The following is a 115,343-nucleotide window of genomic DNA, read 5'->3' as shown; positions in this document are numbered from 1 at the left end:
ACACGCTCTTGATCAACATACATGCGCTTCAAGCCATCATGCACGATTACTGCTAGTTCATAGCCAAAACAAGGATCATAAGCCACACAGTTTGGAATAGTATTTGCCAAGATGTGAGAATGACCATCTTGATGCTGTAAACCTTCACCGTTTAGTGTAGTACGACCTGCTGTTGCACCTAACAAGAAACCTTGTGCTTGAGAATCTCCTGCCGCCCATGCCAAATCACCAATACGTTGGAAACCAAACATTGAGTAGTACATGTACATTGGAATCATTGGCAAATTATTGGTTGAGTAACTTGTACCTAATGCAGTCCAAGCACTCATCGCACCTGCTTCGTTAATGCCTTCATTGAGCATGTGACCGTCTTTAGCTTCACGATAATTCATTAGCTGTTCTTGGTCTTCAGGTGTATATTTTTGACCATGTGCGGCATAAATACCCAACTGACGGAACATACCTTCTAAACCAAAAGTACGCGCTTCATCTGGAACAATTGGTACAACACGATCTTTAATGGCTTTATCTTTCAGTAATGTCGCGATTAAACGCACCATCACCATCGTCGTTGATTGCTCTTTATCGCCACTGCCTTTCAACACACCATCAAAAATTGACAGTTCAGGAATTGGCAGTGCTTCACTATCTTTACGACGTGCAGGTAAATAGCCACCTAAACTTTCACGGCGTGCTTTCAAATATTTCAATTCAGGAGAATTTTCACTTGGACGATAAAGTGGCACTTCTTCCAATTGCTCATCGCTAAATGGCAAATTGAAACGATCACGTACATATCTTAAAGAGTCAATCTGCATTTTTTTGATTTGATGCGTTTTATTCACCGCTTCAATTTCATCAGACAAACCATAACCTTTCACTGTTTTCGCTAAGATTACAGTGGGTTGACCATTACTGGTCATTGCTGCGGCATAGGCTGCATAGACTTTATACGGATCGTGACCACCACGGTTTAAGTTGTCGATGTCTTCATCGCTTAAACCTTTAACCAATTCTTCTGCTTCAGGATATTTACCGAAGAATTTTTCACGAGTATACGCGCCACCCTTCACTTGATAACGCTGATAATCACCATCAACGGCTTCTTCCATACGTGCTTTTAATGCACCTGAAGTGTCTTTATCAAGTAGTGAGTCCCAATGACGACCCCAAACTACTTTAATCACGCGCCAGCCTGCGCCACGGAAAATTGACTCAAGCTCTTGAATGATTTTACCGTTACCACGTACAGGACCATCAAGTCGTTGTAAGTTACAGTTTACAACCCAAATCAGGTTGTCTAATTTTTCACGACCAGCAAGTGAAATAGCACCTAAGCTTTCAGGCTCATCCATTTCACCATCGCCTAGATAAGCCCATACTTTACGGTCTTCTTCTTTAATCAAACTACGATTCATCAAGTACTTTTGAATATGCGCTTGATAAATCGACATGATTGGACCCAAACCCATCGATACCGTTGGGAACTGCCAATAATCAGGCATCAAATACGGATGCGGATAGCTTGATAGTCCATTACCATTCACTTCACGGCGGAAGTTGTTGAGCTGATCTTCAGTCAAACGTCCTTCAAGATAAGAACGTGCGTAAATACCTGGCGCACAGTGACCTTGATAATAAATCATGTCACCGCCAAAGCTATCGCTATTGGCACGGAAGAAGTGGTTAAAACCAACATCATATAACGTTGCTGAAGATGCAAAGCTTGCCAAGTGACCACCTAAATCATCACCTGTTTTATTGGCACGAAGAACCATTGCCAAGGCATTCCAACGAATCAATGCACGAATACGACGTTCCATGTCTTGATCACCCGGCATTGCAGGAGACTCTTCAACAGAAATCGTATTGAGATAAGGAGTATTCAGTCGCTGAATAGGAACATGCTTCGCGATCGCTTGTTGATATAATTTTTCTAATAAAAAAGCGGCACGATCTGTACCCATATGCTTCAAAACTGAATCAAAGGCTTCTTGCCATTCCTGTGTCTCTTGAGCGTCTGTATCAGCATAGTACGCCATAATTCACCTGTTCCTTTTTCTTAAATAACCATGTTCTATATGTACCATGATTATCACCAATCAAGTTATCGTTACAGATGAATGTGAAGTAGCACCACTATTTAGGAACTAAATACTTAATGACTTTTATTTACGCAAAATAACAAAAAACCGCCAATTTTGGCGGTTTTTATACAATTTTGATGATACTTAACTGTTTGTTATTAAAACAACCATATTCCCTTACAACGCAATTATGGCAACATTGCTAAATAAGTTGATGGATTTTTGCGTTGACCATCTTTCACTACTTCATAATGTAAATGAGGACCAGTACAACGACCAGTACAACCTACATTGGCAATTTGCTCACCTGCTTTCACTTGATCACCAACACGAGCAATCAGACGTGATGCATGTGCATAACGAGTGAGGTAACCATTACCATGATTAATTTCAACATATTGACCATAACCTGTACCCCAACCTGACTTAGTCACAATACCAGGACCTGTCGCATAAATTGGCGTACCACTTGGCGCAGACATATCTAAACCTGAATGGTTTTCAGCACGACCACCCATGGTACGACCACCATAATTTGAGCTAACACGCTTTAAATCAGGTAAAGGATGTGTCACCAACCATGAATATGGCGATGAACTACCACTATAACGTGGAGTAGAAACTGATGCAGCTGAACCATATTTTTTAGCAATAGAGTCGTTGTTCAATTCAATGACTTTTTCAGATGAAGCACGAATGGTCACATCAAGTTTAGTATTTGCAGGAATATCCATATCATCAGGGTGAGTAAATGAACCTTGAGATAATGTTCTTGTAAGCTCACCTAGGCGGTCTTGATTTGTACCACTTGCTGCATCTAGCTGAACCATGTCAGCAAAAGCAACAGATGCAGCAGAAGCTGCCAACGAAAATGCTAATAAAATACGTCGCGAATGCATAAAAAACCTCTTAAACTGTCCTTAATTAAGCTTCTTGTGTGATCTCTTCCTTGATATTCACTAGAATGAAATTTTAAGACTAAAACATAATCATGTAGGAACGATGTATGTCTGAACCAAAAAATGTCTTCCAACAAACAAGACAGCACATAAAAACAGGAAACTTGTCGTTTCTTACAAAGCAAGTCGCCGAATGGCAAAAACTTACTAAATTAATTCAACCGCTTTTGCCCCAACCGGAACAATGGCAGATTGTCTGTTATCAATACGGTATATTGACCCTAACCGGAGAAAATCAAGCCATGATTAGTCAGCTCGGTTATCTTCAAAAACAGTATATTTCTCATTTGGCACAACTTGATGGTCTGAAAGATTTAAATAAACTTCAAGTTCGATTAAGACCACGGTCACAACCAGAACAGAAACCTATTAAAACTGACAAACAAATTAGTCCAGAAACACGCGAAATGTTACATAATGCCGCTAGTTTTGTGTGCGACCCTAAGCTTAGCCAAGCTCTACTGCGTTTGGCAAGCAATAAAAAGTAAACAAAGTTCCTATTATTATTTTTTAGTACATCTTATTATGTGAATCAAATCACATTAAAACATGATATATTATAACATTAACATATAAAGACAATGACTTATGTCACACTGACAAATTGAATCGGGCAAAATTCCCCGTTATCAAATGTTACAATTTCATAGCTATCTGGATCACTTTTAACATTGCGTAAAAGTTGGTTATTGAGTGCATGACCTGACTTATAACCATCAAAACGGGCAATAACTTGGTGCCCAAGCAAATATAAATCACCTACCGCATCCAAAATTTTATGGCGTACAAACTCATCAGCGAAGCGTAAACCCTCTTCATTGACGACACCATTGTCATCTAAGCCTACTGCATTATCTAAACTTGCCCCCAAAGCCAAATTATTCGCTTTGAGATAATCTAAATCTTTCATGAACCCAAAAGTTCTTGCACCACTCACTTCATAAACAAATGTTTCTGTTGAAAAATCAATAGTTGCAGATTGGTATTCTTTGGCAAATGCAGGATGATCAAAATCAATTGTAAAGTTGATTTGAAAGCCATCATGTGGACTAAAAATAGCCTTTTTATCATCAAGTAATGCTTTGACAGGTTTTAAAATACGAATGAATTTTTTAGGTGCATCTAGCTCAACCAATTCACCTTGCATAAGCAAGTAAATAAATGGACCTGCACTACCATCCATAATTGGAACCTCAGATGCCGACACCTCAACAATCAAATTATCAATGCCAAGTCCAGCAATAGCACTCATGACATGTTCAATTGTTCCCACTTTGGCATTGTCTTGAACCAAATTAGAACACATAAATGCTTCTTGGATCAGCATTGCATCCGCAGGAATATCGACAGGTGGATTCAAATCAATTCGACGAAAAACAATTCCCCCATCCGCAACATGAGGTAAAAAGTTAATTAAGACTTTTTGCCCGCTATGCAGTCCAATGCCGCTCGCTTTCACGACACGTTTCAGGGTTCGTTGTTTCAACATACTTCAATGGTCTTCAACCTCAATCAGCTATACGTTAGCACATTTAGCCATTGATAAAAATCAAAAAAGGTAATGAATTCTCATTACCTTTTTCATATACAGCATTAAAACCATATTTCAAGCATTACTTACGTTGCTGATTTTTCAGATAATCCTGAATACTCATTGGCGTTGAACGCGGTGCTGCACTTGATGTAGGCGCAGATGAATCTTCTTTGTTCGAACGGTTATGAATAGCTGGTTGATCATCTTCATCTACTGCTGATTGCTGTGTAGATGCTTGCTGCGCATAATTTTGAGAAGCGCTTGAAGTGACAACTTTACGGCGTGTTTCAGGCGCATCATTAGCATTACGTGTAAGACCTGTTGCAATCACTGTTACACGAATTTCATCACGTGCATCAGGATCAAATACAGTACCAAAGAAAACTTCGCCATCATCTAAATCGACGATTTGATTGACAACATCAGTAATCACTTCTGTTTCACGAAGGGTAATATCAGCACCACCTGTAATATTAATTAAAACACCTTTGGCATTCATAATATTAACATTATCAAGTAATGGACTGCGAATTGCGAGGCGAGCAGCTTCTTCAGCACGCTCACTACCACTACTCTTCCCTTCACCCATCATCGCATAACCACGAGTACTCATCGCTGTTTTCAAATCGGCGAAGTCAAGGTTAATATGACCAGGACGAACAACAAGATCGAAGATACTACGTACTGCATTTAACAGAACATCATCTGCTTTACGGTAAGCATCTTGCATTGAAATATCACCATAAACGCTTAGTAAGCGTTGATTTGGAATGATAATCAAAGAATCAACATGCTGTTCAAGTTCATCAATGCCTTTTTCAGCGGAACGTTGACGACGACGACCTTCGAAGTTAAATGGTGTCGTTACAACACCTACAGTCAAAATACCCATTTCTTTGGCAATTTCAGCAACAACAGGTGCAGCACCAGTACCCGTACCACCACCCATTCCTGCTGTTACAAATACCATATCCGCACCTTCTAAGTGCTGACGGATTTGTTCACGACTTTCTTCTGCAGCCATTTGACCTACATCAGGATTGGCACCTGCACCAAGACCACGTGTACCTTGCTCACCTAACTGAATTTTAAAAGGTGCGTTCATACGATCAAGTGCCTGTTTGTCTGTATTTGCACAAACAAATTTTACACCTTTAATATCCGATTGCACCATGTGCTGAACGGCATTACCACCACCACCACCTACACCAAATACAGTAAAACGGGCTTGACCGTTACCATCGGTTTGTTCGTCGTCTAATAATTCAAATGAGGCCATGACCTTCAGGATTCCTAATAAATTCGGCAGCCACTTTGAAGCCCGTATACTGCCTTGATCTTCAATAATAAAAAATTGTTTTTAGAATGCTGTGCCTGTTTGAGCTTGTCAAGTACAGAGCGACATACTTACAACTTCCTAACAATATTCCCCAAAAACTAAAAAAAACTTTTCAATTTATCATTGAACGTTGACCATCCATTTGCGACTCGTTCAAAAAATGGACGTTTCCCAGAAGTGTCAGGCTCTTCAATTGCTTCCTGCAAATCACCCTGACTAAACATGAGTAAACCTGTTGCAGTCGTGTACATCGAACGGCGCAGTACCGATAAATGCTGATCTTCAGCAAATACTTCTAAAGGTGAATTACCCAAATGCGCTGAAACACCGAGTATATGACGTGTCAACGTCACCATACCCTCAATCTGACTTGCATCACCTGCCAATACTACACCATGATACAGACTCTGTAATGCACCTTTATTTTCAAGTTCTGTACGGACTGTGTGTAAAATTTCTTCATAACGCGCAATGATAATATCTGAAAGCTCAATACGACTAATTGATTGCGGTCCATCAATTGCTTCAAATTGAATCATGTGTTCTGGTTTTACTTGTTGTAAATCAACACATCCATGCAATAATTTTAGACGTTCTGCTTCTTCTGTCGTGGTCTGTAAAACAGTTGCAATATCACGTGTTACATTTTCACCGCCACGCTGTATGGTATGTGCAAGTGCCAATTGACCTTCAATATACACCGCAATATTGGTTGTTCCTGCACCAATATCAAGCAAACATACGCCATATTCTTTTTCATCTTTGAGTAAACTACTTTCAGCAGTAGCTAAACAAGACACCACCATTTTTTCAACAAAAATGTTCGCTCCTTTAATCGCGCGATCCAAGTTTTGCATGGTACTAATGGGTAGCATCATCAACTGATAATGCCCTGTTAAGCTATGTGCAGATAAATTAAGAGGATTTTGTACCCACTCACCCTCACCATCGAGTTCAAACCCCATGGGTACTGCACTTGCAAGATAATAGTCAGCTGTCATATGGCTAGCTTTCGCAAGCTCAAGTGCACGAACCATTTCTGTCGTAGTAATGGTATGTTCAGGATTGGCAATAGGTGTACGTCCAACTGCATAATGACTTTGTAATTCGGTACTTGGAATTGAAATCCATGCAGAATGAACACGACATTCCGCTATATCTTCTGCTTCCTGCACTGCATTTTTAATGGCTGCTGTGACTTTATCTAGGCTCACAATCTTGCCTTTATTCATACCTTTATTGCGTGCAGAAGCCATACCAATAACCTGAATTTTATCAGGGGCATGTACCTTAGCTATCAATACTGAAACTTTATGTGTCCCAATGTCTATCGCCACAACTGAGGGAACAGCTTCATTCATCACGTCTACCATTTTATCTTGATTGATTATGTTTTGGCTTAACGCCTCTTATAAAGCCATACATTATGGCTGTGTAACATTTCTATTCGCAACATTACTGTCACTATTTCTTACAACAAACTGACCACTTTTAATCTGTGGTGCAGCTGAATTTTTCCATTGTATCGAAAGACCATTTCGATAACGCAAATCAATTGCCGTAATATTTGGCCAAGCAGACTTTAAATCATGCTGTGCCAAATAGCTCAAACGCTGCAATTTGCTCATGGTTTGATCTTGATCCACAATAATACGTAGACCTGTGTCAAACTGCATAAACCACGTCATACGCTCAGTCAGATAAAGCTCTTTCAGGCGCATTCCTGTAGGATGAAATAACTGATTAATTTCATTATAACGACGCATCATTACTTTGGATTGGCTGAGTGGCCCATGAAGCAATGGCAGTTGCGTATGATTCCGAATCACTGCTTCAGAATACACATCACCCGCATCACTTAACAGACGCCCTGTTCCCCACCGAGCAATGGCATGTCGTGGCATCACACGTACACGAATACCATCTGGCCATGCACGAGAAACCACCACTCGATCAACCCATGAAACCTCAAGTGCCCGATCACGAATCACTTCCAAATCGGAAGTAAAATAATTATCGGTCACAACAGGTGATAAGTGTCGCATCATCTGTGTATTTTCTTGTTCCAAATCTGTACCAATCACTTGTAGATTTGCAACTTGAGCATCAGTAATGACTTTATATAGCCCGAACACTCCTGCTGCTAAAACAAGACAAGCGACCACCATGAGTATCCAACTCCCCGCATTGAGCATTTTATCTTTGCGAGTAATCGGTTTCTCATGGATAGAGGTCGTAGCGACACGTTTGCGTCGCATAGATGCAGGAAGTTGAGCCATAAATTAGTGTGCTTTTTCTGCTAATGTTTGCTCAAGAATTGCTACACACAATTCATCAAAACTATAACCCACCGCATTGGCTGCTTTTGGCACCAATGAATGGCTCGTCATTCCAGGTACAGTATTGACTTCAAGTAACCAAAAATTACCTTGCTCATCCTGCATCGCATCAATACGTCCCCAATTGCTTGCTCCAACCGCTTGGAATGCACGTAAACATAATTCTTGTAATTGCTTTTCTTCTGTTTCGCTTAAACCACATGGAATACCATATTCCACATCATTACGGTTATATTTTGCTTCATAATCATAGAAAGCAACATCAGCTGGTGGCTGCAGACGAATCACAGGCAAAGGCTGACCATTTAAAAATGAAATGGTAAATTCACGACCTGTAATCCATTTTTCCGCCATCACAATAGCATCATGCTGTGTTGCTTTTTCAAGTGCTGCTGCAAGATCTTCTACTTTTTCAACCTTACTCATACCGACACTTGAGCCTTCATGCACAGGCTTAATAATGAGCGGTAAACCTAAGTTCTCAATGACTTCATTGAAATCAGCATCTTTACCAATAATACGATAAGGCGCAGTAGGTAAATCCGAACCTTGCCAAATTTGCTTGGTTTTGACTTTATCCATGCCAATTGCAGAACCTTGAACACCAGTACCTGTATATGGAATATTCATCCATTCCAAAGTACCCTGAATTTGACCATCTTCACCACCACGACCATGCAGCACAATGAAGGCACGATCATAATTGACCAATTCAGTCACACTGCGTTCCTGGGGATCAAAGCCTTCTGCATTCACTCCTGAACGTAACAATGCTTCGAGTACGGCTTTACCACTATCCAATGAAACTTCACGCTCAGCAGACTTACCACCAAGCAATACCGCTACTTTTCCAAATTTAGAAGCATTTGACACGTTTATATCCTTAAACTTTACAAATAAGTCAATTTCAATTTAATCATCGGTTATGGCGCATAGAGTGATGCATATCCACAACCCATCATACAATTATTTTAAATACAGCTGGTTCTGTGCCAATTCTACAGAAATTGCTCCCACGTTACCCGCACCTTGTGTTAATAACAAGTCATTCGCTTGTAACACTTTTTGTATCACATTTTGTAAATTGCCTTCGACTGGATCAATCAATATCGGTTCAACTTCTCCGCGTAGACGAATACTACGTGCAAGTGAACGACTATCCGCACCAACTATTGGCTTTTCACCCGCAGAATAGACCTCTAGTAATAACAATTGATCAACTTGTGACAATACATCAACGAAATCATCAAAACAGTCACGAGTACGGCTAAAACGATGCGGTTGGAACATCATGACCAAACGGCGATCAGGGTGACTTGCTCGTGCTGCTTTAATCGTCGCTTCTACTTCTTTCGGATGATGACCATAGTCATCGACCAATTTCACCGTGCCTTCACCTAGTTCATACTCACCTTGAACTTGAAAACGACGACCAACTCCACTAAAGCTTTCAAGTGCACGTGCAATCGCTACATCTGAAACGCCTTCATCGGTTGCAATACCAATGGCTGCAAGTGCATTTAAAATATTATGTAAACCTGGCATATTGATGGTCAAGCGGAGAGGCTCACGACCTTTACGTAATACTGTGAAACTTGATTGCATACCCGTTTGATCAACATCAACTGCACGAATATCATTATCTTCGTTAAAACCATAGGTCAATACAGGACGACCAATGCGTGGCATAATTTCACGAATATTAGCATCATCACCACATACAACGGCTAAACCGTAAAATGGCATTTTTTGTAAGAATTTAATGAATGTATCTTTCAATACATCAAAGCTACCACCATAAGTGTCCATATGATCTGCATCAATATTGGTCACAATTGCAGCCATAGGCTCTAAGTGTAGGAATGATGCATCTGACTCATCCGCTTCCGCCACTATATAACGACTCGCACCCAATGCGGCATTCACACCTGTACGATTGAGCAAGCCACCAATTACATAAGTTGGATCCATGTTTTCTTCAGCAAGCATGCATGTCACAAGACTTGTTGTGGTAGTTTTACCATGTGTGCCTGCAACTGCAATACCGTGACGGTAACGCATAAGCTCACCAAGCATTTCAGCACGGCGTACGACAGGTGTACGTGCTTCAATCGCAGCTTTTACTTCTAAGTTTTCAGGATCAATGGCAGTAGATACTACTAAAACATTTGCACCCAAAATATTATCTGCATGATGACCAATATGAACTTTAATGCCATTCTCTTCGAGCTGTGCAGTAGTTTTCGATGCTTTAATATCTGAGCCAGAAACTTTATAGCCCTGATTCTTTAACACTTCGGCAATACCACACATTCCTGCACCGCCAATACCCACAAAATGAATGTGTTTAATACGACGCATTTCAGGAATTTTGATCAGATTTTTTGCTTTATCAGCCGGACTTTGTGGAGACATAATTTACTCTAAAAATTTACAAATCTTGAATTAAACCAACCACACGCTGTGTGGCATCGGGCTGAGCGTGTTGACGGGCTTTTATCGCCATTTCCATCAACAATTGACGATCCATCAGTGGCGTCAATAAATCTTTTAACGAATCTGGTGTCATACTATTTTGTGGACAAATCTTCGCTGCACCTATTGTTTCAAGAAAGCGTGCATTTGCTGTTTGATGATCATCCACCGCACTTGGCAAAGGAACAAAAACTGCTGCTAAACCTGCTGTTGCTACTTCAGTCACAGTCAATGCACCTGCACGGCAAATAATTAAATCTGCGTCAGCATAAGCTTTCGCCATATCTTCAATAAATGGCTCAACTTGCACATGCATACTTTGCGGTATATCGGCATACAAAGCTTGAGTTGCTTCTTGTTTATTTTGACCACATTGATGAAAAACCTTCAAAGGTACATTGAGCTGTTCCAATGCCAAAGGTACGGTTTCATTTAATGCCTGTGCCCCAAGCGACCCCCCCACAATTAAAACGTGAATAGGTTCACCTATACTCATACGCTCTTTATAGCGAAATGAGGGATTATAAATTGCCGTAATTTCCGAACGTACAGGATTACCTGTAGTTACAATTTTTGGCGCTTCAGCAAATGTATTTGGGAATGCCTGACATACCGTTTTTGCAATACGAGATAATTGAGTATTGGTAAACCCTGCAACCGCATTTTGTTCGTGAATAATCACTGGGATGCCAAGTAAGCGTGCTGCCAAGCCACCAGGTCCTGCAACATAGCCACCAAAACCAGCAACAGCTTCGACATTTAATTGTCTCATATAACGCATCGCACTCAGCGTTGCTTTCATAATTTTAAATGGCGCTACAAGTTTACGGATAACACCATTACCACGTACACCCTGAATATCAATCTGATAAATAGGAATATCATGTTGTTTTAAAAGTCGGTTTTCCATCCCTGTAGGTGTTGCAAGCCAGGACACTTGGCAACCCTGTTGTTGCAATTCTTTTGCAACCGCAAGGGCTGGGAATACATGTCCACCAGTTCCTGCTGCCATCATCATGACGTGTCGAGGTGTGCTTTGCTGAGGTTTGGTCACGGTCTAATTCTTCAATTCAAAAATAAAAAGTACGTACATTTTAGATATACAATTGTAATCACAAAGCACTACGGGGAAAAGTTTATTTACTTTTTTTCACTCAGTGCTTCATTGTTTTTTTCTACTGATTTACGAGTTTAAACCAATTTTATCATTCATCAGTCAAAAATACTGAAGAAAGTGAGTTTTACATCAACTTCAACAAAAATTCACAGAGCACCTAACACGAGCGCTCTGTGTTCGTTTCATTTTTTACTACAATAAAGACTAAATCAATGAAACATTAAGTCCTAAACTGTTTTACCTGCTTCAAGTACAGCAAATAAATCATCTGCAATAGAAGTTCCAAACTGATCATCAATTTCACGAATACACGTTGGACTCGTCACGTTAATTTCAGTGACATACTGACCAATAACATCTACACCCACAAAAACCAAACCTTTTTCTTTTAAAAATGGTCCAACTTTAGCTGCAATCGCTTTATCATTTTCAGTTAATGGTCGTGCTTCACCCAAACCACCCGCAGCTAAATTACCACGAACTTCACCATTTTGCGGAATTCGTGCCAAGCAATAAGGCATAGCTTCACCATTTACCATCAAAATACGTTTGTCACCATCGACTATTTCTGGAATATAACGCTGAGCCATAATTGGCTGCGTACCATTTTCGGTTAAAATTTCAATGGTTGAGCCAATATTCACACCATCTTGGTATAAACGGAAAATTCCCATTCCCCCCATACCGTCAAGTGGCTTGACAATGACGTCACCATGCTCTTTTAAAAATTCACGAATTAAACTTTGCTGTGAAGTAACCAATGTTGGTACTTGTAAATCGGGAAATTGGGTTGCAAATATTTTTTCATTACAATCACGTAGGCTTTGTGGTTTGTTAATAATCCACGCACCTTCTCGTTCTGCTTGTTCTAAAATATACGTGGTGTACACAAAGTTCATATCAAATGGTGGGTCTTTACGCATTAACACCACATCATATGTCGCAAGAGATTCTTTCTTTTGCTCACCCAATTCATAGTAGTGATTGTAATCTTCAAACACTTTGAGTGGTGAAATCAGACCAAAAGCTTTGCCCTGATCAATATATAAATCCTGTTGTAATGCATAACCTAACTCATGCCCACGACGTGATGCTGCCCACAGCATTGCCATCGTTGAGTCTTTTTTTAGGTTTACATTTTCGATGGGATCCATCACCACAAGTACACGCATACAATTGCTCTTATAAAATTTTGGCTTCCTTGGAGTATAGCCGAGATCAAATACAAAGTTTTCTGCTTTTTTTAGATACTTATCATAGATTCAATATAAAATTGTGTATTTAAAAATTAATACAAAATATCGCATTATTCTGTTCAGTTCTTAGCCACTACTGTATTTTAAATAACTATAAATTATACTAGTGTTAAATCTATGAAAAATAATAAACAAAACTTTCAAACTGGGGTGCTCGTTGGTGTATTAAGTAGCTTTGCAATCGTTGGTTTAGGCTTTCTGGGGCAAAATGCTTATATGCAATATCAAATACATCAAGTTTTGGGGCATATCTCACAACAGCAAAAAAAATTTGCTGATCAAGTAAATCAACAGTATTTATCTAACAACAACGGACAACTCATTCAATTACTTCGGAAATCCTCAGACATTCAAAATACAATTATCCCTAACTTGCAAACTCAAGATGGTGTGAATTTTCAATTCAATCAATTGCAACTAATCGTTGACTTAAAAAACAATAGTAAAATTCCAGAAAAATTGGCGCAGCACAAAATTTACTATCAACCGCAATCATTAGATGGGCGAACAATTACTTCATGGCAATGTTTTTCAGATCTAACAGACAATATTCGACCAAAATATTGTCTCTATAGTGAAAAAGCACCTGATAATTCTAATCTTTTACGCCAAGCTATACTTGCAAACACATCCGAATATCGACGAGATCATACAAGATCAACACATACACCACCTATTGAAAATGATTGCACAAAATTTAAAACCAAACTTCCGCAACAATTTGATGTATTCGCCACAGGTGCATATTCAGGACGTGAATCCAATTATCAAATTGATAACAGCGGTCACCAAGCCAATGAAATGGATATACAAGTTCAACATACCCGTCCAATTCTACTTATTTTAGGTGCGTATGAACCCACTATTTGGAATATAAAATGGGAAGCGAATACACATATTGTAGGTGTGATCGCAACGGGATATCACACCCAAAAAGTCATTGGATTACCTAAATCTATTCCTGTATTAGAAACGACTTCTGAAAACTCACAGTGCGGTTATAGTTATGTTTCTAGTGACAATGCCTCAGAAATCAACCAATTATCACAGAAAATTTTACAGCGTGATATTCAAGCCGTTGTCATTGCACAAAATGGACGAGCAACAATTGGAAATATCAACTCAAATGCACAACTGCAATTTTCCCAAGATCGCACAATGAAAGATGTGATTGATCGGAATGCTCCTTTAGCAGGGCAAGCAGGCATACAAGATGCAATTGCAAAAGGTCTACTCAGACCTGCAACTCGAGCAGATATTGACGCATGGAAAGCAGCCAATAATCGTGCGAAAAACATTCATACACCGCCAGTCGTTGGAGGTACATCCTCTTCTGGCACAGGTATGGAATATGTGCATTTTGACCGTGCTTATGTGGTCTTAAAAGAAATGACGATGCCCGCAGGTTTATATGGAGCTCACTCGGTTACGATTTTTGTACCTGAAGGCGTACCACGACCTCAAGGCAATCCGGGACATTCAACCATTTATGAAATCAAATCGGGGAGTTGTTATGGTTCTAGTCCTGATTGCTTAAGACACTAATTTTTATAAATATTGATAGATTATTTTTAGATTGTTTCTCAATTCTTTAAAGAGCATTGAGAAACAGGATTATTATATTTTACAAATTCTTTTTTTATTTTTTTCAACAAACTAAATCTTTTTTTGCATCATCTTTATTATTTCTAATCACATATTCATCAGCACTTTGTGGATCGGGTGGTAGGTTTAATTTAATTCGGCAACCACATTCAGTCTCAGATTTTTGAAATACTGTAATTTCAGCCTGTAAAGAAATGGGGCGACCAATAAAAAAATCAGTCTGAGCTAAATTCAAACACAGTTTTTCTGCATACTTTGGCTCTAGTTCACCGACTTTATGATCGTGGATACGCACTTGCACCACATAAGTTTGATTTTGTCGTGCCTCTTCACGCTGAACAAGTGCAGTTATATAAATCACTTCTTGATTAAATTTTAGCATCAATTCGTTTTGTAATTTTCGCTGAGCAATATAGCCCAAAGGTACCACAACACTAAATGGCAACAATGGATCAAGCTGATAGGGATACATTTGAAAATACATATCGCGTTCAATTTGATAACGCCCCCATCTACGTTGATCACTTTGGCGAATCACTAGAAAGCCAACAATCACGCAGATGATTATTAAAAGCAACCACAACATCTCAATCCGCTTCCCAATAAACTCAAACCCAAAATTTGTGCTAAAAATAAGGAGCGCATTGCTCCTTAGATTATAGAATGACTATTACATCGTTTGAAATTTTTAATATTAGATACCGTATTTCACACGATAAGCTTCCATTTTTGCCAAAGCTTCTTGATCGCCTTTCGTATCTAAGAATGTCATCAAATCACGCATAGTAATCAGTGCATGTACAGGAATTTCTAACTCTTGCTGAACTTCCTGAATTGCAGACAATGTACCTTGACCTTTTTCTTGACGGTCAAGCGCAACTAATACACCTGCAATACTTGCACCCGCATTTTTCAAGATAGTAACCACTTCACGAATAGCTGTACCTGCAGTAATCACATCATCAATGATCCACACTTTTTTGCCTTCAACAGAAGCTCCAACCAAGACACCACCCTCACCATGATCTTTGGCTTCTTTACGGTTAAAGCCCCAAGGCACACTTTGACCATGCACTTGCGATAATGCCACAGCAGTTGCAGCAACAAATGGAATGCCTTTATACGCTGGGCCAAAAATCACTTCAACATTATTACACTGAGTGAGTTTATCGGCATAGCCCTGAGCTAATAATGATAATGCTTCACCGTCATTGAGTAAGCCTGCATTAAAAAAATAAGGACTCACACGACCCGATTTTAAAGTAAACTCACCAAATTTAAGCACACCACGTGATAATGCGAGTTCGATAAAAGCTTGTGGATCAAATTGAGCTTGCGAGGTCATGAGGTGCTCCAAAATTCATACAGAAAGGTTATGACTGCGCATGATACCAAAGAGTAGCTATCCAAGTGATCAAAAAATTTTAAGAGTTGTCTCAATTAATGTAAATGGTTTACGTGCATCCGTGACCAAAGGCTTACTTGAATGGCTTGAACAGTCCGATGCCGATGTGGTTTGCATGCAAGAAAGTCGCATTACCCACGCACAATGGACAGATAAATTTAAACCTGAAGGTTGGTATACGCATCTTTTTCCTGCTGAAAAAGCGGGTTACGCAGGTACAGCCATTTATAGTCGCCTTCCCTTTGTATCGATTACCGATGGCTTAGGTTTTGAACTTGCAGATAGCCAAGGACGTTTTATTTCAGCTGAGTTTGATCTTGGACTAGATCAACCTGTCCATATTTGCTCACTGTATTTGCCTTCAGGTTCTTCAGGCGATGAAGCGCAAGCACGTAAAGATCGTTTCCTTGAAGAATATTCAAAAATATTGAAACAATGGCGTGATGAAAATAAGTCTGTGATTATTTGTGGCGATTACAACATCGTACATAAACGTATTGATATTAAAAACTGGTCAGGTAACCAAAAAGCATCGGGCTGTTTACCACATGAACGTGCATGGCTCGATCATATTTATGATGAATTAGGCTATGTCGATACCTTCCGTGAAGTGCGTAAAGAAGCTGAAGTGTACTCTTGGTGGTCAAACCGAGGGCAAGCTCGTGCGAAAAATGTTGGTTGGCGGATTGACTATCAAGCCTGTTCACCTGATTGGAAAGAGCGCACAGTCAATGCTTGGGTCTATAAGGAACAATGGTTTAGCGATCATGCCCCCGTCATTATTGACTATAAAATCTAAATTTAATTTTTTTCAATAAACCATATTGAGTGAACAACCGTTTACTCAATATGCGTAAATATCTCACATCGCTTGACGAAGTTGTGGATGTTTTTTCTACATAATAAACGGCATTATTGCTTCACGGCAAAGGGATGTGATCAGGATGATCAAATAGGGATAGGAAGCCGTAGGATGGATAGAAAATAGTTACGCAAGTGAATATTTTCCAAGGACGAAACAATGGACGTTGTATTGAGACCCGCATGATCAGGATGATTAAATGCGGGTTTTCTCTTTTATAGTCTTTAATTTTTTTATTTTCAATTAATATTTCCATTATTATTTATTAGAGTAAGACAAAACTTATTTTTATTATCATCAAAATCAAATAAAGCCCTGTCCACAACAACCAATTTTTATTATGAAGTTTTTTATCGTTAGATTATTATCACAATAATCTAACGAGCTATGTTCTTTTATCATTCTTATGCTTTATTGATTACATAATGCCAAATTTTCCTTACAGTTTTATGACTGCCTCAAATTTTTATTCAAACATCATTCATGCGTAAATTGACTGCTTTTGTTATGCTATTTTGCAGATTAAAGAATGGATCAACCTGATGTTAAAAATTTATGGTATCAAAAATTGTAGCTCTATGAAAAAAGCCTTTGACCTACTCACAGAACTCGGTATTGCATACGATTTTCATGATTATAAAAAGCAAGGTATTGATGCTGAAACGGTAAAAACTTGGCTCGATCAGGTTGGACAGGACATCATCTTAAATAAAAAAGGCACAACTTGGAAAAAACTAACCGAAGCAGAGCAACAACATGCACTTTCTAGTGAAACAAATTTGATTGAAACGCTGACAACGCATACAAGTATGATCAAACGACCGATTATTGAAAGCGATGGCCAGTATATTGTGGGCTTTAATGAGGATGCGATTCGTATATTGAAATAAATCCCCTGCTAAAAACCTCAAAATTTATTGATTAAAAAAGCCTGAATACATCAGGCTTTTTTAAAAATCTCTAAAGTAAAATTTTTTAATCAAATACTTAGATGTGTTTATTGCGCACGAATCCAAGTTTGATTACGACCTAAAGCCGATACACCAATATAACCGCGTAGATTCAATTTATTCCCCGCAAGCTCACCTTTTAGCTTGTAGGTTTTACCATTTTTAGGATCTAAAATAGATCCGCCTTCATAGCTTGTACCACCGACATTTTTAAGATTATGAACAATGGTCACGCCTTTGAGAGATTTGTTTTTATACGTCCCTTCACACTTCGTACAAGCATTTTCTTCACCTGGTGTCACAATGCTTTGGATCGTTGCAGAAAGGGTGCCGTTTTTCTGTTCTGTAAATTTTACAATAGCTTTTGGTTTGCCTGTTGCATCATCAATGGTTTTCCATACAGTTCCATTGAGTGGGTCTGCAGCATTAGCAAAAGTAGCAGTTGCGAGTAATCCTAACGTGAGTGCGATTTTTTTCATTTTTTTCATTTCCCTAGTCATATTTGACCTATATATTATTAAAAACTCAAAACAAATATGCAATTTTTCAATGTGACTATTTAGTGTAGCCTTGTAAATATTAGCCAATATTTCTTCATAAACAACTGCTAATTTAAAAAAAATGGACAAAATATGAAGTTTAATCCTGCTTTGAAACAATATCTTACAGAGAGCATTTTAAAGACAAGTTTTAAAATGCCTAGTCGTCTCAATATCCCACCGACTGCAGTGCGTTTTGCATTGGAACAACTCACTCGAGTTTTCCCCCAACATAAAGATGTAAAAATTCGTTCTTTACGCCTCGCAGGTATTCCTGCTGAAGAAATTAAACCGCAAAAAAGTGCCACTCAACTGATCTTTCATATTCATGGTGGAGCATTTTTTGTCGGCTCACTCAAAACGCATCGGGCATTTTTATCTGAAATTGCGGTACGTACTCAAATGCAGGTGCTGCATCTTGACTACCCACTTGCACCTGAACATCAGTATCCTGAAGCGAGTGAAGCTGTTTATGATGCTTATCTACAACTTTTATCACAAGGTATTTTACCCAAAGATATTATTATTTCAGGCGATTCTTGTGGTGCAAATTTAGCACTTGCCTTAGCACTAAAACTGAAAAACGAAGATCCTGAATTGTTGCCTTCGGGTCTGATTCTCATGTCTCCTTTTTTAGATTTAACATTGACAAGTGAGTCTTTACGTTACAATCAAAAACATGATGCTTTACTGTCAATCGAAGCCCTTGAGACAGGTATAGAATTTTATGTACCCAAAGGCATGGATAAATCCCAACCTGAACTTTCACCTATTTTTGGTGATTTTGAAGGCTTACCTCCAACACTCGTTCAAATTGGTTCTAAAGAAATTTTACTCGATGATGCAAATCGCTTTGAAACCAAAGCCAAAGCAGCCAAAGTTGATGTAACATTAAAACTGTATACAGGCATGTGGCATAACTTCCAAATGTTTAGCCCATGGTTTGATGAAGCTAAAACTTCTTTAGCAGATATTGCAACTTTTGCGCATCGACTAGATCAAGATTAATACAAATATATATTATGAGCTTAAATCAAATTTAGGCTCAAATTTTAAATTTTGGACGTTAAATTTACTTACAATTTTAAGTTTTAAATTAACAATCTATAGTTTATATTTAAAAATAATAACAAATTAATAAATACCAATACTTTACGATATAGTCTTTCCCAAAAATAGGAATGTGACAAGATTAGTTATTCATCCAAATTATTAGAGCGCTTACTCTGATTATTTTTGTAAATAGTGTGATAAAATTCACTAATTTATAATTATTAATGAGTTAATTCAACAAATTAACGAATAAGTATGTTTGATCTTTATTATTTAAAAGCGTATATTTTCGTCAATGAGCAATAAAAATACATAAATAATCGGAGGAGAAATTTGCTATGCGAAATAAAATTTATTCCGAAAGACGTCGCAAATTACATACATTTTTTAAAAATGTGATTAAAAATTCGTTTATAAACGGATGGATTAATAACAACCAAACAATGGCAGATGATACGATTACAGACCCTTTAACAGGTCTATATAATCAATTTGGTATCAATTCATACTTAAAAGAATTACATCCACAAATTGGAATTAGCTATGCAATTGTGCTACTCAATGTCGATAACTATAAAGACATTCAAGCACAATATGGAATTAAAGCTGCTGAAGTCGCATTGATTTCAACTGCAAGTATTATTTCCGATAATTTGCGTGAAACCGACTTAATTGGTCGTTATGGCGAGCATGAGTTTATTCTTATTCTGAGCAATATTACCCTTGAATATGCAAACAGCGTTGCACGCCGAATTGCGGAAAATGTACAAAGTAAATTACTCAAAGTGAAAACTCAATCTATATTATTACAGGCAAGCTGTGGTATTTCTGTTTCTGAACAAGATGCTTATAGTGATGCCATTTTACAACAAGCAGATCAGGCACTTTTTGCAGCGAAATCGAATGGTATTAACCAAATTCGTGATCACAGTACTATTGCAAGCTAAGACCTAAAATAGAAATTGTTTACCGAAATAATTTCTATTTTATATTGTAATTTTTTATAGATCTGGATGCCCTATTATTAGTAGAACATCATTCCATATCTTAAGAGCATACCGCTCAACATACACATATGAATCTTGGAAAACAGACAAAAAAACTTCGCTTTGTTCTTAATAAGATATTACATAATAATATCATTATGAATTGGAGCAATCTCAATAAGTGCATCTTGATTTTAAGTCTTGCATGTACGATGCATTTGCTTTGGCTATTTTGGAAAATTTTTATTTTATTGACCCCTTCACTTTGGCATTGGGTCGATATGAGTTTATTGAAATTTCAAATTTATCTCAATCTTGCTAGTTTTTTTTTATTATTGTTTTTAATTTTGCCATGCTGGTTATTCCAAGGTAAACAATGGGCTGAAACAGCTCTTCCCTATGCCATTCTCAATATTTTTGTTGCCGTGATCATGCGTGATGGCTATCTGATTGGATTATTTAGTCCAGCGACCGTGATCGCATTTATTTGTATATCTGGTTTGGGGCTAATTCTATTTGAACACCGCTTTGTCTATTTCCCTCTAATTTTTGCTTGTATTGTATATATTATTCTCAGCTATCTGACGCTAACTCATGATTTACCTTATTCGCCTTTATTTACACCTGAACTTCTTTCACCCACTTTAAATATATTTTGGGTCAGTAGCATGGCTTATTTTGTAATACCAATCGCATTTGCTAGCTTAATCCTTTGCGAAATTCTACTTTTTCAATGGCGTCATCGTGAGTCTTTAATTAAAACCCTCAGCCAAACAGATCCATTGACCACTCTGTTTAACCGTCGCCATTTCAATGAACAATTAAAAAGAGTTCAAGCAGTTGCACACAACTATGCCATTATTCTACTCGACCTTGATCATTTTAAAACCATCAATGACCAATATGGACATAGCGTGGGTGACAATGCTTTAAAACAAGTTGCTCAATGCCTAAAATCTCATTTACCTGAACAAGATCTTGTTGCTCGTTTTGGTGGTGAAGAGTTTATTTTTTCTTTACAAAATATTACGTTAGAACAAACACATGCGATTGCTGAACACTGTCGTCTCGCCATTTCATATTTGCGCATTCCTGTTTCAGCCGATAAATTTATTTCACTCACAGCAAGTTTCGGGCTAGCAATGTCAAACCCAACACAATGCATTGATTCTGTTATTCATTCAGCAGATAAAGCGCTATATATTGCAAAACAAAAAGGCCGTAATCAGGTACACATTTATCAAAGCTGATATTCATATTCATTTAAATAGAAGTTAGCTCAAGCTTTGCTTCAGCAATCCACTGAGCTATAGCAGGAACTTGTATTATTTTGTTCATATAAGCTTGGCTTTTTTGATTGGTGGGTAACCCATAACTTATTACCCTCATTACTACAGGTGCAAAAAAAGCATCGGCAATACTAAATTTACCAAATAAAAAATCTCCTGTTTGCTCATGTAGTTCCCAGATCTGTTCTACTCGCTGTAAATCATTTCGAAGGTCTGCATGCTGTTGCCATAGTTGTTGCCCAAGTTCTTTTAAATCGGCATGAATATTCATGGGACAATAAGAACGTAATGCACTAAACCCACTATGCATTTCTGCACAAAGTGAACGTGCCCTTGCACGCTCTAGAGTATCTTGTGGCCACAAAAGCTTTTGTGGAAATTGTTCAGCAAGAAACTCACAAATTGCAAATGAATCCCAAATCGAAAAATCATCAATCACTAAAATAGGTACTTTACCAACAGGATTCATAGATTGAATGGTTTGCTTAAATATCCCATCAGCTAAACCATCTAACTGGACTAAATGTTCTGTAAATTCAATGTCAAAATGGCGACAGACCAACCATGCTCTCATTGACCAACTTGAATATTTTTTATTTCCAATCCATAAATCCATGATAACCTCTTTTTATATTCGTTTTCAGTTTAATCAAATTTACAGTGCATAAAAAAGAGTGGCAAACCACTCTCTCATATTATTATATGGTCAATAGCTTATGATCTTAGAACAAGAACGAAATCCCTAAACCACCATTATAAGCTTTGTCACGACCCTCCAAATCAATACCAATGCTCGCATCGAGTTGCATACGGTCATTTAATGCATAAATTAAACCTGTACCCAAAGCATACTCATAAGGCTGGCTTTCAATTTTGCGGTAAACAAATTCTGAGTAACCTGATAAATTTCCTGCAATTTTATAGCCAACAGTTGGAATTGCAGTCACGCCCCACTCACCATCTTGAACTTGATAATTCATCGTTAAGCTTGTAGTCAGTAAGTCGTTATATTGGTAGTCTAAAGCTGTTCCAATGCTATAAATATCATCTTCTGCAGTAAATCCTTCGTTACCCGTTGCAATTTGTGCTTGCGCTAAAATTGCCATAGATAATTTATCATCATCTAGATCAATTGCTTTTTTCAAACCAATACTGACATCGCCTAAACCTGAATCATCAAATTTATCGCCCTTGTATTTGACTTGAGTCCACGCAGGACCTTGCCAACCAAGTTGTAATTCTAAACCTGATGCCAAACCTGTACGAAGTAACGTATCACCGTTTAAAGATAGTGTTTTTTGCTTAGCGCCATCAACAGTAGACTCGGTATAGTTTACGCTTGGTAAACCTTGCTCCCAAGCCACTTGTCCTACAGGTGTAATACCTGTACCAAAACCGCTTCCTGGACGATCAAATGAAAAGTCCGCAGCCATACTTCCCATACTCACAGTAGAAGCAAGGATTAAAGTCAATTTTTGCATTGTTATCATATTATTACTCAGGGCTCTATTAATTCAATTCTTTTGACATTTTCGCACCACGACTACGCAGTAACTCAAGTGTTTCTTTTTCTTCAGGTAACGCTTGTGACCAGTCAATTTGATCAAAATCTTGATCAAAAAATAGATCACTAATCGATGTTAAAATAGTTTTACCTTCTTCATCACGGGTATTTGGATTAACCTGATGATCAAGTAAGCGTAATACCGCAGGTGTACATGCTGCACTTGCTGCATCCCAAAGCGGACCATAGCTTTCTTCAGCATCCCACAAATGTAGGTTTGCTTTTGCCAGAATAAGTGCATCCAAAATATCAAGATGTACTTGTAAAGTCTGTTGTTTTTGTTCAGCCGTCAATTCTTGACCTGCTTCATAGGCTTCACAAATAGCTTCCCACCATTTAAATAAACCATCTGACCATACTGACACAGCAGGACCTTTTTCAGGATCAATAAAGTTTGGATCAAGACCGTCTGCGAGCAGACGCTGAACCTGTGCAAGATCTAATTCTTCCAAGGCTTGTAAAAAAACTTGCTGCTGCGCATTTAACATATTGATCACTCTTTCTATCTGAATAAACATTATGCCGAATTCTTGTCAACTTTATCTAGGGTCTGATGAAAATTTATACTAATAATGTATTTTTTATCTATTCAACTTAACGGTATTGAAATCAACTAACATTTTTTAATTCTAACTCATTATAAAAATATCTAAGCCATTCTAAAATTAAAGATTTAAATAAAGAAAAATTATGCATTATTTTTTAATTTTTTAATTTTTTAATTTTTTAATTTTTTAATTTTTTAATTTTTTAAAAATTCACGCATAAAAAAAGCCCCGAAGGGCTTTTTTGTATTATTTAAATGTCGACTTATGCTTCATCAAGATCAGCATCGACATCAGCAAGCTCAAGCTTACCTCCACGAATATTTTCTTTTTTCTCAAGTACATGCTCAAGACTACGTTTTACTCGTTCAATTGCACCGTGCAGTGAAGTATCAATATTTTTACCATTATGGGTAACAACGACAGGTTTTAAACCAGCAGCTTTCACTTCAATCATGCTACGGATGTCATCATCTCCGCCCTTGTCACCATTTTCATCGCTAATATGTACTGAAATTTGCGTAATACGCTCAGTATGACGCTGAAATTCATTATTCAACTCATCTCGCACATAAGTAATTAAACGATCACTATTTTGAATATTTTTATCGGTACGGATTTCAATGTTCATAAATTATCATCCTCTTTCTTTAATTGAGAGTTATAGAATTTGCACAAAATTTTATATTTTGGGCTCAATTTTAGCTTGCTGTTCCATATCAGCTTGATCATCTTCAATGTACTGGAATATACCTCCACAATTGATCGGATGAACACCTTTGAGTCTGCAGATTCGTGTTCTTATGTCTTCAATATCAAGCCTTATTGGAAAATATGCAAGTACATTTTTCAATTATTTATGAAAACAATATGAAACTTGACAACTTGTTACACTTGAATACATCTGATTGTTTTTTATTAATTTTAAAATAATTTTTTTTGATCAAAAGTCATCCAAATATTATTTTAAAATGTCTTTTGCTCTGTCTTTTAATCAATTGCTACAATTTTACATTAAAGACAGCATTTACATTATTCTTCAACGTCTGATCAGTTTTAACTTTATTTTTGCTTAATAATCTGTATCCTTAAGGCGCTTTCTTGGGGGAGAGATTAATCACATGAAACTGACTCAACTTGCAACAATTTGTGCCTTAGCAACAACTGCGACATTCACTCAAGCTGCGCCTATTTGGCAAGACTTCAGCTTAACTGGACTTTATGGTGAAAACTATGAAGTTGTCGATGAGCAACAAACAACGCTGACCGTTGAATATGCTGCAAAAGTAAAATATGCAGATGTATTCTTCTTTATGGATCGTATGCGTGGTGGTGATGACAATAAACTGACTTATTTCGAGTTATCTCCTCGTTTAAGCCTTGGTGAAGTGTCTGGAATGAAACTTTCTGCTGGTCCTGTTAAAGATGTATTAATTTCAACTACATGGGAAAGTAACCAAGACGATTTTGGTAACGATTTTGACAACTTCCTTTATGGCGTTGGTTTTGATCTTGCTATTCCTTACACACAATTTGCAAGTGTAAACTTTTACCGCGCGAACAATGACATCCAAAAAGATGACTATCAAATGACCATCACTTACGGTGTGCCATTTAAACTAGGGTCAGAAGATTTCCTAGTTGATGGTTTCCTAGATTGGTCAACTGCTGAAAAAGATGATGTTCCTCATGCAAGCGAACTCAACTGGACAACTCAGTGGAAATGGAATGCAGGTAAACACATTTCTCCAGATACACGTTTATACTTAGGTATTGAACATTCTGTGTGGAATAACAAATTCGGCATTAAAGGCAAAGACGAAAATAATGTCAGCGCTTTAGTTAAATATCACTTCTAATTCGATATTTAACAATGTTTTTGAAAAGCAAGACTATGGTCTTGCTTTTTTATTGCCTGATCAATCAGATGATCTACAATAAAATATAAATAAGCTACCATGCCGTCTTTTATGAATTTAATCATCCGCCCTGCTCAGCTACACGATATTCCATATATTATGCAAATCTACAATGCTGAAATTGAGCATGGTGTTGCAACATGGAATAATCAACCAAAATCATTAGAAGAATATCAGCAATGGTTTCAGTATTTACAGGAAGCAGAGTTTCCACTATTTGTCGCAGAAGAAACAGAAACTCAAGTCATTTCAGGCTATGCTGAATATTCCAGTTTTAGAAATTTTAATGGTTATGATCAAACCGTTGAGCATGCTGTCTATATTGATCCAAAATTTACACGTTTGGGCTTAGGCAAAGCATTAATGAGTAAATTGATTGAACATGCTACCGCTCATCACAAGCATGTTATGGTTGCAGCAATTGATTCAGAAAATATAAGTTCTATTCACCTCCATGGAAAATTAGGCTTTAAACAATCGGGTTTTATGCCCGAAGTTGGGAAAAAATTTGGAAAATGGCGTGACTTAGTGTTAATGCAATTAAATTTAGATGAATCTCATTAAATCAGAAATATATTTTAGGATTAGCATCATGATAAAAACAATTTTTTCAGGATCGCTTTGCGCTTTAGGATTAATCGCAATGACCTCCACTCATGCAGAGCTCTCTTATGAACAAGAGTTACAACAAGGCTGTGCCAAATTAAAACAATATGCCAATAATGGAAAAAAACTCTATGATCAAAAACAATATAAAAAAGCATTAGAGCAATTTAAAAATCAAGCATCTTGGTCTCAATTCTGTATGCTGAATGCTGATGATACTACAGTCAAAGTCAGCGATCGTGATGTTGCGATCGCCTATAATAATGTTGGTTTAACTTATGCCAAAATGAATCAGCCTTTATGGGCACGAGCATGGTATTTACTCAATATTCGAGATGAAATAGAACCTCAAAGTACCCGTTTTAATTTACAACAACTACCAAAGCCAAAACCATCGACAGACTTATCAGGGCAATATGTGCGTTATGCTGGTTTTGGTGAGTGGAATTACCTTACTGTCAAAAATAATAAAACGTCTTATCAAATTGAATTTGATGGCTTATATATGGGTATTCGCAGTCTGGTTTATGGACCAAATATGGGAGAATTTGATATCACAATGCCACTTTCTAAAAAACAAGCCGTTTACCGTTATGAAGATTGTAAAATTGATTTAAATTTTAAAAGTGATACTACTTCTGGAAACTCGATTAAAGTTACACAAAGTGATGGCAATTCAGGCTGTGGTTTTGGACACAATGTATATGCAGATGGTGTTTATTTTAAAGTGGAGATGAAATAATGAAATTAGAATTAATTCCTGTGTTTGAACTTAAACCTTATCATCCTAATTTACACCGCCCAAAATATCCTTACTCAAACGAAGAATATGATACATTTTTAAATCAAGTTCATAAATTAAATGGTTTTCAATACTCCCTACAGCCAATTGTTATTGGCTACAACTTATATCCAATTGAGCAAACTTCCGACTTTAATATTTTAAAAATATTACAAGATACCATTCAAAATGATAAATATGGTTTAGAAGGTGGTTTCGCACTTTGCAAGAGAACAGAAGGTACTATTACACCTCTTTTAACACATAGATGTTGTTCAGATTTGAATGATATAGATAGTTGGTTAAAACTCGCAGAGAAAGACCTTAATGGCTTCTGGATTGGTCATCCTATGCTTTCTTGTGAAATTCAGGATAACCAAATTCGATTTATTGAAGAAGAGGACGAAGAACTTGAAGATATTTTAATTCCTTTTGTCGATTTTCAAATTGCGGCTAAAGAATTAAAAGATAAACTCAAAAATATTCGCCAACAATTTTTGCGCATTGCAATAAAACATCAACTTGATTTGTCAAAAATAAATGAACTTATTCGCTTTACTGAATATGACCAAAACAAGCTTTAATATACTTTGATCATACTCAATAGAAAAATCAAACAACTAAATCAGCCAAATTACCTTTCTGTTCAAGCCATTCTTTTCGGTCACTCGCACGTTTCTTTGCCAAAAGCTTATCTAATAAACCTGCTGTGAACTGCGTATCATCCAAATCTAACTGCACCAAACGGCGAGTATTTGGATCTAAAGTCGTTTCACGTAATTGACTGGCATTCATCTCACCCAAACCTTTAAATCGGGTAATTTGTGGATTTTTTGATTTTACTTTTTTCAAAATAGACTCAAGTTCACTATCATCTAAAGCATAGTAGACATCTTTAGCATCATCTATACGATACAACGGCGGCATTGCAACATATAGGTGTCCTTCTTCCACCAAAGTTGGAAAATGCTTCACAAACAAAGCACAAAGCAATGTCGCAATATGTAAACCATCTGAGTCCGCATCGGCAAGAATACAGACTTTGCCATAACGTAATTCTGACAGATCATCACTGCCCGGATCGACACCGATGGCTATGGCAATATTATGAACTTCTTGAGATGCTAGCACTTCATCTGAAGAGACTTCCCAAGTATTCAAAATTTTCCCACGAATTGGCATGATCGCTTGGAAGTTTTTATCTCGGGCTTGCTTAGCTGAACCACCAGCAGAATCACCCTCTACAATAAATAATTCAGATTCTTCAAGCGTATGCCCAACGCAATCTGATAATTTTCCAGGTAAAGTTGGACCTGCAACAATTTTTTTACGCTCAACTTTTTTTGCGGCTTTTAAACGGCGACCTGCTTTAGCAATCATCATTTCAGCAAGTTGCATGGCAACGTCTGAGTTTTGATTGAGCCATAAAGCAAAAGCATCTTTAGCAATATTGAGCATAATATTCGATGCTTCACGGCTTGAAAGACGTTCTTTGGTTTGCCCTGAAAATTGTGGTTCTTGAAACTTGAGTGACAAAATATAATTTACGCCATCCCACACATCTTCCGCAGAGAGTTTCATATTACGTGGCAACAAGTTACGCAGTTCACAAAACTCACGCATTGCATCAGTCATACCTGAACGCAAGCCATTCACATGCGTACCGCCTTGTGCGGTTGGAATAAGGTTCACATAACTTTCTTGAACCTGTTCACCACCCTCAGCATTCCAACAAATAGCAAATTCAGCACTTGCACGCTCACCTTCACCTGTAGCAACATAAGCAGGATCAGGTACAATTTCCCGATCTTCCAGTTCATCCATCAAATAATCGACAAGACCATTCTCAAATTGCCACTCTATTGTTTCACTATTAATTTCATCAATAAACGTAATTTTTAAACCTGCAGCTAAGACAGCTTTGGCTTTTAAATTATGTTTCAGTGCTTTTAAAGCAAATTTCGGTGAATCAAAATATTTTTCTTCTGGCCAAAAACGGACAGTCGTTCCTGTGGCACGTTTAGGTGCTTTACCTTCTAAAACTTCGAGTGGTGCAACAGGTTCACCATGCTCAAATACCATTTTGTAAAGGTTACCTTGACGCTGTACTTCAACTTCCACACGATCTGACAAAGCATTGACCACAGAAATCCCGACACCATGTAAACCACCTGAAAATTGGTAATTATCTGTGCTGAATTTACCGCCTGCATGTAGTTTAGTCAGAATAATTTCAATACCACTTTGACCATATTCAGGATGAATATCGACTGGCATACCACGACCATTGTCTTCTACGGACAATGAACCATCTTTATAGACTTTTACTGTAATTTTATTGGCGTGACCTGCAAGTGCCTCATCGACAGCATTATCAATCACTTCTTGCGCCAAATGGTTTGGACGAGTGGTATCGGTATACATTCCTGGACGACGTCGAACAGGATCTAAACCAGATAAAACCTCAAGAGATTGGGCTGTATAAGACACGTTAATATTTTTCCTTTTATTTTACGGAGTAGGATAAAAATTCCAACAGCATTGGAATTTTATCTGCAAAATTTTCCATCGCATGATTGCCATGCATTTCTGTCATGATCATTGATGTATGAGATGTTGCACTATAATACCTTTCAGCATCGCGATAATCCAAAATTTCATCGCCTTGTTGCAACAAAACCAAGAGTTTGTCTGCATCCTGAACAAATGGTACGGCTAACTGCTCAAGGTCATCAAGTTGTTGCTGATCAATTATCCAATTTTCACTGACCTTATAAGGTAACTGCGAACCAATATGCTCCTGAAACAAAAGCCATGGTCGCATAGCAGGATTAATCAAAACAGCAGGTACACTATGCTTCGCGACCAATTGTGTCGCATAGAATCCACCTAAGCTACTTCCGACCAATACCACATCATCCAATTGCCTAATCAAATCAGATATTGTTTCTATGACTTGCAATGGAGGCATATTTAAATCAGGTAGATGTACTGTATACGATGTATAAAGTGTACAGTAGTCTTTTAGTTGTTGTCCTTTGATCGATAACGCGCTACTTTGAAAACCATGTAAATAGAGAATATTCATATCTAAAAAATTTGCTTTTGTTTAATAAACGCTCTAATTATTAGTGTGACCAAAATCACATTTTTGTTTTAATTTGTATGTATGACTAAATTGTCCGACAAAAAATTAAAACTTTAACGTAATCATCAGTATTTTAGAGATGTTCAGGATGAACACGTTAATACAATGATTTGAGGATTTATACCTTGATCCTCATCAAAAAGAAAGCATTGGAATGCGTATCAAGATAATTGAGGATAATGGCATATGACTAGTTTAACACCACTGCACGAAACCTATTGTAAATGGGATCGTTCTCCGCCAAGTCAGGCAGATGTATTGGAGGGTTTAGCACAGTTGCTAAGCGCACCTGTCAGTAGTGTTGCACAAGATCTAATTCGCTCTATCCAGCGTGAAGTTTTATTGAGCCTATTTGGACTAAGTAAACAAAAAGCTAAACGTTTTCAAAATTCTCCTATCGTCGAAAAAATTTATACGCTCGGATTTAATAGTCTGCAAACTTATAGCAATCATTTGCTTGCGCCAGCTTTGCGTAAAATCATTGAGCAGTTTCCTAATCTGCATGAAAAACCACTGACCTACACGCTGAACTTTTTAATCAGTGTATTAAATGGTGTATTGGGAGATTACTTACTTGCCACACATAACCCACTTGCGATTACGAGTAATTTATACGATCACTATGGTGCTTTACAGCAAGGAGATTTAGCTGGTCGTGTGGTGATTTTTTCACATGGCTTATGTATGAATCATCAGGATTGGACAAGTCGTGGTAATGGTGGCATAGGTGAAAAACTATTGGCTCAACGTGATAACAACACCATGTTGTATTTACACTACAATACAGGTCGACGTATTTCAGCCAATGGTCGTTCTCTTGCCAATATACTCGAAGATTTAGTGAAACGTAATCCACGCATTACAAGTATTGACCTAATTGGACATAGTATGGGGGGACTAGTCTCACGTAGTGCTTTGTTTTACGGCAAGCAAAATATGCATCAATGGTTACATATGGTTGAAAATTTAGTCTGTCTTGGTTCACCCCATCATGGTGCAGTATTAGAACGTTTTGGTTTTGCGCTACAAGATAAAGTAGGACGTTTCCCTTTGATTAAATTGATTAGTCACATTGTCAATATTCGCAGTAACGGTATTTTAGATTTACGTTATGGTAGTGTGCGTGATGATGATTGGGAACATAACGCTGCACGTATTGGTCAGGTTGATGATAATCGCAAACCCGCACCGCTTCCTTCACATATCAATACTTTCTTGGTTGCAGGAACACTTGAGTTTGAAAATCGTAAAAATCGCACGCTTAAAGTGATTGGTGATTATTTGGTGAGTGTAAAAAGTGCTTTAGGTGAACATCCAAATCCACGCTATCAACTAAAACTACCTGAATCGCATAAAGCTGTATTTTATGGTTTGAATCATTTTGAAATTCAATTTCACGCTGAAGTTGCAGAGCAAGTTGCAAAATGGTTTTATCCGCACCATGACGAAATTGCAGAAGAACAAATCCGTAAATACTTAATCCAACTTGAAAATCTACAAGGTATTGTAGAAACCTAAAAATAAGAAAAGCCCGTTTCAACGGGCTTTTCTTGAATCAAATTTACAAGAAAATTAAGCAGGATATTTTCTAACTAGTTGCCACAAACTCACCAAAATCAAAACAGCAAAAAATGCAAATGACCATACAGGTAATGACTGACCTAAGAAGGTCCAATCAACCATCGCACATTCGCCTGAGCCTTTGAGTACATTTTCAAAGACTGACTTCAATGGCAAAGTATCAACCCAATAATCCAAACCTGGACCACAGCTAGGCACTTGATCAGCTGGTAAGTTTTGCAGCCAAACATGACGTGCGGCTACACCTGTCGACCATCCAATCGCAAGCGTACCTAAAAAAGCATAACCACGTTTCAATCCTGTAGATTTTGGATTATGTAGAAATGCAATTAGCGAAATCAACCCAAGCCCAATTAAGCCAATACGCTGGAACACACAAAGTGGACAAGGCTCAAGTCCCTGAAAGTGTTCGAGATACAGCGCAAAAGCCATGCCTACAACGCTAGCAATAAATAAAAAACCACTGACAACACGATAACTACGCCACTGCATGGCTATTCCTCTTATTTTTTATTTCAATACATCATTTAACGTTTATCTAAATTGTTTCAAATAATGTTCAAAACTTACTGTTGTATCTTGCTCAAGTTGTTGTTGCTTGTCTTTAGATGACACTGCAAGCTGTTCAAAATACGTTAAAAGTTCATCACTTAATACATGTTCTTGGTAATTTTTTACATGTGTTAAAGCCATAAAACTACCAAAACTCCATGTACCACCATGTTTCAATGTATCTGCAATCACTTGAGCAGATAGAGTTTTTTCGACATGATTAATACGTGTTTTCATCAACTGCATTGAATTACTGTAGATGTCCGTTGCGTAGGTTTGATTGAGTAAATCAGCCAAAGGTAACATTGCCGTTATATGTAAATTCAACCAATCTACTAGCAAATACTCAGCATTCGGCTCCAAAATTTTAGCATTCGGCGCTCGACCACGGTTGACCACTTCTGCCTGATTTTGATCAATCAAATCTTGTTCACTTTCAGGTAAATCAGGACTATCTTTGAGTAAACAATACAGCGCAATCACTTCTAAGAATGCTGCGGTATCTTCATTAATCCCAATATCACTATACGGATTGACATCAACCGCACGTAATTCGACATAAGCTATACCACGGTTTGCCAAAGCTTGTGATGGGGTCTCACCTGCCTCAGGTATCTGTTTTGGTCGAACTAAACTGTAATATTCGTTTTCAATTTGTAAAACGTGATCATTGATCTGAATCGGTTCGCCATTGGCATCGTCTAAACCTAAACGACTAAAAGGTGGGTAAGGCGTATAAACTGCTTTTTGTAAATCCGCCACATAATCTTTTAAATTATTATAATGAATACCCAATTGTTTCTGCGCTGAGTTTTGATAACCAAATCGCCCCATACGGAGTGCCGTTGCATACGGTAAATATAATGTACCTTTAATCAAAGGCAATAACTGATGCTCACGCCCTGTCATAAAACACTTACAAACAGATGGACTCGCCCCAATCAAATAGGTGACAAGTGGTGTTAAGCGGATAAAGTTACGTACTAATCCCAAATAACGATGACTACGATAATCCTGCAAACTCAAAGCTTTTAAGCGGTCATCTACTTCATGTTGTTGTAATGCTTCAAACACTTCATTCGGAAATGAAATATTGTAATGTACGCCTGAAATGGTCTGCATACGGCGACCATAACGCACACCTAAACCACGACGATAAAGTGTTTTAAATTTACCAATATTAGATGAACCATACTGTGCTAGACGAATATTTTCTTCTTCGTCATCAAGCATACATGGCATGGACAATGGCCATAGTTTTTCATCTTCAAGTAAATGACGATTCACCACCGCATGAATATCTTTTAAAAAATTCAATGCTTCAGGAATATTTGCTTTAGGTGGTGTAATAAATTCCATTAAAGCTTCAGAATAATCTGTCGTAATATGCGGATGAGTCAATGCTGAACCCAATGTCTCAGGATGATTGGTCTGAGATAAAAAGCCGTTGCCTTGCATACGCAGACTTTCACGCTCGATACCACGCAGCATGCCTTTAAATAGTGCAGCATCTGCCCAAGTCGGTAAAATGGCTTGAGTGTTGGCTTCTGGTTGACTCATTGCTTACTCTCTTATCTTAAAGAACATTTTCAAATCAAATGATTCAACTGCATTATATCGTGTTTTTACGATACAAAATCATGACAATAATAAATTCAGGTTGAATATTCTTAATCCATTACGGCAATTATTTATCACAAAGTCTACCGATAAGACATCTGAAATTTGTGATTTGCTTTATAAATGATGACAAAACAAGATCTAATTCAAAATTATGAGTATTCATTGATCTTTTATTTATGCTGAAATATTGAAATTAAGGCATCAAGCTTGCGATATAAGCACGATGATAAGTTACTGATTTAACAAAAATCAGCTTGAAATTTAGACTAAATCTATCATTTTAGAATGTAGGGCAGTCTAAAATCGAATTGTTTCTAAAACACTGTAAAAGCTTGATCATTCAAGCAGTACATCATCTCCCCATCATCCATCCACTTTTTTAAGAGGAACGAGATATGAAAAAAACACTAATCGGTCTAACGCTCATGACCGTTCTAACACTATCAGGCTGTGCGACAACACTCAGTAAGCCTCGTACATTTGATCAATTGGGACAGTACACTACAGTTCCCCTAAATGATCACAGTTATCGAGTCAGCTTTCAGGGCAACAGCAATATGAGCTTTGGTACAGCAGAAGAAATTACGCTATTAAAATCTGCTCAAGTCGCCCTGCTCAATGGTTTTAATTATTTCAAAGTACAAGATGATCCAAGTAACCGCAACCAACAACCACCACGTAAAGCTGTGGTTTACCCAACGCCAAGCTATTATCCTTATGGATGGGGTTACCGTCGTCCGTATTGGAATGATCCATTTTATGACATGCCTCAAGTTGTCACACTTGATCCAGTACAAGTAGCATATACCATTGATTGTTTTAAAGATAAAAAATCTGCCCCTGATGATGCTTTTGATGCTCGTCTGATTTTACAATCTTTAGGACAAAAATATGGACTTAGTCCGACAGGACAGGTCATACAACCTGAACCAACTACGGTAACATCGAAGTAGACATAATTAATTTCAAAACAACGATACAGGACGATCAATGAGCGGAACTGAAACTACAGATATCCCGAGCCTAAAGCGCAGTAAACGCCTTGCAACCATTGCGCTGATTGTGGCTGTATTGGTTTGGATTGCGTTAATCATTTCCGCCAAACTTCTCCCTGAATATGTATGGCTCATTCATATTTTCATGCTCGGTGCAGAAGCGGGTGTGGTTGGCGGCCTTGCCGATTGGTATGCCATTACTGTTCTGTTTCGTAATCCTTTCGGGAAAATTCCAATTCCGAGGTTTTTACGTGATCACACCGAAATTATTCCACGTAACAAAGCCCGTATTGCCGAATCGATGGGTAAGTTTGTACAAGAAAATTTTCTCTCTCCACAAGTGGTCGAAAGAAGTCTAAATAATACTGACTTGAGTCTTGCTATCGGGAAATGGCTCGCTAATCCGAAAAACAACACTCAAATTGTTGATGTTATTCAACAAACAGTACCGAAAATTTTTGAATTTATTGGTCAAGAACAAATTGGTCGTTTTATTCAAAACAACAGTGTGCAATGGATTCGTAATACGCGTGTCAATCATCTTGCAAGTGAAATGTTACGTGCTGTTTTAGAAAATGATTTTCACCAAGATGTATTACAGCGTGGACTTGATGTTGCCCACGAATGGATGATGAATCACCCTGAGAAAACTCGTGAATTGACTCAAAAGCTATTTAAAGAACTTGGCGTTTCTCGCCTTGCTAAAGGTGCAAGTTGGATTGGGATTGATGTTGAGCAACGTACCATTGATTCTTTACTTACCAAAGTCGAGTCAATGCTTGCTGACCCTGAGCATCCAATGCGCCAGCACATTGAAGATATTGCCAATGAACTCAAAAACCAGCTTGCAGATTACAACAGCCCTGCAAGCCTACGGTTAAACGAAACAAAAAATGCACTTTTGGACAGTGAGTCTGTACTAAATTTTATGACAGGTGCTGTCGTAATTTTATGTGATGGTATTAAGTCCGATTTAGAAAAATCTGATTCAGGCATTGCTATGAATTTGCGTGTTGCTATACAGCAAGTGGGTGAAAATCTGTTGCTCAATCAATCTGTTCGCGACCTGCTCAATGACCGTATGAGCGGTATTGCAATCAATTTAAGTGATCAATATAGCGAAAAAGTCATTCGTTTTATTAGTGAGCGTATTCACGAATGGGACTCTCGTGAAATGATTGATAAAATTGAAAATGAAGTCGGTGGTGACTTACACATGATTCGTGTCAATGGTGTGGTGGTTGGCGCATTTATTGGTTTAACGCTCGGTGTGATTCGTGCCATTATTGATTTTGTAATTTAAGTAAAAATCCTTTCCATCTAACATAAACTGATAATTCATTGCTAAACTGAAATACATTAAAAAGCTCATTCTTGCAATAATGAGCTTTAGATGTAAACTTATGATTCAAAATGAAATATGGATTTTAAAATACTAAAATTTGATTTCACATCAAATGTTTATACAGATATTAGACAGCATCATTTTGATTTTTCAATCAAGAATAATGGATGATGTATTTTAAATTTACGTTAAATCTTTTTATGATTGAACTTAAATGACTTTTTGATCTAATTTAAACAATTGATTTAAAGATGTATAAAATGTGCGACCATCTAAATTGAGGTCTACTTCAATTCCTGACTGCAAAAGAATTCTTTTGCCTACTTCAACTTCTTTTGAACCTTGACGTGTATTTTGCATTTTATTTAAGGGAATTAAAGAAACGATTATTTCCGTACCATTTTTAGATTTTGCAACTAAACTATTTTTTTCTAACAACGTATATCCTATTTTTTAATGCCTTTCCAACATGGAAATGGCTTGAACATTAAATTCCAGACGATAAAAAAGCACTAAAAAGTGCTTTTTTAAAGCATCTTACAACTTATACTGCAACGATGTTTACAGCATTTGGACCTTTAGGACCTTGAGTAATGCTGAATTCAACTTGTTGGCCTTCAGCCAAAGTTTTGAAACCTGAGCTAGCGATTTCGCTGAAATGAGCAAAAACGTCTGGACCTGATTCTTGTTGAATAAAACCGAAACCTTTAGTTTCGTTGAACCACTTAACAGTACCTTTAACAACAGTTGCATTTGACATAGTAAAATCCTACTAATTTTTAATAAATTTAGCCGTTTAACGGGCTAGTTATAACTTTGAAAATAATAAAGCATGAACTTAAAATCTAAAAAACGAAGGATTATAAACTAAAACTGCGATACTAAAGAAGATTTACCGAAACAAGACTTTTTTTTCTAGTCGAGAAGTATTATACCAAAAAAAACCAAATAATCAAGCAAACCATGAGCTATATTATCTTTTGAATCCAACTTATTCACAAAAACTATTGATATATAAGTAAATTTAAATATTTACATTGTTGAAAAAATATTCTTTCCAAATATCTTAGCTATATTTAGCTTTACGAAAAGCCAGATAAAATGTCTGGCTTTTTATACAGCTCATAAACTACAACTATTTGCTCCAACCAAATTTTTTAAAAATCACCAAGCCTTCTGATGACTTTAAAAAGTCTATAAATTTCTGTGTTTCCGAGTTTTTCTTGCCTCGTTCCGTCAATGCCACACCCATATCACGATAAATTACCAAATCACGTTCAATCGGAACAATTTGACCAATATTCGGATTACTTACACCCCAAATATTAAAAACTAACCAAGCATCGTAACTTTTATCTTCTTCCCAAGCCTTTTTTGCTAAACCTGTATTTTGTGCATATAAAGCAATATTTTTACGGAAATCTTGGGTTAATTGAATTGTACCCGTCCTCCCAGCAATATCTTCCCACATACCGACTTGCCCCGCACCATGCGTCACTAAAACTTTTATATTTGAGTTCGCTAAATCTTTAAAGCCTTTTATATGCTTAGGATTACCATCTCTCACCAATATTGCAGCAGGACGTAAATATAAAGGCTCAATTGATAACTTAACAATTTGATCTAAAAAGGTGATTTCTAAATCCGACATCATGGCTTCAGAGCCGCTATAGAAAATATCTGCATCAACTTTCGCTTGATCGACCCATTGTTTGGTTGGCCCAGCCGTAACTTTAACTTCTATCCCAGTTTGATTCTGAAATTGTTTAGCTGCTTCCTGCATGGCTGGAGCAGGACCTACTGGGCCATAAACATGTAATGCTGCCAACGTTGGCATCGCAAAAGAACAAAGTACTAGAGATAATGCATAACGATTAAATTGAATTTTTTTGAACATTTCTATTTCCTTGAAGTAGATTAAAAATAATTTAATCGCGTCATTCATGTGCCTTTTTTCATTTGATGCCATTGGTTAAACGATTTGATGTAAATATGTATCCACTCTATCGCTTATTTTAATCCGCAATATCTGAGTAATTTTCTTCGTCACATTTATACAAATTACTTCTGTCTAGAGTAAAACTGTACATGAGTGAAGTTCGGCTATTTAGCTCTAAAAAATGACCTGCTACACTCAAAGCAATCTTTTTAATCAAATTTGTTCGTCATGATCGAAATCCATTCCAAACTACCTGCACAAGGCGTGACTATATTCAGCATCATGACAGCAATGGCACAACGCTTAAATGCACTCAATCTTTCTCAAGGTTTTCCTGATTTCCCTGCTCCACCAGATTTATTGCAAGGCCTCAGCCAAGCAACTTTGGATGGATATAACCAATATGCACCAGGTGATGGTTTACTCAGCTTACGTGAAGAAGTCGCTAAGCTCTTTGTTCAGCGTGACCAATTGAAGTTTGACCCTGTCACTGAAATCACCATTACCCCAGGTGCAACCATTGGTATTTTTAGTGCTATTCAAGCCATTGTACATCCAGGCGATGAAGTCATTATTTTTGACCCCAGTTATGACAGCTATTCGCCAAGTGTTCAATTGGTCGGAGCTAAAGCCGTTCACATTGCACTGAATGCACCTGAGTTTTCGGTCGATTGGAATCAAGTCAAAGATGCCATTTCTGCAAAAACACGCATGATCATTGTTAATACACCACACAATCCAACTGGAGCAATTTGGTCAAAACAAGATTGGTTAAATTTAATTGAACTGATTGAAGATAAAAATATTATTGTGTTGTCAGATGAGGTCTATGAACATTTAATTTTTGATCGTCACAAACATTATTCAGCACTCTCATTTCCTGAATTGCGCCATCGTAGTTTTGTCGTTGGCTCTTTTGGTAAAACCTTCCATGTAACAGGTTGGAAAACAGGCTACTGTGTTGCAGCACCCGAGTTAATGAAAGTCTTTCGTCAGGTTTATCAGTTTGCCAATTTTTGTGGTGTAACCCCTGTGCAAATTGCACTTGCCCAGTATATGCAACAACATCCTGAACATATCTCAGGTTTATCGAGTTTCTATCAACAAAAACGTGATTTATTTATTTCAGGTATTCAACAATCTAAATTCAGTCTACTACCTTCTTCAGGCACATTTTTCCAAAACGTTGACTATAGTGCAATTCGTCCTGATTTAAATGATGTAAACATGTGCAAATATCTCGCTGAAGAACATAAAATTGTCGCTATTCCTGTTTCCGTTTTTTATCAAAAAGCACCTGAAAATTTACGTCTCATTCGTTTTTGTTTCGCCAAAAAGAATGAAACGCTCATTCAGGCAGGTCAAATTTTGAATCAAGTATAAATCGCCCTTCATACATTATAAAATGTTCAAAAAATAAAGCCTGAGTTACCCAAATACTCAGGCTTTTTCAATGAGGTCTGTTATATTGAGAACTAGATAAAGACAACAGAATATTCAGTAGAATAACAATGCCAACGCACTCAGATATGATTCATCAACCTAAATTTTGGAAAACCTTTTTAATTTTTCTAGTTCCGCTCATCGTCACCAATATTTTACAAAACCTATCGGGCACAATTAATACCATCTATGTTGGACAAATGCTCGGTGTCGATGCCATTGCGGCTATTTCGGTATTTTTTCCTATTTTATTTGCAATGATGGCATTTGTAATTGGTCTATCTACAGGTGCAACAGTTTTAGTGGGTCAAGCATGGGGCGCACAGGACATCACGAAAGTCCGTCAAATTGTTGGTGCAACTTTATTTATGACACTAATTGGCGGAACGCTGATCGCATTTCTTGGTGTGGTATTTGCACAAAATATCTTGGCTTTACTCGGTATTGACCCTGATATTATGCATTTATCTTTGCCTTATGTTCAATGGATGTTGGCAGGTAGTCCATTCTTGTTTATTTACATCATTTACACCTCTATTTTGCGGGGTGTAGGCGATAGTACTACTCCTTTAATTGCATCAGGGTTGACTATTTTTGTTGGTTTAATTATCACACCTGTTCTGATTAAAGGGCTTTTTGGTTTTCCAAAATTGGGCATTATTGGCCCTGCGATTGCCACGACATGTGGTTTTATGAGCGTTCTATTTTTCTTATACAATTATCTAAAGCGCAAAGAACATCCTTTACGCTTATGTCCAGAATTGATTCAAAATATTCGCTATCAACCTGAACTGACTCGTTTAATTTTAAAATTAGGCATTCCAACGGGTGTACAAATGGTCACAAACTCTGTGGCTGCACTAGTGATTATTGGTCTGATCAATCAATATGGCTCGCACGCTACAGCGGCATATGGTGCAGTCAATCAGGTTTTAAATTATATTCAGTTCCCTGCGCTATCTATCTCTATTGCTGCTTCTATTTTTGCAGCACAAGCGATTGGTGCAGGTAAGTCAGATTCTCTATCTAAAGTGACACGAACGGCTTTATGGATGAATATCATTATTACAGGTAGCCTGATTACATTGGCTTATTTGTTCTCAAAATATCTTATGGCAATGTTCATTACCGATCCTGCTGTCATTGAACTTGGACAACAGTTGCTCTTTCTTGTGCTGTGGTCAATTTTATTTTTTGGTGCGAGTGCCATTTTTGCATCGATTATGCGTTCAAGTGGCACCGTTTTAATGCCCATGCTGATCAATATTTTTGCGATTGTATTGATTGAAGTTCCTTTTGCTTATTATTTTAGTAGCATCTGGGGTTTAAAGGGCATTTGGTATGCTTATGCGCTGACATTCTTTAGTATGTGTATTGCTCAGGGGCTGTACTATCAATTTGTATGGAAGAAAAAAACCGTTGAAAAATTGATTTAATATCAAATATAAATACATAAAAAATGCGAGCACATAACTCGCATTTTTTATGCCTAAACATTAAGTCTAAATTACCATGCTAAACGGTAACGCTCTAACTCATGTGCCTCAATTTCTACTGTTGACTGATCTTTAAAGTCGAGCAAAATATCATTTTTAATGGCGGAAAGTCGAAAGTCTTCTCTATGCCGTGGTCGAGCCAAATCAACATTAATAATTCGCTTAATTCGTCCTGGATGAGGTTGCATCACTACAACCCGATCTCCAAGTAAAACGGCTTCTTCTACATCATGTGTAACCAAAATTGTGGTGATTTTTTCTGAAGCCCAAATACGCTGAAGCTCTTGCTGTAAATTGGCACGAGTTAAGGCATCCAATGCACCAAAAGGCTCATCGAGTAATAAAATTTGTGGTCGATTGACAAGGCTACGAGCAATTGCAACACGTTGACTCATCCCACCAGATAACTGACTTGGATACGCCTGTTTAAATGCACTAAGTTGTACCAATTCAAGATGATAATCAATTAGTTCCTGCTTTTCTTTTTTCGATAATTTGCTGTTGTCCAATGCCAAAGCTACATTTTTTTCAACCGTCAGCCATGGAAATAAACGGTGATCTTGAAAAACAATACCTCGTTCTAAACTTGTCCCCTGAATCGCTTGACCATCAATACTTATCTTGCCGTTGTATTCACCATCTAAGCCAACCAAAAGGCGTAATAATGTTGATTTCCCACAGCCACTATTACCCACAATACTAATAAATTCACCGGGTTGAATATCTAAATTAATGTGTTCTAATACTTTCAGCGGCTCGCCTTTGTTCGGAAAATATTTGTCTAATTGCTGAATTTGAACATGCCCAGCTATTTTTACGTGTTGATTCATTTGATCTATTTACTCACTTTTACCCATATTCACTCAAGTAATTGGGTCACATTATTTTTCTGAAGGCTGGCGCCAACGTAAATTGTAATTTTCAAAAAATTGTGCGGCTTTGGATAAAATCAATCCAATAACAGCAATCACCACCATGCCGTACAGCACAACTTCCATTTTAAATACATTCTGTCCATCTAAAATTGGGTTGACGACCCCAAGATCTGATACAAAGAAATACTCTGCGCCAACCGTCGCCATCCATGAAAAGACCAAAGCAATATTTAAACCGGCAAAAATACTTGGTGCTGCCGCAGGTAAAAGCACTTTAAAAAAACGATGTGTGGCACTCAATTGGAAAATATCGGCAACTTCATACAAGCGATGAGGTACATTTTTAATACCGTCGTAGGTATTGAAAAAGACAGGATAAAAGACCACAAGCGCGATAAAAATAACTTTAGACAATTCGCCATGACCGAACCACATAATCATCAATGGAATCCATGCAAATACAGCAACATGCTTAATGGCATTGAGCGTTGGAGAAAAGAATCGGTCTGCCCAAGTGTTTAATCCAAGTACTAGTCCTGCACTCACCCCCACCAAGCCTCCTGCAATAAAACCTGCCAAATTCCGAATCAAACTTGCTAGTACATTTTCTCTCAGCTCACCTGACTGCCACCCTTTAACGAACTCATCCCAGACCGTAGAAAGTGGAGGTAAAAATGCAGCATCAATCCATTTTTGTTGTGCCGAGACACTCCAAACCAACAATAAAATAATAGGAATGACTGCACCACGATAATCTATTTTTTTCATCGTTCATTCTCCTACTTTTGTAGATGCCAAGCCTTAAATGGACGTTGTAACAAGCTAATCAATACATCAAAGAAAAAGCCCACTAACCCAATAATCACCACTGTTGCCATCACCACATCAAGTTGAAAAATTTGACGACCATAGACCATGATGTAACCAATCCCCTCACTTGATGCCAATAACTCTACAGCCACCAAAGCTCCCCAAGCACTCGCGAGCGATAAGCGTAATCCGCCAACAAAGCTAATTAATGCACCAGGGAAAATCAGATTTTTAAACTTTGACCACACACTAAGTTGATAGACATCTGCTACTTCTGTCAGTGAAGATGGAATATTGCGTACACCTTTATAAATATTGACTGTCATGGGTAACAACGCTGCTTTTGCAATCAAAATAACCTTTAAGGCTTCATCAATTCCGACCACTAAAACCAGTAATGGAATCCATCCCACTACTGGGACAAGATTTAATATTTTAAAAATTGGCCATACATAGGCTTCAATTGTTTTCGATAAGCCCATACCTAAGCCAAGAAATATAGCTATCGTAATGCCTGCACCAAAACCATAAAGAATACGAACGAGACTTACGCTTAAATTGCTCCACAACTCTCCACTGCTATAAAGATCTTGTAGTGCTATCCACACCGCTTGTGGCGCAGGGAGGAGAAGTGGATTGACCCAACTTTTTTCGACAGCAACATACCAAAGTAATAAAATGCTTAATGGAAAAATCCCTCCAATAATCCATTTCACTGCTTGGCTTGTTTTTAAAAAATCAATAATGCCTAACGTTCTAGCTTGCCTATCTAAACCTACAACAGTTTCTATAGGCTTCAATGCAATCTCCTCTGACATACTCACACTCCCTTTTCAGCACACTGCTTATTTGGTTGCCCAAAAATTCTGCAAGTTCAGTGTTTTCAATGCATTATTGACATATTTTGGTTCAACCCACTGATCAACATTAAAATCACCACGAATTAGTTTTAAATCCTGACCTGCTTTTAGTTTTTGTTTAATCAGTGAGATACTCGCCTGATTAAATACAGGTGCACTATGAAGCTTTAAATCTACACCTGTATTGGCTTTGACAAAGGCGTTATACGGTAGTCCTGACTTCGCCCAAAGCTTAAATAATGCATCTTTATTGGCAGGGTTACTCTCCCATGCAGCTTGCTTGACCAAAACATTCACTACTCTTTGTACAGTTTCAGGATACTTCTGTTCAAACTTTGAATTAACCAGAATATAGCCCGAACTTTGATACAAGTTTGGTTCTTGCTTAGTTGAATAAATAATTTTGGCAATACCACGATCAACGACTGGGAAAATGGATTGATTGGTATAAAGACCATCAATATCCCCACTTGCCAATGCCGAATAACCGACAGGACCATCCATATTGACAAAACGGAAATCCTTTTCAGTAAAGCCATGCTTTTTAATGACATTATTAATAGCTAAATGGACACTTGTACCTTTAAAGAAACCAATCCGTTTCCCTTTAAGATCTGCCCAAGACTTCGCTGTTGAACCTGTTGGAACAGCCAAGTAGGTATTATCTTCACTTCCGCCAATGGCAATCAGTTTCGTATCTAAACGGCTTGCTTTACCAATTAACGCAGGTAGGTCTCCAAGCCAAGTAATATCGACTAGACCATTGGCATAAGATTCATTAATTGCAGGCCCTGCACCCTTAAAATTGTTCCATTGCACCTTAATGCCATCTTTTTGAAATTCCTTTTCAAGTAAGCCTAAAGTTTGTGTTGTTGCATAATAATTACCATAAGGCACAGGACGATTTCCTGTTCCAACCAAAGGTGATGCTAAACGAATCACAGTCGGTTTTGCTTCAGCAGCAACAGTCTGTAAAGATGGAATCCATGTTGCTGTTAAAAGTACGCCAGAGATAAAAACTTGAGTAAAAGAGCGCATCAAAAATTCCTCTAAATTATAAAATAAGGGTTAAAATCCAAACTGAAATTGCGCAACAACTTCATTATATTTTTGGTTGAAAATTTCGTTATTGACATGGTTTAAGTTCAATTGGAACTTGGTAGTTTCTGCAAAAAATGCATTTAAACCCAATGAATGGATATCAATCTGTTGATTCGTTAAGTCTTTATCTCGATCAATGGTGTCGTAACGATAAAATGCTTGATAAGACTTCGGCCACCAATCGTCATAGCGCCCTTGATTTCGGAAACCTTTGACAAATTGTTCACCTAAATTCCAGAACAATGTTCCTGTCTGTGACTCACTTTTGCGGTTACGAGTCTGTTGCTGACCAATATAAGTATCATCTTCACCTTTGACATATTCGTACGTCACACCAAAAGGGTGATGGTTATAATAAACATCAAAGCCTTGACGTAAAATATCGCCTTTACCTGCAAATGCCGCACTATTACCATTGATATCAAATAAGTTACTTTTCCCTTGATACCAAGACAAACCAAAGCTCAATTCGCGTAACCATGAGTTATATTCTGCTGGCACGGTATAACGCAGACGTCCAATAAAATTCTTATCATCGTTGTCATCAGACTTATTTGCACCATTACCATTGACTACACCAAAAGCATAAGTCAATAAAGGTGAACGATAGTTATACCCATAATCCACAGTTGGAAATGCATCACCACGCACCACAAGACCTACTTCACGTAGTGCTAAACCGTAACCATATCCAGGTAAACTAAACAGTGCATTATTGATGGTTGGTTTTAAATCTTCTGTTGCTTGAACTTCCTGACCAAAAGGTAATAACTGTTGCCCAAGCGTCACCGATAAGCGTCCTGTATCCTGACTTAAAGTCGGTAAAACGTTATAAATCAATTGTGCATCGAGTAAATTTAAATAACTATTATTGGTTCCAGACTGCGGTGATGTACCAAAACGTAAATTAAAGTCGAGGTTTTTACCCTCTTCATAATCTCTAAATAAATTCCCAGTAAAGCCGACTTGCACTGCCCCTAAGTCAAAGGATGAACGACGATGATTCACCGCTGAACCTGTATTTAGACCTGTCGGTGGTGTGGTTTGTGGTTCATCAAGATAAGATGCTTTGGTCTGTACAACCCCATTTATTTGCAATTGGCGTGCAGATAATGCTGTTTTAGTATCTCGTTCACGTTGTACCTGATATTTAAAGTTTTCAAGATCACTTTGTAAGCCTTGAACATCAGCTTGAGTCGCAAAACCTTGACTTCCCTCTTCACCATCTACATTTTGCGCGAGTTCACCATCAATACTTTCTGAAACAATCGTTTCTTCAACAGTACCCTTTCGTACTTGAGTATCAGATACCTGCCCATTTTCTTGTTGTGATTTGAGTTGATTGAGTTCAGTTTTCAACAGATTTAATGATTTTTCTAACTGACTAACCTGTTGTTGTAGCTGATTTACATCTGGTGCTGCATGTGCCAATGCAATACTGGCACTTAGTAATGAAAATGTCGCTAGACTTTGTCGAATGTGTTGCTTCATGAATCGAACCACCTACAGTTTTGCAAGCGATACATCGGTTGATTTAATCAACACAATGACCTGACTGCCAATTTGTAAGTCCAATTGTTCGACTGAACGTGTGGTAATAACTGAAGTAAAAATACCGGATGCCGTAACAACATCGACTTCAGAAACAACATCACCTTTAATAATTTCTTGAATTGTGCCTTTTAACTGATTTCGCACATTAATAGATTGGATAGTCAACTGAATAATTCCTATAAAATAACTTAGAATTAATACTGCCTAAAATTTATAATAATCAAAAATAATATAATCATCTTTTTATATCTTATTTTATAAAATAAAAAATTAGACTTCAGAAATACGACTCTCTATATATTTTAAATCATGAATAATAATATTTTCATACTGCCAAAAAACGACATTTAAATTAACTAATTTTTTAATCTCTTTATTAATCGTTTGCCTTGATGAAGATAATAAGTCAGCAAGGTCATGTTGTGAAATTTTGAGCTTTATTTCCAAACCATCTGGATGTGAAACACCATACTGCTGTACAAGTTTCCATAAGACATGACAAACTTTTTGATGCAAATTTGCCACCTGTGAAAATTTAATTTCATGCAATAATGCATACATCCTTTGTGAGAGTATCTGCAATACATCTTGATATAAGGTATTGTTATTATTTAATTCGTTCTGAATAATATGACGAGGAACAACCAAAACTCGAACTAGATTAAAAGCATAATAATCGTAATCAATTTTTTGCTGATTTAAACAAGGCAATAGATTAATGACGTTCTGTTCTGAATAATAATTAAAGGCATGAAAACGCCCCAATGGGCTTAAATAGCCAATTTGAATAATTCCATCAATCAAGATATACAACGCATCTGTGCAATTATCCTTACTTAATATTAATTCTCCTTTTTGATGTTTTTTAGTATACGACTTGGTTATTATATTATCCAATCGATTATTAGATATATTTTTAAAGACATTCCTTAAAACACATACATTATCATTTAATGAAAAATCATAAAATTCCATAAATCCACCTTATATTTATCAATATAATATTAGATGGAATATGGAAATTACTCGAATCATTTATTATTCATAAAATATCAATTTTTATGCAAAGCCTTAAATATTGTTTATAAAAAATATACTTTACGAAACTTTTTCATAAAAGCTTTCTTCACCATAATTTAAATGTGAAATATCACGTTTCACCTCTTGCTTTAATGCTTTACTCGGTTGACCGTCAGCACCTACAGGAATATCACCTTCTAAAGTCACACGGCGCACCACACGATGTTGATCGCCATAATCATTGATAGCACGATGTTGTGTCGCACGGTTATCCCAAATAGCAACATCACCTGCTTCCCAACGCCAACGTACAATATTTTCAAGTTTTAAAATATGACTCTGAAATAAATCAAATAATTTACGTGAATCTGTCGAGTTATAGCCCACAAAACTTTTAAAGAAATGCCCTAACAATAAGGTTTTTTCACCTGTTTCAGGATGCACACGCACCAAAGGATGCTCTGTTTCATACTCAGTTGCTGTAAAAATTTCACGATATTTTTCACGTTGTTCCGTGGTGATACTTGCTGATGCTGCATAGTCATAACTATTGCTATGCACTGCCCTTAAAGAATCAGCAAGTACTTTAAGTGATTCAGGTAAGTGTTCATACGCAGCTGTCGTATTTGCCCAAACCGTATCACCACCGACTTCAGGGGCAATGACGCTACGTAAAATTGAAGCTTTAGGGTAATTTTCAATAAAAGTAATATCGGTATGCCACGTATCTGCACGACCACCACGAGAGTCCAATTCTAAAATATGGTTTGAACCCTTTTTAGTGGGTACCGTTGGGTGATTCAATGGTGTCCCTAGACGAGCAGCGAAGGCTTCTTGTCCAATGTCATCTAGCTGATGCTGACCTTTAAAAAAAATCGTTTTATATTGTAATAGCGCTTGATTGATTTCATTGACCACATCCTCAACAAGATTCGATGATAAATCTACTCCTGAAATTTCAGCGCCAATACGCCCACCAATCGGTTTTACTATAATGTGTTGATAGTTATAACTCATTTTTTATTCCTCAATTGTCATTTTGCTTCTATGCGTCAAAGTGCATATCCATGATTTGATAATGAAGAATCTGTTTATGCAAATCTGTCAAAAAATTGACATTTTTTTTCTGCATTTCTGATAAAGAAAAAATTAAAAAGAATATAAGTACAAAAAAACCCGCTTAAGCGAGTTTTTTATTTTAAAAAATTAATTACATATAAATTATTTAGGCTCTAATCTTTTACTTAACTTGGTTGCCATTGCAGTAATACGTTGGTAACCCGTTGGTAAAACACGTTGAATAAGATCGAGTGTTTTCGCATCATTACCAATCAACAAACGACGTTTGTTTTTCAACACTGCATCTAAAATTTGTTGTGCTGCTTCTTCAGCAGGCATACGCAATAATTTATTGAATGCTTTAGCCGATTTTTCAGGATTCATGCCCATTGATTTGATGCTATCACTCATACGTGCATCATTGGCAATATTGGTACGAATACCTCCTGGATGTACACTAAGCGCACTCACACCACTATTTTCAATGTCTAATTCTTGACGCAAAGATTCAGTAAAACCACGCACCGCAAACTTAGTTGAGTTATATGCAGATTGAGTTGGCTGAGCGGTTAATCCAAATAAACTTGAGGTATTGATGATGTGACCTTCACCTGTTTTTTTCAAATACGGAAGAAATTCTTTTGTACCGTACACTACGCCCCAGTAGTTAATACCCATGATCCATTCAAGGTCTTCATAATTTGAACCTTCAACTGTTGAGCCCAATGCAACACCAGCATTGTTAAAAATCATATTCACAGAACCATGATTTTGTACTGTTTCTTCAGCCCAAGTACGCACTTCTTCAAGTTTAGCAACATTGACTTTTTTAGACGTTACACGAACATTATAAGGTTTCACCAATTCTACAGTTTCAGCTAAACCCTTTTCATTTACATCACTAAGCGATACATGACAGCCTGCTTTCGCCAAGAGTACAGCAAGCTGCTGTCCCATACCTGAGCCCGCACCTGTGATTGCCGCAACTTTGTTTTTAAAATTTTTCATTTTTTGTCCTTTTTAGTCAACCACACAGATTTTGAAGCTGCGTAGTACGTGTTTATTACTATAAATTTGACAATACATATTGTCAATATACAATACTGATGATTCATACCCAAAAACGATATAAATATATTCATCGGCTTCAATGCTGTTTATTGGTAAAATCCACTTTTGCACGGTTAACTTGGCTTCTATTCTTATGACATACGTAGACTCAAATACAGAGATACACCCTGACGCACAGGCAAAACCTGTCAAAAAAATCATTAAAGAACGTCAGTTTAAAGGCATGTCACTCACTGAGCGTAAACAAGCACGTCGTGAAAAACTCATTGAAGCGGGCATTGAAGCCTACGGCACACATGGCTTTTTTTCGGTAACTGTTAAAGATATTTGTATAGAAGCGAAGCTAACTGAACGCTATTTTTATGAATCCTTTAAACGCAGTGAAGATTTGTTTCAAACTATTTTTCTCAAATTGATTGATCAAATGCAAAAAACACTGCTTACAGGCGTAATGAAAGCCTCTCCTAATCCTGAAAAAATGGTGCATTCAGGTTTAACCTCACTCTTTAAAATGCTCAAAGATGATCCACGCACTGCACGTATTATTTATATCGATGCTATGCTCGTTCAAGAACTGCATAACCAAGCAACTATTCATGAAACGATGACTCAATTTGATCGTATGATTCATGCTTTTGTAAGTTTGATGATGCCCAATATTTCTCGTTCTGAACAAGAGATTTCATGGGTTGCCACAGGACTGAATGGCTATGTCACCCAAATTGCAGTACGCTGGGTTATGGGAGGGTTTAAACAATCCCTTGAAGATGTCGTCATGGCATGTGAAACCGTATTTTTGTCATTATTAAATACATTTTCGAGTAAATAATTGAAAAAATTTACAAAATAGGTATTTTTTCCAAAAAAAATTAGATCAATAAGTATTTTTTATTGATCTAATAAATATATGATTATATTGATGATGTAAAAAAATTGTCACAAATCTTTGCTAAAAAATGCAGATATGATTTTTTTTGCAATGATACTGTCACAATTAAACCTTGTAATAAGCCTGTCATAAATAAAAACGGTCAACCGTTTCATTAATAGGGTATTGCGTTGTGAAAGATGACTATATTTTAATCGTCGATGACGAACTTCCGATCAGGGAAATGATCCATACCTCATTGGATATGGCTGGATTTCAGTGTTTACAAGCTGAAGATGCAAAACAAGCGCATCAAATGATTGTCGATCAACGTCCATCTCTGATTCTGCTAGATTGGATGATGCCTGGTGGTGTCAGTGGTGTAGACTTGTGTCGTCGCCTTAAACGTGATGAAAATCTAGCAGAAATCCCTGTGATCATGCTGACTGCACGTGGTGAAGAAGACCATAAAGTACAAGGTCTTGATGCAGGTGCAGATGACTACATGACCAAACCATTTTCAACCCGTGAATTGGTGTCACGTATTAAAGCGGTACTACGCCGTGCCAATGCGCTTAGCGGTGAAAAAACCATTGATGCCAATGGATTGATTCTTGATCCTGTCAGCCAACGTGTCAGCTTTAGTGATCATATTTTAGAGATGGGACCAACCGAATACCGTCTACTTGCCTTTTTTATGACCCATCCTGAACGTGCCTATACTCGTGCTCAATTGCTCGACCAAGTATGGGGTGGCAATGTGTATATTGAAGACCGTACCATTGATGTTCATATTCGTCGTTTGCGTAAAGTGCTTGAACCTTTTGCAGCAGACCGTTATGTTCAGACCGTTCGTGGCACAGGTTACCGTTTTTCGACCCGTGCCGATGTCGCTTTAGGCTAACACTTTTCAGGTAATTTTTTGTTTTATGTATGAACCCTACCCCGTCCCTGATCTTGCAAATGAATATAAAAAGTTTCGTTATAGTAGCTTATGGGCATTTGCAAAACAGGACTTAAAATTACTGGTCTTTTTACTGGTCATTGCCTGTTTTATTGGATTAGGTGCTGGGTATTTTTGGATCTGTATTAGCCTCGCATTTGTAGTCTTTTTTACCATCCAATTGCATTCGTTATATTTAGTCAATGATTGGATTTCCAACCGCCCTTATGATTCTCCACCCAATTTAAACGGGATTTGGGGCGCTTTACTGTTCAATGTATATCGAGCGCAGCGTCAGGAACGAATTGTACAAGCTGAAATGGTCGGACTCATTGACCGTGCGCAATCATCCTTAGTTGCACTTGCTGAAGCTGTTGTTCTGACGGATGAACTTCATCAAATTGAATGGTGGAATCCTGCTGCGGAAAAACTCCTCGGCATTCAACCGATTGATCGTGGTCGCAATATTTTGACCATTATTCGCCAACCCATTTTTATTGAATATTTCAACAATATTGACCAATCACCTGATGGCATTAAAATCAAATCATCCGTGTTTGATGAACATTATGTACAAATTAAATTAACTCGTTTTGGCAGTGAAAGTCGCCTTGTCGTAGCTTACGATGTGACACGCATGCATAATCTTGAGCAAATGCGTAAAGACTTTGTGGACAATATTTCTCATGAACTACGCACACCACTCACTGTACTGAGTGGTTATATTGAAACATTCACCGATCAAGAAGATTTAAACCCGCGTTGGAAACGTGCATTTGAGCAAATGCAGTCTCAAACACGGCGTATGAATGCTTTGGTCAATGATTTACTGTTACTTTCTCGCTTGGAAGGTAATAAACAAATTGCCAAAAACCAAATCATTGAAATGCCAAGCTTAATGAATCAATTGTTTGATGATGCACAAGCATACAATGTTGATTATGGACATACGCTCAATTTGGATATTGACAGCCATTGTGACTTAATTGGTTCGGATATTGAGCTTGCAAGTGCGTTTAGCAATCTGATCAGTAATGCGATTAAATACACGCCTAAAGGCGGTACAGTGACAATCGGATGGCATGATGATGGTGAGCATGGCTACTTTACAGTAGAAGATACTGGCATCGGTATTGATCCTAAACATTTACCACGATTGACTGAGCGTTTTTATCGTGTCGATAGCGCTCGTAGTCGTCAAACAGGTGGAACAGGCTTAGGGCTCGCAATTGTGAAACACGTTCTAATGCAACACAATGCTTATTTGGAAATTGATTCTGAAGAAAACAAAGGTTCAACTTTCCGTGTGGTTTTTCCCAAAGAACGTTTATATATGCATGAATAACAAAATAAAAAAATAAATATCATATAGTTAATAAAAAATCCCGCTAAAATTTTGCGGGATTTTTTTAATCTATTCTCAGCAAAAATCTTAAGCCGATTTTACCTTTCCTAAAGCTTCACCCATGATGACATCAGAGTTGGCTTTTAAATAGTCATCCCAAACAATTTTATCTTTTTCAAATAATACAATCGCAGTCGACCCTAAGTAAAAACGCCCAAGTTCCGCACCTTTTTCAAGTTGCATCTCGTGATGATTCAACTCCACACGACCTGTAGGTTTCACTTTACCTGTCGCAACAGTTTCAATACCAGCCACAATCATTGCACCGACTAGAACCACTGCCATACGACCAAGTTCAGTATCAAACAAACATACCATACGCTCATTACGTGCAAATAAACCTGGAATATTTTCCGCAGTCGTTTGGTTTACAGAGAATAATTCACCTGGAATATATAAAGTTTCTGTTAGTTTACCTGCAAATGGCATGTGTACACGGTGATAATCTTTTGGTGACAAATACACCGTTACAAATTCACCTTGTTTAAAAGGTACTGCAAGTTGTGGATCACCAATCAATTTTTCAACTGAAAAACTTTGACCTTTAGCTTGAAATACATCGCCATCACGAACTTTGCCAATTTGAGAAATTGCACCATCGGCAGGACATACAATATGCAGTGGATCAGGATCAACACTACGAATACCATCTTTTAATGCACGGGTAAAAAAATCATTGAATGATTTATATTTCAGCGCATCAGTTTGTTCAGCAATAGACATATCAATGCCATATTTCGCTTTAAAAGCTTGGATGACCACATTTTTAACAAGAGGATTTTCACTTGCAGCGACTTTACCCACCACACGACTCAATTGTTGTTGTGGTACAATACGCTGTGCTTGAATAAAAATTTGTTTTTTTAAATCAGAAGTAAGACTCACGCAGGTGATTCTCCAGTAATTATTGGACTGTCAGAACGATTACCCCATTCGCTCCATGCACCGTCATACGCCACAATATCCCAATTCAGTAATTTTCCAACAATATATGCCAGACCTGAGCGGTGATGCGACTGGCAATACACAACAACAGGCTGACTAAGATCAAAGCCTAACTGTTCAAGTCGTTGCTGTGTGCGTTCTAGGGAATGCAATTTTAAATGATTTTGACGTGCAATTGCAGTACTCCATTCAAAATGTCTTGCTCCCGGAATATGACCACCACGTCGTGCTGTCATTCTGAGCCCTGTATATTCATCTTCTGTACGACAATCCCATAGCTGAATTGCTTGCTGTTCAACCTTTTGGCGTAAATCATCGTATTGAATACGAAAATTTTCAACCTGACTCAAATCGACTTTTACCGATGTGGACGGCGAGTCAAATTCTTCAATATCTGATGATGTTGGGTAATCTGCACCAAGCCATGCATGAATACCACCATTGAGTAAACTGACTCGATCAAAACCCAGACAATGTAAATTCCAAATCAATCGCCCTGCCCATGCTCCACCCTCATCATCATAAACCACCACATGATGATCAGGTGAAATTTTTAAATAATCAACCAAGGCTTGTAAGTCTGCTTCTTCAGGTAAAAGCCCTGTAGCAGTTTCTTCAAGCTGAACCAATTGCCCAGGTTTGACATGGATGGCATGTGGAATATGAAGTTGTTCAAAAACCGAGCTTCGGCTTAAGTCGACAATACGCAGAAACGTATGTCCAAGATGGGGTAAAAGTTGGTCGGCATTGACCAATAATCCAAAATTAAACAAAGGTGCTGTCATAAGATTTTTCGAATTTTAGTTCATCATTACAATTGATCTTATCACAGCACGTTTGGCGATAATGCTGAATTTCAGGGATTCTTAGCTGAAATTCAAATATCAAAAAACCATTATTTTCAAATGATTTTAAGCCGATTTTTCTTCATCAGAAATATCAAAAACCTGCCGTAAATAGGCCAAGAAAGTATCGTTATCGGTCATAGTTTTACCTGGACTATCTGAGATTTTGGCAACAGACTGACCATTACATTCCACGAGTTTCAATACGATATTGAGCGGTGTTTGTCCCATATCATTGGTCAAATTTGTGCCAATACCAAAACTCACTTGGAAACGATCTTTAAAGTATTGATGCAAAGCCCAAGCACGTTCAACATCTAAACCATCACTAAAGGTTAGCATTTTAGTACGTGTATCAATTTTCAACTTTTTATAATGTTGATAAGCCTTATCACCCCATATAAATGGGTCACCACTGTCATGACGTAAACCATCAAATAGCTTGGCAAAATACAAATCGAAATCACGTAAGAATGCATCCATACCAACCACATCGGTCAGAGCAATGCCCAAATCACCACGATATTCTTGCACCCATGTTTCAAGCGCAGATTTTTGGAAATCACGCAAACGAACATCAAGAGCTTGGAATGCTTGTAAAAATTCATGCGCCATCGTTCCAATTGGGTAAATACCCAATTCACGTGCAATCATGACGTTACTCGTTCCACGGAAAACCGCAGGCACAGCTTCATGGAATGTTTGAATGACATGCTTTTGCCAATCTAGGCTATAACGGCGACGAGTACCAAAATCTGAAACCAAGAATGGTGGATCATTTGGATTTTGTTCTTTTGAATATTGTTTTAATTGTGCAACTTTAGCTTGTAAACGACGTTCACCTTCAACCAGTACATCATCTGAACGAATACGGCTAAAGTAAAGCTCATTGACTATCGCAAGGACAAAAATTTCAAACATCATGGCTTGAACCATTGGACCTTCGACCCAAATATCCAAACGCCCTTCACTGTCAATTCCCGCTTTAATAAAGCGTCGTTTCAGTTGGAATAACTCCAAATAATCAACAAAATCGCTTTTGATAAAACGTAATTTCCGTAAATAAATCAGTTCATCTTCGGCAAATTTTAAGTTACATAGATGGTCAAGTTGTTCGTTGAGATCCGCCAAAATATCGACCAAGGGATAAACGGTATCATCAAGATTTCGACAACGAAAATGGTAAACACTATCGGCTTGAGGGAATTTATGTAACACGACTTGTAACATGGTGAATTTGTACAAATCAGTATCGAGCAGGGATTGGATAATTGGAGCCATATCTATTTTTGATTTCGCTATGCTTATTTCATTAAAGCATATTTTTTTCGCAAAGAAGCCATGTTCTGACTAAATTTAAGAAATTTTAAATAACTCATACCAATACTTTGTTTTTTTATCGAATTCAATGTAGTAAGTAGACGAATCGTTTAACTCGATACAGCTTTAGATGAGCTTTTAACAAACATTCATTATAATAATATGTTAATAAAATGAGAATTTAATATTTTTTTATGCATAATTGTTGAAATATCAAGCATACTTAATTAACATCTATGTATTAATAAAATTACATTTCTTTACCTAATAGAAATAATTACACATTTACCCCCAACCAATAAATGGAAAATTAAGTATGGCTAAATTTAACTTAGATGAATTAAATCAAATTGATGGCTTCGTAGCTGCGGCACTTGTAGACAGCGCAAGTGGTCTAGCAATGGCTGCTCTTGGTTCAGGCCTTGATTTAGAACTTGCTGCTGCAGGCAATACAGAAGTAATTCGTGCAAAGCGTAAAGTTGCAAAAGCATTGAATTTAAATGATAAAATTGAAGATATTTTAATTACACTTGGTAAGCAATACCACTTACTTCGTCCGCTTGATCGTAATGACGAATTATTCCTTTACCTTGTACTTGACCGTCAAAAATCAAATCTTGCAATGGCTCGTCACGAGTTGAAAGCATTTGAAAAAGGTCTAGATTTTTCTTAATTTGGTTTAGTTATACAAAAAAAGCTGGCAATGCCAGCTTTTTTAATCAAAAAAATATTTCATCTTAATTATAATTTTTTGCAAAATAATTCTACTTCTTTTCTATATTCATTTTCGTTGCATATTCAACGCCATGGGTATTTAAATATTCTCGAATTAATTGGCGTACAACCTGAGAAGGTTTCAAATCTTGCTGACTGCATAAATCTTCAAAAGCTTGCTTTTTTACAGGATCAATCAAGATTGTCAGCCTTGCCGTCTTATTTTCCATAATGCAGATTCCACAGCCCAGTTAACATTAAATGATAATATGATTATCATCATTTTTTCACAAGTTCTTTTCATCAATCTATAGGACAACATATTTAATCGATAAAGTATTAAACAGAATGCATATTTTCAGCAAAAGCAATAAAACACATATATTTTATATGGAATTGTATATTTTGCAATGTTGGTATAATTGTCAATTATTTATATACTCAACCAAGCTAAGCCATATTTTTACAAACCTCTTAACATCAATATTATTCGTATCTAATCAATACACTCTCTTGTTACACTAAGCTATATTCATCATCGTTTTAAAGAAGTACATGCGCGCACTATTACAAAGAGTTCTTGAGGCAAAAGTTGTTGTCGATGGTCAAACTACAGGCAAAATTGACACAGGAATTTTGGTCTTTTTGGGGATTGGTAAAGAAGATAACTTCGAAAAAGGCAAAAAGCTGATTGATAAAATCTTAAAATATCGTTTTTTTGATGATGAACAAGGAAAAATGGGCTGGAATATCAGTCAAGCCAATGGTGGCTTACTTCTTGTTTCACAGTTTACCCTCATGGCACAAACACAAAAAGGCTTACGTCCCGACTTTGGGCCTGCTATGCCACCAAACGATGCCCAAGCCTTATACGAGCAAATTGTTACTTATGCACAAGAACAATTTGAGCATGTACAAACAGGCATTTTTGGTGCAGATATGAAAGTTCACTTGGTCAATGATGGCCCAGTAACCTTCAATTTAGAAGTAGAATAAAATGTCAAAGCAAAATATCTAAGACAAAAAAAATCCTCGAATTCGAGGATTTTTTAAATCGTATTAACGCCCAGTTTTATCTTTTAAAAATTGACGTGCAACTTTAATTTTGTCTTTTACCGACTTTGGAACCTTAGGTGGAATCAAACGCGCCACTTGGTTAAACCAAACGAGTAGACTGAAATCACCTTCCATTTTGATCGTACCATTTTGCATGCCTGTCATGAATGCAGATGGATCACCCTTAATTAAGGTTTTAACACCCTGCTCGCTATCTGCAAATTGCAAAATAAAATCTGCTTTTTGCTCATCACCCGAAACGGTATCAATTTGACCATTATTGACTAAAATTTGACGAGCAACACCAAGATCAGTCCCGATTTGAATACGGAACTGACGGTCATGTGTCAATTCAACAAATTTTGGACTCGTACGAGCCAATTGTTTCATACGTAATGCTAGTCCAAGTACCATCAAGTCAAGCGGGTCTGTACTCGCATCAACAATAGGTAACTTTACAACGGGTATTGAAGAAAGTTTCATGACATTTAAGCCTGTTGTTTTAATTTAAAACTGTGGAATTCAGAAATTGGATCACATCCTAGCATATCTTACTATTTTTAAGCCGTAGTTATTTACAAATGTTTTGACCCATTTGTCACTTTATTCAATAGCAAATTATCTATAAAAAAAGGTATATCATTTTGATATACCTTGATATGTCTAACATTAATTTTTTTAGTGTAAAAATAGTCAGTTTAAACTGTAATGTCTGTGCATATTAAAGATGTTTGAGCTAAAAATGACTATTCATCTTCATACACAGGCGTATGCTCAATATATTGACGACGCGCTAAAGCTTTTTGCGCTCGGTTGTCTGCACCAAGTAAAAATACGGTCAATCCGATCATTGCTAAGCTAATGGCGCCCAAATAGCTGAACGCCAAAGACAAGTCTAAAAAATGTTGAATGCCGTAACGGATCGTTTCTAGAATTCCCCAAAACAACATCCCTGCAAGCATAAACCCTAACCAATGACGGTATGGGGAAAATAAAACAGTGATCAACGCTACTGCGATTAGACCAAATCCAATCATCGATGCAAAAGTCGCTGTTACCATAAAAACCTCCGTCAAAACCAAAAATGCTGAATCACATTTAAATCCTGTTTCACAACAATCGAGCACACTTATATTTAATCTTTTTTGCATGCTTATCATGAGCCTTGAAATGCATTATGGAGATTTTTTTTAAGAAGGAAAGTCTTGTTTCGATCTATAACGACACACAATGACGCAACATTGCTTTGTCATTACATTTTTATTTTAAACATTTTGCTGAGAGCCTATTCAGGATCAATTCTTGCGTGTCATTACAAAAAAATACCATTTATTTTTTGCCTGAAAAATCTTTTTTATCGATTGTTTCTACTTTGATCAATCTATTCTTCGCTCTAATAAAAGCCTATCAATCTATCTAATTTATAAGTAAAAAAAGCGACTCGAAAGTCGCTTTTTTGTCATCAACCTGTAAGATTTATTCGTGATTCAAATCTTTGTCGTGTACGCCTAATAAATATAACACGCCATCTAAACCTACACTTGAAATGGCTTGATTAGCATTTTGACGAACCAAAGGTTTAGCACGAAATGCAACACCTAAGCCTGCAATTGAAAGCATTGGTAAATCATTCGCACCATCACCTACTGCAATTGCTTGCTCAGGTGAAATATTCATTTCATTGGCAATTTTCTGTAATAAAAAGGCTTTACGTGCGCCATCCACAATATGACCTTTGACTTCGCCTGTAACCATGCCATTTTCAACATCTAAAATATTGGCATGCACTTCATCAATGCCTAATTTTGCTTGTAAATATTCAGCAAAATATTGGAAACCACCCGATAGAATTACTGTTCGGTAACCGAGTGCTTTTAAGGTTGAAATTAAACGCTCCGCTCCTTCTGTCACTGTTAAGCGTTCAGCAATTTTAGGAAGAACAGAGGCATCCATACCTTTGAGTAAGGCAACACGTGCACGGAAACTTTGTTGAAAATCAAGCTCACCTTGCATAGCACGCTCAGTAATTTCAGCAACTTGCTCACCTACCCCTGCTTCAATCGCAAGCTCATCAATCACTTCTTGCTCAATGAGGGTTGAGTCCATATCAAAACAAACCAAACGGCGATTACGGCGATACGCATTGTCTTCTTGTACAGCGACATCAATGCTTAACTCAGCAGAAAGACGTAAACATGCTGCTCGCATGGCTTGTGCATCAAGCATTTGCCCTTTTAAACCAAACTCAACACATGAGCGTTGCAAAATATCTTGTTGTCCATCACGCTCAGGACGACCTGACAAACGTGTCACCGTTTCGATGTTAAAGCCTTGATTCGATACGATCTGCGTCACTTGCTTTAAATGCTCCGCAGTCAGTTCGGGTGCAAGTGCCGTCACGATATAACGTGTACGTCCACCTTCACTAACCCATTGATCGTAATCTGTGCCTGTGATTGGTTTAAATCGAACTGTTAAACCGATATCATGTGCTAAAATAAGGATATCTTTCATTGCAAGTGCAGTCGCAGTCTGATCATCTGACGAAACAACAATGCCTAAAGTCAATTGATTATGAATAACCGCCTGACCGACATCGAGTATTTGCAAAGAATGTACGGAAAGTACCTGCATTAACCGAGTAAACTGATTCGGCTGGTCAGGTCCTAAAAAGGATATAAGAATGATTTCTTGCATGAATTGACTCGGGTCTGAGCTACAACTATTGTTAGAATCATAATCGAAATCGAATATTTTTTCTTTGGAAGTTTACGTTGAATGCACCAAGACAAGGGCTTTTTGCTAGCCTACTTACCGTAAGTTTTGCATTACACACATTTTTATTGGTAATCGCAACCACTCACCAACTGAACGAAAATCGTGCGAGTCAGGGACAACTGATGACAAGTCAGCTCGTCACAGACAGCGTTGCTGAGCTTGAACCTGCCAATACGGTGTCCTTAGCTTTACTTGCCAATCGTTATGCGACCAATCCAAGTGTGGCATCTATTCGCATTCTCGATGCTAAAAATCAAGTGCTAGCAACGAGTGGCATGGCAAAAACTCGTCAGGGTGAGGTTTTTGTCCGTGATGCGCTACAAAATGAAAAGAAAGTCGGTAGCATTGAAATTACGCTGATTAAACCAAGCATTGGTGAAATTCTACGTACACAATGGTTAGCCATTTTAGTTTCACTCATTATTCATGGCTTATTGTGGTTAGCATATCGTGCGATTGCTCGACCAACACGTAGTGAATACTTGGCACGTGTAAACCATGAGTCACGTTTGAAACATGAAATTATTCAATTGACTGAAGCACTTGCAGCAGAAAAATCTGCACAAAGTTTAAGTCATGCGGTTGCAGCGCAAAAATCTGAAGTAGCAAAAGTCGAAGTCGCTCAAACAAATCCTTCTGAAATGAAAAATGTTTTAGCACTCAACATTCAATTTTACGATCCAAAACAGTTAATCAATACTATTAACAGCTCTGTATCTAAACCGTATTTTAATTTGTGCCAAATTTTCTTAAATAAAAGTATTGTCCTGTGTGCACAACATTATAAATTGTCTTCAAACGATTTTATCCGAGAGCAAGAATTTAACAAAAATGGTGCAACCATTAGTATTGCAGCTGATCGCCCTGATGCAGCAACATGTTTACTGATGATTGGTTCAGTGTTCCAACTGTTATCTGAAGTCCTCTACAAACGCTATCGTGAAGAAAAACGTTTTGTCCTACAAACTCGTAGTGCTGTTGCCTCGCAAGTCGAAGATATGAAAATCAATTCAGCACAAGCTGCAGAACGTCTATCACAGCATCTAATTGCTCGTGAAATGGCACTATACTTGGACAGCCAACACTTAAAAGTCATTACTGATCATTATCAGTTGGTCGCATTGCCAAATCCAAGTAATGTACTAACACGCCATGCGTATATGATTAATGGCATGAATAGCGAATCGGCTGAACTTGCCCAAGCCATTCGTACTGAAATTTTACAAAGTAAGAAAAAAGCAGCGCAACTTGAATCTGAATAATTTCATCTTCTAAGCCAAGCTTTAAAAATCCCTGTATAACAGATGTTGTACGGGGATTTTTTTATCTTGCCCAAAATATAGATAAGGACTAAATAAAATCTGCAAACTGAATGTTCAATGTTTAAACTAAAACAATCACCTTTCAATTTTTCCTCCCTTTTCATTCCCCTACCAGCTTGTGTATAACTATGTACGGCAACGCCACATGATAAGCATAGGCAAAACATGTAAAAACACGTTAGACTATAGCGCAATGAATTCAATCAAAATGTCCGACAGACAGAACAAAAAGGTGAAGGTTGATGCCGCTCAATACCGTTGAAGAGCTTGTAGCAGATATCCGTGCAGGCAAAATGGTCATCCTCATGGATGATGAAGACCGTGAAAATGAGGGTGATCTGGTGATTGCCGCGACTCACGTTCGCGCTGAAGACATCAACTTTATGATCACCCATGCTCGAGGCTTGGTTTGTTTAACACTGAGTCGTGACCGTTGTGCACAGCTAAATTTGCCTTTAATGGTCGATGCGAATGGTGCTCAACATGGAACAAATTTTACGCTTTCAATTGAAGCCGCGAACGGTATTTCAACAGGTATTTCCCCTGCTGAACGTGCGCATACGATTCAAACAGCAGTTGCTGCACATGCAAAACCTGCGGATATTGTACAACCAGGACATATTTTCCCTTTGATGGCACAGCCAGGTGGCGTATTGCACCGTGCAGGTCATACAGAAGCAGGTTGTGATCTTTCACGTTTAGCGGGTCTTGAACCTGCCTCTGTGATTTGTGAAATCATCAATGAAGATGGCACGATGGCACGCCGCCCTGATTTAGAAGTTTTTGCTGAAAAGTATGGCTTGAAAATAGGCACGATTGCTGACCTAATTCATTACCGTATGACCAATGAACAAACAGTTGAACGTATTGATCAACAAAGCATTGATACTGAATATGGTACTTTTGATTTGTACCGCTACCGTGAACTCGGCAACCCTGACATTCATATCGCTTTAGTTAAAGGTGAGCCTAAAGAAGGCATCACGACTGTTCGTGTACATGGTTTCAACCCTGCACGTGACTTGCTCAAGCTAAACAAAAAAGATGGTGAGCCTGCTTGGAACTTAGATAAAGCACTCAAAACCATTGCAGACAGTGATCGTGGTGTTTTAGTTTGGATCGGTCAGCGCCATTTATCGGATTTAGGCCCTGCCTTAGAAGAACTTGGTAAACCAAAACCAACCAAATCAAATTCTGCACTTTCACAACAATATCAAACCATTGGTGTGGGTGCACAAATATTACGTGATCTCGGCGTTGAGAAAATGAAACTGCTCAGCTCACCATTACGTTTCAACGCATTATCTGGTTTTAACCTTGAAGTTGTAGAATATTGTTCTGCAGATCAAACTAAAAACTAATAATTTGTAAACAGATTTCTTTTTTCTATCACCGCCTTTTGAATTTTTTAAAAATACAAAATGGATGCACCAGATAAAAGAAATCTATTAAAAACTCTTGTGAAATCATCGAGGTTGCTATGGCGATTCGCCGAATTGAAGGTTTATTACATCTTGCGAGCGAAGACCGTTACGCAATTTTAGTTGGTCGTTTTAACAGCTTTGTTGTTGAACATTTACTTGAAGGTGCAATTGATACGTTGCATCGTCATGGCGTTAGCGATGATAATATCACTGTCGTTCATGCACCTGGCGCATGGGAACTTCCTGTTGTCGCTAAAAAATTAGCAGAGTCAGGCAAATTTGATGCTGTTATCGCACTTGGCGCAGTGATTCGTGGTAGCACACCGCATTTTGACTTCGTTGCTGGCGAATGTGCCAAAGGTTTAGGTGTAGTTGGTTTAGATACTGGCTTACCTGTGATCAATGGTGTATTGACTACGGACAGTATTGAACAGGCGATTGAACGCTCTGGTACAAAAGCAGGTAATAAAGGTGGTGAAGCTGCCCTTACTGCTATTGAAATGGTTAACCTGTTAAAGGCAATTTAAAGCATGTCGCAAACACTCCAAGCTACTTATGCAGCAAAACGTAAAGCACGTCGCTTTGCTGTACAAGGGATTTATGAATGGCAAATGAGCCACAACCCAGTCCATGAAATTGAAGCACGTACTCGTGTAGACAATGCCATGCACAAAGTGGATCTCGGCTATTATCATGAGTTGCTCACTGAAGTGATCGCAAACCATGAAGCATTGGATGCTTTACTTTTACCCGTTCTAGATCGTGAAATCAAAGCACTTGATGGCGTGGAATTGGCGACTTTGCGTTTAGGCGCTTATGAGCTCAAAGATCACATCGAAATTCCATATCGTGTTGTGCTAGATGAAGCGATTGAATTGGCAAAACACTTTGGTGGTGCAGACAGTCACAAATACATCAATGGTGTATTAGACCGTCTTGCAAATAGTCTGCGCGAAGCAGAAAAGCAACAGGCTAAATAAGCCTTCGTTGTATTTGACATGGCTGAGTTTTCTATTATTGACACTTATTTTAATCGTCAGAAACTTTCTGATGACGATTTAGGTGTCGGCGATGACTCAGCCTTAGTCACTCCCCCTCCCGGTCACCAGTTGGTCATCTGTGCAGATACCTTGGTTGCTGGTCGACATTTCCCTTACGATACTTCACCACATGCCATTGGTTGGAAAAGTGTCGCTGTTAATTTATCTGACATTGCAGCAATGGGTGCTAAACCTCATAGTATTTTGCTTGCACTGAGCTTACCCCAAATTGATCATGCTTGGCTCAAAGGTTTTAGCCAAGGACTATATGATTGTTGTGATCAATTTGGTGTGCGCTTAATTGGTGGTGATACCACACAAAGTCCTCATCTCACCCTTTCTGTCACCGCAATGGGATGGATTGAAACAGGTCAAGCCGTCACACGTTCAGGCGCTCAAGTCGATGATTTGGTGGTCGTCAGTGGTACAATCGGTGATGCTGCATTTGGATTACAACACTTAGGGCATCCCTTACAACAACGTCTTGATTATCCAACGCCACGTTGTGAGCTCGGTCATTTGCTCAGAGGTTTAGCTCACAGCATGATTGATATCTCTGATGGATTAGCACAAGATCTCGGGCATATTCTCAAAGCATCACAGGTTGGTGCTATTCTTAACCTGAATGAACTACCTATCAGCCCTGCACTTAAAAGCCTTCCTGAATCGCAGCAATTGCAATACGCACTCGCAGGTGGTGATGATTATGAGTTATGTTTTACAATAAGCCGCCAAAATTACGAAAAACTTTTGCAATTACAACCCAATGTAAAAACAACAATCATCGGGACAGTAAAACAGCAATATGGACTCACTTTTGAAAAAGATGGCTTAGATCACTCTCTTCAATTTAATGGATATCAACACTTTGCATAAACCGCCTATTGTCTTTAAAAATATGACTTGGTCTGAACGCATCATTGTATTTTGTGGTGTTGGTTTTGGTTCAGGACTTGCACCGAAAGCACCTGGAACGTTTGGTTCTGCATTTGCTTTATTATTTGTGCCTCTGTGGCTTGCAATGGGTTTTTATGGCTCTATCTTAACCATAACAATTATGTCACTGATTGGCATTTGGATTTGTGGTAAAACCGCCGAAATTATTCATGTACATGATGACGGACGTATTGTTTGGGATGAATTTGCAGGACAATCTATTACATTTTTGCCCTTAATTTATTTAGGTCAAATAAACTGGATTTGGGTCTTGGTCGGATTTGGACTCTTCCGCTTATTTGATGTGTGGAAACCATGGCCTATACGTGTCATCGATCAAAAAATTGATGGTGGCTTTGGTATTATGTTTGATGACATTATTGCAGGACTTTGGGCTGCGTTATGTATTATAATTTATCTATATTTTAGAATGGCTTAAGCCAAAATAATAGGGTGTTTTATGTCAACAACAGTAATTATTCTTGCTGCAGGTAAAGGAACACGTATGCGCTCCCAATTACCTAAAGTGCTACAGCCCTTAGCAGGAAAACCATTATTGGGTCATGTAATTGAAACAGCAAAAAAACTACAAGCTAAAAATATTATTACAATTTTTGGTCATGGCGGTGACACAGTACAAAAAGCTTTTTCACATGAAAATATTCAATGGGTTGAACAAGCTGAACAGCTCGGTACGGGTCATGCAGTCAAAGTGACTTTACCTGTATTGCCAAAAGATGGAGTCTCACTCATTCTGTCAGGCGATGTGCCTTGTGTTCAACAAAGTACACTACAACGTTTGTTAGATGTATCAACAGCAACAGGAATTGGTTTAGTGACATTAACCCTTGCTGATTCTACAGGCTATGGTCGGATTGTACGTAAGGATGGAAAAATTCAAGCCATTGTTGAACATAAAGATGCGTCTGAAGAGCAGCGTCAAATTAAAGAAATTAACACTGGTATTTACTGCGTCAGTAATTCCAAATTGCATGAATGGTTGCCAAAACTGAGCAATGACAATGCCCAAGGTGAATATTACCTTACAGATATCGTAGCAATGGCTTTGGCTGATGGTATGGAAATCGCCTCAATTCAACCTGAATTGGCTTTTGAAGTTGAAGGGATTAATGACCGTATTCAACTTGCTGCTTTAGAGGGCGAATTTCAAAACTACCAAGCTAAATTATTGATGCAACAAGGCGTGCATATTATTGATCCGCATCGTTTTGACTTACGTGGTCAGTTGCATGCAGGACAAGATGTGTGTATTGACATCAACGTGATCATTGAAGGTGAGTGTACTTTTGGTGACAATGTTGAAATTGGCGCAGGTTGTATCATTAAAAATACCACCATTGCAGCAGGAACCAAGGTTCAACCGTATAGCGTATTTGACAATGCAATTGTCGGTGAAAATGTCCAAATTGGTCCTTTTGCTCGCTTACGTCCTGGCGCTAAACTCGCGAATGAAGTCCACATTGGTAACTTTGTAGAAGTAAAAAATACGACTGTTGGTGTAGGTTCTAAAGCCAATCACTTCACTTATTTGGGTGATGCAGAAATTGGCGCAGGCTCAAATATTGGTGCGGGAACCATTACCTGTAACTATGACGGTGCAAATAAACATAAAACCATTATTGGTGACAACGCTTTTGTTGGTACGAACAACTCTCTTGTCGCACCAATTACCATTGGCAATGGCGCAACCACAGGTGCAGGCTCAGTCATTACTCAAAATGTTGCGGATAATAGCCTTGCATTTGAACGTGCAAAACAAATTTCAAAAGAAAATTATCAACGCCCTCAAAAGATTGCGAAATAAAAGGATATAAATATGTGCGGAATTGTTGGTGGCATTGCTGAACGTAGCATTACAGATATTTTAATTGAAGGTTTAAAGCGTCTTGAATACCGTGGTTACGATTCAGCAGGCGTTGCATTGGTCGATCAAGGTCACATTTTACGTGAACGCCGTGTCGGTAAAGTTGCCAATTTGGCAAATGCAGTGTCTGAATCAAAAATTGTAGGTTCACTTGGTATTGCACATACCCGTTGGGCGACTCACGGGAAACCGACTGAAAATAATGCCCATCCGCATATTTCAGGTACTGTAGCTGTCGTTCATAACGGTATTATTGAAAATTATCAAGAACTCAAAGATGACCTTGAAGCGCTTGGTTATGTATTCACATCACAAACTGATACAGAAGTTGTTGCACATTTAGTTAATGATGCACTGAAAACAACACCTGATTTAATGAAAGCTGTTGAACAAGTTGTTCCACAACTTAAAGGTGCTTATGCACTCGGTATTGTGCATACAAATCATCCTGATGAACTCATTGTTGTACGTGAAGGTTCACCACTTGTGATTGGTGTGGGTATTGGTGAGAACTTTATTAGTTCGGATCAATTGGCTTTATTGCCTGTAACCAACCGTTTTATGTACCTTGAAGAAGGTGATATTGCACGTATTACTCGTTCAAGTATTGATGTTTATGTCAACGGTCAAGCGGTTGAACGTCCAATTAAAGAATTAGATGCTACTGTCAGCAATGCTTCAAAAGGTGAATATAAGCATTACATGCTCAAAGAAATTTACGAGCAACCTGAAGCAATTCAGCAAACCATCTCTCAAGCACTCAATGGTAATGCTCTACGTGATGATTTCTTGAAAAATGCTGAAATTGATTTTACCAATATTCAACAAGTACAAATTTTAGCCTGTGGTACAAGTTATCATTCAGGCATGATTGCAAAATATTGGCTAGAACAACTCATTAATCTACCTTGCCAAGTAGAAATTGCAAGTGAATTCCGTTATCGCTCACCTGTGATTGTGGCAAATACATTATATCTATGTATTTCTCAATCTGGTGAAACGGCCGATACCCTTGCAGCACTCCGTGATACGCAAAAACGTGCCGCTGAAAAGAATCTATCGATCAGCACCATGGCAATTTGTAACGTAGCAACTTCGTCAATGATTCGTGAAACTGATCACCACTTATTGACACTTGCAGGTCCTGAAATTGGTGTTGCATCGACTAAAGCATTCACCACTCAGCTTGCAGCGCTGATGTTATTGGCATTGAAAATTGGTCAAGTAAAGCAAAGTATTTCGACTGAGCATTTAACAGATATTGCAGCAGCTTTGTGGCATACACCAAAAGTAATTTTGGATACTTTACAGCAAGATAAAGACATTTTACGTTTATCTGAACTGTTCAAAGAAAAGCAACATTGCTTATTTTTAGGTCGTGGTACACAGTTCCCAATTGCTTTGGAAGGTGCATTGAAACTGAAAGAAATTTCATATATTCATGCAGAAGGTTATGCAGCAGGTGAATTGAAACACGGTCCATTGGCATTGGTTGACAATGACATGCCTGTGGTGATTCTTGCACCAAATGATGACATGCTCGAAAAATTAAAATCGAACATGGAAGAAGTTCAAGCTCGTGGTGGTGAACTATTTGTTTTTGCAGATGAAAATAGCGGAATCAAGGAAAAAGATCGTCAGCATATGGTCAATATCCCAACTGTCGATAATTGGTTAGCGCCAATTGTGTACAGTATTCCTGTTCAGCTTTTGTCTTACCATGTTGCGGTTCTTCGTGGTACTGATGTGGATCAACCACGTAACTTGGCAAAATCTGTAACTGTTGAGTAATCAAATGCTTAATAAGATGTGTAGCATATAATCACGCTACCCTAGTTAAAATAGTCAACCTTAGCGTTGGCTATTTTTATTTCAAAATCAGTCAATCAGAATCTGATTGACGCTGTTTAAGCTGTACTTTTAAAATTTTCCCTACAGCAATAATCGTTTGACGATCCGAATCCAAAGCGCCATATAACAGTGCCATTTCCCTCATCTCTAGAGTAATATCATAATGTGGATAGGATGCATTGCGATGAAATAATCGAGCATCAATATTCATATTCTGTGCAAAGATATGTAATTCTTCAAGTGTATCTGCCATCAAATGACACCACAGCTTCTCTTTAAACTGTACACGGGCACGATCTACATAAACTGCCACAAAAAGATTTCCTTAAAATGTAAAATGCTTGAATCATCAATATTTTAAATCCTAAATGCAACTAATCAATATTGAATCCTTGTTGTAAATTGGAATCATCGCATACAAAAAAGAGAGCCGTAGCTCTTTTAATGATTCAAATTTTTAAGATTGATCTTCCTTCATATTATCCGCTTTCGCTGCCCAATAAGTTGCCAAAGCAGGCCCTGAAATATTGTGCCATAAACTAAAAATTGCACTCGGTACAGCCGTCACGGGAGATGTGGCAAAATGCAATGCTGCAAGCGTCACACCTAAACCTGAATTTTGCATACCGACTTCAATCGAAACGGCTTTGGCATCGGCATAAGGTAGTTTAAACAAACGACTTGCCCAATAACCAAGTAGAAAACCCAAGCCATTGTGCAACATCACTACGCCTAAAATTAGTAAGCCTGATTGCAAAATAGAAGCTTTACTTGCCGCAATAATTGCAGCCACAATTAAAACAATCGCAATCACTGAAATCAGTGGCATTACCTGAATATATTGTTCTGTTTTTTGCTTAAAGAATGTTCTGAGCATTACCCCTAAAATAATCGGGAAAATCACCACTTTTAAAATATCAATAAACATTGAACCTGCATCAATCGGAATCCATTGACTTGCCAACACATAGAAAATAGCGGGTGTTAATACAGGTGCAAGAAATGTCGATACAGAAGTACAGGCGACAGAAAGTGCGGTATTGGCTTTTGCCATATAAGCAATCACATTAGATGCTGTACCTCCTGGGCAACAACCGACAAGAAGTACACCGACAGCAATTTCAGCAGGCAATTGGAAAATTTGACATAGCGCATAAGCCAGCCCTGGCATAATCACAAACTGCGCCACCACGCCAATAAAAACTGCCTTTGGACTTTGCAGCACGCCCTTAAAATCATCCACTGTCATGGTCATACCCATTCCAAGCATAATAATCCCAAGTACCCAAGGAATGTAGGCTTTCATCCATACAAAAGCTGAAGGAAAACACAACGCAATAAAAGCAAAAAATACGACCCAAAGTGCAAAGGTTTTTTGTATAAATTGATTGAATTTTAAAATAACCGACATCAGTGACTCGCTGCAAAAATATCTTGTGCAACCACGCGTTTCACGCCAGATGCCAACATGTTTTGCCATGCATGTTGCAATGAACCTTGTAAATCAATGGCTTTGGTTGCATCTGCAATCACATAAGATTTAAAGCCCTTTTTTGCTGCGTCTATTGCTGTCCATGCCACACAAAAATCAGTTGCAATCCCAACAATATAAACCGTATCAACCCCTCGTTCTTTTAAATACCCAGCCAAACCTGTTGATGTTTGATGATCGGCTTCCATAAATGCCGAATAACTGTCAATTTCAGAATGAAAACCTTTACGAATAATCAATTGCGCACGAGGAATATTCAAATCAGGATGAAAATCAGCATCATGTGTGCCTTGTACACAGTGCGATGGCCACAAAACTTGTGTTCCATAATTCAATTCAACAGTATCAAATGGATCTTTCCCAGCATGATTTTCTGCAAAAGAAATATGGTTTTCAGGATGCCAATCTTGTGTCAGAACAATATTATCGAAATGCGTTGCAAGCTGATTAATCTTTGGAATAATTTGATCGGCATGAGCCACAGCCAAATGACCTCCAGGTGTAAATCCGTTCTGTACATCCACCACAATTAAAGCGCTATTGCATTGCATTTTTATCGTCCTTTTTTCAATCTTCGTCTTTGAACATACTATATATTGACACTCAGTATCTAAGCCTTTGCAAAAAAATAAAATGACTGATTTTCATAACAAAATAATAGTTAGGCAAATCTTGAATGAGTCGTGCTGAAAAACGAGAATAAATCCGAGCTTTTCATGCTATTGATGCATAAAAAAAGTAACTTAATTTATTTTTGAATGTAACGTAGTTGTTGATCTTGCATATTAAACTTAGCAATCAACTTTTTTGGGCTCAATACATCTCTCCTCAAGTGAAGCCTTATTCTTATTGTTCGTATGTGATTAAAACCTTTTTGCAAGTAATTATAAAGAACTTATCTATATGTCACATTCAATCATTGATTGTAACAACAATATTTGTCGCAAAAAAAAATCAACATTAAAAAGCCTGCAATTGCAGGCTCCCTTTTTTTGATATTGTGTATTTAGATCATATTAATCAGCTTCTAAACGGCGGGTTAACAACACCATAATAATCGCTGAAATCACAATACATGGAATGGCTGCTGAAACTACACCAGCAGCCCCGCTACCCATTGCTAAAAGTTGCCCAGCAATTGCAGGTCCCATCATCGCACCAATACGACCTACTGCTGATGCTGCACCCACACCTTGACCACGTAAATGAGTCGGGTAAACAAAGCTACCAAATGCATAAAGTACACCCTGTCCACCAATGGTGAATGTACCCATAATGGCTGCTGCAACAAACATCATGTTTAATGTTGATGCGCCATTTAAACTAAATAAACCAATTAAAATACCCACATACATTAAAATAATCACATAGGCTTTATTCCAACGGTCAATTAGCATACCCAATGATACTGTGCCGATTGCAGCACCAATTTGGAAATATACCATTGCCATACTGCCGTCTTTACGTGTAAATCCTAGCTCGGTAAAGAGTGATGGCAACCAACTCAGCATGATGTAAACCACCATCAAAGTGAAGAAATAGCTCACCCAAAGTAACAATGTACGTGGTGCATATTCACGGCTGAATAAGTCTTTGTACGATAATTCTTTTTTCTCTATCAATGCTTCTTTTTGTACTTTTAAAAATTCACGAGATTCCGGCAAAAACTTGATCATTAACGGTACCACGATCAATGGCACAAGACCGCCCACATAAAAAATCGTTTTCCAACTGCTCGCCATATCTGATGATGCAAGCTGTGCTGCAAGTAGCGAGACAATAATGGCACCTACAGGCATACCGCAATACATCAAACCCACTGCACGACCTCGATTTTTCACCGATACCGATTCTGATGCAAGTGCGATCAGATTCGGCATTGCCGCACCCAATCCTGCACCAGCTAAAAAGCGCACCAATAATAATGAATAGAAACTATTCACCCAAACCGTACATAAGGTAAAAAAAGCGAAAATTGTCACTGAAGCAATCAGTACTTTTTTACGACCAATCTGGTCGGCATAACGACCACCAACCAATGCACCTGGCAGTAATCCTAAAATACCCGCACTAAAAAATAGTCCGAGCTGTGAAGCATCTAATGCAAAATATTCTTTAATTCCTGCTGCCGCAACCCCTGCCGCTTGAATATCGATTCCTTCGATAACTGCAATTAAAAAACAAATCAACACGGTAGTCGTGGCGTGTTTTTTATCGCTTGAAGTCAGGGTTTCATTCATCCTAAAAATCCTTTTGATATAGCCGGAAAATAGCAACGCATCATCGCTTACTCTTTAGCGACAAATAACTATCAAAAAGTGTTAGAAAAAATGAGTTTTATCGTTTAAAAATTTTACTGCCTAATCTAAAGTGCCTCATTATTTAGCCAAAAAACCAATAACTAAATGTAAAACTTGAGTAAAACACTCAGAAATATATATGTTTATCAGAGTCTATTCTCAATCTATAAGAAGATTCAACGATGGCTTATATCATTTAAAACGATCAATAACCTATTAAAAGCCCTTGCCTTTGTTTAAATTTTAATAGCCTTTGTGTATTGCATCATCTTTTTAAGCTCTTATTTTCTACACTTTTTTAGATAAATGGTGATACCTTCTATGAAGCAATTCAAAAATAGGCTTGCATAGATATTGAACGAGACTTTTCAGGACTCAATGTAGCGCGTAAATAGCATGTTTTAAATTTTGAATACTTGTTTATGAAAACTATTTGTTGCTTTTTATAAAGTTTTTTCATGCTTTGACTAAAGCATATTGTTCTAAAAGACTGAATCAGTCATAATTTGCATAAGCATTATTCAATCAATGTCGATTGATTTACGCCCAAATCAAAAAACTGCAACCATTCCTGCTCGGTGACTGAACACTCAGTGGATGGTCAAATAGGATTTTTTTCAAAATGACTCAGCAAGCACAGATTATTCAAGGCTCAATTGTCGCACTCGTCACCCCTATGTTTGAAGATGGCAGCGTAGATTGGAAGGGTCTAGAAAAGCTCGTTGAGTGGCACATTGCACAAGGCACAAACAGCATTGTTGCTGTAGGCACAACGGGTGAAGCATCAACACTCAATATGGCAGAACACACACAAGTCATTAAAGAAGTGATTCGTGTTGCCAATAAGCGTATTCCGATTATTGCAGGTACGGGTGCAAACTCAACACATGAAGCGATTGAACTGACCAAAGAAGCAAAAGAACTTGGTGCAGATGCAGCGCTTCTTGTAACGCCTTATTATAATAAACCGACCCAAGAAGGTCTGTTCCAACACTATAAAGCAATTGCTGAAGCTGTCGATTTACCTATTATTTTATATAATGTACCAGGTCGCACAGGTGTTGACATGCTCAACGAAACTGTCATTCGTCTAGCAAGTGTTCCTCATATTGTCGGCATCAAAGATGCAACAGGTGATGTACCTCGTGGTCAAGAGCTCCTTGAGGGTTTAAAAGGTACAGACATGATTGTTTATTCGGGTGATGATGCAACTGCACGTGAACTGATTGAGCTTGGTGCAAAAGGCAACATTTCAGTTACAGCAAATATTGCGCCTAAAATCATGAGTGATTTATGTGCGGCAGCATTAGAAGGCAACCATGAACTTGCTGTTCAATATGATCAGCAAGTTGCAAAATTAAACAATATTCTATTTTGTGAATCGAACCCAATTCCCGTCAAATGGGCACTTCACGAAATGGAATTAATTGGCACAGGCATTCGTCTACCATTAACTCCGCTTGCAGAACAATACCGTACGCCTTTGCGTGAAGAACTCAAAGCAGCTGGTATCATTTAATAAGAGCTTAGCATTATGCAATTACGTTTTGGTTTAACCCTTGCCCTTTCAGCTTTAAGTTTAGCGGGTTGTAGTTCAATTGGCATCAAAAATGGCTCTTTAGATTATAAAGATACAACCACTTTAGCACCGCTTAAATATCCTGAAGGTTCAATGGTTAGACCTGCAACGCCTTTGTATCCAGCACCTATTGTTGAGCAAATGGCGATTGATAATGCACCAAAGTTCGAAAATAAACGTGGTAACCGCTTTGAAGTGCCACGTCCAGACGATGCAAGTGTAAAAGTAGTTGCTCAAAGCAGTGAAAGCTCTGCAGAAGCAGGTCGCCCTCAAATTTTAACTGATGGAAATGCAAATCCGTTGATCAAAATTGATGGAAATTCTGCTACAATTTGGCAGTACACACTTGCCACACTCAGCAGCTTGAATCATACCGTTGTTGGCCAAAGCAAAAATGCTTATGAAGCAACTGTCAAAGTCGACAAAAAAACGTATGTCCTCAAACTCACTTCAGTGGGCGCTAGCAATAACCTTGCGGTGTTCAATACCGATAACAGTTTTGCCGACAAAGAAGTCGCTGTAGAATTGTTAACCCAGATTTACCAAAACTGGCCAGCCTAGTCGTTCTAGGCAATTTTTTTTGCAAAAGGTTCCCCCATGTTAAAACAAACCTTGCTCTATACTGGTAAAGCGAAATCTGTTTATGAAACTGATAGCGCAGATCATCTTATTTTGGTTTTCCGTGATGATGCTTCAGCATTCAACGGTGAAAAAATAGAGCAACTGGATCGTAAAGGTAAGGTGAATAACCGTTTTAACGCCTTTATTATGGAAAAATTGGCAGCAGCAGGTATTGAAACTCATTTTGAGAAACTGCTTTCGCCAACAGAAGTGTTAGTGAAGAAGTTAGCAATGATTCCTGTTGAATGTGTAATGCGTAACTACGCTGCAGGTTCATTGTGTCGCCGCTTAGGTGTTGAAGAAGGTTTAGAGCTTACACCTCCAACATTTGAATTGTTCTTCAAGGATGATGCTTTAGGCGATCCTATGGTGAATGAATCTCAAGCGATTGCACTTGGCTGGGCAAATGCTGAGCAATTGGCTCAAATGAAAGAATTAACTCAAAAAGTTAATGTTGTACTTAAAGACTTATTTGCTCAAGGCAACATGCTTCTTGTAGACTTCAAACTTGAATTTGGTGTGTTCCATGACCGTATCGTTTTGGGTGATGAATTCTCTCCAGATGGTTGCCGTTTATGGGATAAAGATACAAAGAAAAAACTCGACAAAGACCGTTTCCGTCAAGGTTTAGGTGGTGTTGTTGAAGCTTATGAAGAAGTTGCTACACGTATTGGTGTAGATCTTTCAGATATATAATTTACTTATAGAAATTAGATACTGAAACTCCTAAAAAAACCGAGCTAAATAGCTCGGTTTTTTGTTGAAGTATATTTAGTTCACAATCATTTTAATCGGCTGACTATATAAATAATACGTATTCTGCGCATCTATTTGATATGAATAACCCACTACAACATAAGCTGTACCTTTATCTGTAAAAATGATTTGACCATTTTCAACTTTATGATTTGGTGAACCTTTTAGTACAATAAAATGTGTTGCGAGTGCTTTCAACATTGCACCATTCTGTGCTTTTAAACTCAATGGAATCGCACTCGCCTGCCCGACTTTCATATTCATTTGAGTATTCGCCTGAACATCAACAATCCAATTTGAATACTTGTGAATATCATTGGTGGTTACGCCGTTTAAACCAGCAATATACAACTGTTTAAAAGTCGTATCATTTAAATTCCATGGCCAAAAACTTACACCACGCTGCTGTGCTTCATTAAAAATATTGACCAAATCTGCACGATACGATGGATGATACGATGCAACATATTTTTGAGCATCGGCGAGCAAATACTTCACATTGGCCGATTTATTCGCTGCATTTGGTAGACTACCGACTAAAACCCCTGCCGATACATGATTCATATTGGTTTTGACTTGCTGAATTTGATCGCGATTAAATGATGTTGTAACCACTTGATCGACCACATCATATTTTGTAATTTCAGTCTTTAAAGCTTGAACCAATGTCGGCTGACTACTCTTAATTTCAATCATCAACACAGTATTTTTATTTTTTTTCAGCCAAATAAAATATTCTGCTAAAGTCGGTACGTGATAATTTTTGTGTGAGGTTCGTAATTGCTGAACTTCAGCAAGCGTCATTTCTTCAATTTTCCCTGTACCTTTGGTCGTACGGTTCACCGTATTATCATGCATCACTACAAGATGTTGATCTTTGGTCAGATAAATATCATTTTCAATAATATCTGCACCCAACGTCACAGCATGTGTAGCACTTTCAAGTGTATTTTCATCCTCAAGACTCGGTACACCACGATGCCCAATAATCAAAGGTCGGCGTAACAAAGTATTTTTAGGAAATTTTTTTAAAACTTCAGCATAAATATTGCTGTTTTGGCTCAAAATACCATTAACGCCTGTAGTTAAAATTGTGGCAGCCTGTACATGATCTGTGACATTTTGCTTCGTCCATACGGTCATTAACCGACGTTGCAAATAACTCACACTCGATTTATCAAGCCCCTGTGCAGGTAAGATCATAATTTTGCTATATGCTGCATTGGTTTTCACTACAAGTTCCGCTAAATTTTCAGTACGTTTTTTAGATGAACGATACTGACTTAAATCAAGTGCGGTACGCAGAGCTGGTAGCTTTTGATGTGCTTCTACTAAAATCTGTGCGTCTTTTGAAATCAAAGTGATATCAGATAAATCATCTTCTGGTACAAATTGTTTTAAAGCATCAATTGTTCGTATATCAAAAATATCGAATGCAAAGATTTTATTTTTGGGTCTTGTTTCTAAAAGCGATTTAAGATCACCAATTACTTTACCTGTAGCATCTAAAACACGTAATTTGCTATCAAGTTGATAATAGTATTGATTTGCTTGTGTGAACGATGCTGATGTTGCCTTTACATCGCCTATACCACTTTGAATAAGTGTTGGCGGTGCTGACAATTGAAATGCTGTATTTTGAATGGCGGATGCACTGGTTTTCAGTTCTGAAAGTGCAGCATTTTGCTCAGAGATACTAATTTTACGAATCTTCATGATAATACCCGTAGCAGATAAACCAATATCCCCTCGTAAATGCTGCTGATCAATTTCGACATCTTGCATCAACTGACCATTTAGATAATGTTGTACTCGATTACCATGTACCACAATACTGGCTTGATAGCTCTGCCCTTCTTTAAGTGTCTGACCTGATTTCGCCTCAATAACATTCCATTGCCCGTTACTTTTACGATTACCAAACTCCGTACCATTTTTTGCAGTTACATCGCTACGTACTGTAAATTGATAGTAAGTCTTTGGGATAATGCCTTGAGTCGTCACAACATCGTACATCACACTGCCCCAACGAGAGCTGTTTAATGGCTGATCAAGACTAAACTCAACATCGATACGGTAGTTCTGTTGTTGCTCTAAACTAGATGGCAACAAAATTGAAGTCGGTTGTATGTCATTCGCTCGACCATCAATTTGTAAAACACCATTTTGAATACTAATATTTCCAGGATTATTACCTGGAATACGCCACTGCTGTGGCAAAGTCTGTTGCTGAACAAAATCAACTTGATACAATATTTTTGTTATATTCTCTGTAAGATTTTCAGTTTGTTCTAATGATCTATTTTTATGAATTTCTACTGCTTGGCTAAATGGAGAAAAAAAGAATATACAGCCAAATAATGCAGATGAGAGTAATGAAATTTTCATAATTTTATGTTCATTGCAGCATGATTTTTACGACATGACACAATGATCTAGCGATAGAAAGAATATGCATATTCTAAACCTTTTTCAGTGAACTCACATCCAATTAAAAGATTTAGAATTGCATTTTAGCCGATCAAATTATTGTTGTTGCTGACTTTGTTGCCATCTACGCTGTTGTAATTTTTCACCTTCGACTTCACGTTTATTACGTGCCGATTCATATAACTTGGTGCCTTTAAGTTCAGGTGGTAAATATTCTTGCGTAACAAAATTTTCAGAATAATTATGCGGATAAAGATAATCAACACCATACCCCTGATCTTTCATCAGCTTGGTTGGTGCATTTCTTAAATGCAAAGGTACAGGTAAATTTGCTGTACGTTCAGCAAGTTCCATCGCTTTATTGATTGCTAAATAGGTACTGTTACTTTTAGCACTCGTCGCCAAATAGACTGCACATTGCCCTAAAATAATTCGACATTCAGGCATACCAATCGCTTGTACTGAGCGGAAGCATTCACCTGCAAGTAACAATGCATTTGGATTTGAATTACCAATATCTTCTGATGCCGCTACTAACATACGACGCGCAATAAAGACAGGATCTTCACCACCTTTAAGCATACGTGCCATCCAATACAATGCTGCATCAGGGTCACTGCCTCGAATGGATTTAATCAATGCCGATACCAAATCATAGTGCTGTTCACCTGACTTATCATAGCGGGCAATATTTTGCTGTGCGACTTTAACGACTTTGGCATTGGTGATGATATTTTCAACATCAGGCGCAAAAGTACTTGCAATCAAATCGAGTAAATTTAAGGCCTTACGTGCATCACCTGCTGCAAATTGCACAATGGCATCAAACTCTTCAAACTGCACAAATCTTTCTTGTAAAAACTTGTCTTGTTGAATCGCTCGGGTAAGTAAATCTTGAATCGCATCATTGCTCAAAGCATTCAAGCTATACACCTGACAGCGTGATAATAATGCACTGTTGACTTCAAAGGATGGATTTTCTGTCGTTGCACCAATTAGGGTGATTTTGCCCTTTTCTACTGCATTCAGTAACGCATCTTGTTGTGATTTATTAAAGCGATGAATTTCATCAATAAATACTACAGGCGTGAGTAGGTCACCACTTTCTGCAATAATTTCACGTAGCTCTTTTACACCAGTATTAAGTGCAGAAAGGCTGACAAAAGGTCGATCAACCGCTTGAGCCAAGAGCAAGGCAATGGTGGTTTTACCTACGCCTGGCGGCCCCCAAAAAATAATCGAAGGTAAATGCCCTTGATCAATCATTTGACGTAAAGGTGCCTGATCACCCAATAAATGATCCTGCCCGATAATTTCGGACAAATCACGGGGACGCAGTCGTTCAGGAAGTGGAATTTGTGTATCAGACATAAGACTTATGATTATAAATTGAGGCTGTTCTTAGTCTACTATGGAAAGCCTCAAACAACATATAAAAGCCAATATTTTTAAATAAGTGGATTATTAAAATAATGCTCAACGTACCCATTTTACAATGTATTCATCAATCTCTTCAGGATCAATCTCAGCCTCTGAAATACAGCGCCCTGCAACCGATTTTCGAGCTTTAATGACGTTATGGCGTGAACCTGTAATGAGATGATGCCAAGTTGGTAAACTCTTACCCTCATTGACTCTACGATATGCACAACTATTTGGTAGCCAATGAATATTTTGTAATTTTTCAGATGTCAATTGAATACAGTCAGGAACATGCTGCATACGGTTTGGATAATCTGAACAATGCCCTGTTGTGCAATCAAGTAATTTACACGCCACTTTGGTATAGGCAATCTCATTAGTTTCATCATCTTCTAATTTGATTAAGCAACATTGCCCACAACCATCACACAAAGCCTCCCACTCCGCTTGTGTCAGCTGCTCAAGCGTATAGTTTTTCCAAAACTCTGTGCGCAATTCATTGCTCATTTCAATTGATTTTCCAAGCCTTTAGATCAATTATAACAGTTCTAAGCTTTGAATTTGATCTTACAAATATCAACTTCAAATACTCTTGTTACACTTCTACAGCTTGCTCACATGAGTACAACATAAATTCACACGCTTAAAATTACATCACACCTATACTAAATTTAATCGATAAAAAAGAAGGAGAAGAGTATGTTCCGTTGGGCTATTATTTTCGCCATTATTGCACTTGTTGCGAGTCTATTTGGCTTCGGTGGTGTCGCAGGTATGTCGAAAGACTTTGCTGTCATTTTATTGGTTATTGCTGTCATTTTAGCCATAGTTGGATTTTTATTTAAGGGTCGTGCCTAAAAAAATTATGTGCTAAACATACAATAACTTAGTTTATATAAGAAGAAGGCTATATGCCTTCTTTTTTAATTTCAAATATATAGCTCAATAGTTATCAGGGTGCTTAAGAAATATAATTTCTCACATTTCAATTGTTAATATTGGCAACAAAGTCATTTTAAAAGTATATTTTTATGATTTAATCGAGCTATTCCCTCATCTTTATAAGGATTTAATGCATGACTCTTGCCATCCAAACACGTGAAGTGGTTTATCAAGACAAAGATGGTCATCAACTGATCGGTTATTTCGCTGCACCTGAAAATGCACAAGCTGTTGCAGGCGTACTTGTTTCACCTGAGTGGTGGGGCCGCAATGAATATACCGAACAACGTGCACGTGAACTTGCAGAACATGGTTATGCAGCCCTTGCGATTGATATGTATGGTGATAAAAAAGTCACAACAGATGCATCTCAAGCCTATGCATGGATGATGGATACATTTAAAAACGCCAATACTATTGTTGATCGTGCAACTGCTGCACTCGAAATATTGGCAGCACAGCCTGAAGTCGATTCAAATCGTGTGGCGGCGATTGGCTTTTGCTATGGTGGTAAAGTCATTTTAGATCTTGCACGTTCAGGTGCACCGCTAAAAGCTGTTGCCACATTCCATGCAAATTTGAGCGCTCAATCTCCTGCTGAAAAAGGCAAAGTTCAAGCTGAAATTTTAGTATTACACGGCGAACAAGACAGCATGGTGTCTTTAAATGATGTAGAAGGATTTAAACAAGAAATGACTCAAGCTGAAGTGACTCATCGTGTCACTATTTTAAAAGATGCGAAACATGGTTTCAGTAATCCACTTGCTGATGAACGTGCTCAAGCCAATAATGTCGATTTGGGTTATAACGCGGCAGCGGAAAAGCAAAGTTTGCAAGAAATGTATGCTCTACTACAACGTAAACTTGCTTAAAATAAATGAACGAAAAGATCATCTTTTTAGCTTTACGACATACGGTAAAGCCATTCAAGATGGCATTAATACTTAGAGGAAAATATCATGACTGACAAAAAATGCCCTTATTGCGAATTTGATGAATATGACATCATTGCGAAAAATGAGTATGGCGTTATTTTGCCTGAACTGAGTCCAATCTCGAAAGGACATTCAGTTATTATTCCACTACGCCATGTCGATTCTTTTTTTGAAGTTACTGAGAAAGAACGTAAAAGTCTATCTTCACTTCTTGAGCTTGCACGCAATGAATTGAAAATCCGTCATCAACCTGAAGGTTTCCATATTGCATTTAATGATGGCAATGTCTTTGGTGATGATCAAGCTGAGCACTTCCACATTCACATTATTCCACGCTATAAAAACGAACCATTAAAATTGGATCAACGTTGGGGTATTACAGCTTAACGTTTATTTTGAAATGATAAAGACGTTTCGGCGTCTTTTTTATTATCCATCATATTGCATCCTCTTTCAGTGCTATTCTTCGCTATACTGCTCTCGTCTTTTCCCATCTTTAATTCTTCTGAGTCCTATGTCTTCATTTTCTTTTTCTGATGCGCTCTTAACATGGTTCGATGTACATGGACGCCATGATTTACCATGGCAAGTGGCAGATGATCCTTACAAAGTTTGGGTTTCAGAAATTATGTTACAGCAGACTCAAGTCAAAACAGTTTTACAATATTTCCAAAAATTTATAGATCGTTTTCCAACAGTCGATGATCTTGGTAAAGCATCATGGGATGATGTCGCTCCCTATTGGGCAGGGCTTGGTTACTATGCTCGTGCTCGAAATTTACACAAATCCGCAGGTATTGTGCATCAAACAGGAAGTTTTCCAAAGACATTAGAAGAGTGGATCGCATTACCTGGCGTAGGACCTTCCACTGGTGGGGCACTAATGTCACTCGGACTACGCAAATATGGTGTGATTATGGATGGTAATGTAAAACGAGTACTTGCCCGTTTTCATGCCATTGAAGATGATTTGAGTAAGCCAATACATGAACGTGCAATGTGGCAACTTGCAGAAAGTCTTTGCCCAACTGAGCGTAACCATGACTATACTCAGGCGATTATGGATTTAGGTGCAACCATTTGCACACCGAAAAAACCACTGTGTCTATACTGCCCAATGCAACAGCATTGCAAAGCACATGCACAAGGACTCGAAACTGAATTACCGTTTAAAAAAGCTAAAAAGCCTGTACCTATCAGATATGCTAAAGTTTTATTGATCGAGTCAGATGGACAATGGTTATGGCAGCAACGTCCGAGTAGTGGCTTATGGGGCGGTTTATGGAGTTTGCCTATTATTGAAAATGACATTGAGTTTGATCAAATTTGCCAAAGCTTAAAACTCATTTCTAAAACAGAATCTATGCAAATTTCACATAGCTTCACCCATTTTACGTGGATTCTCACGGCACAAGTATTCAAAGTTGAAGCAGAGGAAAAAGAGTATTTATTAAGTGAATTGGATGGCGAATGGTTATCGCCACAAAAAGCTACACAAATGGGCATTCCTACAGCGATGAAAAAATTGATCTCTGCTGTTGATCTATGACATAGTCGGATACGAGCTAAAAATAACTCATACTTATAACGTCAAATTCACTTGATTAAATGATCTCATCATTTTTAATAATAGGATTGCCTGTGTCCCGCTTATTTTCCTTGAGCCTGCTTGGTTTTATGCTCACCCTACTTAGTGCCTGTACCACAGCACCTAAAAAACAAATTCCAATAACATTACCGACAGAAACAGTGTTACAGCTTAAAGCGAGTCCTATGCCAAAGAAGCTACCTATTCCTGTCGATGGCATTAAAACCAGCCAACTCAGTGATACTTGGGGAGCATCACGCAGTCAGGGACGTAGCCATGAAGGTATTGATATTATGGCTCCACGTGGAACAAAAGTGTTGAGTAGCACCAATGGCATAATCACAAGTTTGAAAAGCAATAATTTGGGTGGCATAGTCATTTGGATGATGGGACCTGCGGGGACATATCATTATTATGCGCATCTCGATGGACACAAACGGGGTCTAAAAGAAGGTGACTATGTTAAAAAAGGCACATTGATTGGTTATGTCGGCAATACAGGAAATGCAAGACACACTGCCCCTCATTTGCACTATGGATTATACTTAGAGGGTAAAGGGCGTGGTGCAGTCAATCCCTATCCCTATTTACGTTAATTTTTTAAAATCAGGAATTAGATTTCATGTCAGAAGCTTTCATTGAGCGCATGGTTACATTTGCAGAATCAGGCAATCAGCAAAAAATTGTACTGAATGATCAAACGCATCAAGGTTGGATTATGGAAATTTCTGAAGATTCCCTCTTGATCAGTACAGGATTTGCAGATAAAACAGGTAAAGATATTTGGATTAAATTCACAGATTTAGAACAAGCACAATTATCCTATTGGGATAATCAAACAGATCAATGGGCAGATTTCAAAATCTAAATACTCTGCCCAACTTATAGCGGAGTATACTTCATGACAACCCAACGCTGTGGATGGTGCTCCGATGATCCACTCTATATCGCTTACCATGATTATGAATGGGGTATCCCAAATCATAATGAACAACATCTATTTGAAATGCTATGTCTTGAGGGGCAACAAGCTGGACTTTCTTGGATTACTGTACTAAAAAAACGTGAGCGTTATCGTGAACATTTCTTTCAGCATTCGATTCTACACATTGCCCAACTGACCGATCAACACCTTGAATATAAATTACAGGATGCAGGTATTATCAGGCATATTGGTAAACTCAAAGCCATTCGGGATAATGCCATTGCTTGGGAAAATATGAAAGCTCAAGGTATTAATATGGTCGATTGGTTATGGAGTTTTGTAGAAAGTGCACCAAAACTTAATGATGTCCCCAATTATAAACAAGCGCCTGCACAAACTGAAATAAGTCAAAAGCTATCCAAAACACTGAAAAAAAATGGCTTTAAATTTGTCGGACCAACAACCTGTTATGCTTTTATGCAAGCCGTAGGTATGGTTAATGACCATGAAAATAGCTGTACATTTCGCTAATCACCCATTCAAAAACGATAAAATCTTTCTTCTATAAGGAATGACACAATGACAAACAATACAATCAATGCTTATGCAGCACACAGTGCAGGCGCAGAACTTGTTCCTTACCAATTTGATGCTGGCGAATTACAAGCTCATCAAGTTGAAGTCGAGGTTGAATACTGTGGACTTTGCCATTCTGATGTTTCAGTAATTAATAATGAATGGGGCAATGCAGTTTATCCAGTTGTTGGCGGTCATGAAATTATCGGTATCATCACTCAACTAGGGTCAGAAGCGAAAGGTTTGAAAGTTGGGCAACGCGTTGGAATTGGTTGGACTGCGGAAAGTTGTCAGTACTGTGACCCATGTGTCAGTGGTCAGCAAGTACTTTGTACAGGAGAGAAGAAAGCGACTATTGTAGGTCATGCAGGTGGTTTTGCAGATAAAGTTCGTGCAGGTTGGCAATGGATTATTCCTCTTCCTAATGACTTAGATCCTGAAAGTGCTGGCCCATTACTATGTGGCGGAATCACCGTATTTGACCCTATTTTAAAACATCAAATTTCAGCCATTCACCATGTCGGTGTAATTGGCATTGGTGGTTTAGGTCATATGGCGATTAAACTACTTAAAGCATGGGGCTGTGAAATTACTGCATTTACTTCAAGCCTAGACAAGACCGATGAACTCAAAGCTATGGGGGCAGACCATGTCGTCAATAGCCGTGATGCAAGCGCATTAAAATCTCAACGTGGCAAATTTGATTTATTGCTGTGTACCGTGAACGTGACTTTAGATTGGAAATCGTATTTAAATACCCTAGCACCAAATGGTACTATTCACATGCTCGGTATGGTACTTGAACCGTTAGCAATTCCTGCAGGAACACTAATTAGTGGTGCAAAATCAGTTACGGGCTCTCCTACTGGCTCTCCATTTGCACTACGTCAACTTTTACAATTTGCAGCACGTAAAAATATCGCACCACAAATTGAGCTGTATCCGATGTCAAAAATTAATGATGCCTTGGAACGTCTACATTCAGGTCAGGCACGTTATCGAATTGTGTTAAAAGCTGATTTTTAATAAACCGTACTAATCTCTTTAATCGCTATCGGAATTGATAATTTTTTACTTACTTTTTCTATTCAATAGAATCCATCCCAACCTCCCTTTAAAAAAGGGAGGAGATGTCCTAATCTAATATTAAACAGATTCGTAATATTTCCCTCTTTTTAAATATGAGTAGCAAAGCTACGCAAGAAGGAAAATCTTTAAGCCACATTTTCCACGTCTAACTCCCCTCTTACCCAATCTGCCAACAACACAAGCGCATCTTTAATTTCATCTGATAACTCATGCCCTGCATTTAAACGAATACAATTGTTATAACGATTGTCCTCGCCAAAAATTAAACCCGGAACGATATTAATACTGTGCTCTTGTGCAAAATAATACAGTGCCAAACTATCAATTTGCTCAGGAAACTGTAACCACAATGCATAACTGCCCTGCGGTTCATTTAAACGAATATCGACATCATAAAAAGCAGAATGAATAAATTGACGATACTGCTCCACCTGCACCATCAATTTAGGACGTAACTCAGTGAGATGTTGACGATAAGCTCGACTAAAAATTAAATCGGCAAGTCCCAATTGTAGCGGTGTATTTACCGATATATTCTGCAACATTAACTTGGCATGTAAATGTTGCAAGCTCGATGGTAGGCAAAACCATCCCACTCGATACGCAGGTGATAAAGATTTAGAAATCGAACTACAATAAATCACATAACCATCTTGATCCCAATATTTGATTGGCAATGGACGCTTTGCATTGAAACTACATTCTGCATAAATATCATCTTCAATCACATAGCATTGATATTTTGAAGCAAGTTGAGCAATTTTTTCTTTCTCTGCGTTGCTCAGACAGAAACCTAAAGGATTCTGAAAATTGGCCGTTAATAGACATACTTTTGCGCCTGAATTTTGCATTTCCTGTTCTAATCGTTCTAGGTCAAAACCTTCAGTATTAGCAGGAATTTCAACAATTTTTCGGTTCAATAAAGCTAATAATTGCAACTGACCATTATAGTTAGGGGTTGGAACAATAATACTGTCACCTTCATTACTCACATTTTGTACCATGATGGATAATGCAGGCATACAGCCATTGCTGATATAAATATCATCCTTAGCAATATAAAAGCCATCTTCAGCCCAATGCACTGACAAAGCTTCACGTAACTGTGAATGACCTTGCCGATTGTTATATAAAAAGTCTTCAGGTTTACAATGCTTTAAAGCACGTTGAATAGAACGTCTAATTGCCTCGACAGGTACTAGGTTTGGGGACAGTTGAATTGAACCTAAATGAACTAAGCGACTGTTGGCTGAAGCTTCATGGATTTGTATTTGTAAATCCAAGTTAGAAATATCACGGGCATGCGATTTAAAATCGGGATGATTCGGTACAGCAATTTGCGGTTTTTGCGTAAGAGATTGTACAAAGTAACCTGATTTTTCTTTGGCATAAATCAAGCCTTGCGCTTCAAGTAATTCATAGCAACTTTTTGCAGTATTCAAACTAGTACTTTGCAACTCAGCAAACTGCCGTAAAGAACTAAGTTTTTGCCCAACAATCAATTCACCGCTATAAATTTTCTGTGCAACCTGCTCTGCTAATACCTGATATTGAAATGCCATATCTGTACCCAAATTTTAATAATAGTTGTATCTGTATCTATTAAACTAACAGATTTATTCTTCTTTTACAGTTAGTTTTAAATCCAATTGATTTAAAAGGAGAAAATGATGAGAATGATCGTACTTGCTTACATCGCTTTTGGGCTGACAGCCTGCCAACCTCAACAGGTCAACAAAGCTGCACAACAACAGCATTTCATTTGTAAATCATTGATTGAAGGTTTTTTAAAAACACAAAAATTAGGTGAATATCAGCTGAATCATTTGCAACCCACTTTGCATCAAACGGCAGCTAAACGTGAATATACTTACCAAGCAAGCGCTGATCACTCAATGAAAATTAACATGCCATCACAGCAAAATTTAAAGTTTGAATGTCTACAAAAAACTGCTGAGCAATTCGATATTCAATTAGTCAATCCACAACAAACCCAAAACCAAACTTTACTGAGTTTAAGTTTACCACCGCAAAAAACTATCGATACTTTGACAGCTTTTTCGCTAAAAACTCAATGAATAAACGGACACGTTTCGGCAAATGTTCCTGCTGATAATACACCGCATGGATGTGTTGTTCATAAATGTCTATTTGATCTTCAAACAGTGCAATTAATCGATTTTGTTTCAGATCTCGATGTACTAAAAAGGCAGATAAACACGTAATACCTAAACCATCCAATGCCATTTGTCGAACCGTTTCACCATTAGAAGCTTTAATTTTAGGACGAACTGTCAACTTTTCACCATTAATTTTGATTGGCCAAGTATTTAAATGCGATACCTTGCTAAAGCCAATTTGAGGATGATTGAGAATGTCTTGAGGCGTTTTCGGATAACCATTTTTTTCTAAATATTCAGGGCTTGCCACAAGGTATAAGCGACTTTTACACAACAATCGTGCATGTAAACTTGAATCATTCAGCTCACCAAAACGGATTGCCACATCAGTTTTATGTTCGAGTAAGTCAATCACTTGATCATTAGAGTTGAGTTCAATTTCAATATTTGGATAAAGCTGATTAAACTCAGACATTAACGGAACAATCACATGCAAGACAAATGGCGTTGCTGAATCAACTCTAATTAGCCCCGAAGTATCACCATCCGATTTGAGTAAAGCATCTTCGGCTTCATTTAAATCATGCACAATTTTTCGAGCTTTTTCTAAGAAAATATGCCCTTCTTGTGTCAATTTTAATTTTCGAGTTGTACGCTCTAACAAAGTCACATTCAGTTTAGACTCAAGGCGTTGTAATGCACGACTAACACCAGACGTTGTTTGGTCTAACTGTAATGCTGCTGCTCCAATTGAGCCACTATCAACAATATTAATAAAAGCATTTAATTCTTCTAAGGTCGATTTCATATCACCAATACAACTCGCAATAATTGATTTTTAATCAATAATATTTTGCCAATTCACCACTTTAATGGCAACAATAAAACTTGCAAAATACACTCAATCTAAAAATGAAGAATATTCATGTCACAAACGACTTTATCCCATACACCTAAAATCATCCCTGCTTTCGGCGTAGGTACATTCCGCCTATCGGGTCAAACGGTCATAGACTCTATTAAAACCGCTTTAGATGTCGGTTATCGTGCAGTAGATACGGCACAAATCTACGGCAATGAAGCCGAAGTTGGACAAGCGATTGGTGAAAGTCATATTCATCGCAATGATTTATTTATCACCACAAAGATATGGACAGAGCACTATCGTGCAGACAAACTTATTCCAAGTTTAAAAGATAGTTTACAAAAATTGCGAACCGATGCGGTCAATCTCACCCTGATCCATTGGCCTGCACCGTCACTTGGAATATCTGTAGCAGAATTGATGCAAAACCTACTTGAAGCCAAACAACAAGGTTTAACCGAGCATATTGGTATTTCAAACTTCAATATTGATTTAACACAACAAGCGATTGATGCCGTGGGTATTGAAAATATTGCCACTAATCAAATTGAACTCAGTCCTTATTTGCAAAATCATCAGTTAGTCAATTATTTACAATCCAAACATATTGATGTGACCTCATATATGACATTGGCATATGGCAAAGTATTGAATGATCCTATTTTGAGTGACATTGCCAAAAACCATCAGGCTTCAACTGCTCAAATTGTCTTAGCATGGGCATTACAAGAAGGCTTTGCTGTGATTCCTTCTTCGACAAAACGGGAACATTTAATGGCAAATTTGAAAGCACAAGATATTCAATTGACCCATGAAGAAATTCAATTGATTCGACAACTTGAATGTAATAGACGTGAAGTAAATCCTGAAAATTTAGCTCCAATTTGGGATTAGTCCGATATGAAAATTAATTTTCCCTTACTCGCCCTTGCCATTGGTGCATTTGCCATTGGTACAACAGAGTTTTCTCCCATGGGATTTTTGCCACAAATTGCAGAAAATCTCAATATTTCTATTCCCACCGCGGGTATGCTCATCACTGCTTACGCACTTGGCGTGATGATTGGTGCACCAATCATGACTTTATGGTTTGGACATTTTCCACGCCGTAAAGCTCTGATTATTTTAATGGGCATTTTTACACTAGGTAATCTTTTTGCGGCAATTGCTCCCAATTATTGGGGCTTAATGGGCGCACGAATTTTCACCAGTTTAAACCACGGCGCATTTTTCGGTATTGGTTCAATTGTTGCCACAAGTGTTGTACCAAAAGATAAACAAGCGAGTGCGGTTGCGATGATGTTTATGGGGCTAACTATTGCCAATATCGGCGGTGTACCTTTAGCCACATGGATTGGACAAAATATTGGTTGGAGAATGTCTTTTGCACTGATTGCAATCTTAGGTGTCATCACCATGCTCTCTCTTTGGAAAGCACTGCCTGAGGGTGAACTCGGACAACGTCCTGATGTCAAAGCAGAACTCAAAGTTCTAACACGCTTGCCTGTGGTACTTGCATTACTTACAACGGTGATGAGTGCGGGTGCGATGTTTACCCTATACACCTATATTGCACCGAGCCTACATCATATTACCCATGCGACACCAACTGTCATTACATTCATGTTGGTTCTCATCGGCATTGGCTTTTCAATTGGCAATCATTTAGGCGGAAAGTTTGCAGATTTATCGGTATCCAAAACCCTAATTGGCTTCTTGGTTGTTTTGATGGTGATGATGTTGCTCTTTCCAATCTTAGCAAAAACGACGATTGGTGCTGCCATTGCATTGATTATTTGGGGGGCAGCAGCCTTTGCCGTAGTTCCCCCTTTACAAATGCGTGTCATGTCTGTTGCACATGAAGCACCAGGCTTAGCATCATCGGTCAATATTGGTGCTTTCAACTTAGGCAATGCCTTAGGAGCCGCGGCTGGTGGCGCAGTCCTCAGTATGAACATGAGTTATGCCATGGTTTCAACTACAGGTGCTGTTCTAACTGCTGTAGGGTTAGTTTTAGTCTTTATTCAAATGAAGATGAGCAAAGAACTTGTACAATAATTCAGTCACTAATGTAGCTAAACATCAAAACAAAAACCTTCAAATATGACGTTGAAGGTTTTTGTTTTAAAACGACTTAAAAATTATTTCAACATCACAGGTAAAGTGGGTAATACACTGTTTTTTGCCAATTCTGCTTTCATCTTTTGCAACATTTGATAAGGCTGCTGCTCGACCAACATATTGGTCACACTTTGCGGAATTGAACCTTCAGGGTCAGCAAAACCCGTCGTAGTCACTTTAGTTTTATTACCTGCTATTTTTTGAAAAACCCAATCGCCTTCATAATTTTTTAAACGAATATAATTCGGATTTAGCGGTTTACCTGAAGCAATGGCTTTATTTTTAATGCTAATTGTACCATTGGCATCTTTAAACATTTTCCCTTTCACTACCATATCACGGTCTTTTAAGGGAAATGGAAAATCGAGCACCATATATAGAGTGAACTCTCCTTTTTTATCATCACGAGATAACACTTCAGCACGAGCCACATTGGGCACCCACTTCGGTGTATTTTGCACATCTAAAACGAGGGCAACTGCTCGCTCAATTGGTACATCATAAGTCGTTTCGCCTTTATAAGATAAAACCGTCTGACTCGGATCTTGATAAGTCCAAACTTTAATATTATTTTTATTCATACTAAGTTTAGCATTGGCAGGTAAAGCCGCCTGTGTAGTCAGGCATATTGCACTGACCACACACGCAAATAACATCACTGTTTTTTTCATTCGAAATTCTTTTCTAGATCATTTTTATTTATTTTAATGAAACACACTTTGGACTTAAATGTCATTTAAGCCTAAAACATCTTTCATATCGTATTTTTTGGCATCTTTACCCACAACCCATGCGGCTGCACGTACTGCACCTGAAGCAAAGTTCATACGGCTTGTCGCTTTATGTGTAACTTCTACACGTTCGCCTTCACCAATAAACATCACGGTATGTTCACCAACAATATCACCGCCACGAATGGTTTGAAAACCAATGCTTTGACGTTCACGAGGACCTGTATAGCCTTCACGATGATAAACTGCATCTTGTTTTAAATCACGACCTAAAGTATCTGCAATCGCTTCACCCATCATAAGTGCTGTACCTGATGGTGCATCTACTTTATGGCGGTGATGTGCTTCAATAATTTCAATATCGACAGTATCGTTAAATACTTTGGCAGCAAGCTCAAGTAATTTAATTGAAACATTCACACCCACTGAATAGTTCGCAGCATAGACCACAGGTGTTTTCGTTGCAGAATCATTCAAAATATCTTTTTGTTCATCTGAAAAACCTGTTGTACCAATAACCATGGCTACGCCAGCAGTAGAACACAATTTCAAGTTGCTTTCAGTCGCTACAGGTGCAGTAAAATCAATAACAACATCAACATCTTTCAAAACTTCTTCTAGGCTACCAACAACCTTTACACCCACAGCACCAATGCCTGCAAGCTCACCTGCATCTGTACCAATGAGCGTACTTTCAGGGCGCTCTACAGCAGCAGCGAGTTGATAACCTGCTTGTTGTACCGCTTGAATAAGCGTACGACCCATACGACCGCCTGCACCTAAAATCCCAATGCGTGGAGCTGACATAACATTTTCCTGATGTTGATTCTAAATTAATCTTACTATAACAAAAGTCTGGGAATTTTCTAAAAGTTAAAATTGAAATTTAATCCACCATACCCATCGAAGTGACTCAATTTCATCGCGCATAAAAAAGCCACTTCAAGATGATATTGAAGTGGCTTTTCATCATTCTGCATTTAACTTTATTTTAGTCAAACAAGCGATCAAAGAATGATTTTTTCTTTGGTGATGATTTATTGTCATCGCCATCCATTGTTTCCTGTAACTCTTTTAACAGTTCACGTTGACGTGAAGTAAGATTTATAGGTGTTTCAATGACAATACGGCACAGTAAATCACCTTGCATACTGGTACGAACAGGTTTTACACCTTTACCACGTAGACGGAACATTTTACCTGTTTGCGTTCCTTCTGGAATTTTCAGGCTGACGCGACCATCTAAAGTCGGTATTTCAATTTCTTTACCTAAAGCTGCATCAGCAAAACTGACAGGGACATCCATATATAAATCTGCGCCATCACGTTGGAACACTTCATGTTCACGAACTACGACTTCTACATATAAATCGCCTGCCTGACCATCACGAATCGCTTCACCTTTACCAGTTAAACGTACACGATCACCATTGTCCACGCCCGCAGGAATGGTCACTTCAAGTGTTTGCTGACGGTCTTTTACACCAGAGCCATGACAAGTATTACATGGGTTCTTAATGATTTTACCTTGTCCACGACAGGTATTACACGTTTGTTGCACAGAGAAAAAGCCCTGCTGCATACGTACTTGACCCGCACCATGACAAGTCTTACACGTTTCTACATCATTTGGATTTTTTGAACCCTTCCCATCACAAGTTTCGCATGGTGCTGGTGCAGTAAAGCTAATGGTTTTTTTCACACCTTGAACAGCTTCTTCAAGAGTCAATTCCATGACATAGCGTAAATCAGAACCACGGCGTTGACGTTGTTGTTGGCTACGACCACCAAAAGAACCACCGAAAATATCACCGAACTGACTGAAAATGTCTTCTGCGCTGAATCCACCTCCACCGAATCCGCCGCCGCCCATACCACCTTCAAAGGCTTTATGCCCCATACGGTCATACATACTACGCTTTTCACTATCGGATAAAACTTCGTAAGCTTCAGCAGCTTCCTTAAATTTTTCTTCTGCTTCAGCGTTGTCAGGGTTACGGTCAGGGTGATACTTCATCGCCATCTTACGATAGGCTTTTTTAATCTCATCATCACTTGCGGTTTTGGCAACAACCAAAACCTCATAATAATCACGTTTAGCCATGTTTGGCGATGCTCCACGGAATTTAGATAAAACTTAACTGTGAATAAGATGGGGATACCTTATCCATTTTACAAGTTATAACAATAATATTTTTAAAATGCGGCTTTCTTATTGAGATATTTGCTAAAACCTTTAATCCACGCATTGAGTAAAAACAACCATGCAATGGTACTAAATACGACACCAACAACTGTACAAGCCTTAACCCAAAGCATGCTATCCCAATAAAAGAAAATAAGCGGAATAAACCAAAGTGCAGCAAAAGCGGCCAAAATAACAAAAATAATGACATTACGCATGACCCAAAGTGCTTGTGCATGCATCCATACCTCTGCATCAACCTGAGCAACTTTACGAGCAAGTAAATATGCAATCACAGCACTGACCACACTGAACAGTGCAAGAAACATAAACATATAAGCCATCGCCATATAACGGCGATGTTTTTCCAGATTGTCTTGCCCCATGCGTATTTTGAACCTCACATTTACTGCACACTGATATCATTTTTATGCAGTAAATTTACAAATATTATTTTATGTAAACGATCAAGTGCTACTATATTGAAATTTTCAATTTTTCGCACCTGATATTCCGCTTTTTTATGTAGTTTCGATGGTTTTTTTCACCTTAAACCATGTTGCATACAGCGCAGGTAAGAAAAATAGCGTCAATAATGTCGCAATAATCAATCCGCCCATAATCGCCACAGCCATCGGTCCAAAGAAGATACTTCTAGATAATGGAATCATCGCAAGTACCGCAGCTAACGCTGTTAAAATAATCGGGCGGAAACGGCGTACTGTAGCATCTAAGATTGCATCCCACTGATTTTGCCCAGCCAAAATATCTTGCTCAATCTGATCAATCAAAATGAGTGAATTTCGCATAATCATGCCTGACAGTGCAATTGTGCCAAGCATTGCCACAAAACCAAACGGTTTATTAAACAGAATTAAAAACAGCACCACGCCAATTAAGCCCAATGGTGCAGTCAAAAAGACGATGAATGACCGTGACAAACTTTTCAATTGAATCATCAATAAGGTAAAGACCACAGCCAAGAATAATGGCATACCCGCATTCACGGAGCTTTGTCCTTTTGCCGATTCTTCTACTGTACCACCAACCTCAACCAAGTAACCGCTCGGTAATTCAGTGCGTAGCTGATCAATCTTTTCAGCCAACTCACTAACGACTGTCGCAGGCTGTAACTTCGTCGCAATATCAGCACGAACAGTAATCGTTGGCAAACGGTTACGATGCCAAATTAAACCATCTTCAAATTTATAATCAATTTGTGCAATCTGCGCTAGAGGTACTGTGCCCCCATTGCTTGTTGGTACAGCCAAACTTGACAATGCTTCTACACTCATGCGTTCTTGTTGATCACCACGAATACGAATATCAATTAATTCACGTTTTTCACGATACTGATTAATGACTGCACCTGTAATTGAGCTATTTAAGAAATTAGCTAAATCTTGTGAAGTCACACCCATTTGACGTGCACGATCTTGATCAATATTCAAAGAAATGATTTTACTTGGCTCGCCCCAATCTAAATGAACATTGGTCGTATTTGGATTCTCTCCCACCAGCTTCGCAACTTTCATAGCTTCTTGACGTACCATTTTTACATCTTCACCAGAAACACGATATTGCAGTGGATAACCCACAGGTGGACCATTTTCAAGTAATGACACACGAGTACGAACTTGTGGTAAAAGTTGGCGAATTTGAGTATCTAAAGATTTGCGAATGTCATCTCGATCATCAATTGATGATGCCAAAACAACAAACTGTGCAAAACTTGCCTGTGGCATTTGTTGATCGAGTGGTAAGTAAAAGCGTGGTGAACCCGTCCCTACATAAGCGACATAGTTATCAATACCTTTTTGCTTCGACAAAAATGCTTCAACTTTTTTCACAGCATCTTCTGTCGCTGTAAGTGATGCTCCTTCTTCGAGTTTTAAATCGACCAAAATTTCTGCACGGTTAGATGGTGGAAAAAATTGCTGTGGTACGAGTTTAAACATCGCAACTGACAACAGAAAAATACCGACCGTAATTGCCACAACGGTTTTTCGATAGGTCACACATACATTAACTAATTTACGAAAACTTTGATAAAAACGACTTTGATAAGGGTCAAAATGCTCACCTGCATGATGCACGATCGGCTCAGGTTCAGGCTGTTTACGTAAACGAGCTATTAAACGTTGATACCACGGAGCACGCTGAGCTGTTTTGCTAAAATCAGGCAATAATTTATCGCCCAAATATGGTACAAACAGGACAGCAGCAATCCATGACACAATCAGTGCGATGGTCACCACTTGAAAAATTGAACGGGTATATTCCCCTGTACTTGATGCAGCCGTGGCAATTGGTAAAAAGCCTGCTGCGGTAATGAGTGTTCCTGTTAGCATGGGAAATGCGGTACTCGTCCACGCATAGCCTGCCGCTTTCATTCGACTATAGCCTTGCTCCATTTTTATCGCCATCATTTCAACGGCAATAATCGCATCATCGACCAATAAACCCAGTGCTAAAATTAATGCACCCAAAGAAATTTTATGAAGACCAACATCAAATAAATTCATGCCTGCAAAGGTCATTGCCAAAACCAATGGAATGGAAAATGCTACCACAAGCCCTGTACGGAAACCGAGTGAAAAGAAGCTGACCAATAAAACAATAATGACAGCTTCAGCAAGCACTTTTACAAACTCATGAATACTGCGCTGTACCGCCACCGGCTGATCTGACACTTTTTGCAGTTTCATACCCAAAGGTAAAGTCTTTTGTAGCGACTGAAATTCTGTTTCGAGGTTTTTACCAAGCGCAATAATGTCGCCACCTTTACGCATCGCCACAGACAAACCAATACCGTTTTCCCCCATAAAACGCATGCGAGGTTGGGCTGGTTCACTAAAACCTCTATAGACATCGGCAACATCGCCCAATTGAATAGTTTTATCGCCCACCAACAACGGCATTTTTTTTAAGTCATCGACACTTTTAATTGCACCACTGACGCGGACTTGAATACGGTCTGAACCTGTTTCAAAGTAGCCTGCACTGGTAATGGCATTTTGTTTTGCTAATGCCTCTTGAATGGCTGTGACAGGTACACCGAGTTGCACCGCTTTGGTGTTTGATAACTCAATCCAAATTTTTTGATCTTGTAAACCAATCAAGTTCACCTTACTGACATCTTTCACACGTTGTAGCTGTAACTGCAAACGGTCTGCATATTCTTTTAAAGTCGCATAGTCAAAGTCATTGCCAGTGAGCACATAAATATTACCGTAGGTATCACCAAACTCATCATCAAAGAAAGGTCCTTGCACACCACTTGGCAATTGCCCTTTGATATCTCCAACCTTTTTACGGACTTGATACCATACATCGGGTACTTGCGAAGACTTCAATGAATCTCGAGCCATAAACATAATCATGGATTCTCCTGGTCGAGAATACGCCATAATTTTGTCGTATGAGCCTGTGCTCATCAGCTGTTTTTCAATTTTATCGGTAATCTGTAAAGAAACTTCTTCAGCCGTTGCACCTGGCCAATAAGTCTGTACCACCATTACTTTAAAGGTGAAGGGTGGATCTTCACTTTGTGAAAGTTTTGAATAAGAGAATAGACCGACAATTCCGAGCAGTAACATAAAATAAAGAACTAAACCTTTATTTCTCAGTGCCCATTCAGAGAGATTAAATTTAATTGGTTCGCTCATATGCCCGCCTCTTTCATGCTGACAGCACGATTTTCACGGTCTACAGGTTTAATTTTTTGCTTTTCACGCAGTAAATGAACACCACCTACTACGACCCATTGTCCAGCTTGTAAACCACTGATCACTGGTACACTGTCACGTCCATAAGCACCCAATGTCACGTTAACTTTGTGTACAGTCTGATTTGGATTGACTACCCAAACATAAGCCTGATTTTCTGTGGCTGATACACTCGACAAGGGCACACTTAAAATATTTTGAATATTTTGACTAAAGAAAACACGGGCACTTTGCCCAAGTTGAATTGCAGACTGACCTTCTTTAAGTGCTACTTTGACACTAAAAGTCCGTGATTGATCTGCCGCAGGGGATATTTCTCGAACATAAGCTGCAAATTTATCATTCGGTTTTGACCACAAAGTAATCCAAGCATCTTGACCAACTTTAATTGATGAAATTGCCTGTTCAGGAACACCTATCACCACTTCACGATCACCATCAATTGCCACTTGGTATGCAGGCTGCCCTGCTGAAATCACCTGTCCAATTTCAATATTACGTTCAGTAATGACACCATTTTTATTGGCAACCAATTGGTTATATCCTGTTTGGTTAGCACTGACATCATAATTCGATTGCGCTTGTTTTAGTGCTGCATTGGCTGAATCATATTGATTTTTAACCGTATCGTACTGTGACCGACTTACAGCATTAATCGGTAAAAGTTGCTGAAAACGCTTAAACTCATCTGCCGCAACTTTAGCAGCAGACTGTGCACTTTCAAGTTGTGCACGAGCTGAGTTAAGTTGTAATTGCGCATCTTTCACATCAAGTTTTGCTAAAACCTGACCGATTTTAACGCGGTCTCCCGTATCGACATAACGTTCAACAATTTGTCCACCCACACGAAATGCTAAAGCCGTTTGTTGTTTTGCCTGCACATCGCCTGCATAGCTTTTTTGGTCAATCAGAGACGTTGCAGGTTGTTGAACCATTACAAATGGAATTTGTTCTACAGTGGGTTGTTCTTTGCTGCATCCCCACAGCGTTACATAACTGATGATCATCAGACTACTGATCGTCGTTTTCAAAATATTCATACACAAAGCTCTTATTCAAATGTGTTTTTTCAGGCAAAATAATTTTTTCAGACAAAACAATTACGGGTTATTAATTTGATTATTTCTTAATTAATATACCGCATGGTACACTAATTGCAATTGCTGTAAAAAGTAAATGACTTTACTTAGTTTTTTTTATGGATATGTTTGTGCAAATACCTGTTGGACGACCTAAAGATCTCGAAAAGCGTCAGAACATTCTGAATGCTGCCAAAGCTGTTTTTCTCAAAAATGGCTATAATGGTTCAAGCATGAACCACATTGCCCAAGAAGCAGGCGTGACCAAGCTCACGGTCTATAATCATTTTCAGGACAAACAGAATCTTTTTATTTGTGCAATTGAAGCGACTTGTGAAGAATCAATCAGCGCTAAGCCACTAACGTTATCTGCAGATAGTAATTTTCGTGAAGTGCTTCATCAAACTTGCGGGCTTGCATTAAATGTTGTCAATTTGCCCGAAGCCATTAAGTTAGAGCATTTATTACTTGAGCTTGCTGCCGAAAAAAATCCATTGGCAGTTTTATTTTTTAATGCTTCTCATCAACGTATGAATATGGTTTGGGGAAATTTATTCAGCCAAGCGGCATCTTTTGGTTTTATTCAATCAAATGAGATTGATAAACAGATTTGCCTGATATTGTCTTTATTACTTGGTATGCGTCATCACGAAGTTTTACTCGGTATCCGCAATCCACCCGATGCTAAAGAAAAAGAAAGCATTATTACTGAATGTATTGATCTATTCTTATTAAAATATAGTATCCCACCTAAATATTTAAATTCTAAATAATCTATAAGACCAATTTGGGCATACTGAATTGGTCACTACCCTATTTGCAGAAAAAGTATGCAATGAATACATACTTTTGTCTGTACCTGCTTGGCTTAGCAGAAAATCGAGTGCATATTCAAAAAAGAGAACACATGGAGAGTAAAAAATGGTTCAACAAATTGATGCTCCTCTACGCGAAGACGTCCGCCTACTCGGAAATTTGCTTGGAGAAACCCTAAAAGAACATGCAGGGCAGGATTTGTTTAATCAGATTGAACAAATTCGTGCTTTAGGCAAAGGCGCACGTGATGGGCAACTTGAAGCTGAAAAAGAGCTTGAACAACTCTTTCTCAATTTAAAAGATGAAGAGATTTTACCCCTGACCCGTGCTTTTTCACACTTTTTGAACTTTGCCAATATTGCTGAGCAGTATCATGTGGTACGCAGTCGCCGTCAAAGTGAATTTGATGTGACCGCACCCTCTCCAAATGTCCTTGATCATTTATTTGAAAAATTTAAAAACCAAGAAATTAATGCCGATAAGCTCTACCAACAAATTTGTGAACTAAAAATTGAATTGGTACTCACAGCGCATCCCACTGAAGTCAGTCGTCGTACACTCATTCAAAAATATGATGGTATCAATAATTGCCTGTCTAAATTTGATCAACAAAAACTCACACCAAAACAACGTGATGAAGTACTTGCCGATTTGAAACAATTGGTCTGTTCTGCTTGGCAAACAGATGAGATTCGTCAGCATCGCCCAACACCTATTGATGAAGCAAAATGGGGCTTCACTACCATTGAACAAACATTGTGGAATGCTGTACCAAAATTCATTCGTAGCTTAGATTCACAAGTACAAGACAACTGTGAAAAATCGTTACCGTTAAATATTGCCCCAATTCGCTTTGCATCGTGGATGGGTGGCGACCGTGATGGTAACCCTAATGTTACTCATAATATTACTCAAGAAGTTTTGTGGTTATCGCGTTGGAAAGCTGCCGATCTTTATCTACGAGATATTGAAGACTTACGTTGGGAATTGTCAATTGAGGCATCTTCAGAGGAGTTAAGCCAAGCATTAGGCTACAAACACCCTGAGCCATACCGTGAATATTTACGTACAACACGTGAACGTCTAAAAGCGACCCGCCAATGGCTTGCTGATAAATTGCGTGGACAACATTCAGATGTTGATCGTAGCTTAATTATTAGTCATAAAGATGAATTATTACAACCATTACAGCTATGCTATCGCTCATTGATGGACTCTAATTTACCTGAAATTGCCAATGGTAAATTGCTCGATTTTATCTACCGTGTGAACTGTTTTGGTATCGAATTACTCAAACTTGATATTCGCCAAGAATCAGGTCGTCACCGCCAAGCCATTTCTGCGATTACTGAATATTTAGGTTTAGGCAATTTTGAAACATGGACTGAACAAGCCCGTCAAAACTTTTTATTGCAAGAACTACAAAGCAAACGCCCACTATTACCAAAACATCTTAATGAGCCAACAGGTAGCCTGATTGACCATCCGGATGTGCAAGAAGTTTTTGCCACCATGCGGACGTTAGCAGAACAACCGAAAGAATGTTTAGGTGCGTACATCATTTCAATGGCGGAATATGCGAGTGATGTTTTAGCCGTTTTACTCCTGCAAAAAGAAGCTGGCATCGAACATCCACTTCGTGTCGTTCCATTGTTTGAAACTTTGAAAGACTTAGATGGCGCAGCAAGTACCATGAGCACTTTGTTCAATATGCATTGGTACAAACAGCATATTCAAGGTAAACATGAAGTGATGATTGGCTACTCAGATTCTGCTAAAGATGCAGGCTTTATGTCAGCAAATTGGGCGCAGTATCGTGCACAAGAAGAATTGACTGCGATTGCTCAACAACATGGCGTACAGTTGACTCTTTTCCACGGGCGTGGTGGCTCAATCAGCCGTGGTGGCGCACCAACGCAACAGGCATTATTCTCACAACCACCGGGTTCAATTTCAGGTGCTATTCGTGTAACTGAACAAGGTGAAATGATTCGCTTTAAATTTGGCTTAGAAGAAATTGCTCTTCAAAACCTCGAAATTTATACCGCAGCAACGCTTGAGGCAACACTATTACCACCACCTGAACCTAAACAGGAATGGCGTGATTTGATGCATAAAATGACAGATCTTTCTGTTCAGGTTTATCGTCAAACTGTGCGTGAAAATCCACATTTTGTGAAGTACCTACGTACCGTTACTCCTGAACTTGAATTACAAATGTTACCGCTCGGCTCACGTCCTGCAAAACGCAAAGTCAGTGGGGGTATTGAATCTTTACGTGCTATTCCATGGGTATTTGCATGGACACAAATTCGTTTAATGCTTCCTGCTTGGCTCGGAACAGGTGCGGCAATTAATCAAGTTATTGGTCAAGGTCAAAAAGATTTACTTGATGAAATGTTAGCAGAATGGCCGTACTTCCAAACTTTAATTGATATGTTGGAAATGGTTTTATCTAAAGCCGATTCAAACATTGCACTATATTACGAAGCACACCTAACTGATGATGAGGATTTGAAAATCCTTGGTACAGAGCTTCGTCAGCGTTTACACGATGCAGTACAAACATTATTGGCAATGAAAGGTGAATCGAAACTGCTCAGTTCCAATGAAGTTTTAGATCAGGCGATGCAAATTCGTAAACCGTATTTATTACCATTACACTTACTTCAAGCTGAACTCATGAAGCGTCGTCGTGGTTACTTGGCAGAACGTCAAGCTGAACACACGCCTGTCGACCATGCTCTTATGGTGAGTATTGCAGGCATTGCAGCTGGTTTACGCAATACAGGTTAATTGATCCATCTTCGTTATACATTGAAAAAGGGATATTTAAATATCCCTTTTTTATTTTTTAGTCACGTAACCATTAAAAAAAGATTTTACGCTTTTAGAATAGGCATTATCACTTTTATAAACATGATGATTCGCCAAATTTTTATTGCCTTTTTTATATGATTCAGAAGCGAATTATTTCCGATATATACGCATAATTCTCACTATTATCAACAATATTTTATATACCAAATGGTAAATTAACCATAAAACTCATATATTTGAGTTGAACGAAAATTTGTTACAGAAATTAAAAATTATTAAAAACAAGCGTATGATGTTCCAAATTTGTTTTTAGAGTGCTCATTTTATGTCCAACTGGTTCCCCAAATGGCAACCTTATTCAGGCAGCGTTGATGCTCGTCCTGTCGGTACCAATGAGTATCTTCCTCCCGCTCAAAGTGCTGTTTTAGGTATCCAACATGCATTTGCTATGTTTGGTGCAACGGTTCTTGCCCCATTTCTGATGGGCTTTGACCCAAACCTTGCCATTTTAATGTCAGGGATTTGTACCATTTTATTTTTCATCATGACTGGTGGACGTGTTCCTAGTTATTTAGGTTCAAGCTTTGCCTTTATTGGTGTCGTTATTGCTGCGACAGGCTATGCTGCATCGGGTACAGGTGCACCTAACCTCAACCTTGCGACTGCTGCTGGCGGGATCATGGCGTGTGGTATTTTATATGCAATTTTCGGTTTTATCGTGATGGCAACAGGTACACGATGGATTGAAAAACTCATGCCACCTGTCGTGACTGGTGCTGTAGTCATGATTATTGGTTTAAACCTTGCACCTGTAACTGTCAAAGGTGTCGCAGGTAATAACTTTAATATGTGGATGGCTTTGGTCACCGTACTGTGTATGGGTTCAATTGCTGTATTCACCAAAGGTTTATTACAACGCTTATTGTTATTGGTTGGTTTACTGTGTGCTTATTTGATCTATTTTATTGTATCGAATGTCTTGGGCAATGGTACACCAATTAACTTTACACCAATTCAACAAGCTGCATGGTTCGGAATGCCAACCTTTCACTCACCTGTTTTTGATGTCAATGCAATGCTCATCATTGCACCTATTGCACTGATTTTAGTGGCTGAAAACTTAGGTCATATCAAAGCAGTTAGCGCCATGACTGGTGAAAACTTAGATCCATACATTGGTAAAGCCTTTGTTGCCGATGGTATTGCCACCACACTTTCAGGTGGTGTAGGCGCACCAGGTATGACGACCTATGGTGAAAATATCGGTGTAATGGCTGTCACCCGTGTTTACTCAACTATTGTTTTCGTCATTGCTGGCGTATTTGCGGTTTTCTTAGGTTTTTCACCAAAGTTTGGTGCCATTATTCACACTATTCCAACGGCAATTTTAACTGGTGCTTCAATTGTAGTCTTCGGTTTAATTACTATTGCAGGCGCAAAAATTTGGATTGAAAACAAAGTTGATTTCTCCAAAAATAAAAACCTAATGGTTGCTGCTGTAACGATTATTTTAGGGACAGGTGATTTTGCCCTACAATTTGGTGACTTTAACTTAGGTGGTATTGGTACCGCTACATTCGCTGCTTTATTCTTAAATTGGATTTTTAGTTTTGCCGACAAATCAGAATAGTTTTTTTCAAAATAATAAATTGTGACTTTTTAAGCAGCCATTGGGCTGCTTTTTTTATACCTTGATTTTGACTGTCATAAATCTACTTTTTTTATCATCAACTTTAAGTAAAATAAAACTACTCTCAAGCTATTTCAGTAACAGACTCCCATGCGCCTCGACTTTTTTGACCTGCAATTGTTTCTTAATATTGTCGATACAGGTAGCCTGACTCGCGGAGCAGAGCGTTCGGCTATTTCGCTACAAGCAGCAAGTGAGCGTATCAAAAAATTAGAGCAATATTATAAAACTCATCTATTTACTCGTCATGCCAATGGAGTAAAACTCACCCTTGCGGGACAAACTTTTGCAGAACAAGCTTTATTGTTGGTACAACAAGCAAAGAAACTTGAACAAGTCATGTCACCCTATGCCAAAGGTATGACAGCTCAAATGACGCTTTGGTGTAACTCTTCTGCACAAAGTGAATATTTACCTATATTACTGCCACAATATTTGGTCGAAAATCCACATGTTCAAATAGACCTACAAGAAGCTGAAAGTCGTGAAATTATTCAAAGTATCGAAAAAGATACGGCAAAATTAGGGCTGATTTCAAATTTTTTTCATCATTCAGGCTTACAAACCCTCGAATTTTCAGATGATCCATTGGTACTCATTTGTCCACCATTTCATGAACTCAAAGATCAACAACAGCTTAATTTAATCGATATTTTGCATTATCCTTTTGTCGGTTTAATGCAATATCATTCGCTACAACAATCGATTGAAACCCAAGCAAAATTGCTCAATTGTGCAATTCAATATCGGCTTAGACTGCCAAATTTTGCTGCCATTGCTCAAGTCGTTGCCAATGGTGTTGGTATTGCAATCATGCCCAAACGTGCTGCACGGCGTTTAAATATTTTATATGATTTTCGTCAAGTAGAGCTTGTTGGAGAATGGGCAAATCGTAAACTATTGCTCGTTGCGAAAAACTTTGATGAACTCCCCTTGTCCTATCAACATTTTTCACAATTTTTAATCGAACAAAAAAATCATTTATAAATAAACTTAAATCAAACCAAACGGATGCAAAACTGAATAACATCCAAAAATCACTAAACCACAAAAGAATAGCTTACGAAATCTTTGCTCAGGAATACGGTAACGAATTTTTGTTCCTGCCCACATGCCAACCAATGCAGGAATAAGTGCAATCAATGATAATTTATAATCAATAGGCGTATCTTCTACAGGATTTAGATGTAAGAAAATCGCCAAACAAAAAGTTGATACGGTAAAAGCGAGTCCAAGTGTTTGAACTAAGTCATCACGTTTTAACTGCAAAGATTGCACATAAGGTACGACAGGAATGACCACTACGCCTGTTGCGACCGTTAAAGCCCCTCCCAAATAGCCGACCATTGGAGATAACCATTTTTCATATGGTGCAAGATTCGGCATACTTTTGGCAAATAAACCATACAACCCGTACAGTGCCAACATTCCACCGAGTAGTGCTTCACTGTGAAAGCCCGAAGTATTTTGTCCTAGAGTTGGAAAAATACTCCACACTGAACCAACAATAATTCCTAATAACAAAGGCCAAAACCGTTTAATGAGACTTAACACATTGCCCTCAGCAAAAAGTTGCCAAAGATTGGTCACAATAGATGGAATAATCAACAATGTAGCAGCTTGAAAAGGACTAATCACCAAAGTTAAAAGCCCCATAGATACAGCAGGTAAACCTAAACCAATCGTACCTTTAATCATGCCTGCAATGGTAAATACAGCAATGATAAATCCAATCATAGAACGTTCCTCAGCAATTGGGCACATGCTACAACGCCATCTATAACTGAGAAATCACTGTTTTCAGTAGTAAGCCTCAATCAATGATTGAGGCTCTCATTGCTTAAATTTAAAAGGAAGCATCCAATATTTAACAATTGGAATAGAACCAATTTATACAAATTAAAATAATTATTTAAAATTCAATAAACTACAGACCAATCAGTCTTAAAATGCAGACAAAAATCGTCTTTTATATTTTAAATTTATATTATGAGGTACAAGCAGTATCTGATTTTTTTATATTCGATATATTAAATTACGTCTTCATATCAAGACATTATCTTAGTCATAATATTTTCAAATAAATAATTCTTATATCACCTTAATAAACGTATAAATCAAATTTCAAATGAAATCGATCTAATTGAAATCGCATTAACAACAAAAGACCCTAAAGATGTTGTCAGTACATTTTTAGCAAACTCATCTAAAGATAAAGTCAAAAATACTGCATAAAAACTCGTTGTAGAAAATGCTCTGTATATGTCTTTAAGCTTTAAAAATAAGGAACTTGAACCTATAAAACCATGGTGTGGTGTATGTAAATGTCATCAAATTTATCTCGACCCTTTCTTTACTTTCAGTACGTATGGGAAGTAAATGACTTCCAAATCACTGAGATATTTGGTGAAGGGGAAAATGTCGCTGTATTTGGTCAGTTTACTTATACGTCAGTAGAGGTAGGTTGTACATTTAACTTTCCATTCTCTACTTTAGCTAAAGTCATAGATGGTCAAATTGTATATTTACAATTTATGGAAAACACGTATTTATCTGCTCGTTCTTTCCGTAAATCTGGAGCTTAGAAAGTACAAAACAAAGGTCTTCATTTACAGTAAATGAATAAAATTTGAAATGATCCCGACCTTTTATGATTGTAAGATCGAGATGGTTAAAATAAAAAAGCTGTTGCATCATACAACAGCTTTTTTATGGGCGAATTTCCTTTAATTCGCGTTGAATAAAATGCTGAATCATTTCCCGATAAATTTTTTCAACTAAATCTGGATCTGTATGTAATTGAACGGCTTGCTCACGAACTTTATTAATCACTTGCTGCACACGTTCTGGCGACTGTACATCTTCTGCTGTACGCTTAAAACGAACGGCTTGATCGACATAAAATTGGCGCGTTGCAATCATTTCAATCAGTTCCTGATCAATCAAATCAATTTTTGCTCTTGCTTGCTCTAAGTTTTCACATTTTTCTTTGTTCATTCTTAAATCGTTATCCTATTGACGATGTTCCGATTGGTTTTCTGCTTTATATTTTTGCTCAAGTACATTACTAAATATACTTTCAATCATCCAAACACGATAGAGACTATTGAAAGTATATTGTTTTCCATCAATCCTTAATTCGAGTATAGGAAAATCGGGCTGATGTTTTGCTACGCTACGTGCATCATTTTCCTGAAGTAAAGAGTTAATATCAAGTTCAGTCAGTTGCTCCACACCCAATTCACGTTGCATCTGTTGTAAATGCGCTTTGTGAGAAAAATCTTTTCCTTTTGTCCATACTGCCTGCAAAATATCATACATCGCATCAATGCGTTGCTCTTCAGGTACGCTGTAATAAAGCTGTGCAATATTTAAAATACTATCTGCAGTTGGACGACAAAATGGCGTAAATTTAACTTCGGTTCGCTTAGACAAGCGTGTAGCCAATGCCCAATCAAAAAAGTCGCGACCGTGATAACTCAACGGAAAAATATTAAGCTGAATATTATAATAATCTGCGAGTTCTTCTTTAATATACGCCAACAATAACCAACTAATGGGGTCTTCGAGCGCAATATATAAATCGAGTTCAGGATGCATCGCCTGAATCTCCGCAAGCTCTTCTGCATCACTGAGTAAATGTTCACGCCACTCAATATGATCAATCATGAAAATCGGGTTATCAATGAGTAATTTTTGTTGTTTTAAACGGCGAGTTAAGCGGAGTAAATCATCGACAGCATGATATTTCCGTCCACCAAAGTAAAAATAACTTTCTAGTACAGGCGTATGATCAAAAATACGTTCAGGTAAATTTTGTGGTTTTTGATGTTGTTTCGACATGACGTACAAAGTACGTAATTTGCCATATTGTTGTTGCCACAACATGTGAAAAACATCTTCAAGTAAATAGAGAAAATTTTGCCCCGTGAGTGGTGTATTTCTTAAAATAGTTTCAGCTTGTTGTAATGCTTCTGCGCTAGGTAGTTCTGGTTTTTCATTATCATAACTAAATCGATGCTGATTGGCTAAAATTTTGGCATCATTCAAACTATAGGTTCGCCATTCTTCCATACTCATACCGTTCGGAGGTTCTTCGGCAGTATCGGAAATCGTCACTTTTAAAGGTTTTAAAGATTCAATTAGAATATCATCGAGTTGCGTCAGTTGCTGTACAGTCAAATAACTATAAACATCATCAAGACGCAAATAAATATGTAGTCCCTGTTCCGTAGGCAGAGTCTCCTGACGTATTGGCTTTTTATAGAACCAACTCGATCGGATTGGATCAAACCAACGGCGTAGCAGTGACATGAGTTTTTGCCTCGAAATAAAATTTTGAACAGAAAAATACTGAATATGAGCAGATTCGTTTAAAACCTGTTCAAGCATAGCACCCATTCAAGATAGACGCTTCACAAAATATTGAAGTGCATCTCAAACTTATAGCAACTCATTACTCAAAGTTCAATGATTAGATTGACTTTAAATCAATTGTTTCAGTCACATTCATACAGCATTTAAGTATATTTCTGTCATAAAAAATGCACTCTTTAGAGTGCATTTTTCAATCTAATGAAAATAATTTCCATCTATACTGAGGATGAAGTCATCTTAGATCTCACGTACTGCACCACGAGAAGCACTTGTGGTATGCATTGCATAAGCTTTCAAGGCTTTCGATACTTTACGTGGACGCTCTTCAGCAGGCTTCCAACCTTTGGCATCTTGCGCTTCACGGCGAGCCGCCATAGTTGCATCATCAACCGCCAAGTGAATACCACGGTTTGGAATATCAATTTCGATACGGTCGCCATCTTCAACCAGACCAATCGCACCACCTTCAGCAGCCTCTGGTGAAACGTGACCAATCGATAGACCTGATGAACCACCTGAGAAACGACCATCGGTTAGCAAGGCACAATCTTTACCTAAACCTTTCGATTTTAGATAACTGGTTGGGTACAACATTTCTTGCATACCTGGACCACCACGTGGACCTTCATAACGAATCACAACCACATCGCCTGCCACAATTTTGCCAGCAAGAATGGCTTCCACTGCTGCATCTTGGCTTTCAAATACACGTGCTGTACCGTTGAATTTCAAGATTGAATCATCAACACCCGCAGTTTTTACAATACAACCATCCAATGCAATGTTGCCGTAAAGTACAGCTAAACCACCATCTTGTGAGAATGCATGTTCTGCATTACGAATGACACCATTTTCACGGTCACCATCTAAACGTGCATAGTAGCGGTTTTGTGAAAATGCAGTTTGCGTTGGTACGCCACCTGGTGCAGATTTAAAGAAGTTATACACATCTTCATCTTCTGTACGCATGATGTCCCATTTATCTAAAGCATCTTTCAACGTCTTTTCATGTACGGTTGGTACGGAAGTATCCAATAAACCTGCACGATCTAACTCGCCAAGAATTGACATGATGCCACCTGCGCGGTGGACATCTTCCATATGCACGTCTTGTTTTGCTGGTGCAACTTTACATAATACAGGTACTTTACGTGACAAACGGTCAATGTCTGTCATGGTGAAATCAACTTCAGCTTCGTGTGCTGCAGCCAATAAATGAAGTACTGTATTAGTTGAACCACCCATTGAAACATCAAGAGTCATCGCATTTTCAAAGGCTGCTTTGGTCGCAATTGAACGTGGTAATAGGCTGTAATCGTTTTCTTCATAATGACGTTTAGTAATTTCAACGATCAATTGACCTGCACGCTCAAATAATTTTTGACGGTTGGCATGTGTCGCAAGCGTAGAACCATTACCCGGAAGCGATAAACCTAATGCTTCCGTTAAACAGTTCATTGAATTTGCAGTAAACATACCTGAACATGAACCACAAGTTGGACACGCGGAACGCTCGTATTCGGCTACTTCTTCATCGGTGAAACTGTCATCTGCCGCAACAATCATCGCATCAACCAAGTCAATCGCATGTTCATTACCACGAATTTTGACTTTACCCGCTTCCATTGGTCCACCTGAAACGAACACGACAGGAATGTTCAAGCGCATAGATGCCATCAACATTCCTGGTGTGATTTTGTCACAGTTAGAAATACACACCATTGCATCTGCACAGTGAGCATTGACCATGTATTCCACTGAATCTGCAATCAAATCACGTGATGGTAGTGAATACAGCATGCCATCATGACCCATCGCAATACCGTCATCGACAGCAATGGTATTAAATTCTTTAGCTACGCCACCTGCTTGTTCAATTTGGCGTGCGACAAGCTGACCCAAATCTTTTAAATGTACATGACCTGGTACAAACTGGGTAAATGAGTTCACTACTGCAATAATCGGTTTACCAAAATCTTCATCTTTCATTCCTGTTGCACGCCATAAGCCACGTGCGCCAGCCATATTTCTTCCGTGTGTCGATGTTTTTGAACGATAGTCAGGCATTGTGTTATTCCAACAAGGTTTGAGCTTGAAATGAATGCTAAGATTCATTTTGGCAAATAAACTGAAATTCCGCATTGAATCAGTCAAAATATAATCACATCATACTACAGGTTACTGAGCTCTGTGATAGCAAGCCATGCGATCTTTTTTTATACGCACATAATTGGCTGATATTCCGAACTTGTCATTCAATACATCTTGAATACCTCCTAATATAAACCCATCACCTTCGATTCCATACAAAACTTATATGAATAATTTTTTATTTTTACATTAATTTTAGTTATGCTTTTTTATGTTTTTGCCAATTTTATTTTATAAAAAAGGCTTCCAAAGAAGCCTTTTTTTAATCTCTTAGTCTTATGACTGCTTAATTAAGTATAAACCTGTACATTGTTTACCTGCCACATCGGTACATAATTCTGCTGTCGTTGCTGAAACCCACTTTAAACCTAGACGAATATCAGCATTGGTATAATCTGTTGCCTGCCCACCACAACTCGCTGCTTTATTATCAGACTTAACTTTCATGGTCAAAATATCAAGCTCTTTAGCATCTTTACTGCGCATAATGGCAAATTCACCTGACATTTTTTTTTGTTTCGCTGTGTAGTTAAACTGACCTGGTTTATTAAATTGATATTTTTCTGAACATTGCGTTTTTGCATTATAAACTGACCAATTACCCCAGAATGTTTTATCGAGTGCCACTTGATTTTTATCAAATGCTTGAACCGAAAAAGCAATGCCTAGAGTACATGTAATCATTACAAATCTTTTTAACATTCAAATACTTCCTTATACAATTTAAATTAACGTTCTGGTCGTAAATACACGGGACAACTTTGACCTAATGCATCATTACAAAAATAGATCTGCTGATCTGATACTTTTTTAATAAAATTCGTAGTCGATGTCCCAGCTTGATCTATTGTACTACCAGCACAATCAGGTTGACGATTATCGGTTTTAAAACTGATCATCACTGCAGGCAACTCAAAATTAGTTGCTGCTTGCATAAAGTGATAAACCCCTGTTACGCGCTCACGATTACTCTGAATCAGAATATCCCCATTTGGTAAAAATTGATATTTTTCAATACAACTCATACCTGGTTGAATCAATCCCCAACTTTTTTCTGATTGTAGTTTTTGTACCAATGTCAGATCAGCTGATGCAGTGGATACAGCAAGTAGACCACTCAATATTCCAACTAAACTCAATAGCGTTCTTTTCATTGCTCTATACTTATCTTCAGTTTGTTATTACCACGTAATATTGACACGACGATTCGGCGCCAAACATTCCACTAACTGTATTTTTTTGTTCTCACCAGAACATTGCTGATAGCTATCGGTACGATTTTTAGCCTCAAACTGAATCCGATCCGCACTCACGCCCTGTTCAACCAACAACTGTGCAATGGTATTAGCACGAGATGCCGACAAGTTTTGGTTATAGCCATAACTACCTAAACGGTCTGTATAACCAGTCACATGAACTGCTTCTGTTTGTGATTGTTTAATCTTTGTCGCAATTTCAGAAATAATACTAGGATTTTTAATTCCTTGTTTATCACCACGATCAAAATAAAACAATATATTTGCAGCATTTTCAGCAGATAAGCCATCTGCTTCTACAGCTGATTCATTGTTTACGCCCCATGCCATTAAACCCTGACATGCCTCGCCTTTCCAATAAAGATCTTCCGACAAATACTGTTTATCGAAATCAATGCGAAGCTGACAACGCTTATATTGCTGACTATTTGGTTCACGAATATCAAGTACATAATTCCACGTCTTAACAGCAAATAGACCTTCTGAAAACTGTGGATTACCCAATAAATAACGGATTTGATCTTTGGTTAGACCTTTATCTAAACGTGCAACATCATCATATTCATAACGCTGTACTTGTTTTAAATAACTGTCTTTGATTTCTGGAAAGTGAATTTCTTCTGTCGTTTGTACTGGCGCAGCTGCATTGGTGATGGACATCATCAGACCACAGAGTGCACTGAACATAATTTTTTTCTTCAATGTATTCATTTTATTTTCCTCATATTTGGGTCGAAAAAAGGGAAGCATCTGTATGCCTCCCCCATCTGATGATTAATCAATTACACCACTGATACCAATACGAACACTTGGATCACCTTGAGATGCCGCAGCAACACCACCTGTGATCGACCAGCGACCATTATCGGCAGTTTTACGTAAGGTCACACCCACTGCATTTTCACCACCATGATAAGCGGCACCTGCAGCATAAGTATATTTACCTGGAATATACGGTGCAGATTCAAGCGCCATTGCTGCTGCAATACCTGCATTGGCTTTTTGCTCAACATTATCAATACGGTCATTAGTCACGCGGAATGCATCATCCAATTTGGTACTGACATTATCAATTTTTTGATTCAGCGCTTGATCCGCCTGATTCAATGCATCAATTGCACCACCAACATTGTTATGTTTACTGTCACCAACGGTATAGCTTGGTGCAGTGAAACTTCCAGTAATATTGTCATACGCGGCACCACCACCAAGATACTTAACAACTGCATCATTAGTCGTGTTCAATTGGCTACCATTCACTGCATCTTTCGATGTTGAATTCACAGCACCATTTGCAACACCTGTCACAACACGATCACCATCTTTACCAGCAACGTTAACGGTTGTACCACCTGAGTCTTTACCAATCGTAATTGGTGCAGTCGCATTTTCTTGCTGAACAATTCCCGCTTTACCACTCGTAATGTTATTAATATTCGATTGAATATTATTAATGTCAGATGTGTTTTGATCAACTTGCTGCTGAACATTCCATAATTGACCACCATTAACGGCATCTTTTGAACCTTCAGCAACATTGCCGTCTTTCACATTCGTAATCGTTGTGCCTTTGCCATCTGTCCCACCAGCTAAAGTAATACTGCCCTTATTCACAGTACCATCTGGGTTCTTATCATATTGAACAGCAGAATTATTAACATTATTAATCTGATCACTCAACTGATTACTTACAGATTTCAACTGTGCAACATTTACCGCATCTGAATCTGCAGTACCTGCTGCTACACCTGTAATCTGACGATAAACTCCAGCTGAAGCATTACCTACAGCTACTGCACCTGTTGTTGATGTCGTTGCCAAAATAGCAGCTTGATCTGCAGCAGCCGCATTCGCAGAAATATAACCCGCTATACCAGCGCCTGTTGTTGCAGCAGACTTATTACCCAATACAACTGAACCTTCAACTGTCTGAGTGACATCATTACCAAGTACAAAAGTATTGTCTGTACTAATCGTATTGTTATTACCCACCGAATAACTATTGTTGCCATTAATAATTGATGGATCGCCTAAGGCACCAGAATTATTACCTTTAACAATATTACCCTTACCAATACTAATCGATTGATTACCTAATGCTTGTGCACCGTCACCAATTGCAATTGATGAAGCACCTCCTACAATTGAACTATGACCTAAAACTACAGATGCCGTCGCTGAAGCTAGAGCGCTTGTATTATGTCCTAATGCAACTGAACTCATCGCACCTGTAGCGACAATTGCATTTACACCAATTGCTGTAGAATCTAAACCACCAGCGCTCGAGTCATTCGTTGTACCCAATGAACCTTTGCTCATATCCGCATTGGTATGGAAGTATTTCACACCTTCCGTATTCATTTTTTGTACTGTTTGAGCAATGGTTAAACGATCTGTCGTTTGCTGACCTTCTTTGTTGTACGTTAGGAATAATGAGTCCTGATTATTATTATCAGGGTTCTTATTCACAATGACATCTGAAATATTGATGGTCGTTGTTCCACCCTTACCATCATCAATTTCAACATTAGTAATATTGTCTTTAATCGATTGATTAACAACCAACAATTGATCTTCTGTAGCAGCCTGACCACTTACAATATTGTCAGGGTTCCAAGTTTTATTGGTTAAGCCATTCAATGTACCTGTTGTACCATTAAGTGTAATGGCGTTAGTACCTGTACCAACGGTAATTTTATCAGTTGCAGTCACAGTGCTTAATTTCAAATCTTTATTTAAAGCGAAATCAATTTTATTGCCTGTTTTAGTTACTGTTAAATTTTCTTCACTATCAGCGGTACCAATATCTACAGTATCTCCTGCCTTAATTGCACTTGAATTCTGACCATTAGAATTTAACATCCACCCGGTATCAAGAGCACTAATTGCAGCCCCAACATTTTTATAGTCAGTGCCATTTACTGCATATGTTGGTGCCGTAACTGTACCATCCGAGTTATATGATGAGTTTCCACCTAGCGCATCCATCATTGCTATGTAAGTACCATATAGTTGGCTACCATTTACAGCATCTTTAGACGTTAAGCTAACCTCACCTCCTTTTAAATTCGTTATCGTTGTTCCATTGGTACCCGCAAGTGTCACACTATCTTTGTTCGCTTTAGTCGGATCTGTTGGATCTGCATCATATCTAACTGCAAAATCATTCGTTGTTTGTTGCACGTCACTGACTAACTTTAATTGTTCTTCAGTTGCGGCGCGACCAGCAGAGGCAAAGTCAGCTGCTGTAAGATTCTTATTACTTAAACCAGTAATATCACCTTTTGCAGCATCTAATTTCAGTGTATTTATGCCGTTAGAGACAGAAATATTACCCGCTGTAACGTTAGTCACATTGCCTGCACCATCCGTAATCGTACTACCACCCGCTGTAAGGGTATTGTTCTTACCTGTTGGTGTTCCTGTTGAATCGGTTTCTACTACGCTCACCCCAGCATTATTGACTGTGGTATCGCCTGTTTTAACACTGCCGTCTTTGCCTAAATCAATGTTTTTCGCAAGTTGGACTGTCAGTTTGTCTGTGCCATCTGCAACGACACCTATATTACCTGTCGTCAGTTTCGTTGCATCTGTTTCGCCACCAACAACTTTAACCGTTTGTCCTAGATCACGATGGACATTAGCTCCGCTGTCGCCTGCAAAGTTTAAGCCTGCTTTGGTCGTACCTGCACCAATACTATCGACATAGTCTTTATTCGCAGCATCTTTGCCATT

At 38.1% G+C, this 115,343-nt stretch carries 110 protein-coding genes (1 of these 110 running past the window's edge); 47 read left to right on the top strand and 63 right to left on the bottom strand.

What is annotated here, in order from left to right; all coding sequences use genetic code 11:
* A protein-coding gene (aceE, locus tag ACK1JC_RS04665; RefSeq protein WP_409510699.1) for a pyruvate dehydrogenase (acetyl-transferring), homodimeric type crosses the window boundary here: on the bottom strand, positions 1–2,042 show its 5' portion. It extends 667 nt beyond the left edge of the window; the window shows 2,042 of its 2,709 coding nt (coding positions 1–2,042); its start codon is at positions 2,040–2,042; its stop codon lies beyond the left edge, outside the window.
* 233 nt (positions 2,043–2,275) lie between these two features.
* Entirely contained in the window at positions 2,276–2,986 is a 711-nt protein-coding gene (locus tag ACK1JC_RS04660; RefSeq protein ID WP_409510698.1) for a M23 family metallopeptidase, read from the bottom strand.
* Positions 2,987–3,093: 107 nt separating this feature from the next.
* On the opposite strand from ACK1JC_RS04660, the gene ACK1JC_RS04655 reads away from it, so the two are divergent.
* The gene (locus ACK1JC_RS04655; RefSeq protein WP_409510697.1) at positions 3,094–3,534 is read left to right on the top strand and encodes a DUF721 domain-containing protein; all 441 of its coding nucleotides are present in this window, start codon (positions 3,094–3,096) and stop codon (positions 3,532–3,534) included.
* Positions 3,535–3,632: 98 nt separating this feature from the next.
* On the opposite strand, the gene lpxC is transcribed toward ACK1JC_RS04655, so the two are convergent.
* The 8 genes from lpxC to gshB form a co-directional block, all read right to left on the bottom strand.
* Positions 3,633–4,535: a UDP-3-O-acyl-N-acetylglucosamine deacetylase gene (lpxC, locus tag ACK1JC_RS04650; protein WP_409510696.1), complete on the bottom strand. Its 903-nt coding sequence runs from the start codon at positions 4,533–4,535 to the stop codon at positions 3,633–3,635.
* A gap of 124 nt (positions 4,536–4,659) precedes the next feature.
* Entirely contained in the window at positions 4,660–5,859 is a 1,200-nt protein-coding gene (ftsZ, locus tag ACK1JC_RS04645; RefSeq protein ID WP_409510695.1) for a cell division protein FtsZ, read from the bottom strand.
* 158 nt (positions 5,860–6,017) lie between these two features.
* Positions 6,018–7,280: a cell division protein FtsA gene (gene ftsA / locus ACK1JC_RS04640; RefSeq protein ID WP_409510694.1), complete on the bottom strand. Its 1,263-nt coding sequence runs from the start codon at positions 7,278–7,280 to the stop codon at positions 6,018–6,020.
* Positions 7,281–7,343: 63 nt separating this feature from the next.
* The gene (locus ACK1JC_RS04635; protein ID WP_409510693.1) at positions 7,344–8,198 is read right to left on the bottom strand and encodes a cell division protein FtsQ/DivIB; all 855 of its coding nucleotides are present in this window, start codon (positions 8,196–8,198) and stop codon (positions 7,344–7,346) included.
* 3 nt (positions 8,199–8,201) lie between these two features.
* Positions 8,202–9,131 (bottom strand): D-alanine--D-alanine ligase, encoded by a 930-nt coding sequence (locus tag ACK1JC_RS04630; RefSeq protein WP_409510692.1) that lies wholly within the window; start codon positions 9,129–9,131, stop codon positions 8,202–8,204.
* A 93-nt stretch (positions 9,132–9,224) separates the two neighbouring features.
* The gene (gene murC, locus ACK1JC_RS04625; RefSeq protein ID WP_409510691.1) at positions 9,225–10,673 is read right to left on the bottom strand and encodes a UDP-N-acetylmuramate--L-alanine ligase; all 1,449 of its coding nucleotides are present in this window, start codon (positions 10,671–10,673) and stop codon (positions 9,225–9,227) included.
* A gap of 16 nt (positions 10,674–10,689) precedes the next feature.
* Entirely contained in the window at positions 10,690–11,787 is a 1,098-nt protein-coding gene (murG, locus tag ACK1JC_RS04620) for an undecaprenyldiphospho-muramoylpentapeptide beta-N-acetylglucosaminyltransferase (protein WP_409510690.1), read from the bottom strand.
* Between the two features lie 290 nt (positions 11,788–12,077).
* Complete coding sequence (gshB, locus tag ACK1JC_RS04615; RefSeq protein ID WP_409510689.1) at positions 12,078–13,022, bottom strand: glutathione synthase; 945 nt, start codon at positions 13,020–13,022, stop codon at positions 12,078–12,080.
* Positions 13,023–13,223: 201 nt separating this feature from the next.
* Here gshB and ACK1JC_RS04610 point away from each other — a divergent pair, with 201 nt between their 5' ends.
* Positions 13,224–14,651 carry a hypothetical protein gene (locus tag ACK1JC_RS04610; RefSeq protein WP_409510688.1) on the top strand — a complete coding sequence of 476 codons (1,428 nt, stop codon included), beginning with the start codon at positions 13,224–13,226 and terminating at the stop codon, positions 14,649–14,651.
* A gap of 103 nt (positions 14,652–14,754) precedes the next feature.
* Here the strand turns inward: ACK1JC_RS04610 and ACK1JC_RS04605 are convergent, their stop codons facing one another.
* Positions 14,755–15,297, bottom strand: coding sequence for a hypothetical protein (locus ACK1JC_RS04605; protein ID WP_409510687.1), 543 nt, complete (start codon positions 15,295–15,297; stop codon positions 14,755–14,757).
* A gap of 108 nt (positions 15,298–15,405) precedes the next feature.
* Positions 15,406–16,056 carry an orotate phosphoribosyltransferase gene (gene pyrE, locus ACK1JC_RS04600; protein WP_409510686.1) on the bottom strand — a complete coding sequence of 217 codons (651 nt, stop codon included), beginning with the start codon at positions 16,054–16,056 and terminating at the stop codon, positions 15,406–15,408.
* A 40-nt stretch (positions 16,057–16,096) separates the two neighbouring features.
* On the opposite strand from pyrE, the gene ACK1JC_RS04595 reads away from it, so the two are divergent.
* On the top strand, positions 16,097–16,915 hold the full coding sequence (locus ACK1JC_RS04595; RefSeq protein WP_409510685.1) for an exodeoxyribonuclease III: 819 nt from the start codon (positions 16,097–16,099) through the stop codon (positions 16,913–16,915).
* A gap of 605 nt (positions 16,916–17,520) precedes the next feature.
* Positions 17,521–17,868, top strand: coding sequence for a Spx/MgsR family RNA polymerase-binding regulatory protein (locus tag ACK1JC_RS04590; RefSeq protein ID WP_409510684.1), 348 nt, complete (start codon positions 17,521–17,523; stop codon positions 17,866–17,868).
* 107 nt (positions 17,869–17,975) lie between these two features.
* Here ACK1JC_RS04590 and ACK1JC_RS04585 read toward each other — a convergent pair whose 3' ends face one another.
* The gene (locus tag ACK1JC_RS04585; RefSeq protein ID WP_409510683.1) at positions 17,976–18,407 is read right to left on the bottom strand and encodes a DUF2147 domain-containing protein; all 432 of its coding nucleotides are present in this window, start codon (positions 18,405–18,407) and stop codon (positions 17,976–17,978) included.
* A 153-nt stretch (positions 18,408–18,560) separates the two neighbouring features.
* On the opposite strand from ACK1JC_RS04585, the gene ACK1JC_RS04580 reads away from it, so the two are divergent.
* The 3 genes from ACK1JC_RS04580 to ACK1JC_RS04570 all read left to right on the top strand — a co-directional run bounded on the left by ACK1JC_RS04580 (position 18,561) and on the right by ACK1JC_RS04570 (position 21,756).
* Positions 18,561–19,475 (top strand): alpha/beta hydrolase, encoded by a 915-nt coding sequence (locus ACK1JC_RS04580; protein ID WP_409510682.1) that lies wholly within the window; start codon positions 18,561–18,563, stop codon positions 19,473–19,475.
* Between the two features lie 383 nt (positions 19,476–19,858).
* Positions 19,859–20,467, top strand: coding sequence for a GGDEF domain-containing protein (locus ACK1JC_RS04575; protein ID WP_409510681.1), 609 nt, complete (start codon positions 19,859–19,861; stop codon positions 20,465–20,467).
* Positions 20,468–20,664: 197 nt separating this feature from the next.
* Complete coding sequence (locus ACK1JC_RS04570) at positions 20,665–21,756, top strand: GGDEF domain-containing protein (protein ID WP_409510680.1); 1,092 nt, start codon at positions 20,665–20,667, stop codon at positions 21,754–21,756.
* 13 nt (positions 21,757–21,769) lie between these two features.
* Here the strand turns inward: ACK1JC_RS04570 and ACK1JC_RS04565 are convergent, their stop codons facing one another.
* The 4 genes from ACK1JC_RS04565 to ACK1JC_RS04550 all read right to left on the bottom strand — a co-directional run bounded on the left by ACK1JC_RS04565 (position 21,770) and on the right by ACK1JC_RS04550 (position 24,535).
* Entirely contained in the window at positions 21,770–22,411 is a 642-nt protein-coding gene (locus ACK1JC_RS04565; RefSeq protein WP_409510679.1) for a glutathione S-transferase, read from the bottom strand.
* 106 nt (positions 22,412–22,517) lie between these two features.
* On the bottom strand, positions 22,518–23,285 hold the full coding sequence (locus ACK1JC_RS04560; protein WP_409510678.1) for a transporter: 768 nt from the start codon (positions 23,283–23,285) through the stop codon (positions 22,518–22,520).
* A gap of 19 nt (positions 23,286–23,304) precedes the next feature.
* Positions 23,305–23,847: an ankyrin repeat domain-containing protein gene (locus ACK1JC_RS04555; RefSeq protein ID WP_409510677.1), complete on the bottom strand. Its 543-nt coding sequence runs from the start codon at positions 23,845–23,847 to the stop codon at positions 23,305–23,307.
* 322 nt (positions 23,848–24,169) lie between these two features.
* Positions 24,170–24,535, bottom strand: a complete 366-nt coding sequence (locus tag ACK1JC_RS04550; RefSeq protein WP_409510676.1) for an HPF/RaiA family ribosome-associated protein — start codon at positions 24,533–24,535, stop codon at positions 24,170–24,172.
* A gap of 490 nt (positions 24,536–25,025) precedes the next feature.
* Between ACK1JC_RS04550 and ACK1JC_RS04545 the strand changes: the two genes are divergently transcribed.
* From ACK1JC_RS04545 to ACK1JC_RS04530, 4 genes are all read left to right on the top strand, one after another.
* Positions 25,026–25,763 (top strand): outer membrane protein OmpK, encoded by a 738-nt coding sequence (locus tag ACK1JC_RS04545; protein ID WP_409510675.1) that lies wholly within the window; start codon positions 25,026–25,028, stop codon positions 25,761–25,763.
* A gap of 111 nt (positions 25,764–25,874) precedes the next feature.
* On the top strand, positions 25,875–26,387 hold the full coding sequence (locus ACK1JC_RS04540; protein WP_409510674.1) for an N-acetyltransferase family protein: 513 nt from the start codon (positions 25,875–25,877) through the stop codon (positions 26,385–26,387).
* A 28-nt stretch (positions 26,388–26,415) separates the two neighbouring features.
* The gene (locus ACK1JC_RS04535; protein WP_409510673.1) at positions 26,416–27,171 is read left to right on the top strand and encodes a hypothetical protein; all 756 of its coding nucleotides are present in this window, start codon (positions 26,416–26,418) and stop codon (positions 27,169–27,171) included.
* Positions 27,171–27,794 carry a hypothetical protein gene (locus ACK1JC_RS04530; RefSeq protein ID WP_409510672.1) on the top strand — a complete coding sequence of 208 codons (624 nt, stop codon included), beginning with the start codon at positions 27,171–27,173 and terminating at the stop codon, positions 27,792–27,794. Before ACK1JC_RS04535 ends, ACK1JC_RS04530 begins: the two co-directional genes overlap by 1 nt.
* Before the next feature lie 28 nt (positions 27,795–27,822).
* Here the strand turns inward: ACK1JC_RS04530 and parE are convergent, their stop codons facing one another.
* Positions 27,823–29,700: a DNA topoisomerase IV subunit B gene (parE, locus tag ACK1JC_RS04525; protein WP_409510671.1), complete on the bottom strand. Its 1,878-nt coding sequence runs from the start codon at positions 29,698–29,700 to the stop codon at positions 27,823–27,825.
* A 16-nt stretch (positions 29,701–29,716) separates the two neighbouring features.
* Complete coding sequence (locus ACK1JC_RS04520; protein ID WP_409510670.1) at positions 29,717–30,298, bottom strand: YqiA/YcfP family alpha/beta fold hydrolase; 582 nt, start codon at positions 30,296–30,298, stop codon at positions 29,717–29,719.
* Positions 30,299–30,544: 246 nt separating this feature from the next.
* Here ACK1JC_RS04520 and ACK1JC_RS04515 point away from each other — a divergent pair, with 246 nt between their 5' ends.
* Complete coding sequence (locus ACK1JC_RS04515) at positions 30,545–31,876, top strand: hypothetical protein (RefSeq protein ID WP_409510669.1); 1,332 nt, start codon at positions 30,545–30,547, stop codon at positions 31,874–31,876.
* Between the two features lie 54 nt (positions 31,877–31,930).
* Here the strand turns inward: ACK1JC_RS04515 and ACK1JC_RS04510 are convergent, their stop codons facing one another.
* Both ACK1JC_RS04510 and gshA read right to left on the bottom strand, forming a co-directional pair.
* Complete coding sequence (locus ACK1JC_RS04510) at positions 31,931–32,431, bottom strand: disulfide bond formation protein B (protein WP_409510668.1); 501 nt, start codon at positions 32,429–32,431, stop codon at positions 31,931–31,933.
* 42 nt (positions 32,432–32,473) lie between these two features.
* Positions 32,474–34,051 carry a glutamate--cysteine ligase gene (gshA, locus tag ACK1JC_RS04505; protein ID WP_409510667.1) on the bottom strand — a complete coding sequence of 526 codons (1,578 nt, stop codon included), beginning with the start codon at positions 34,049–34,051 and terminating at the stop codon, positions 32,474–32,476.
* A 458-nt stretch (positions 34,052–34,509) separates the two neighbouring features.
* Here gshA and ACK1JC_RS04500 point away from each other — a divergent pair, with 458 nt between their 5' ends.
* Both ACK1JC_RS04500 and ACK1JC_RS04495 read left to right on the top strand, forming a co-directional pair.
* Positions 34,510–35,067 carry a CC0125/CC1285 family lipoprotein gene (locus ACK1JC_RS04500; RefSeq protein WP_409510666.1) on the top strand — a complete coding sequence of 186 codons (558 nt, stop codon included), beginning with the start codon at positions 34,510–34,512 and terminating at the stop codon, positions 35,065–35,067.
* A gap of 37 nt (positions 35,068–35,104) precedes the next feature.
* Positions 35,105–36,412, top strand: coding sequence for a DUF445 domain-containing protein (locus tag ACK1JC_RS04495; protein ID WP_409510665.1), 1,308 nt, complete (start codon positions 35,105–35,107; stop codon positions 36,410–36,412).
* A 252-nt stretch (positions 36,413–36,664) separates the two neighbouring features.
* Here the strand turns inward: ACK1JC_RS04495 and ACK1JC_RS04490 are convergent, their stop codons facing one another.
* The 3 genes from ACK1JC_RS04490 to ACK1JC_RS04480 form a co-directional block, all read right to left on the bottom strand.
* A complete protein-coding gene (locus ACK1JC_RS04490) occupies positions 36,665–36,892 on the bottom strand; it encodes a hypothetical protein (protein ID WP_409510664.1) in 228 nt (75 codons plus the stop codon).
* Between the two features lie 106 nt (positions 36,893–36,998).
* Entirely contained in the window at positions 36,999–37,214 is a 216-nt protein-coding gene (locus ACK1JC_RS04485; protein ID WP_409510663.1) for a cold-shock protein, read from the bottom strand.
* 375 nt (positions 37,215–37,589) lie between these two features.
* Complete coding sequence (locus tag ACK1JC_RS04480; RefSeq protein ID WP_409510662.1) at positions 37,590–38,351, bottom strand: substrate-binding domain-containing protein; 762 nt, start codon at positions 38,349–38,351, stop codon at positions 37,590–37,592.
* 270 nt (positions 38,352–38,621) lie between these two features.
* Here ACK1JC_RS04480 and ACK1JC_RS04475 point away from each other — a divergent pair, with 270 nt between their 5' ends.
* Entirely contained in the window at positions 38,622–39,776 is a 1,155-nt protein-coding gene (locus ACK1JC_RS04475; RefSeq protein WP_409510661.1) for a methionine aminotransferase, read from the top strand.
* Positions 39,777–39,904: 128 nt separating this feature from the next.
* Positions 39,905–41,272, top strand: coding sequence for an MATE family efflux transporter (locus tag ACK1JC_RS04470; RefSeq protein ID WP_409510660.1), 1,368 nt, complete (start codon positions 39,905–39,907; stop codon positions 41,270–41,272).
* Positions 41,273–41,343: 71 nt separating this feature from the next.
* On the opposite strand, the gene ACK1JC_RS04465 is transcribed toward ACK1JC_RS04470, so the two are convergent.
* The 9 genes from ACK1JC_RS04465 to ACK1JC_RS04425 all read right to left on the bottom strand — a co-directional run bounded on the left by ACK1JC_RS04465 (position 41,344) and on the right by ACK1JC_RS04425 (position 49,619).
* A complete protein-coding gene (locus ACK1JC_RS04465) occupies positions 41,344–42,162 on the bottom strand; it encodes an ABC transporter ATP-binding protein (RefSeq protein WP_409510659.1) in 819 nt (272 codons plus the stop codon).
* Between the two features lie 51 nt (positions 42,163–42,213).
* A complete protein-coding gene (locus tag ACK1JC_RS04460) occupies positions 42,214–42,975 on the bottom strand; it encodes an ABC transporter permease (protein WP_409510658.1) in 762 nt (253 codons plus the stop codon).
* Between the two features lie 11 nt (positions 42,976–42,986).
* On the bottom strand, positions 42,987–43,835 hold the full coding sequence (locus tag ACK1JC_RS04455; protein WP_409510657.1) for an ABC transporter permease: 849 nt from the start codon (positions 43,833–43,835) through the stop codon (positions 42,987–42,989).
* A 27-nt stretch (positions 43,836–43,862) separates the two neighbouring features.
* On the bottom strand, positions 43,863–44,915 hold the full coding sequence (locus ACK1JC_RS04450; RefSeq protein ID WP_409510656.1) for an ABC transporter substrate-binding protein: 1,053 nt from the start codon (positions 44,913–44,915) through the stop codon (positions 43,863–43,865).
* A 30-nt stretch (positions 44,916–44,945) separates the two neighbouring features.
* Positions 44,946–46,469: a hypothetical protein gene (locus tag ACK1JC_RS04445; protein ID WP_409510655.1), complete on the bottom strand. Its 1,524-nt coding sequence runs from the start codon at positions 46,467–46,469 to the stop codon at positions 44,946–44,948.
* A gap of 12 nt (positions 46,470–46,481) precedes the next feature.
* Positions 46,482–46,697, bottom strand: coding sequence for a molybdopterin-binding protein (locus ACK1JC_RS04440; protein ID WP_409510654.1), 216 nt, complete (start codon positions 46,695–46,697; stop codon positions 46,482–46,484).
* A gap of 105 nt (positions 46,698–46,802) precedes the next feature.
* On the bottom strand, positions 46,803–47,507 hold the full coding sequence (locus tag ACK1JC_RS04435) for a Crp/Fnr family transcriptional regulator (protein WP_409510653.1): 705 nt from the start codon (positions 47,505–47,507) through the stop codon (positions 46,803–46,805).
* A gap of 123 nt (positions 47,508–47,630) precedes the next feature.
* A complete protein-coding gene (locus ACK1JC_RS04430; protein WP_409510652.1) occupies positions 47,631–48,569 on the bottom strand; it encodes a TauD/TfdA dioxygenase family protein in 939 nt (312 codons plus the stop codon).
* A 204-nt stretch (positions 48,570–48,773) separates the two neighbouring features.
* The gene (locus ACK1JC_RS04425; protein ID WP_409510651.1) at positions 48,774–49,619 is read right to left on the bottom strand and encodes an SDR family NAD(P)-dependent oxidoreductase; all 846 of its coding nucleotides are present in this window, start codon (positions 49,617–49,619) and stop codon (positions 48,774–48,776) included.
* 196 nt (positions 49,620–49,815) lie between these two features.
* Here ACK1JC_RS04425 and ACK1JC_RS04420 point away from each other — a divergent pair, with 196 nt between their 5' ends.
* The 3 genes from ACK1JC_RS04420 (at position 49,816) to phoR (ending at position 52,838) form a co-directional block, all read left to right on the top strand.
* Positions 49,816–50,511: a TetR/AcrR family transcriptional regulator gene (locus ACK1JC_RS04420; RefSeq protein WP_409510650.1), complete on the top strand. Its 696-nt coding sequence runs from the start codon at positions 49,816–49,818 to the stop codon at positions 50,509–50,511.
* 232 nt (positions 50,512–50,743) lie between these two features.
* A complete protein-coding gene (phoB, locus tag ACK1JC_RS04415; protein ID WP_409510649.1) occupies positions 50,744–51,454 on the top strand; it encodes a phosphate regulon transcriptional regulator PhoB in 711 nt (236 codons plus the stop codon).
* 25 nt (positions 51,455–51,479) lie between these two features.
* A complete protein-coding gene (phoR, locus tag ACK1JC_RS04410) occupies positions 51,480–52,838 on the top strand; it encodes a phosphate regulon sensor histidine kinase PhoR (RefSeq protein WP_409510648.1) in 1,359 nt (452 codons plus the stop codon).
* Between the two features lie 87 nt (positions 52,839–52,925).
* Here phoR and asd read toward each other — a convergent pair whose 3' ends face one another.
* The 3 genes from asd to pncB all read right to left on the bottom strand — a co-directional run bounded on the left by asd (position 52,926) and on the right by pncB (position 55,969).
* Positions 52,926–53,783 (bottom strand): archaetidylserine decarboxylase, encoded by an 858-nt coding sequence (asd, locus tag ACK1JC_RS04405; protein WP_409510647.1) that lies wholly within the window; start codon positions 53,781–53,783, stop codon positions 52,926–52,928.
* Complete coding sequence (locus ACK1JC_RS04400) at positions 53,780–54,628, bottom strand: sulfurtransferase (protein ID WP_409510646.1); 849 nt, start codon at positions 54,626–54,628, stop codon at positions 53,780–53,782. The genes asd and ACK1JC_RS04400 overlap by 4 nt, the downstream gene beginning before the upstream one ends.
* Positions 54,629–54,754: 126 nt before the next feature.
* Positions 54,755–55,969, bottom strand: coding sequence for a nicotinate phosphoribosyltransferase (gene pncB / locus ACK1JC_RS04395; protein WP_409510645.1), 1,215 nt, complete (start codon positions 55,967–55,969; stop codon positions 54,755–54,757).
* A 355-nt stretch (positions 55,970–56,324) separates the two neighbouring features.
* Between pncB and ACK1JC_RS04390 the strand changes: the two genes are divergently transcribed.
* Complete coding sequence (locus tag ACK1JC_RS04390) at positions 56,325–56,681, top strand: roadblock/LC7 domain-containing protein (RefSeq protein ID WP_409510644.1); 357 nt, start codon at positions 56,325–56,327, stop codon at positions 56,679–56,681.
* A gap of 91 nt (positions 56,682–56,772) precedes the next feature.
* Here ACK1JC_RS04390 and ACK1JC_RS04385 read toward each other — a convergent pair whose 3' ends face one another.
* Complete coding sequence (locus tag ACK1JC_RS04385; protein ID WP_409510643.1) at positions 56,773–56,952, bottom strand: CopG family transcriptional regulator; 180 nt, start codon at positions 56,950–56,952, stop codon at positions 56,773–56,775.
* Between the two features lie 325 nt (positions 56,953–57,277).
* Between ACK1JC_RS04385 and dtd the strand changes: the two genes are divergently transcribed.
* Positions 57,278–57,718 carry a D-aminoacyl-tRNA deacylase gene (dtd, locus tag ACK1JC_RS04380; protein ID WP_409510642.1) on the top strand — a complete coding sequence of 147 codons (441 nt, stop codon included), beginning with the start codon at positions 57,278–57,280 and terminating at the stop codon, positions 57,716–57,718.
* 63 nt (positions 57,719–57,781) lie between these two features.
* Here the strand turns inward: dtd and ACK1JC_RS04375 are convergent, their stop codons facing one another.
* From ACK1JC_RS04375 to serB, 3 genes are all read right to left on the bottom strand, one after another.
* Positions 57,782–58,261: an SCP-2 sterol transfer family protein gene (locus tag ACK1JC_RS04375; RefSeq protein WP_409510641.1), complete on the bottom strand. Its 480-nt coding sequence runs from the start codon at positions 58,259–58,261 to the stop codon at positions 57,782–57,784.
* 263 nt (positions 58,262–58,524) lie between these two features.
* Positions 58,525–58,839 (bottom strand): AciT family ciprofloxacin tolerance protein, encoded by a 315-nt coding sequence (gene aciT / locus ACK1JC_RS04370; RefSeq protein ID WP_409510640.1) that lies wholly within the window; start codon positions 58,837–58,839, stop codon positions 58,525–58,527.
* A 415-nt stretch (positions 58,840–59,254) separates the two neighbouring features.
* Complete coding sequence (gene serB, locus ACK1JC_RS04365) at positions 59,255–60,475, bottom strand: phosphoserine phosphatase SerB (protein WP_409510639.1); 1,221 nt, start codon at positions 60,473–60,475, stop codon at positions 59,255–59,257.
* 77 nt (positions 60,476–60,552) lie between these two features.
* On the opposite strand from serB, the gene ACK1JC_RS04360 reads away from it, so the two are divergent.
* The 8 genes from ACK1JC_RS04360 to glmS all read left to right on the top strand — a co-directional run bounded on the left by ACK1JC_RS04360 (position 60,553) and on the right by glmS (position 68,954).
* Positions 60,553–61,818, top strand: coding sequence for a hypothetical protein (locus ACK1JC_RS04360; protein ID WP_409510638.1), 1,266 nt, complete (start codon positions 60,553–60,555; stop codon positions 61,816–61,818).
* A gap of 302 nt (positions 61,819–62,120) precedes the next feature.
* A complete protein-coding gene (gene ribBA / locus ACK1JC_RS04355) occupies positions 62,121–63,239 on the top strand; it encodes a bifunctional 3,4-dihydroxy-2-butanone-4-phosphate synthase/GTP cyclohydrolase II (RefSeq protein WP_409510637.1) in 1,119 nt (372 codons plus the stop codon).
* Positions 63,240–63,358: 119 nt separating this feature from the next.
* Positions 63,359–63,829 (top strand): 6,7-dimethyl-8-ribityllumazine synthase, encoded by a 471-nt coding sequence (gene ribE, locus ACK1JC_RS04350; protein ID WP_409510636.1) that lies wholly within the window; start codon positions 63,359–63,361, stop codon positions 63,827–63,829.
* A 3-nt stretch (positions 63,830–63,832) separates the two neighbouring features.
* Positions 63,833–64,282 carry a transcription antitermination factor NusB gene (gene nusB / locus ACK1JC_RS04345; protein ID WP_409510635.1) on the top strand — a complete coding sequence of 150 codons (450 nt, stop codon included), beginning with the start codon at positions 63,833–63,835 and terminating at the stop codon, positions 64,280–64,282.
* A gap of 18 nt (positions 64,283–64,300) precedes the next feature.
* On the top strand, positions 64,301–65,218 hold the full coding sequence (thiL, locus tag ACK1JC_RS04340) for a thiamine-phosphate kinase (protein WP_409510634.1): 918 nt from the start codon (positions 64,301–64,303) through the stop codon (positions 65,216–65,218).
* Positions 65,196–65,717 carry a phosphatidylglycerophosphatase A gene (locus ACK1JC_RS04335; RefSeq protein ID WP_409510633.1) on the top strand — a complete coding sequence of 174 codons (522 nt, stop codon included), beginning with the start codon at positions 65,196–65,198 and terminating at the stop codon, positions 65,715–65,717. The genes thiL and ACK1JC_RS04335 overlap by 23 nt, the downstream gene beginning before the upstream one ends.
* Before the next feature lie 21 nt (positions 65,718–65,738).
* Complete coding sequence (gene glmU, locus ACK1JC_RS04330) at positions 65,739–67,103, top strand: bifunctional UDP-N-acetylglucosamine diphosphorylase/glucosamine-1-phosphate N-acetyltransferase GlmU (RefSeq protein ID WP_409510632.1); 1,365 nt, start codon at positions 65,739–65,741, stop codon at positions 67,101–67,103.
* 12 nt (positions 67,104–67,115) lie between these two features.
* Entirely contained in the window at positions 67,116–68,954 is a 1,839-nt protein-coding gene (gene glmS / locus ACK1JC_RS04325) for a glutamine--fructose-6-phosphate transaminase (isomerizing) (RefSeq protein WP_409510631.1), read from the top strand.
* Positions 68,955–69,045: 91 nt separating this feature from the next.
* On the opposite strand, the gene ACK1JC_RS04320 is transcribed toward glmS, so the two are convergent.
* The 4 genes from ACK1JC_RS04320 to mhpT form a co-directional block, all read right to left on the bottom strand.
* The gene (locus ACK1JC_RS04320) at positions 69,046–69,327 is read right to left on the bottom strand and encodes a DUF4031 domain-containing protein (RefSeq protein ID WP_409510630.1); all 282 of its coding nucleotides are present in this window, start codon (positions 69,325–69,327) and stop codon (positions 69,046–69,048) included.
* Positions 69,328–69,471: 144 nt separating this feature from the next.
* Positions 69,472–70,425, bottom strand: a complete 954-nt coding sequence (locus ACK1JC_RS04315; RefSeq protein WP_409510629.1) for a bile acid:sodium symporter family protein — start codon at positions 70,423–70,425, stop codon at positions 69,472–69,474.
* Positions 70,425–71,057, bottom strand: a complete 633-nt coding sequence (gene pncA / locus ACK1JC_RS04310; RefSeq protein ID WP_409510628.1) for a bifunctional nicotinamidase/pyrazinamidase — start codon at positions 71,055–71,057, stop codon at positions 70,425–70,427. The genes ACK1JC_RS04315 and pncA overlap by 1 nt, the downstream gene beginning before the upstream one ends.
* A gap of 465 nt (positions 71,058–71,522) precedes the next feature.
* On the bottom strand, positions 71,523–72,734 hold the full coding sequence (gene mhpT / locus ACK1JC_RS04305) for a 3-(3-hydroxy-phenyl)propionate transporter MhpT (protein WP_409510758.1): 1,212 nt from the start codon (positions 72,732–72,734) through the stop codon (positions 71,523–71,525).
* Between the two features lie 694 nt (positions 72,735–73,428).
* On the opposite strand from mhpT, the gene dapA reads away from it, so the two are divergent.
* Genes dapA through purC form a run of 3 tightly spaced genes read left to right on the top strand, consistent with a single transcriptional unit; the run spans position 73,429 to position 75,702 of the window.
* Positions 73,429–74,325, top strand: a complete 897-nt coding sequence (dapA, locus tag ACK1JC_RS04300) for a 4-hydroxy-tetrahydrodipicolinate synthase (RefSeq protein WP_409510627.1) — start codon at positions 73,429–73,431, stop codon at positions 74,323–74,325.
* Between the two features lie 15 nt (positions 74,326–74,340).
* Positions 74,341–74,946, top strand: a complete 606-nt coding sequence (locus ACK1JC_RS04295) for a lipoprotein-34 precursor (NlpB) (RefSeq protein WP_409510626.1) — start codon at positions 74,341–74,343, stop codon at positions 74,944–74,946.
* Positions 74,947–74,982: 36 nt separating this feature from the next.
* On the top strand, positions 74,983–75,702 hold the full coding sequence (purC, locus tag ACK1JC_RS04290) for a phosphoribosylaminoimidazolesuccinocarboxamide synthase (RefSeq protein ID WP_409510625.1): 720 nt from the start codon (positions 74,983–74,985) through the stop codon (positions 75,700–75,702).
* A gap of 75 nt (positions 75,703–75,777) precedes the next feature.
* Here the strand turns inward: purC and ACK1JC_RS04285 are convergent, their stop codons facing one another.
* The 3 genes from ACK1JC_RS04285 to ACK1JC_RS04275 all read right to left on the bottom strand — a co-directional run bounded on the left by ACK1JC_RS04285 (position 75,778) and on the right by ACK1JC_RS04275 (position 80,121).
* Positions 75,778–78,150, bottom strand: a complete 2,373-nt coding sequence (locus ACK1JC_RS04285; RefSeq protein WP_409510624.1) for a glycerophosphodiester phosphodiesterase family protein — start codon at positions 78,148–78,150, stop codon at positions 75,778–75,780.
* Positions 78,151–78,288: 138 nt separating this feature from the next.
* On the bottom strand, positions 78,289–79,563 hold the full coding sequence (locus ACK1JC_RS04280) for a replication-associated recombination protein A (protein WP_409510623.1): 1,275 nt from the start codon (positions 79,561–79,563) through the stop codon (positions 78,289–78,291).
* 105 nt (positions 79,564–79,668) lie between these two features.
* Positions 79,669–80,121, bottom strand: a complete 453-nt coding sequence (locus tag ACK1JC_RS04275; protein ID WP_409510622.1) for a YcgN family cysteine cluster protein — start codon at positions 80,119–80,121, stop codon at positions 79,669–79,671.
* 192 nt (positions 80,122–80,313) lie between these two features.
* Between ACK1JC_RS04275 and ACK1JC_RS04270 the strand changes: the two genes are divergently transcribed.
* The 8 genes from ACK1JC_RS04270 (at position 80,314) to ACK1JC_RS04235 (ending at position 85,606) form a co-directional block, all read left to right on the top strand.
* Positions 80,314–80,472: a DUF1328 domain-containing protein gene (locus tag ACK1JC_RS04270; RefSeq protein ID WP_409510621.1), complete on the top strand. Its 159-nt coding sequence runs from the start codon at positions 80,314–80,316 to the stop codon at positions 80,470–80,472.
* 218 nt (positions 80,473–80,690) lie between these two features.
* Positions 80,691–81,428, top strand: coding sequence for a dienelactone hydrolase family protein (locus tag ACK1JC_RS04265; RefSeq protein WP_409510620.1), 738 nt, complete (start codon positions 80,691–80,693; stop codon positions 81,426–81,428).
* Between the two features lie 87 nt (positions 81,429–81,515).
* Positions 81,516–81,878: an HIT family protein gene (locus ACK1JC_RS04260; RefSeq protein WP_409510619.1), complete on the top strand. Its 363-nt coding sequence runs from the start codon at positions 81,516–81,518 to the stop codon at positions 81,876–81,878.
* A gap of 127 nt (positions 81,879–82,005) precedes the next feature.
* On the top strand, positions 82,006–83,040 hold the full coding sequence (mutY, locus tag ACK1JC_RS04255; RefSeq protein ID WP_409510618.1) for an A/G-specific adenine glycosylase: 1,035 nt from the start codon (positions 82,006–82,008) through the stop codon (positions 83,038–83,040).
* 92 nt (positions 83,041–83,132) lie between these two features.
* Complete coding sequence (locus ACK1JC_RS04250) at positions 83,133–83,675, top strand: peptidoglycan DD-metalloendopeptidase family protein (RefSeq protein WP_409510617.1); 543 nt, start codon at positions 83,133–83,135, stop codon at positions 83,673–83,675.
* A 26-nt stretch (positions 83,676–83,701) separates the two neighbouring features.
* Complete coding sequence (locus tag ACK1JC_RS04245; RefSeq protein WP_409510616.1) at positions 83,702–83,947, top strand: hypothetical protein; 246 nt, start codon at positions 83,702–83,704, stop codon at positions 83,945–83,947.
* Positions 83,948–83,980: 33 nt separating this feature from the next.
* Positions 83,981–84,535, top strand: a complete 555-nt coding sequence (locus ACK1JC_RS04240) for a DNA-3-methyladenine glycosylase I (protein WP_409510615.1) — start codon at positions 83,981–83,983, stop codon at positions 84,533–84,535.
* Between the two features lie 48 nt (positions 84,536–84,583).
* Positions 84,584–85,606 carry an NAD(P)-dependent alcohol dehydrogenase gene (locus ACK1JC_RS04235; RefSeq protein WP_409510614.1) on the top strand — a complete coding sequence of 341 codons (1,023 nt, stop codon included), beginning with the start codon at positions 84,584–84,586 and terminating at the stop codon, positions 85,604–85,606.
* Between the two features lie 188 nt (positions 85,607–85,794).
* Here ACK1JC_RS04235 and ACK1JC_RS04230 read toward each other — a convergent pair whose 3' ends face one another.
* The gene (locus ACK1JC_RS04230; protein ID WP_409510613.1) at positions 85,795–87,231 is read right to left on the bottom strand and encodes a PLP-dependent aminotransferase family protein; all 1,437 of its coding nucleotides are present in this window, start codon (positions 87,229–87,231) and stop codon (positions 85,795–85,797) included.
* A 108-nt stretch (positions 87,232–87,339) separates the two neighbouring features.
* Here ACK1JC_RS04230 and ACK1JC_RS04225 point away from each other — a divergent pair, with 108 nt between their 5' ends.
* Complete coding sequence (locus ACK1JC_RS04225; protein ID WP_409510612.1) at positions 87,340–87,747, top strand: hypothetical protein; 408 nt, start codon at positions 87,340–87,342, stop codon at positions 87,745–87,747.
* Here the strand turns inward: ACK1JC_RS04225 and ACK1JC_RS04220 are convergent.
* Positions 87,707–88,597: a LysR substrate-binding domain-containing protein gene (locus ACK1JC_RS04220; RefSeq protein WP_409510611.1), complete on the bottom strand. Its 891-nt coding sequence runs from the start codon at positions 88,595–88,597 to the stop codon at positions 87,707–87,709. The two genes, ACK1JC_RS04225 and ACK1JC_RS04220, sit on opposite strands and share 41 nt — an antisense overlap.
* 117 nt (positions 88,598–88,714) lie before the next feature.
* Here ACK1JC_RS04220 and dkgB point away from each other — a divergent pair, with 117 nt between their 5' ends.
* Both dkgB and ACK1JC_RS04210 read left to right on the top strand, forming a co-directional pair.
* On the top strand, positions 88,715–89,548 hold the full coding sequence (dkgB, locus tag ACK1JC_RS04215) for a 2,5-didehydrogluconate reductase DkgB (protein WP_409510610.1): 834 nt from the start codon (positions 88,715–88,717) through the stop codon (positions 89,546–89,548).
* A gap of 6 nt (positions 89,549–89,554) precedes the next feature.
* Positions 89,555–90,712 carry an MFS transporter gene (locus ACK1JC_RS04210; RefSeq protein ID WP_409510609.1) on the top strand — a complete coding sequence of 386 codons (1,158 nt, stop codon included), beginning with the start codon at positions 89,555–89,557 and terminating at the stop codon, positions 90,710–90,712.
* Positions 90,713–90,795: 83 nt separating this feature from the next.
* On the opposite strand, the gene ACK1JC_RS04205 is transcribed toward ACK1JC_RS04210, so the two are convergent.
* The 6 genes from ACK1JC_RS04205 to ACK1JC_RS04180 form a co-directional block, all read right to left on the bottom strand.
* The gene (locus ACK1JC_RS04205) at positions 90,796–91,446 is read right to left on the bottom strand and encodes an START domain-containing protein (protein WP_409510608.1); all 651 of its coding nucleotides are present in this window, start codon (positions 91,444–91,446) and stop codon (positions 90,796–90,798) included.
* Between the two features lie 54 nt (positions 91,447–91,500).
* Complete coding sequence (dapB, locus tag ACK1JC_RS04200; protein WP_409510607.1) at positions 91,501–92,313, bottom strand: 4-hydroxy-tetrahydrodipicolinate reductase; 813 nt, start codon at positions 92,311–92,313, stop codon at positions 91,501–91,503.
* 184 nt (positions 92,314–92,497) lie between these two features.
* Positions 92,498–93,610 carry a molecular chaperone DnaJ gene (dnaJ, locus tag ACK1JC_RS04195; RefSeq protein ID WP_409510606.1) on the bottom strand — a complete coding sequence of 371 codons (1,113 nt, stop codon included), beginning with the start codon at positions 93,608–93,610 and terminating at the stop codon, positions 92,498–92,500.
* Positions 93,611–93,702: 92 nt separating this feature from the next.
* On the bottom strand, positions 93,703–94,077 hold the full coding sequence (locus ACK1JC_RS04190) for a hypothetical protein (protein ID WP_409510605.1): 375 nt from the start codon (positions 94,075–94,077) through the stop codon (positions 93,703–93,705).
* Between the two features lie 135 nt (positions 94,078–94,212).
* Positions 94,213–97,347, bottom strand: a complete 3,135-nt coding sequence (locus ACK1JC_RS04185; protein WP_409510757.1) for an efflux RND transporter permease subunit — start codon at positions 97,345–97,347, stop codon at positions 94,213–94,215.
* An 8-nt stretch (positions 97,348–97,355) separates the two neighbouring features.
* Positions 97,356–98,459, bottom strand: a complete 1,104-nt coding sequence (locus ACK1JC_RS04180; protein WP_409510604.1) for an efflux RND transporter periplasmic adaptor subunit — start codon at positions 98,457–98,459, stop codon at positions 97,356–97,358.
* A 170-nt stretch (positions 98,460–98,629) separates the two neighbouring features.
* Here ACK1JC_RS04180 and ACK1JC_RS04175 point away from each other — a divergent pair, with 170 nt between their 5' ends.
* The 4 genes from ACK1JC_RS04175 (at position 98,630) to ACK1JC_RS04160 (ending at position 104,811) form a co-directional block, all read left to right on the top strand.
* A complete protein-coding gene (locus ACK1JC_RS04175; RefSeq protein WP_409510603.1) occupies positions 98,630–99,271 on the top strand; it encodes a TetR/AcrR family transcriptional regulator in 642 nt (213 codons plus the stop codon).
* A 148-nt stretch (positions 99,272–99,419) separates the two neighbouring features.
* Positions 99,420–102,110, top strand: coding sequence for a phosphoenolpyruvate carboxylase (gene ppc, locus ACK1JC_RS04170; protein ID WP_409510602.1), 2,691 nt, complete (start codon positions 99,420–99,422; stop codon positions 102,108–102,110).
* Between the two features lie 349 nt (positions 102,111–102,459).
* Positions 102,460–103,764, top strand: a complete 1,305-nt coding sequence (locus ACK1JC_RS04165; protein ID WP_409510601.1) for a solute carrier family 23 protein — start codon at positions 102,460–102,462, stop codon at positions 103,762–103,764.
* Positions 103,765–103,914: 150 nt separating this feature from the next.
* Entirely contained in the window at positions 103,915–104,811 is an 897-nt protein-coding gene (locus ACK1JC_RS04160; RefSeq protein ID WP_409510600.1) for a LysR family transcriptional regulator, read from the top strand.
* 6 nt (positions 104,812–104,817) lie between these two features.
* On the opposite strand, the gene ACK1JC_RS04155 is transcribed toward ACK1JC_RS04160, so the two are convergent.
* The 8 genes from ACK1JC_RS04155 to ACK1JC_RS04120 all read right to left on the bottom strand — a co-directional run.
* Positions 104,818–105,561, bottom strand: a complete 744-nt coding sequence (locus ACK1JC_RS04155; RefSeq protein ID WP_409510599.1) for a sulfite exporter TauE/SafE family protein — start codon at positions 105,559–105,561, stop codon at positions 104,818–104,820.
* Positions 105,562–106,533: 972 nt separating this feature from the next.
* The gene (locus tag ACK1JC_RS04150) at positions 106,534–106,821 is read right to left on the bottom strand and encodes a chorismate mutase (RefSeq protein ID WP_409510598.1); all 288 of its coding nucleotides are present in this window, start codon (positions 106,819–106,821) and stop codon (positions 106,534–106,536) included.
* Between the two features lie 15 nt (positions 106,822–106,836).
* Positions 106,837–108,138, bottom strand: a complete 1,302-nt coding sequence (locus ACK1JC_RS04145) for a hypothetical protein (protein WP_409510597.1) — start codon at positions 108,136–108,138, stop codon at positions 106,837–106,839.
* A 300-nt stretch (positions 108,139–108,438) separates the two neighbouring features.
* Positions 108,439–110,268, bottom strand: a complete 1,830-nt coding sequence (ilvD, locus tag ACK1JC_RS04140) for a dihydroxy-acid dehydratase (RefSeq protein WP_409510596.1) — start codon at positions 110,266–110,268, stop codon at positions 108,439–108,441.
* A gap of 360 nt (positions 110,269–110,628) precedes the next feature.
* A complete protein-coding gene (locus tag ACK1JC_RS04135; RefSeq protein ID WP_409510595.1) occupies positions 110,629–111,054 on the bottom strand; it encodes a hypothetical protein in 426 nt (141 codons plus the stop codon).
* A 26-nt stretch (positions 111,055–111,080) separates the two neighbouring features.
* Complete coding sequence (locus ACK1JC_RS04130) at positions 111,081–111,506, bottom strand: hypothetical protein (protein ID WP_409510594.1); 426 nt, start codon at positions 111,504–111,506, stop codon at positions 111,081–111,083.
* A gap of 27 nt (positions 111,507–111,533) precedes the next feature.
* Entirely contained in the window at positions 111,534–112,319 is a 786-nt protein-coding gene (gene tpgA, locus ACK1JC_RS04125; RefSeq protein WP_409510593.1) for a trimeric autotransporter adhesin/peptidogylcan-associated protein TpgA, read from the bottom strand.
* A 63-nt stretch (positions 112,320–112,382) separates the two neighbouring features.
* On the bottom strand, positions 112,383–115,343 hold a 2,961-nt coding region (locus ACK1JC_RS04120; protein WP_409510592.1), incomplete at its 5' end, for a YadA-like family protein.

Source organism: Acinetobacter sp. TY2 (assembly GCF_046269225.1).
Taxonomy (GTDB): domain Bacteria; phylum Pseudomonadota; class Gammaproteobacteria; order Pseudomonadales; family Moraxellaceae; genus Acinetobacter.
Note: the sequence above shows the minus strand (reverse complement) of the source record. Positions and strands in the feature narration are given on the sequence as shown.

What these genes read in the sequence shown, in the direction of transcription:
- purC (WP_409510625.1), top strand. Translation starts at nt 74,983, where the DNA reads ATGTTAAAACAAACCTTGCTCTATACTGGTAAAGCGAAATCTGTTTAT.
- ACK1JC_RS04435 (WP_409510653.1), bottom strand. Translation starts at nt 47,507, where the DNA reads ATGGAATTTTATGATTTTTCATTAAATGATAATGTATGTGTTTTAAGG.
- ACK1JC_RS04315 (WP_409510629.1), bottom strand. Translation starts at nt 70,425, where the DNA reads ATGTCGGTTATTTTAAAATTCAATCAATTTATACAAAAAACCTTTGCA.
- dkgB (WP_409510610.1), top strand. Translation starts at nt 88,715, where the DNA reads ATGTCACAAACGACTTTATCCCATACACCTAAAATCATCCCTGCTTTC.
- ftsA (WP_409510694.1), bottom strand. Translation starts at nt 7,280, where the DNA reads ATGAATGAAGCTGTTCCCTCAGTTGTGGCGATAGACATTGGGACACAT.
- lpxC (WP_409510696.1), bottom strand. Translation starts at nt 4,535, where the DNA reads ATGTTGAAACAACGAACCCTGAAACGTGTCGTGAAAGCGAGCGGCATT.
- dapA (WP_409510627.1), top strand. Translation starts at nt 73,429, where the DNA reads ATGACTCAGCAAGCACAGATTATTCAAGGCTCAATTGTCGCACTCGTC.
- ACK1JC_RS04190 (WP_409510605.1), bottom strand. Translation starts at nt 94,077, where the DNA reads ATGGGGCAAGACAATCTGGAAAAACATCGCCGTTATATGGCGATGGCT.
- glmU (WP_409510632.1), top strand. Translation starts at nt 65,739, where the DNA reads ATGTCAACAACAGTAATTATTCTTGCTGCAGGTAAAGGAACACGTATG.
- ACK1JC_RS04580 (WP_409510682.1), top strand. Translation starts at nt 18,561, where the DNA reads ATGAAGTTTAATCCTGCTTTGAAACAATATCTTACAGAGAGCATTTTA.
- gshA (WP_409510667.1), bottom strand. Translation starts at nt 34,051, where the DNA reads ATGAGTCAACCAGAAGCCAACACTCAAGCCATTTTACCGACTTGGGCA.
- ACK1JC_RS04585 (WP_409510683.1), bottom strand. Translation starts at nt 18,407, where the DNA reads ATGAAAAAAATCGCACTCACGTTAGGATTACTCGCAACTGCTACTTTT.
- ACK1JC_RS04495 (WP_409510665.1), top strand. Translation starts at nt 35,105, where the DNA reads ATGAGCGGAACTGAAACTACAGATATCCCGAGCCTAAAGCGCAGTAAA.
- ACK1JC_RS04465 (WP_409510659.1), bottom strand. Translation starts at nt 42,162, where the DNA reads ATGAATCAACACGTAAAAATAGCTGGGCATGTTCAAATTCAGCAATTA.
- serB (WP_409510639.1), bottom strand. Translation starts at nt 60,475, where the DNA reads ATGCAAGAAATCATTCTTATATCCTTTTTAGGACCTGACCAGCCGAAT.
- ACK1JC_RS04225 (WP_409510612.1), top strand. Translation starts at nt 87,340, where the DNA reads ATGAGAATGATCGTACTTGCTTACATCGCTTTTGGGCTGACAGCCTGC.
- ACK1JC_RS04205 (WP_409510608.1), bottom strand. Translation starts at nt 91,446, where the DNA reads ATGAAAAAAACAGTGATGTTATTTGCGTGTGTGGTCAGTGCAATATGC.
- ACK1JC_RS04450 (WP_409510656.1), bottom strand. Translation starts at nt 44,915, where the DNA reads ATGCGCTCTTTTACTCAAGTTTTTATCTCTGGCGTACTTTTAACAGCA.
- phoR (WP_409510648.1), top strand. Translation starts at nt 51,480, where the DNA reads ATGTATGAACCCTACCCCGTCCCTGATCTTGCAAATGAATATAAAAAG.
- ACK1JC_RS04130 (WP_409510594.1), bottom strand. Translation starts at nt 111,506, where the DNA reads ATGAAAAGAACGCTATTGAGTTTAGTTGGAATATTGAGTGGTCTACTT.
- ppc (WP_409510602.1), top strand. Translation starts at nt 99,420, where the DNA reads ATGGTTCAACAAATTGATGCTCCTCTACGCGAAGACGTCCGCCTACTC.
- ACK1JC_RS04145 (WP_409510597.1), bottom strand. Translation starts at nt 108,138, where the DNA reads ATGTCACTGCTACGCCGTTGGTTTGATCCAATCCGATCGAGTTGGTTC.
- aciT (WP_409510640.1), bottom strand. Translation starts at nt 58,839, where the DNA reads ATGGTAACAGCGACTTTTGCATCGATGATTGGATTTGGTCTAATCGCA.
- ACK1JC_RS04500 (WP_409510666.1), top strand. Translation starts at nt 34,510, where the DNA reads ATGAAAAAAACACTAATCGGTCTAACGCTCATGACCGTTCTAACACTA.
- ACK1JC_RS04570 (WP_409510680.1), top strand. Translation starts at nt 20,665, where the DNA reads ATGAATTGGAGCAATCTCAATAAGTGCATCTTGATTTTAAGTCTTGCA.
- ribBA (WP_409510637.1), top strand. Translation starts at nt 62,121, where the DNA reads ATGCCGCTCAATACCGTTGAAGAGCTTGTAGCAGATATCCGTGCAGGC.
- ACK1JC_RS04565 (WP_409510679.1), bottom strand. Translation starts at nt 22,411, where the DNA reads ATGGATTTATGGATTGGAAATAAAAAATATTCAAGTTGGTCAATGAGA.
- ACK1JC_RS04240 (WP_409510615.1), top strand. Translation starts at nt 83,981, where the DNA reads ATGACAACCCAACGCTGTGGATGGTGCTCCGATGATCCACTCTATATC.
- ACK1JC_RS04390 (WP_409510644.1), top strand. Translation starts at nt 56,325, where the DNA reads ATGGCTAAATTTAACTTAGATGAATTAAATCAAATTGATGGCTTCGTA.
- ACK1JC_RS04470 (WP_409510660.1), top strand. Translation starts at nt 39,905, where the DNA reads ATGCCAACGCACTCAGATATGATTCATCAACCTAAATTTTGGAAAACC.
- ACK1JC_RS04515 (WP_409510669.1), top strand. Translation starts at nt 30,545, where the DNA reads ATGACTAGTTTAACACCACTGCACGAAACCTATTGTAAATGGGATCGT.
- ACK1JC_RS04605 (WP_409510687.1), bottom strand. Translation starts at nt 15,297, where the DNA reads ATGTTGTGGTTGCTTTTAATAATCATCTGCGTGATTGTTGGCTTTCTA.
- ftsZ (WP_409510695.1), bottom strand. Translation starts at nt 5,859, where the DNA reads ATGGCCTCATTTGAATTATTAGACGACGAACAAACCGATGGTAACGGT.
- ribE (WP_409510636.1), top strand. Translation starts at nt 63,359, where the DNA reads ATGGCGATTCGCCGAATTGAAGGTTTATTACATCTTGCGAGCGAAGAC.
- ACK1JC_RS04155 (WP_409510599.1), bottom strand. Translation starts at nt 105,561, where the DNA reads ATGATTGGATTTATCATTGCTGTATTTACCATTGCAGGCATGATTAAA.
- ACK1JC_RS04150 (WP_409510598.1), bottom strand. Translation starts at nt 106,821, where the DNA reads ATGAACAAAGAAAAATGTGAAAACTTAGAGCAAGCAAGAGCAAAAATT.
- ACK1JC_RS04475 (WP_409510661.1), top strand. Translation starts at nt 38,622, where the DNA reads ATGATCGAAATCCATTCCAAACTACCTGCACAAGGCGTGACTATATTC.
- ACK1JC_RS04430 (WP_409510652.1), bottom strand. Translation starts at nt 48,569, where the DNA reads ATGAGTTATAACTATCAACACATTATAGTAAAACCGATTGGTGGGCGT.
- dtd (WP_409510642.1), top strand. Translation starts at nt 57,278, where the DNA reads ATGCGCGCACTATTACAAAGAGTTCTTGAGGCAAAAGTTGTTGTCGAT.
- pyrE (WP_409510686.1), bottom strand. Translation starts at nt 16,056, where the DNA reads ATGACCTCGCAAGCTCAATTTGATCCACAAGCTTTTATCGAACTCGCA.
- ACK1JC_RS04555 (WP_409510677.1), bottom strand. Translation starts at nt 23,847, where the DNA reads ATGTTAAATGCGCAGCAGCAAGTTTTTTTACAAGCCTTGGAAGAATTA.
- gshB (WP_409510689.1), bottom strand. Translation starts at nt 13,022, where the DNA reads ATGCGTGTACTTGTGGTGATGGATCCCATCGAAAATGTAAACCTAAAA.
- ACK1JC_RS04275 (WP_409510622.1), bottom strand. Translation starts at nt 80,121, where the DNA reads ATGAGCAATGAATTGCGCACAGAGTTTTGGAAAAACTATACGCTTGAG.
- murC (WP_409510691.1), bottom strand. Translation starts at nt 10,673, where the DNA reads ATGTCTCCACAAAGTCCGGCTGATAAAGCAAAAAATCTGATCAAAATT.
- ACK1JC_RS04655 (WP_409510697.1), top strand. Translation starts at nt 3,094, where the DNA reads ATGTCTGAACCAAAAAATGTCTTCCAACAAACAAGACAGCACATAAAA.
- ACK1JC_RS04445 (WP_409510655.1), bottom strand. Translation starts at nt 46,469, where the DNA reads ATGAAGCAACACATTCGACAAAGTCTAGCGACATTTTCATTACTAAGT.
- nusB (WP_409510635.1), top strand. Translation starts at nt 63,833, where the DNA reads ATGTCGCAAACACTCCAAGCTACTTATGCAGCAAAACGTAAAGCACGT.
- ACK1JC_RS04485 (WP_409510663.1), bottom strand. Translation starts at nt 37,214, where the DNA reads ATGTCAAATGCAACTGTTGTTAAAGGTACTGTTAAGTGGTTCAACGAA.
- ACK1JC_RS04420 (WP_409510650.1), top strand. Translation starts at nt 49,816, where the DNA reads ATGACATACGTAGACTCAAATACAGAGATACACCCTGACGCACAGGCA.
- ACK1JC_RS04590 (WP_409510684.1), top strand. Translation starts at nt 17,521, where the DNA reads ATGTTAAAAATTTATGGTATCAAAAATTGTAGCTCTATGAAAAAAGCC.
- ACK1JC_RS04220 (WP_409510611.1), bottom strand. Translation starts at nt 88,597, where the DNA reads ATGAAATCGACCTTAGAAGAATTAAATGCTTTTATTAATATTGTTGAT.
- ACK1JC_RS04160 (WP_409510600.1), top strand. Translation starts at nt 103,915, where the DNA reads ATGCGCCTCGACTTTTTTGACCTGCAATTGTTTCTTAATATTGTCGAT.
- ACK1JC_RS04260 (WP_409510619.1), top strand. Translation starts at nt 81,516, where the DNA reads ATGACTGACAAAAAATGCCCTTATTGCGAATTTGATGAATATGACATC.
- ACK1JC_RS04270 (WP_409510621.1), top strand. Translation starts at nt 80,314, where the DNA reads ATGTTCCGTTGGGCTATTATTTTCGCCATTATTGCACTTGTTGCGAGT.
- mutY (WP_409510618.1), top strand. Translation starts at nt 82,006, where the DNA reads ATGTCTTCATTTTCTTTTTCTGATGCGCTCTTAACATGGTTCGATGTA.
- ACK1JC_RS04610 (WP_409510688.1), top strand. Translation starts at nt 13,224, where the DNA reads ATGAAAAATAATAAACAAAACTTTCAAACTGGGGTGCTCGTTGGTGTA.
- ACK1JC_RS04540 (WP_409510674.1), top strand. Translation starts at nt 25,875, where the DNA reads ATGAATTTAATCATCCGCCCTGCTCAGCTACACGATATTCCATATATT.
- ilvD (WP_409510596.1), bottom strand. Translation starts at nt 110,268, where the DNA reads ATGCCTGACTATCGTTCAAAAACATCGACACACGGAAGAAATATGGCT.
- dnaJ (WP_409510606.1), bottom strand. Translation starts at nt 93,610, where the DNA reads ATGGCTAAACGTGATTATTATGAGGTTTTGGTTGTTGCCAAAACCGCA.
- ACK1JC_RS04245 (WP_409510616.1), top strand. Translation starts at nt 83,702, where the DNA reads ATGTCAGAAGCTTTCATTGAGCGCATGGTTACATTTGCAGAATCAGGC.
- ACK1JC_RS04165 (WP_409510601.1), top strand. Translation starts at nt 102,460, where the DNA reads ATGTCCAACTGGTTCCCCAAATGGCAACCTTATTCAGGCAGCGTTGAT.
- glmS (WP_409510631.1), top strand. Translation starts at nt 67,116, where the DNA reads ATGTGCGGAATTGTTGGTGGCATTGCTGAACGTAGCATTACAGATATT.
- pncA (WP_409510628.1), bottom strand. Translation starts at nt 71,057, where the DNA reads ATGCAATGCAATAGCGCTTTAATTGTGGTGGATGTACAGAACGGATTT.
- ACK1JC_RS04560 (WP_409510678.1), bottom strand. Translation starts at nt 23,285, where the DNA reads ATGATAACAATGCAAAAATTGACTTTAATCCTTGCTTCTACTGTGAGT.
- ACK1JC_RS04425 (WP_409510651.1), bottom strand. Translation starts at nt 49,619, where the DNA reads ATGAAAAATTTTAAAAACAAAGTTGCGGCAATCACAGGTGCGGGCTCA.
- ACK1JC_RS04230 (WP_409510613.1), bottom strand. Translation starts at nt 87,231, where the DNA reads ATGGCATTTCAATATCAGGTATTAGCAGAGCAGGTTGCACAGAAAATT.
- tpgA (WP_409510593.1), bottom strand. Translation starts at nt 112,319, where the DNA reads ATGAATACATTGAAGAAAAAAATTATGTTCAGTGCACTCTGTGGTCTG.
- dapB (WP_409510607.1), bottom strand. Translation starts at nt 92,313, where the DNA reads ATGTCAGCTCCACGCATTGGGATTTTAGGTGCAGGCGGTCGTATGGGT.
- ACK1JC_RS04595 (WP_409510685.1), top strand. Translation starts at nt 16,097, where the DNA reads ATGATACCAAAGAGTAGCTATCCAAGTGATCAAAAAATTTTAAGAGTT.
- ACK1JC_RS04550 (WP_409510676.1), bottom strand. Translation starts at nt 24,535, where the DNA reads ATGAACATTGAAATCCGTACCGATAAAAATATTCAAAATAGTGATCGT.
- ACK1JC_RS04545 (WP_409510675.1), top strand. Translation starts at nt 25,026, where the DNA reads ATGAAACTGACTCAACTTGCAACAATTTGTGCCTTAGCAACAACTGCG.
- ACK1JC_RS04660 (WP_409510698.1), bottom strand. Translation starts at nt 2,986, where the DNA reads ATGCATTCGCGACGTATTTTATTAGCATTTTCGTTGGCAGCTTCTGCT.
- ACK1JC_RS04210 (WP_409510609.1), top strand. Translation starts at nt 89,555, where the DNA reads ATGAAAATTAATTTTCCCTTACTCGCCCTTGCCATTGGTGCATTTGCC.
- ACK1JC_RS04375 (WP_409510641.1), bottom strand. Translation starts at nt 58,261, where the DNA reads ATGAAACTTTCTTCAATACCCGTTGTAAAGTTACCTATTGTTGATGCG.
- ACK1JC_RS04520 (WP_409510670.1), bottom strand. Translation starts at nt 30,298, where the DNA reads ATGAATATTCTCTATTTACATGGTTTTCAAAGTAGCGCGTTATCGATC.
- ACK1JC_RS04295 (WP_409510626.1), top strand. Translation starts at nt 74,341, where the DNA reads ATGCAATTACGTTTTGGTTTAACCCTTGCCCTTTCAGCTTTAAGTTTA.
- ACK1JC_RS04455 (WP_409510657.1), bottom strand. Translation starts at nt 43,835, where the DNA reads ATGTCAGAGGAGATTGCATTGAAGCCTATAGAAACTGTTGTAGGTTTA.
- ACK1JC_RS04135 (WP_409510595.1), bottom strand. Translation starts at nt 111,054, where the DNA reads ATGTTAAAAAGATTTGTAATGATTACATGTACTCTAGGCATTGCTTTT.
- ACK1JC_RS04535 (WP_409510673.1), top strand. Translation starts at nt 26,416, where the DNA reads ATGATAAAAACAATTTTTTCAGGATCGCTTTGCGCTTTAGGATTAATC.
- ACK1JC_RS04480 (WP_409510662.1), bottom strand. Translation starts at nt 38,351, where the DNA reads ATGTTCAAAAAAATTCAATTTAATCGTTATGCATTATCTCTAGTACTT.
- ACK1JC_RS04510 (WP_409510668.1), bottom strand. Translation starts at nt 32,431, where the DNA reads ATGCAGTGGCGTAGTTATCGTGTTGTCAGTGGTTTTTTATTTATTGCT.
- ACK1JC_RS04265 (WP_409510620.1), top strand. Translation starts at nt 80,691, where the DNA reads ATGACTCTTGCCATCCAAACACGTGAAGTGGTTTATCAAGACAAAGAT.
- ACK1JC_RS04400 (WP_409510646.1), bottom strand. Translation starts at nt 54,628, where the DNA reads ATGACAGCACCTTTGTTTAATTTTGGATTATTGGTCAATGCCGACCAA.
- ACK1JC_RS04335 (WP_409510633.1), top strand. Translation starts at nt 65,196, where the DNA reads ATGGATATCAACACTTTGCATAAACCGCCTATTGTCTTTAAAAATATG.
- pncB (WP_409510645.1), bottom strand. Translation starts at nt 55,969, where the DNA reads ATGGCTCCAATTATCCAATCCCTGCTCGATACTGATTTGTACAAATTC.
- ACK1JC_RS04280 (WP_409510623.1), bottom strand. Translation starts at nt 79,563, where the DNA reads ATGTCTGATACACAAATTCCACTTCCTGAACGACTGCGTCCCCGTGAT.
- ACK1JC_RS04575 (WP_409510681.1), top strand. Translation starts at nt 19,859, where the DNA reads ATGCGAAATAAAATTTATTCCGAAAGACGTCGCAAATTACATACATTT.
- ACK1JC_RS04635 (WP_409510693.1), bottom strand. Translation starts at nt 8,198, where the DNA reads ATGGCTCAACTTCCTGCATCTATGCGACGCAAACGTGTCGCTACGACC.
- ACK1JC_RS04460 (WP_409510658.1), bottom strand. Translation starts at nt 42,975, where the DNA reads ATGAAAAAAATAGATTATCGTGGTGCAGTCATTCCTATTATTTTATTG.
- thiL (WP_409510634.1), top strand. Translation starts at nt 64,301, where the DNA reads ATGGCTGAGTTTTCTATTATTGACACTTATTTTAATCGTCAGAAACTT.
- ACK1JC_RS04285 (WP_409510624.1), bottom strand. Translation starts at nt 78,150, where the DNA reads ATGAAAATTTCATTACTCTCATCTGCATTATTTGGCTGTATATTCTTT.
- ACK1JC_RS04385 (WP_409510643.1), bottom strand. Translation starts at nt 56,952, where the DNA reads ATGGAAAATAAGACGGCAAGGCTGACAATCTTGATTGATCCTGTAAAA.
- ACK1JC_RS04530 (WP_409510672.1), top strand. Translation starts at nt 27,171, where the DNA reads ATGAAATTAGAATTAATTCCTGTGTTTGAACTTAAACCTTATCATCCT.
- ACK1JC_RS04235 (WP_409510614.1), top strand. Translation starts at nt 84,584, where the DNA reads ATGACAAACAATACAATCAATGCTTATGCAGCACACAGTGCAGGCGCA.
- ACK1JC_RS04180 (WP_409510604.1), bottom strand. Translation starts at nt 98,459, where the DNA reads ATGAATATTTTGAAAACGACGATCAGTAGTCTGATGATCATCAGTTAT.